This window comes from Rhodococcus sp. NPDC058521 (genome assembly GCF_042719695.1).
Lineage (GTDB): Bacteria > Actinomycetota > Actinomycetes > Mycobacteriales > Mycobacteriaceae > Rhodococcus_F.
On sequence record NZ_JBHXNL010000001.1, the window covers coordinates 373269 to 486452 of the forward strand.

Sequence of the window (113184 nt, forward strand, 5' to 3'; positions counted from 1 at the left end):
TTCGGTGAGGATCGGCCCAGCCTCGACCGGGTACTGGTCGGTCCTTCCGACGACCCGTTCGGTTCGCTCAATTTCGTGGGTGGCCTTCGACGGTCCATGGCGAAGGCCGGATATTCGGATCTGAAGGAGTTCCAGAAGGTCGGTCTGACCGTCCGCGCCTGATACGAACTCGGCCTGTTCGGACTCGAACGCCGTACCAGCACGAATATGCTGGTACGGCGCCTTTCTATTTGTGTATGCAACCGCTCGTTACACTTAGGCGACCCTTGTGGCAGTGGTCACAAGAAGGGGGGTGCATACTCACGAGTAGGTTCCGGTCGATTGGTGGAGGTATCCCGACATGAGCACGAAGCGGGCGACGGATTACGACGTGTTGATCGTCGGATCCGGATTCGGGGGCAGCGTGACTGCTCTGCGGCTGGTCGAGAAGGGGTACAAGGTAGGCATCCTCGAGGCCGGTCGGCGATTCGCGGACACGGACTTCGCCAAAACCAGTTGGGATCTCAAGAACTTCCTGTGGGCGCCCAACCTGGGATTCTTCGGCATTCAGCGTGTGCACCTGCTGCGCGACTGCATGATCCTTGCCGGTGCAGGGGTCGGCGGTGGTTCGCTCAACTACGCGAACACCCTCTACAAGCCGCCGACGCCGTTCTTCGAGGACCGTCAGTGGGCGCACATCACCGACTGGTACGACGAACTGAGCCCGTACTACGAGCAGGCCCGGAAGATGTTGGGTGTGGTTCAGAACCCACACATGACCCCGGCGGACGGGATCATCAAGTCCGTCGCCGAGGATATGGGTGTCGGTGACACGTTCATCAGGACACCGGTCGGTGTGTTCTTCGGGGAACCCGGAAAGACTGTCGCCGACCCGTACTTCGGCGGTGCCGGCCCCGACCGCACGGGGTGCATCGAATGCGGTGAGTGTATGACCGGTTGCCGCCACGGGGCCAAGAACACCTTGCTCAAGAACTATCTCGGTCTCGCTGAGAATGCAGGCGCCGAAGTCATCCCGATGACGACGGTCAGCGGCTTGCGTGAGGCGCCGGACGGAACGTGGGATGTGTTCACCCGGCGCACCGGGCCCCTCAAGAGCCGCGGACGCAAGACCTACACCGCAGCCAACGTGGTGCTGGCGGCGGGCACCTGGGGCACGCAGCATCTGCTGTTCCACCTCAAGGACACCGGCGCACTCCCTAAGCTGTCCGACCGGTTGGGTGTGCTCACCCGCACCAACTCGGAGTCGCTTCTCGGTGCCGCGAAGAAGAAGGTCGACCCGAAGCTCGACCTCACGAAGGGTGTGGCCATCACGTCCTCGTTTCACCCGTCCTCGGACACGCACATCGAGCCGGTGCGTTACGGCAAGGGGTCCAACGCAATGGCCCTGCTCCAGACGTTGATCACGGACGGTGGCGGAGACACTCCACGGTGGCGAAAGTTGCTTCGCGAGGTCAAGCGGGATCCCTCGCAGCTTCTGGCCCTGCATCCACGTCGTTGGAGCGAGCGGACCATCATTGCACTCGTCATGCAGAACCTGGACAACTCGATCACCACATACACCAAAAAGGGCTTGCTCGGGCGCCGCACGGTGACGAGCAAGCAGGGGCACGGCCAACCGAACCCCACCTGGATTCCTGCGGGCAACGAAGCCACTCGCCGCATCGCAAAGAAGATCGACGGCCTCGCCGGCGGCTCGTGGGGTGATGTCTTCAACATCCCGCTGACCGCGCACTTCCTCGGTGGTTGCGCGATCAGCGCGGACGCATCGGAAGGCGTGATCGATCCGTACCACCGTGTTCACAACTATCCGACGCTGAGCGTGGTGGACGGCGCTGCCGTATCGGCCAACCTCGGTGTGAACCCATCGCTGACGATTTCGGCGCAGGCCGAGCGTGCGGCGTCGCTGTGGCCCAACAAGGGTGAGGACGATCAGCGTCCGTCACAGGGTGAGCGGTATCGGAGAGTCCAGCCGACCGCTCCGAAGAATCCCGTGGTCCCGGAGAGTGCTCCGGGCGCGCTGGTGTTGCCGATCGTGCAGATCACTGGCGGCACGCAGGAGCGGGAGAAGGACGAGCACGGCGTCGCCTAGTGGCGTCGGAGGGTCGATTCGCGTCCCGTTAGACTGATCCGGTGTCAGATATCGAAGAGCAGCGCCCTGTCCTCGTCATCGACTTCGGAGCGCAGTACGCCCAGCTGATCGCGCGACGGGTCCGCGAAGCGAACGTCTATTCCGAGGTCGTTCCGCACACTGCGTCCGTCGAAGAGATCGTCTCGCGGAAGCCGCTCGCGATAGTCCTTTCGGGCGGTCCGTCGAGCGTGTACGCGGACGGTGCGCCGCAACTCGACGCGGCGCTGTTCGACCACGACATCCCGGTCTTCGGTATCTGCTATGGCTTCCAGGCGATGGCAGGTGCGCTCGGTGGGACCGTGTCGCACACGGGCACCCGTGAGTACGGGCGCACCGATCTGACGGTGAGTGGCGGCCTTCTGCACGGTGGCCTCCCCGAGACGCAGCCGGTGTGGATGAGCCACGGCGATGCCGTCACGGCGGCGCCGGAGGGCTTCGAGGTGACCGCGACCAGCGAGGGTGCACCCGTCGCCGCGTTCGAGGATCGCGCTCGCCGTCTTGCCGGTGTGCAGTACCACCCCGAGGTTTTGCACTCGCCGCACGGCCAGCAGGTGCTCAGTAGGTTCCTGCACGAGGTCGCCGGCATTCAGCCCGCGTGGACGGCCGCGAACATCGCGGACGCGCTGGTCGAGAAGGTGCGCGAGCAGGTCGGCGACGGCAAGGCGATCTGCGGGCTGTCCGGAGGCGTCGACTCTGCCGTGGCTGCTGCCCTGGTACAGCGGGCAATCGGTGACCGATTGACGTGTGTCTTCGTCGATCACGGCCTGATGCGCGCGGGTGAGCGTGCACAGGTCGAGCAGGATTTCGTGGCGGCAACGGGCGCGCGGCTGATCACGGTGGACGCGGCTGACACCTTCCTCGGCGAACTTGCCGGTGTCTCCGATCCCGAAACGAAGCGCAAGATCATCGGACGCGAGTTCATTCGAAGCTTCGAAGGCGCTGTCAGCGATGTGCTCGGAGAGAATGCCGCGCACGGAGAAACCGTCGATTTCCTGGTGCAGGGCACGTTGTATCCGGACGTCGTCGAGTCCGGTGGCGGCACCGGAACGGCGAACATCAAGAGTCACCACAACGTCGGCGGGCTCCCCGAGGATTTGCAGTTCGAGCTCGTCGAGCCGTTGCGGCTGCTGTTCAAGGACGAGGTTCGTGCCGTTGGACGCGAACTCGGCCTGCCGGAGGAGATCGTGGGGCGCCAGCCGTTCCCCGGCCCCGGTCTGGGCATCCGCATCATCGGTGAGGTCACCCAGGAGCGTCTCGACATCCTCCGCCACGCCGATTCGATTGCCCGCGAAGAGCTCACGGCAGCCGGCCTTGACGGTCAGATCTGGCAGTGCCCGGTGGTGCTTCTCGCCGATGTCCGCAGCGTCGGCGTGCAGGGCGACGGCCGCACGTACGGTCACCCCATCGTTCTGCGCCCCGTCTCGAGCGAGGACGCGATGACCGCGGACTGGACCCGGTTGCCGTACGAGGTTCTCGAGCGGATCTCCACCCGCATCACCAACGAGGTGCACGACGTCAACCGAGTGGTGCTCGACGTGACGAGCAAGCCGCCGGGCACCATCGAGTGGGAGTGAGCCGGCGGGAGTCAGTCCTGCTTCTTCTTGCGCCAGTTCGGTGACAGTACGAGAACCGCTCCGATCACCACTGCACCGCCGACGAATATCCATCGAACGGCGTCCGCGCCCAGTGGCGTGAGGCCGAACGGGCCGGCGAGTGCCCAGGCACTGATGATCAGTGCCACAATTCCCGAGAGAATCAGCAGCACCGAGGGGCGACGCCGATCTCCGCTCGTGCCGTCTGCCCGTACGTTGTCGTTACTGTCGTCGGCTTCGTGTCGAGTCTTGTTGTCAGCCACGGCGCACCTCCACGGATCCGAACTGGTTGTCCACGTCGATCGTCAGGACCGGACCGTCTCCGGACCCTGTCACACCGTCCGGTAGACAGATGGACTCGGCCATGACGGTCGTGCAGTCGGTTTGTACTCGCATCTCGGGTGGAACCACGACGATGAACTCACCGAGCCGATTGGTGATGTCGACCGCGGTGTCCTCGGTGAGTTCGAGGCCGGTGAGGTCCAGCTGGAACGAACCGAGGTTGGCGTTGTACTCGGACTGGAGTTGGTCTGCGGCGACCGGTGCCCACTGCTTTTCGCCCACGTTCTCGAAGTCGAGTGGTCCGACCATCGATGCGAGTACTACGAACCCCGCCAGTGGGCCGGCGGCGACGAGTAACCCGTACCCGCGTCGGGTCAGTCCGCCGATGAGGAGCCCCGCACCGATGGTCGCGAGTGCCAGCGCAGCGATGCGACCTGGTGTGAGCCAGTCGGAACCGGTGAGAACTGCAACAGCGGCTCCGGCCGCTGCCGCGAGAATTGCCAGCCCGATGAAGGTAGGCGTCACACGAGAGCGGGTGCGCTCGGGGGCGTCGGGCGTCGGCGCGGTCGGCGCGGGTTCCGGGAGATCCCAGGCGAACGGGGCCACGCCCAACGGATCCCATGCGGGCGGAGCGGGTTGGGTCGGCTGGGTTGTCACGGTGGTGGGCTGCGTCCGATCGGCGTACGACTGCGGTGCGGGCGTGGGGGCCATCGGGTCCTGCTTGGGCGCCGGAGCGGGCTTTTCGGACGGCACGTACGAGTCGGGGAGCTTCGTGTACGGTCCGTAGGCCTGCGGCACGGTAGGGCCGGACTGAGTGAAAGGGCCGGGTGTGTAACGAGATCCGGGGACCGCACCGACCGGGTATGTCGGGGCGGGCAATGGTGGGGGGACCGGAGTTCGTTGGTACAGGAACCAGAGACCGGCGAGCATGAAGAGAAGACTGATCAGGCCGGAGCCGCCCATGCCCACGCCGAACGGGCCGATCGTGCTCACAGCGATGGCCAAGGCGACGAGCAGCACGACCGTTTTGGTGCCGGACTCGGAGCTGCGACCGCGCCCCAGCATCGATTCCGTGGCGGACGCGACGTCACCGGATCGGGTGAGGACCAACCATCCGGCGAGATACAGGAGGATGCCCGCGCCACCGAAGAGGGTCGACACGACGAAGGCGACACGCACCAGGACCGGGTCCACGTTGTAGCGGTATCCGATTCCCGAGCAGAGGCCCGCGACGTGCCCGATGCGTGGGAGACGTACCGGCCGGGTCTGCCACAGGTCGCCGATCTGGTCCTGGAAGCTCCGATTGGTCATGAATCCATATTGGTCGAGCCGTGGGCGCCCGACCATCGGGAACAACCCTGATCTTTCCCCTGCCCCTCCCCTCCCCGCCCCCGCCCGGACGAATGTCACACACGTTCAGCTCACGCGAACCGGTGTGACATTCGTCGGGGCGGGGAGGGGGAAGGTAGCACCCCGAGAGGAACGAAGGGACAACTCAGGGTGTAACCCTGATGCCCAACGTGCGGGTGCGTGCCAGTATCGAGGTGTGCAACCTGTGCCGAACGAAGTCCCAGGGGCGGCCAAGGCTGCCTCGGGCGCCGTGCCGAGCGCGGCTGCGGCCGACTATGTGCCGCTTCATCGCCTCGAGCGTCGTGGGGCCGGCCGGGTCGTGGGCGGTGTCGCCGGCGGTGTCGCCGACCACTTGGGTGTCGACGTCCTCAAGGTTCGCGTCGCGTTCGCTCTGCTCACCGCGTTGGCCGGTGCGGGAGTCGTCATGTACGGGTTGCTGTGGATCTTCACGGCGCCGGGCGACGACGCGCAGCCCGCGAGCGCTCAGGAGCGTCGTCAGGCTCTGGGGCTGATCGCACTCGGGCTCGGTGGTGCGGCCGCGTTGTCCTGGCTGTTCAACGGGGGAGCCGGAGCAGTGATCGGCCCGATCGTCGTGGTGGCGGTGGGCGCTGCGCTGGTATGGCGCGAGTTCGATACCGAAGGTCCGCGCGGCGCGATCGGGCTCCCGCAGCGACCCACTGTTCTCACGTGGGCACGTGTTCTCGGCGGCATCACCCTGATCGTGCTCGGCCTCGGTGTGGTCGTGTTGGCTCAGATCGACATCGACGCACTGCGGTCGTCGTTGTTGGCGGTGGTGGTCACCCTGGTGGGTGCTGGCCTGCTGACGATTCCGTTGTGGTTACGAATGTGGCGTGCGCTCAGCGCTGAGCGTGCTGCCCGGATTCGCAACGACGAACGTGACGAGATCGCTTCGCACCTGCACGACTCCGTGTTGCAGACGTTGGCGCTGATCCAGAAGCAGGCGGGCGATTCCGCGGAGGTGGCGCGGCTGGCCCGGGGGCAGGAGCGAGAACTGCGTCGGTGGCTGTTCGGGGGTGGTGAGACGGATCATTCGAGTCTTGCCGAAGCACTTCGGACGATCGCAGGTGAGGTGGAGGACCAGCACGGGGTGACGGTTCGCCCTGTCACGGTCGGTGATGTCCAGCTGGACCTCGGTCAGGACGGCGATGGTCTTTCGAAGGAGAGCTTCACCGCTGTGCTCGGTGCGACGCGCGAGTCGTTGGTGAACGCGGCCAAGCACTCCGGTGAGAACGAGATCAACCTCTTCGCGGAGGTCGAACAGGAGGAAGTGGGCGTGTTCGTTCGTGACAGGGGCGTCGGCTTCGACATGGATGCGGTGTCTGCAGACCGGCAGGGTCTGGCGAAATCCGTCAAGGCGCGGGTGGAACGGCGCGGCGGCCGCGTGGATGTCAGGTCGGCGACCGGGAAGGGCACCGAGATTCGAATCCACATGCCACGGAACGGGAAAGGCAGCGCGGACGACGACGCATCCGGAACCGTGAGCGATGGTGTGCGCACTGACCTACAGTGGGGCGACACCGTCGCCCACACCGAGGAATCGTCGAAGTGACCTCTCCCGAAGAAACCGCTGCCGAAACATCACCGTACCGCGTCTTTCTCGTGGACGATCATGCCGTCTTCAGGTCGGGGGTACGTGCGGAACTGGGGCGAGAGCAGGACATGAAGGTGGTCGGCGAAGCCGGTGGCGTGGCAGAGGCGGTTGCCGGTATCAACGCGACGGACCCGCACGTGGTTCTGCTCGACGTTCACATGCCGGACGGTGGGGGCGTGGCTGTCCTGCGTGGAATCGGTGCAGGCCCAGTCTGTTTGGCGTTGAGTGTGTCGGACGCTGCGGAAGACGTCATCGCCGTGATCCGGGCGGGTGCGCGTGGGTACGTCACCAAGACCATCTCGGGGTCCGAACTCGCGGATGGTGTGCGCCGGGTGGCCGGTGGCGACGCGGTATTCAGTCCTCGACTGGCCGGTTTCGTTCTCGACTCGTTCACCGGACGCTCCAATGTTCCTGAACCGCAACTCGATCCGGAACTGGACTCGTTGACACCACGGGAACTCGAGGTGCTGCGGTTGTTGGCGCGTGGGTACACCTACCGGGAGATCGCCGAGGAGTTGTTCATCTCCGTGAAGACAGTGGAGACACACGCCTCGAACGTGCTGCGTAAAACCCAGCAGTCCAACCGTAACGCGTTGACCCGCTGGGCACACAGCCGTCGTATCGATTGAGTCGTCGCTTCTACGGTCCGTGATCACTGGGTGAGGTCCACCGCCTGCGATACAGTGGCTTTCTGTGGTGGGAGACATCAGGGGGGCGCGGGCGTCCGAGAAGTCGAACAAGATTGGTGCGAATGCCGAAAGTACTCGTACCGATAGGCGAATCATTCGACGCGTCGCGATCGTCAGCTCGCTTGTTGCCGCTGTCCTGGCCCTGGCCGTGCCATTCTTGCCGGTAGATCAAGAATCGACTTCTCTGACCTGGCCGTCGGGTGGTGAATTGGCCGGTGTCGACGCACCACTGGTCTCCTACGCTCCGCTGTCCTTCGATGTGCGAATTCCTGGTGAGGCGGTCGGCGCAGTCGCGAACTCGGGCGGCGTGGTTGTGTCCTCCGCTCCGGCGGGTGTTGACGGCGCGGACCGGTACGGCTTCTCTGCCCGCGTCGTCATCGACGGTCAGGGCGCGGTCTTCGAGATCGTGCAGCGTAATCGGGTGATCTTCTCCGAGCCTGCCGGCGAAGCTGCTCGAGGTGCGATCTCGGTGAAGTCGACGGCGGAGCGGACGATTGTCATGGCTGGCGACGGCGCCGAAATCGTCGTACCGGGGGACCTGCGTCCTCAGGTGGTCGGGGTCTATACCGACCTGAACGGCCCCGCACCAGCAGGATTGTCGGTACATGCGGACATCGATTCGCGGTTCTCCTCCACGCCGAGCGGCATGAAACTCGCGGCAATGGTTCTCGCTGCGCTGTCTGCATTCATCGCGCTGGTGGCACTGCATCGCCTGGACACGCTCGACGGTCGGTCGGCGCGACGGTTCTTGCCTTCCACGTGGTGGCGGTTCGGGTCGGTCGACGCGGTAGTGATCGGCACACTCGTGTTGTGGCACTTCATCGGTGCCACGACCTCCGACGACGGCTACCAGTTCACAATGGCCCGCTCATCGATCGAGTCCGGTTACCTCGCCAACTATTTCAGGTGGTTCGGAGTCCCCGAGGCCCCTTTCGGCACACCGTATTACGACCTTTTCGGCTTACTGTCGTCCGTGACCACGGCCAGCCCGTGGGTCAGATTGCCGGCGCTGATTCTGGGAATCGTCGGTTGGTTGGTGATCAGCCGAGAAGTCGCGCCACGGTTGGGTGTGGCCGTTCGTCGCAACAAGATCGCGCTGTGGACCGGGGCCCTGATGTTCCTGGCATGCTGGCTCCCGTACAACAACGGTCTGCGTCCCGAGCCTGCGATCGCCATCGGGGTCCTACTCACGTGGTGTTCCGTTGAACGTGCGATCGCAACGAGACGCTTGTTGCCTGCAGCAGTCGCAATTCTGATCGCCGCCTTCGCGTTGACATCTGGGCCGTCGGGGATCATCTGCTTCGGGGCGTTGATCGCAGGGGCGCGGCCGATTCAACAGATCGTCACTGCGAGAGCGAAGAACGTCGGGTACCTCCCCCTTCTCGGACCGTTGCTGGCCGCAGGTCTGGTAGTGCTGGTCGCGTGCTTCGCAGACCAGACGCTGGCCGGCGCGGTCGAGATGCAACGGGTGCATGCCATCGGTCCTGCCGAGCCGTGGTTTCAGGAGTACAAGCGCTACGAATGGCTGCTCAACATCGGCGCCGATGGATCATTGACCCGCCGTTTCGGTGTGTTTGCAATGCTGTTGTCGATCGGCGTGACCGTGGCGATCATGATGCGGCGTGGTGGGCGCATTCCCGGAACTGCGGTCGGACCGAGTCGTCGGCTCGTCGGAATCACGATTGCTGCGGTGGCGCTGATGACGTTCACCCCCACCAAGTGGACCCACCAACTAGGAGTGTTCGCAGGTCTTGCAGGCGCGCTGGCAGTGTTGACTGCGGTGGCCGTGGGACCGACAGTGCTGCGATCGATGCGTAACCGGGCTCTGTTCGCGGCTGCAGTACTCTTTCTGCTCGCCTTGTGCTTCACCGGGGACAACGCCTGGTGGTACGTGTCCGCCTACAGCGTCCCCTGGTGGGACAAGCCGATCAGCATCGCCGGTCTCGGAGTCAGCACGATGCTGTTGGGTGCGTCCGTTGTCGCGTTGGCTGTTGGCGGGTGGCTATTCATGCGTGAACCGTTCGACAAGCGATCACGTAAACCCGGACGGGTGTGGTCGATTGCGCCGTTGACGGTTGCGGCTGCGGTGATTGTCGTGATCAGCGTTCTGTCGATGGCGAAGGGCGCAATCGAGCAGTACCCGGCCTTTTCGCTCGCGAAGTCCAACGTGGGGGCCCTCGCCGGGAGCGATTGTGGACTGGCCGAGGACGTTCTCGTGGAAACTGATCCGAACGCGTCCACGCTGGCGCCGATCTCTGCCCCGCCGGGTGATGCACTTGCCGTGCAGAATTCCGGGTTCACGCCGAACGGTGTCGCGGGAGATCTTCGTGCCGACGAGAAGGCCTCCGACGATGGCATTTCGACGACGCTCTCGGACGATGAGGACAGCTCGTCTGCGAAGGGTGGTGTCGCAGGTACGGGCGGGGGTGTCGGTGCCGTCGGTGTCAACGGGAGTGAAGTTGCACTGCCGTTCGGACTCGACCCTGCCGTGACGCCGGTGCTCGGTAGTTACGGCACATCAGGGCCCGCGCAGATGACGTCGGGTTGGTACGCGCTACCGGGCAACGGCGATCTCGTGTCGATCGCGGCGGCGGGAAGTATTCATTCTGTCGATTCCGATGGTGTGGTGACACGCGGCTCCGACGTCACTGTCGAGTTCGGTTCTCGAACGGGGAACGGGGCGGTCGATACCCTCGGCTCAGCCTTGCCCATCGACATCGGCCCTGCCCCGTCGTGGCGAAATCTTCGTATTCCACTGGATCAAGCTCCCGAGGGGGCCGACACGGTCCGACTCGTCGTGGAAGACAAGGGCACAGGACCGAACGACTGGGTGGCGCTGACTCCGCCACGAGTGCCGCAGACACAGACCCTCGACGATCTCGTTGGGAGCGATGCACCGACCATGATCGATTGGGCAGTGGCCTTGCAGTTTCCGTGCCAGCGGCCGTTCGATCACCGCAACGGTGTCGCCGAGATCCCCGCCTACCGGATTCTTCCTGACCGGCCCGGGGCCATCATGACCACTCTGTGGCAAGGCCGTAGCGGTGGCGGACCACTCGGGTGGATCGATATGTCGACGTCCGGGCGAACAATTCCTACATACCTGAACCACGACTGGGATCGTGATTGGGGCGCTCTCGAGCAGTACGAGCCACGAGATCCGAATACTGTTCCCGCGCAGATCGAAACGACACGTAAAACGCGATCGGGACTGTGGAGCCCGCCGCCTATCATCACTGCGTGGTGAGGGCGATCAGGGTTGTCCGAGTAGGACGATGACGGCCACGATGACTGCGAGTACGAGGATCGAGATCATCACGCCCATGGCGAGTGGCGCCCAGGCGACAATCTGATCTCGAACGCTCGTGGGCTGGCTCTTGCCCTTGGGAGTCGATCCGGGGCGAGGTGGCCATTGCAGTCGGTCGAGGGGCCGCGGAACGCTCGGGAGCGGCGTGCCCTGTTGCACGGCAGGGAGTCCGGCGACGGTGGAGCCGACGAAACGTCCCCCTCGACGCGAGTCGGGGAGCGGTGTGGATCGTTGTGCCCACGCCGGAACTGTTCCTTCTGCGGAGTAGACGGGTGATCCGAGGAGCTGCTGAAAACGCCCCTGCTCGCCGAGGACGGCCTTGGCCAGTTCGTCGCGAGCCTGCGCCATGGTGGGGCGCCTGGACGGGTCCGGCTCGAGCAGATGCAGGAGAACGTCGGTCAGCGGCCCGGCGCGGTTGGGGCGGTAGATCTCTGCTTTCGCCACCCGATGCAGCAGTGCGATCGAATCGGAGTCGATTCCGAACGGTGGTTGACCCTCGACGACGGTGTACAGCGTGGAGCCGAGGGAGAAGACGTCGCTGGCCTCGGTGGGGTTGTCGCCTCGTGCGACCTCGGGGGAGAAGTACGCGGGGGTTCCCGTGATGACGCTGCTGGAGTTGTCGGAGGTGTCGCCCTTTGCGCGGGCGATGCCGAAGTCGCTGATCTTGGCGATTCCGAGTTCCCGGCCGCGGTCTGCGACGAGGACGTTGCCCGGTTTGATGTCGCGGTGAACGATTCCCGCGGCGTGTGCTTCGGCGAGTGCATCGGCGACCTGTGCGCCGATCTGGGCGACTTCGAACGGTGGAAGGGTGTCCGCAATGTTCATCGCCTGCGCGAGGTTGCGGGCGGGGAGGTATTCCATCACGAGCCACGGCTCGCCGCCCTCGAGCGCGACGTCGTACATCGCGATGGAGTGCTTGTGAGTGAGCTTGGCTGCGTTCCGGCCTTCGCGCAGGGTGTTCTCGCGCACTTTGCGGGCCTCGGCAGGGTCGAGTCCTGCTGTGGTGGTGACCTGTTTGACGGCTACGTCGCGGTGCAGGAGTGTGTCTCGTGCGAGCCATACGGCGCCCATTCCGCCGCCGCCGAGTTTGACCTTCAGGCGGTACCGGCCGGCCAGTAGGTACTCGGGTCCGATGCCCCTCTCGCTGTGTTCCTGCGCAGTCACCGGTTCAGGTTAGTGGATGTGGCGACGAGTCTCTGTCTCACGGCCACCACCAGCGATTTTTCGGCCCGCTTGACGTGTGCGCGTGCGGAGGCTTTACTGACAATAGTTCGAAAATATGTTCGAACAATGGTTCGTGTTCGAGGTGTGTTCGAGCCGCGTCTTCCCCGTGGCAACCGACCGCTTGTGATGCTGGTTGTAGGGGTGTCTGTGATTGATGCAGCCGAGGTGATCGATGGCGCTTCGTCGCCGGATCTGTCGGGGTTGTCCCGGCAGGAGAGGCTCGAGCAGCTTCGTCGGCGTATCGCGGCGGTGCCTTCTCGGGGAGAGTCGGTTGCGCCTGCATCCGAGGTGTCCGTGGTGGAGGTCCTGCCGGTTCCCTCTGCGCTACAAGGGTTGCTTCCCGGTGGCGGGTTGGCGCGGGGGTCGGTGGTGTCGTGTTCGGGCGCCACGTCCCTTCTGCTCGGGGTGATCGCGTCGGTGACGGCGAGCGGTGGACATGTGGCGGTGATCGGCCACCCTCGGTTGGGTCTGCTCGCTGCAGTGGAGATGGGCGCCCGGCTGGAGCGGTTGGCGTTGGTTCCCGATCCCGGCTCCGATCCGGTGGAGATCGCCGCGGTGCTTCTCGACGGTATGGATCTGGTGGTCCTGGGTCTCGGAGGCGCATCCGTGGCTCCTTCTCGTGCGCGGGCGGTCGTGGCCCGAGCGCGCAGCAAGGGCGCGACACTGATGGTGACGGACGGTCACTGGGACGGTGCCGAGGTGCGGCTGGAAGCCCGAGTTCAGGATTACGACGGCCTCGGTGAGGGGCGTGGCAGATTGCGTTCGATCGGGTTGGACGTGCGTGCACGCGGGCGGTCGTTTCAGCCTCGGTCGACGAGGGTGGACGTGTCCGCTGCAGACGGGAGAGTCGAGTGGACCGGGGTACGCCCCGATCGACAGAGCGCGTCGATCTGTCCGGCGGAGGTATCGGGCCTGTGAGTGGGAGAGTGCTGGCACTGTGGTGCCCCGATTGGCCCGCCGTCGCCGCAGCTGCGGCCGTGGACCTTTCGCCGATGCATCCCGTTGCCGTCACCTCGGCCAACCGGGTGATCGCCTGCTCCGCTATAGCCAGATCGGAAGGGGTGTCCAGGGGGCTGCGCAGACGTGAGGCGCAAGCTCGGTGCCCTCGGCTCCACGTCACTCCTGCGGACCCGGATCGTGATGCGCGGTTGTTCGAGCACGTTGCGTCCGCCGTCGATGCTGTTGCGCCGGGTACCGAAGTACTCAGACCCGGTCTCGTGGTGCTCTCGGCACGCGGACTGAAGCGATACTTCGGATCGGAAGAGAGTGCCGCAGAACGATTGGTGGACGAGGTGTCCGCCCTCGGTATCGAATGTCAGGTGGGTATCGCCGACGAGTTGTCCACCGCGGTGGTCGCGGCCAGGCATGCAGCACTGGTCCCTACCGGATCGGGTGCGAAGTTTCTGGCGCCGCTTCCGATGCGAGAACTGGCTGCCGAGCCCAGTCTCTCGGATCCGGGGCGCGGAGATCTCGTGGATCTGCTGCACCGGCTCGGGATTCGCACCATAGGCGCGTTCGCGGCACTGCCCGCCTCGGACGTGGCATCGAGGTTCGGGACGGACGCAGTGCTGGCGCACCGTGCCGCGCGAGGCGAACCGGAACGTCCGCCCTCTGCGCGGGTACTGCCACCGGATCTGGACGTCGAGTACCGCTGTGACCCGATCCTCGAACGAGTGGACGCAGCGGCGTTCGCCGGCCGTGCCCTCGCAGAAAAGCTGCATCGAGCGCTGTCGGCGGCAGGGGTGGCGTGTACTCGGCTCACGGTGTCGGCGACCACAGCGAACGGTGAGCAGATGGCCCGTACCTGGCGATGTGCAGAACCACTGACTCCGGATGCGACCGCCGACCGGGTGCGGTGGCAGTTGGACGGCTGGCTCACCGGCCGCACCGAGGCTCGCCCCACGGCGGGCATCGCGGTTCTGCGTCTCGAACCGGTGGAAGTGGTGACGTCGGGAGCGTTGCAGCAAGGACTGTGGGGCGGGGTCGGCGAAGAAGAGGAACGAGCAAGACGAGCGCTGGTCAGGGTCCAGGGACTGCTGGGCGGTGAAGCAGTTCAGGTGGGTGTATTGAGTGGGGGCAGAGGGCCGGCCGAGCGAATAACCTTGCTGCCCTTGGGAGACGAGAGGGCTCCGGCTCGTGATCCGGGTCAGCCTTGGCCGGGGCGACTTCCGGAGCCGTCTCCGACAGCCGTTCTCGAATCCCCACCGTCGGTGTCGATGACAGGTGCACACGGTGTGCCGGTGACGGTCACGGCGCGCGGTTTCTTCGACGCCACGCCCGAACGACTTCGGTGGGGGAGCCGTGAGTGGGCGGTGACAGGGTGGGCCGGCCCCTGGCCGGTCGACGAACGTTGGTGGGACCCTGCCGATTCGCGCACTGCTGCTCGCGCGCAGGTGCTGCTCGAAGAGTCACGAGCATTGCTGCTGATCTGGTCAGACAACGCATGGTCGGTGGAGGGGATCTACGAGTGAAGGGGCAGCTGACGAATTACTCGTTGTCTGCGGCGCCTATCCACTCCGGGTACTGGACAGCGACGGGTTGTGTGGGTGCCCGAAACCCTTCCGGGATGGACACGAGTTCGGTTTCGGGATTTGTCGTCAGTTCCGGAAATTGCGACAACCACCACCTCGTGCACTCTGGAGGAGTCTCTGAGCTTGGAATTGATTCGAACCTGGTGATCTTCCAGGTGCCGAAGACATTCCAAGTCGGTGGAACACTGGCCTCGGGGTTCGCCGCATCGATCAGGTCGTCGGCGATGCCAGGGGGACCGGTTTCTTCGCTCGTGTTCTCGAGTTCAATTCGAGTCGGACCGAACCTCGGTGAGAGCGTGTTGTCACTTTCGTGTGCGTACAACTTGTGAGTGCACAGCGTCGCACCCACAGAGGTGTCGGTGGCTGAAAAATCGGTAATACGACGAACGTTGGTACTTGCCACCGGAGTACCGGCTGGTTCAACGAGACCAACGGAATCCATCTTGTCGGGATCCAGATGGTCGACCGGGCCGCCGATTGCCTTTCGGTAGCCGGGGAAGGAATGGTCGATCCCACGAAAGTAGTTGAGCTCACCTGCCTCGTATGCCGCACGCACGAGTTCTGCGCCGCGGCTGAAGAGGTCGACGGTCGGGTCGGCGGACCATCGAAAAGTGTAAAGGGGGCTAGGTAAAACCTCAGGTTCCGTCGGGGGACCCTGCTCGTCAGAAGCGGTTCCACAAGAGGCCAAGATTGCTGCCAACACTATGGCGGAGGCGGCCTGCCTACGCTTACCCATCATTGCGCACCACATCGTTGTATCCCTGGGTGATTCGGGTTTCGTGTCCGTCATCGTGTCGCCCAAGTCGGTTGAACATTGTGTCGTCGTCACCGCCCCGTTCGCCCGGAAACGTGCCTGGGCGTCGTCCCAGGGAAGCAGATTCCTATCGTTGTCGAGCGCCCAGCCGACGAGTCCAGATAGGAAAGGATACGGACCAACCTGTGATGGCAGAACGTTTCGGTCGGCGTAAGCCCTCGCAGGCATGAAGTGCCATCACTGGCCGCAAGTAGCGGTGAGTTCAACCGCGGACCAAAGGGCCTCCTTTTCTCCTGCAGAGAAGGCATCCTTGTCGATCGCATGATCCGGTACCGTCCCGGCGTCCTTGGTCGAGGACAACGCGTCAGCGACATTGTCGAGTCCTCTTGCAGCCTCTTCGATCTGCTCGCGGGCAGCTTGGTCATCGGCCTCATCGGAGAGCGATCGAACACCCTCTGCGGCACGCGACCATTGAGCTGGGTCGATGCTCGATTTGGTTTCAACGAGGGTCTGGGCAACCTGTTGCGAGGTGGTGCCGCAGGTTTGCTCGCTGCGTCCCGCACAACCGGTGACAAATGTGGTCAGTAACAATGCTGTCACCATGAACCCGAAACGTAGCGTTCTCATCGATCTGCTCCTTGTCGAACCGTCGACCACCCGCGCTGAGCGCACCATGTGTCTAGCCATCCTTTAGGATTACGTCCCCGTATGCGTTTCTCATTCGATTCCCATCTCCTGGCGCCCCAAGTTCATTGAACATAGATGTGAAATTTCCGGTCAGCTCAGAATTGTTTTCTGTAATTGACTTGATTTCACTCCATGGGAGTAGGTTTCCTGTCGAATCAAACGCCCAGTCATACCTAGCTGGCCAATCAGCCGGCGGATGCGGCGTCGCGTTTACGATATTGTATTCCAGGTGGGTGAAATTCGGTCCCCGAAGCTCGGCAGTTTGCGCCGCCTCTGGCGGCTGTCCGATTATTGATTCTTTAAGTGGATCCCCAGCCGCACCCACCATTGCATTTATGAAACTTCCGCCAGGAAGCCTTCCAATGCCCTCGGCTCCTAGGCTTGTAATTGCCCCGTATGCAGTGGACTTGCGGTCGTATTCTTCTTTCGCGCGAGCCGCCTCGTCGTCGTACTCAGCTTGCAACGCCTGCGACAACCCATTGTCAATCAATCCACTCAATCGGCCTGCGCGGTCCAGGTAGTTAGCCGCTCCGTCGGCACGCGGATCGAGCGCGTACTGCCCTTGGGCGGCCAACTGCCCTTCTATCGCAACACGTGTAAAACTTTCGCCGGCCTCGGCATCGGTATTCATGAAAGCAAAGACATTGGACGATCCTGAGAAGCTGTTGTTGTCTTCGGGATCAATCCAGCCAGCGGTATCGAATCCGGGCTTATCTAGTTGGTCACCACCTGCGAGATCTGTCATATAGGGGGCCATACTGTGCGACACTGATCGCAAAAGCTCTGGGTTGAGCTGACCTGCTGACTGACCGTTTGCTTCTGGTATCTCGGACAACTTCTTCCATGCATCGTCGGAACTCACTCCACGTGCGACTGCCTCCATAATATCTCCAGTGCGCGTCGCGGTGGCGACATCGCTCGCATTGTTGGGGTCCTGGACGCTGGAGTCGAGCTCGCCGAACTGGAACATGGTCGAGGCAGCTTTGCCGTCGTCGGACCAGTTGTGCGTCAGTACGTCGCTGACGAAGTCCTGTCCGTGCTCAGGATTGGTGACCGGGTCGTGGACCGCGATCTTGTCGTCGCCCACCGCTTGGAATATGCCTTCGGTGAAGTCGGTGTCCGTGGTTCCCTTGCCGTCCACGGTGAAATAGTTGAACTTGTGGTCGGGGTTCTGTTCGTGCGCCACCTGTGCATCGAGGTACTGGCGACCGACGTCCATCAGATGGTGATCAAGGCTGCTGCCGGCCTTGTACTCAGGATCACCTGCACCGACGATCTCAGCTATGGCCTGATTGTCGGCAACTCCATTGAGCGCAGTGCTCGGGCGGAGCGAGTAGCCGGAGCCTTCGAAGCCGCTCACGACCAGGTCATCTCGCGTCAGCGATTCCTTCATCTTTGCGGGTAGGAGTTCGACGCCGCCCTCGGTCGGCACTTCCGAGTCACCCTTGACCGAGGCGGTCACCTTCTCGTTCGACACAAGTTGGAAGGAGTTCGCGACAGAACGTTGCGTATCCGGCGGAAGTTTGTCGATCAATTGCTGAATTTCCTGGGGACTCTTGCCGTCGAGGGAACGGCTGAGCTGGTTCAGGTACTCCATCTGCGATGCGGGAATCGTGGCAGGAGAGCCACTTTCGAGCGCATCGAGCTGTTCGGGTGTCAGAGTCGCGGCCTCGGTGATCCGCGCAATCTGTTCGGGAGTAAGTGACTCTGGGTTCCCGGCCAGATCTGCTGCATCCGAACGTCCCTGATCTGCACCCAGTGTGGCCACCGACGTGAACTTCGCGCGCAGATCGCCTCTGCCGGCATTCAGCGCGTCCTTGACGGTTTGATCCGCCTGCTGGGTGGCCGTGGCCGCGTCGGTGATCTCGCGTTGCCAGTCCCGCAGGTCCTGGACCCGCTGCTCGTCGGGGTCCGGTGCCGAGTCTGTGACCGTCAGATTCTCCGATACCCGGAATCCTGCCGCCTCCGCACCGGTAATGGCGTGACGAGCCCGTTGTAGCGGCGCGTCCACCTCGTGGAACCCGTCCTTGGCGCGTGTGGCGAGGGCTTCGAGGACATCCACGACGACAACTGCCGTCTTCTTGTCTGCATTGGCCCTATCCTGGGCAGCCTCCGCGGTGACGCCCTCCCAATAGGCGTCGCTGACTTTGGTCACACCGTCGACGTATCTGGTGAAGAGATTCTCGATCTCACTGCCGAGAGACATCCACGCGCTACCGATTTCGGTCAGCCCCGCAGGGTTCCATGAATTGATTTGCGTGCGAGTCATACTCACGGCTGCTCACTCCAGTCACCGGTCGCGTTGGTGTACGCCGTGGCCAGCTTCTCGGCGTTGGATTCGTCTTGGTTCCGGTACTCCGCAGCCGTGTGGACCATAATCTCGCCTGTTTCGCCCAGCCGCTCTTTGATCGCGGGCACGAGAGCCCCGTCGACGAGATCGCCGGAGATGCTCGACGCCTCGATGACCGAACTCATCATCCCGCCAGGCGTCGAGAGGAAAGGGCCCGCGGCCGGCCCGGTCCGCAGACCGCCAGCCTCTTCGGCGAGTTTCTTCAGCACACCCCCCAGCCGGTCCAACTGGTCCAAGTCCGCACTGAACGCTCCCACAGCTTCCCCCCGATCAGTTCGATTAACGCCAAACCCGGTGTCATATTACGTCCCCCCTCCCGCTGCATCACGATTGACCGCGTCACCACGCTCGACGCGGGCGTGGCCTCAGCTGTTGACGCGGGCCAGCGCCTGGGCGGTTTCCTCGTCGGTGGTCAGAGTTTCGGCTACCTGTGCACCGACCATGTCATGGATCGCCCGCAGGCAGGAGATGTGTTCGTCGAGGCGGGCGATGAACTGCTTGGTGGTGTCGGACAGAATCTCGGCGAGTTGGTGGCCACACTCGAAGTTACCCAGCGGAAGGGCCTCGGTCTTCTGACTCATGTTAAACCGCACTTCTTGGAGGGATGCAATGGCTTCGGTGCACGCGTTTGCGCAGTCCTGCGCCACCTCCGGGTCGAGTACCAATTCCCCGGCTTTGGCTTGTGCTGCCAAGGCCATCAACCCATCCGCCCCGGTGACCTGATCGCTCATACGAATTGCCCCCAGTCTCGTTGAAATTGGACCGAACTCTAACTGTCACCTGGGTATCTCGCCAGCGAGAGCGTCACCGACGCGTACCGCCCATTCACACATCGGCGTGGTGTCCTTGGTGAACACCGACCGTGCGACCTGCGTCAACACCAGCCCCTCGTTCTGGAATGGGACCACCAGCCAGCACACCGAATCCGGGGCGTAGCCATCGTCGCGAAATGTGAAGGCCGACCGGCCTGCGACCGTGACGTCCTGGAAGTCGGTGTTGCCTGGGCCGTTGCGAATATCGTCGACCGGCAGGATCGTAGAGGCTGTCATGATCACGCTGATGTCATCGGTGGTCTTCCATCCGCAGTTCTCCTCACCTGGCGCCTCGACGGGGCCCGGACCTTCGGTTGCCGGATCGATCGTCGCGTTTCGCAGTGCCCCGTCCGAAAGGGTGCATGGGTCCCACGGCTGTGCGACGGCCCGTGTCTCCGGAGTGTCGGAATCTTCGCCACCACTACAGCCGGTTGCGGCCATCCCCACCATTGCCAACATTGCCCCGGCGATCGCCGTCCCCCGATTTGTTCGCATGACCGCATCCTCTCACTGCCACCCAATGTGGACGCGACAGCCTCCCAGTCTCACCATGGCCTCACCCGACCTGTGACGCCGTCACCGAGGGATACCTGGGACCAAGATTTCGCTGGCCTGAATCACCATGTCGTCCATTGGCGGTTTCTCCTTGGAGAACGCCGACCGACCGGTGCCGATCGTGACCAGATCTCCGTCCTTCGTCCACAGCTCTATCGAGGCGGTTTCGTCACGACCAGGATCCTCGTCAGGCAAGCTGTCGAATATGTAGCCGTCGCGGCCTGCGACCGATATCTCTCGAAAGATTATGTTCCACGGATTCGCGTGGAGTTGTTTCTGGGTGAGAGTGGATGATGTCACGATCGAGACCGACATCTGATCCTCAGTTTTCCAGGAACAACTCTTGGTTCCGGGCGCGTGTGCCGACATCGCCGGCACCACTGTGCTGGGCACCAGTCCGGCATTCAGCAGGTCTTCCGAAATGGTGCACGGGTCCCATGGTTCCCGCAGAGCGTCCGAGTCCTGACTTGATCCAGCTTGGTCGCTGCTGCATCCGGCAGCGCCGGCGGCCACGACCAGCAAGGTCGCACACAGGGCTGCCCGTACCGCTTTCGTTCTTGTAGTGTTCACGGATTCCGTTCCAGTTCACGGCCGACGGCGCCCAACCGGACGTCCCACGGAGCCGCCCCTCCCTCGCCGTCACCGATATGCTCGTGGTCGATCGTGACAGGGAATGCTCCGTCTCCGCCCGGGCTGTCGGATTCGGATTCCGACGAACTGCAGGCCACCAATGACAATGCGGTAGCGAGGGAGAGAGACGAAGCGAGGGCGCAGCGGCGGAGAGTGACACGGGGGGCTTCGTGAAGTAGGTGTCAGCTCAACTTAGCCTAGCCTCAGCTTCGTGTGGTGACCTCGGGATGGTGCTTGCGTGACCTCCACGGAAGGTGATTGACTGCCGACAACGTCGCGTGTCGATGGCGGACTGCGTCAGGCATGGAGGCGTCGTATCCCCAAAGGGGTTCGTACACATGACAAACTCGCTCGTCACGAACATTTCGTTCAACCACACCATCGTCGCTGCCAAGGACAAGAAGGAATCGGCCTGGTTCCTTGCCGAACTGTTCGATCTCCCCGCACCCGTGGAGGCCGGTCACTTTCTGGCAGTGAAACTCGACGACGGCGTCACACTCGACTACGCCGAGCCGCCCATCGAGTTTCCGCCGCAGCACTACGCCTTCCTCGTCGGTGAGGACGACTTCGACCGCATCTACCGCAAGATCGTCGACCGCGGGCAGAAGCATTGGGCCGATCCGAGGCAGACCGAGGCCGACACTTTCAACACCAACGACGGTGGCCGCGGTGTCTACTTCCTCGATCCTTCCGGGCATTACATGGAGATCATCACGCGGCCCTACGGCGGCTGGTCCTGACGCTGCGCCTACCCTGAAATCTCGTGAAGAGGATCAACACGTCCACCGGTATCGAAATTGCGTATCGGGAGTTCGGGACGCCCACACAGGACGTGCCGGTGATCCTCGTTCACGGGATGGGCGGCGACAGTAGTACTTGGGAGCGGTTCGCGCGAACCCTCGTCCGCCACGGTCGACACGTGATCGCACCGGACCTGCGCGGGCACGGCCGTAGTGCCCGCGCAGTGTCCTACCGTTTCGCGGAGTTCGGCGAGGATCTCGTCGCTCTGTGCAAAGAACTCGGTCTCGACCGGGTCGACATGCTGGGCCATTCGCTCGGTGGTCACGCCGCGACTGTTGCGGAGCAGTGCCGTCCCGGCTTGGTCCGAAGGCTCGTTCTCGAGGAGGCGCCGATCCCGCTGCGCCCGGGTGACCCGGAGCAATCCTTCGCCGGCAGGTTTCCCTCGGTACCGGAACTGTGGCACGCGACCACGAGTCTGGTCCGTCACCCACGTGCGGTGTTCGCGTTCGACCGAACTATGACGGGCACGGCACTGGAACAATTCCGGATGCCGAATCCACCGTGGTGGGACGCGCTGCGAGACATCTCCTCGGACACGTTGATTCTCCGAGGCGGGCCACGGGGCATGGTCGATCCAGACCGCCTCGAAGCGGTGACCGATGTTGTGGCACGCGTTCGCGTCGAGTCCTTCTCGTGTGGTCACAGCATCCACCGTGACCGGTTCCGCGAGTTCGCCGCTGCGGTCGTCCCCTTCCTTACAGAACCCGAAGAGCCGTTCCATACCGAGTCCGCTGATTCGGGTCTCCGCGAGGCCGATCCGGACTAGCGTTGAAACGGAGATCGCGGAGCGGCCTCGGTCGCTTCTGCACGTCGGGAAGAAGGCAGACAATGACGACGATTACTCCGCACAGCGCTCCCGCCGGTTCACACGGTCGGGAAGGATTCAGCTCCCTTCGCTCCGGCGGGCTCAACTGGGACGCGTTTCCGCTCCGGTTGTTCACCAAAGGCAACGCGAAGTTCTGGAACCCGGTCGACATCGACTTCACCCAGGACGCCTCGGACTGGGCCGAGCTCACCAGCGAGCAGCAACGCAGCTCCACCTACCTCTGCTCGCAGTTCATCGCGGGCGAGGAAGCGGTTACCGAGGACATCCAGCCGTTCATGAAGGCGATGGCCGCCGAGGGCAGGTTCGGCGACGAGATGTATCTGACCCAGTTCTGTTTCGAAGAGGCCAAACACACCCAGGTGTTCCGACTGTGGATGGATTCGGTCGGGCTCACCGACGACCTGCATTCGTACGTTGCCGAGAACCCCTACTACCGGCGACTGTTCTACGAGGAGCTCCCCGGTTCGCTCGGTGTGCTCGAGACCGACCCGAGCCCCGCGAATCAGATCAGGGCCAGCGTCACCTACAACCACGTCATCGAGGGAAGTCTTGCGTTGACCGGGCACTACGCCTGGCAGAAGGTGTGCACCACTCGCGGAATCTTTCCCGGAATGCAGGAACTCATCAAGAGGATCAGTGACGACGAGCGGCGGCACATGGCCTGGGGGACCTTCACCTGCCGTCGGCACGTGGCCGCCGACGACAACAACTGGAACATCGTGCAAGAACGCATGGGCGAACTCATGCCGATGGCTCTCGGCATGATCGACTGGGTCAACAACCAGTTCGAGGAGCAGCCCTTCGGTCTCGACGAGGGCGAGTTCCTTGCGTATGCGGCCGATCGTGCCCAGCGTCGGTTGTCCGCGATCGAGTCCGCACGAGGCAAGCCGGTCGAAGAGATCGACCTCGACTACTCGCCGGAGACCTTGGAAGAGAAGTTCGGTGAAGAGGACGCAGCGGCGCTCACGGAGGCAACGGCATAACGATGGCGACCCTCGGAGAGCAACCCGAGAACACTGCGGAGCGGGTGGCACTGTGGCGTGCCATGCACGTGCAGGTGGATGCGCCACCGCACGTGCTCGAAGACGAGGTGGGGCTGCAACTCCTCGATCCGGACGAGAACTGGCGTCAGCGTCCGGACATGAACCCCCAGTTCACTGCCGGGTTCAGGGCGGCGATGGTGGCGCGTGCCCGATTCATCGAAGACTTGCTCGCCGAGCAGGTCGACCGCGGGGTGGACCAGTACGTGATCCTCGGGGCCGGACTGGACACCTTCGTTCAGCGCCGACCGGAGTTCGCCTCTCGCCTTCGCGTGTACGAGATCGATCAGCCCGGCCCGCAGAGTTGGAAGCGTCGACGCCTGGCCGAACTCGAATACGGGACTCCCGGCTGGTTGACGTTCGTGCCCGTCGACTTCGAGGCGAGCGAGGATTGGTGGACGAAGCTGCGTGAGGCCGGTTTCGACGCCGGCCGACCTGCAGTCATCGTGTCGACCGGTGTGACCATGTACCTCAGCACCGAAACCACTGCCGCGATGCTGCGGGAGATCGCCGGACTCGCGGCCGGTTCGACGCTCGCGATGACCTTCCTGCTTCCTCCAGAACTACTCGAGACCGACGAGGATCGGGCCGGGTTGCAGCGTAGTAGGGAGGGTGCAGAACGTTCGGGTACACCGTTCGTCAGTCTGTACACGCCCGCCGAGATGCTTGTTCTCGCTCGCGAGGCTGGATTCGCCGAGGTCGAGCACGTGCCGGGGGCCTCGCACCGTGGGCGCTACTTCGCCGGCCGCACGGACGGACTTCGCCCGACGAGCGGAGAAGATCTGTTGGTGGCAAAGACATGAACCACAAGACATGAACGACAAGACGTCAACGATCGGGTGGCATGATCGCGGCATGGCACTCACTTCGCTGGACCGCAAGCTCATCGGATGGTCGGCGCTGTTCGTGGCCTCGCAGCTGAACATCGCCCGGTTGCTCGGTCCGGCAGCACCGCGTGTCCTGGAAGCGCAGACGGCATTCTCTGCGGGGTCGTACACCGCGGTCCTCGACAAGATGGATGCCGCCGACACCGCGCGATACCGCAGCCACTTCTACCCGGACTTCGTGCACCCCGCGATCTATGCAATCGCACTGAGTACCGGTACGAGGCGCCTCGCCGAACTGACCCCGATGTCTCCCACCACCCGTCGGGTGTTCACGGCGGCACCCGTCGTCTCGGCGGCAGGGGACTACGTGGAGAACGTGGTCGGGCTGTATCTGCTCGACCATCGCGACCGCATCACGGACACCACTGTGCGTGCGACGTCGACGGTGAGCGTCACGAAATGGGTACTTGCGTTGGGAACGCTCGGGTTTCTGTCTCAGGGATTCGTCCGAGTATGGGCGAAATCGCTGCTGCGCCGATAGGTTCGGGACCATGGCTTCGGAACCATTGCCGGTTGCACTGTTCGCGGACGGGACGGAGTTCCGTGCCTGGATGGAGGTGAACCACAGTTCCTCCGCGGGACTCGATCTGAAGATGGCGAAGAAGTCCTCATCTCATTCCTCCATCGACTATGCGCAGGCACTGGAGGTGGCGCTGTGTTTCGGCTGGATCGACAGCCGAGCCAAACGGATCGACGACGACTGGTACGTGCAGCGGTTCGGCCCGCGCACAGCGAAGAGCCCGTGGTCGAAACGGAACTGCGACGCGGTGACCGCCCTCGCGGAGCGCGGGATGCTCGAACCGTCCGGGATCGCCGAGGTGGAGCGCGCGAAGGTCGACGGCCGGTGGGAACGCGCCTACGACGGCCCGAGAACGGCGACGTTGCCGGACGACTTCCTCGAGGCGCTCGCCCGTAATCCGGCGGCTGCGGCGTTCTTCGAGACACTGAACAGCCAGAACCGGTATGCCGTGTTCTATCGGCTGCAGGAGGCGAAAAGACCCGAGACTCGTGCGCGGCGAATCGAGAAGTTCGTGCAGCAACTCGCCGAGAAACGAAAGTTTCACGACTGAGACAATGACGCCGTGACGCGACCCGAGAACATGACCTGTTCGGCAGTTTCCGCCGTGGATGAACGGCTCGCGGGCACCGCTGCGCAGGTGACCGGTTGGGTGTGCTTGGAGTATCCGGGCGGTTGGGGTCGGGACATTCTGGACGGAACGGCGCTGGGTGCGGAATTGGCCGACGAGTTACGGGTTCGCGCCGATGCCGCCGGTGTGCGCCTCATGTTCATCAGAAGGCCGGGTCGCAGTGTGCTGACCGGGGGAGACCCGGGTCGTCCTGCGTATACGGTCCTGTTGGCCCAGTCTCATCCGGGCCGTTCGTGGTGCGAGCGACTCGAGGTGGACGAGCCTGCCGGACTGCTCGATCTGGACTTCGGCGCCGTCGCGGGCGAGGCCCCTGGAATGGGGCGCCCTGTCGAGAACCCGGTCGTGTTGGTGTGCGCGCACGGCAAACGGGACCAGTGCTGTGCGGTGTTCGGGCGCCCCATCGCCGCGGCGCTCGCATCCGAGTTCGGCGACGACGTCTGGGAGTGCTCGCACACAGGCGGACACCGTTTCGCGCCGTCGATGATTCTTCTTCCCAGCGGTTACACGTACGGGCGGCTGGGTGCGGCCGCGAGTATCACGGCTGTCCGCGCAGTCCGGGACGGCTCGGTGGAGCGGACCGGGCTGCGCGGCCGCAGCGTGTGGGACGCGCGCGGTCAGGTCGCGGAGATGGCAGTGCGCGACCGGGTGAGCGTCGGCACGAACGAGTTGAGCGTCGAAGGTGACACCGTCGTTCATGTCGACGGGCGGAGATGGTCGGTCGAGATCGAGAAGACCGAACTGCCGCCGCGACCGGCGAGTTGTGGTGCGGTGTCGAAGCCCGTGAAGCCGTTGATCGCACGCGACGTTCGTGAGCTGCGTCAGCCCTACCAGTAGACCCCCGGGATAAGGTTCCCCACTTTCCGCACGACGGTCCCGAGAACCGGGGGCGTAGGAATCGTGCGACCCTCCTTTTTCGATGTGTCCGAAGTGTCCGCGGAAGGCGCGGCCGGCTTCTGACCACGCGCAGCCGCCGAGTCGGGGAACATCTTGTACAGCTGGTGAAGGAGAAGGTCTTTCGTGCGAGGCGCGAAGAAGTAGCCGAACTCGCCGAGAGTGCCGATGGCGACGTCGATGCGCTTCGGACGTTCGACGAGCGCGCGCACCACCATCTGCGCTGCCTCTTCCGGGCTGGTGGCCGGTCCCGCGTTGTACTGCTCGGTCGGTGCGATCATGGGTGTTCGAACCAGGGGCATGTGGACGGTCGTGAACGTGATTCCATCCGAAAGTGTTTCGGCTGCTGCAACGTTGGTGAATCCGTCCAGAGCCGACTTGCTGGCGACATACGCGGAGAAACGCGGCGTCGCAGACTGCACACCGGCGCTGCTGATGTTCACGATGTGCCCGAAGCGTCGCGCCCGCATCTGCGGCAGGAGAGCGAGAATCAGCCGAACAGCACCGAAATAGTTGACCGCCATGGTGCGTTCGTAATCGTGGAGCCGATCGGTGGAGTGGTAGATCCCGCGTCTGATGGAGCGTCCGGCGTTGTTCACGAGCATGTCCACGTGGTCGTGCTCGTCGAGAATCGTTGCGACGGTTCGGTCCACCGACTCCGTTTCGGTGATGTCGCACGGATAGGCGTGTGCATCGCCGCCGTCTTCGCGAATCTCCTTCACCACCTGTTCGAGTTCGTCGGCTCGGCGGGCGAGGAGCAGCACGGTCGCGCCTTCCTCGGCGAGAGCGAAGGCCGAACTCTTACCGATACCCGACGAGGCGCCGGTGAGGACGATGTGCCGTCCCACCAGCGGCCCTCGCGGGTCTGGGCGTCGCGCTCTGTCGGGGTCGAGGTTCTCGCGCCAGTACTGCCACAACGTGGCTGCGTAATCAGTGAACTCGGGGACGGTGATTCCGGTACCCGACAGTGCTTTCCGGGTGTCCTCGTCGACGAACGTGGTGGGCAGCGTCATGTTGTCGACCAACACGGGCGGGATGCCGAGCGCCTTCAATGCGAACGCACGTCCGGCGTCGACCGGTCCGATCGAGGTGGGCTCGACGAATGGTTTGACGATGCCGCCGGGCAGTCCCGCCACGGCGCGCGGCGCCCCCGCGGCCTTTGCCAGTGCCGAATAGATCTCTCGGACGGGTTGTGGTTTCGGATTGACCAGATGGAAGGTCTTCCGTCACCGTTCGGGGCGGTCATCAGGTGCACGAGCGCGCGTGCGACGTAATCGACCGGCACGAGATTCGTGGCACCGAGGTCCGGGACGACCACCGGCAGAGACTCGGGCAGTTTCGACAACGCTGCGAAGGCAGGGAAGAGGTAGTAGGGCCCGTCGATCTTGTCGATCTCACCTGTTCGTGAGCTTCCGACGACCGCGGACGGGCGATAGATGCGGTGTCTTGCTCCGGATTCGCGGACCAGCTTCTCCGCCTCGAACTTGGTGCGGTGGTAGGGCGTCGGGAAGCGTTGGCCCAGATCGAAGTCCGCTTCGGTGAACCGCCCCTTGTAGTCGCCGGCAACGGCGATGGACGAGACGTGATGCAGGATTGCCCCCACTTTCGCGGCCAGCTCGATCACGGACCGGGTGCCCTCGATGTTGGTGGCAGCCTGTTCTTCACCGGCCGTCAAGTCGTAGATCGCGCCGAGGTGCAGGACATGGTCCGCCGGTGGTGGGTCCGTGATCCCGAGCTTCGGTTCGGTGAGATCTCCGACGAGCGGTTCGACACGATCACCGCCCTCGAGGTCCTGTTTCAGGGACTTCAACCGGTCGACCGATCCCGCTCGAACGAGAACGTGAACTCGGGCCGATTCGTCGCGGCGGAGCAGCTCGGCCAATACGTGACGACCGAGGAACCCGGTGCCGCCGGTGACGATGTAGGTAGCCATGGGCCGAACTTACTCCGGGGTAAGTTGCTTGGCCAGGGTTGAGCGGGGATTGAAGGTCGAAGGGTTCACACATATACCCAACGAAGTTGTTGGGTATCGTGAGGGTATGGGTATCGACGTTCCGCAGGCCACACCCCGCAAGCAGGTATCGAAGCGTGCGAAAAGTGCTCGGACCGCCACCCGAAAAGCGTCTTCCTCGTCTGCGGAGGAGTTGACCCTGCCTCGGGTGAGGCATGCACGGAGTGCCGATGACCCGATCGCTCCGGCTCGGGTCCGGTACTTGGTCGACGAGTTCAGTCGGACTGGGTTGGCGGCGCTCATCGGTGTCAATCGGTCACAGACCAGTCGGTGGGCGTCCGGCGAGGAAACCCCGGGCGTCAAGGCCGCGCCGATCTTGATCGACCTCGAACACGTCCTCGCACGCGCACGTTTGGTGTGGGGAGCGGAGGCGGCGCGCGAATGGATCGAAAGCCCGAACGTATTCCTCGAGGGCGCCCGACCCATCGACGTTCTCCAAATCGATGGACCTGCCCGCGTGCTCGAATCGCTTGACGCCGAGACATGGGGCGGAGGCGCGTGAGTGCTGGTTTACCGAGTGTTTCCCTATCTCGACGCGGCAGCACCCGGCGAACCCGGTCATCCCCTTTACGAACACCACCCTCAACGCGGCGGACGCATCGACCACCCGGAGTATTACGTCTGGTATCTGGCACGCCACCCCGAAGGTGCGTGCGGTGAATCGTTCGGAAACATCGGCCGCTGGTCGGACCCGATGTTCGAGTTTCCCGCGATGCCAGGCGCGCGCCGGGCCATCGGTACGTACGAGGTGCCGGACGACCTCCGCATCTGCGACCTCGACGACCCGCGCCAGCTAGATCGACTCGGGCTGCGGCCTACGCAGGTCGTTACGCGCAATCTCGGGGTCACCTCCGCGTGGGGCCACCGAATATGGGCGGAAACCAGCCCGCCGGTCGACGGAAAACTATGGCAGGCGGTGCAGTGGTGGTCATTCCACAAACCGACGTGGACGATCCTCGCCAGTTGGGAACGTCCGGAGTTCATCGGGCTCGAGATCCTCACCCTCGAGCACCCGGCAATACGCGCAGCAGCGAAAGCCCTTTACCGGCCACTCTGAGAGTCCGATCCCAGTCGTTCATGGTGGATTGCTCCGAATTCAGGCTCCGTGTCCCGGATCCCACAGTCCCGTCGCGGCGCCGGCGTGAAGGTGGTCGGTATAGACGCCGACCTTCCAGTCGATCAAGGCTCGGCATTCTTCGAGTGCCTGGATTTGGTTCTCGACACGTTGACGATGCTCGTCGAGGAGTTGCAGGCGGTCTGCTTCGTTTCCGGGCCCTTGTCTTACCAGGGCGGCGAACCTGGTCAGCTCCGCGAGCGGCATGCCCGATTCGCGGAGTCTGACGCAGATCAGCAGCCAGTCGACGTCGACGGTGGTGTAGGTGCGGCGACCACCAGAAGTTCGTCCTACCGGGGCGATGAGTAGGTCCTCGCGCTCGTAGTACCGCAGTGCGTGAACAGTGAGTCCGGTGCGCCCGGCGACCTCTCCGATCGTGAACATCTTCTGATGCTGTGGCTCACTGCTCATACCGGATGCCTTCCGCTCTTGATCTAGAGTGCGCTCTAGATTCTAGATTTGCGGCATGAGAACCCAACAGCAAATGCCGATCGATTCCGGGTTCACAGCCGAGTCCACAGCAGACGACGTGCTAGGCGGCATCGAGCTGGACGGCAAGGTGGCTTTGGTCACCGGCGGATATTCCGGCCTGGGATTGGAAACCACCCGGGCACTGGTGAAGTCAGGGGTGAAGGTACTGGTGCCGGCTCGGCGCCCTGAGATTGCCCGCGCCCGCTTGGGTGGTCTCGAAGGGGCGACCGTGGTCCCCATGGACCTCGCAGACCTCGCCAGCGTTCGCGTGGCCGGTGATCAGCTACGCCAAGCCGAAGCGAAGTTGGATATCGTGGTCGCTGCAGCCGGCGTGATGGCATCGCCGGAGCGGCGCGTCGGACCAGGCTGGGAGAGCCAGTTCGCGATCAACCACCTCGGCCACTTCGTTCTCATAAATCTGCTACGTCCGCTGCTGTCGAACGCCAACGGTGGACGGGTGGTGTCCTACTCGTCGGCCGGGCACCATCTGTCCGATATCCGTTGGGCGGATATGAATTTCGAGCAAGACTACGACAGGTGGTTGGCCTACGGTCAATCGAAGACGGCCAACGTGTTGTTCACCGCGCACCTCGACGCGACCGCGAAGAGCGAGGGAATCCGGGCTTTCTCTCTGCACCCTGGGGCAATCATCACCGACCTGCAACGCGACATGACAGTCGCCGAGCAGATCGAGCGGGGGTGGATCGACAAAGAAGGCAACATCGTCGGGCCGGGCTTCAAGACGCCGAGCCAAGGCGCAGCGACCGGACTGTGGGCGGCGACGGCTCCCGCGCTGGACAGTCGCGGCGGGGTCTACTGCGAGGACTGCGACATTGCGCCGCTTGCGGATCCAGGGGGCTCGATGGATGACGGCGGTGTCCGTGAATACGCCGTCGATCCAGAAAGCGCCGAGAGATTATGGACGGTGTCGGCTCAGATCACCGGAATCACCCCACGTGAGGGAGCCGCGACCGCCGTCTCGCAATGAACTTCCAACGGTAGATGCTTTCGGACGCATCAAGCCGAAGCTTTCGGCTAGTGCCGATCCGTCTAGTGCCCGATCCCGACTTTCTCGTGGACTCGTTTCATCCACTTCGGAGCCCACCAGTTGGCCTCGCCCATGAGCTTGACCAGAGACGGCACCAGCAGCATGCGCACGACGGTCGCGTCCACGATGAGTGCGACGATCATGCCCACACCGAGGAACCGCATGATCGACAACCCGGAGATGGTGAAGGCGCCGGTCACGATTACGAGCAACATCGCGGCGGCCGTGACGATCCTTCCGGTGCGTTCGGCACCGAACTTGACCGCGTCCTCTGTGCTGGCGCCTTCGCTGCGGGCCTCGACCATGCGCGACATGAGGAACACCTCATAGTCCGTGGACAACCCGAACACCACAGCGAGGATCAGGACCACGAACGTCGGTTCCAGCGGTGACGGACTGACTCCGAGTAACCCGGCGCCATGGCCGAGTTGGAAGACGAAGGTCAGCACTCCGAATGTGGCGGCGAGGCTGATGCCTGCCATCAGTACGGCCTTGATGGGCAAGACAATCGACCCGAACGCCAGGAACAGCAGGATCAGCGTCGAGATCACCATGATCGCCACCATCACGGGCAGCCATTCGGTGATGGCGGCGTTCCCGTCGTCCACCGTGGCCTGGCCGCCACCCACCAGAATCTCCGTGCCGTCCGGTGGGTCGAGAGCACGCAGGCTCGATACGACGTCGCTCTGCTGGTCGGTGTCGGCGCCCTCCGAATAGGTCACCTGGACGGCCGCCATGTCGGCGCTGGCACCCACCATCGTCGCCTGGCTCACGCCATCGATGCCCTGAGCCTTCGCGGCGACCGCGGTGCCGTCGGCGGGCGTGGGTGGCGAGCCGTCCACGCCGCGAAGAATGACCGTGGCGCCGTTACCGGTCGTGGGGAACTCGTTGACCAACGTGTCGGTCGCCGTGCGGGCCGAATCGCTTTCCGGCAATGCCGTGTAGGTGACCTCGCCGAGCGTGGCTTTCGTCAGGGGCGCGGCCAGTACCAGCAGACCGATCACGATGGTGACGGCCACGGCGACGGGCTTGCCCATCACCCTGGTCACAACCGACCCCCAGAACTTGCGAGCGCGTTCCTCTCCCCGTTTGGCCGCGTCCTTGCGCCAACTGAGTGCATTGATGCGATGGCCGAGGATCGCGAGCAGCGCGGGAACTGCAGTCAGTGACAAGAGTGCGGCACTGGCGACTGCGGCGATGGCGCCGAATCCCAGCGATTTGATCACGTCCTGCGGGAACACGAGCATCCCGGAGAAGGCGCAGATCAGCAGCAGTCCCGAGAACAGAACGGTGCGACCGGCTGTGAGAACGGTCCGCTTGGTCGCCTCCAACGGTGAAGCGCCGGAATCCAGCTCCTCACGGAAGCGACCAACGATGAAGAGTCCGTAGTCGATGGCCAGACCCAGCCCGAGCAGGGAGGTGACGTTGATAGCGAAAGAACTGACATCGGTGAACAGGGTCAGCAATCGCAGGGTGGCCAGTGCGCTGAAGATGGAGAGCAAGCCGACGAACACCGGAACCGCGGCGGCGACGAGGCCGCCGAAGATGAACACGAGCAGCACCAACGTGACGGGCAGGGCGATGCCCTCGGCGAGAACGAGGTCGCTCTGGAGTCGGTTGTTGAACGCGACGCCGACCACCGAGTTGCCGGCGAACTGAACGTCCACACCTGGCACTTCGAGTTTCGGGAGCAGGTCGTTGAAGTTCGCGACGTTGATACCGGCATCCGGGTCGACCGTGATTGCGGCCGAAGCCATCGACCCGTCTGTCGAGGTCATCTGAGCCTTGGCCGCACCCTCGGTGCTCCAGTAGGAGTTCACCGAATGGGTCGGCACCTCGTTCTCGAACGCGGTCAGGTTCTCGGTCACCGCCGGGCCGATGTCCTCGAGCGTTTTGCCTTCGGGTGGGGTGTAGATGGCGATGATGTCCGGCGTCTGCGGCCCGAGGTTGTCCTCCACGATCTGGGCGACCTCGGCCGATTCGCTGCCCGGGTCGATGAAGCCACCCTGGCTGAGCTTCGAGAACACGCCGGTGCCCCACACACCGCTCACGATCACTGCGAGGACGGCGAGAACCAGCACCCACCATTTCCGTGTGACGACGAGCGAGGCCCAACGTGTCATGCGTTCTCTCCGGATCGGTAGGTATCGGCTGGCTGATTCGCACTCCGACTGTAATGGCGGTGCGACAGGTGGGACAGATGAGTGATCGGGGTCTCCGACCGGCGTCTGCGGCTATTCGGGCATACTCGACACTCACGTGCAGCCAGTCGATGGGGGAAGCCGGTCCGAATCCGGCGCTGACCCGCAACGGTAGGTGGTCGACCACGCCATTCGGACAGGTGTAGGTCGACCACGAGCCCGATTACCCGTCGGCCGGTGTGTGGCCCCTGTTCGTCGTGGTCTGCGAAACGGAGTCCTGCCGCCTGCGGTGCTGAGCCGTGGGTTTCGGCCGGTCGTTGGTTCGTGGCTCTGAGCCCCCAATGAGGTTTGTATGCGCTTTTCACAATTTGCTCGCGGTGTAGCCACTGTGGCCGCGACTGCTGCCCTGGTCGCGGGATGTTCGCGCGGCGAAGCCGTGCAGCAATCCGAATCGGCCGAGGACTTCGCCGAACCCGTGTCGATAACCAACTGCGATCGGACACAGGAGTTCGAGTCGCCACCCCAGCGAATCGTCTCGATGAACGATCACGTCACGGAGGTGCTCGTCGAGATGGGTGTGGGCGATCGGATCGTCGGCATGGGTTACCAAGACGCCGTTCCCCTTCCCGAGTTCGAGGAGGAGTTCTCGCAGATTCAGGGGTTGGCGCATGAGTACCCGACATCGGAGCAGATTCTCGACTTGGACCCGGACCTCGTGGTGGGCGGAATGAAGAGCGCCTTCAACGAGAAGGAAGGTCGCTCACGCGACGCGCTCGAGGAGAAGGGTATTTCGACGTTCCTGTTCTCGGAGTACTGCGGGACCGGATTTTCCGATATCGGCATGCTCGAGAACGACTACGCGCAGCTCGGACAGATTCTCGGCGTGGAGGAAGCAGCCGGAAAGGTGTCGGGTCGGGTAGTCGAGGGCCTGGAACAACTGCGCGACAAGATCGGTGACGCGCCCCCGGTCCCGACCTTCTTCTACGACTCGGGCGACAGTGCTCCGATGACCATCGGTGGTGTGGGCGCCGGACAACTGATCGCGGACTACTCGGGGGCGACCAACCTCTTCTCGGAAGGTGAGAAACCGTACCCGGACACCACCTGGGAGACCATCGGTGAGCGGGCGCCCGAAGCGATCGTCGTTCTCGACTACGGAGACAAGAACGCACAGCAGAAGATCGACTTCCTGAAGTCGCAGCCGATCATGATGACGACACCCGCCGTGCAGAACGATCGATTCATCGTGGTTCCCCTCGACGACTTCTTCGAGAGCCCTCGACTGCTGCTCTCCGCCCAGACCATCGCGGAGGCCCTCCATCCCGATCGTGTGTCGCAACCGTGACGAGCACGGTGGAGCGACTTCGGACGCAGGTTCCGCAAGCCGCGGAAAGTGGCCGGCGGCGTGGCCGACTGGGGTTCGGCGCACTGCTCGTGCTTCTCACGGCCGCATTGCTGTTCGTCCTGGGGCTCGCTATGTCGTTCGGATCGGTGCGTATCCCTATCGGGGACGTGTGGGCGATCGTCGGACACGCGTTGCTGCCCGGCAGCTTCGAAACGTGGTGGTCGGCCGCGCGCGAATCCATCGTTCTCGATTCCCGTCTGCCGCGTGCGGTGACGGCTGCGGTGGTGGGCGCCGCGCTGGCTCTGGCCGGTGGTGTAGCGCAGGCCGTCACGCGTAACCCACTCGCCGATCCCTACCTGCTCGGGGTGTCCTCGGGAGCAGGCTTCGGTGTGGTCCTGGTGATGGTCCTGGGCGTCGGGGCAGGCGCACTAGGGGTGTTCACGATTCCGGTAGCGGCATTCGTGGGCGCGATGGTTCCACTGTTCCTGTCGTTGGCGATCGGCGGACGGTACCCGCAACCGACTGCCATCATCCTGGTCGGTGTAGCACTGGCGCAGGTGTTTTCAGCTTTCATCACCTTTTCGCTTCTGGTGGTGGCGAACGAGGACGAAATCAGTGTGGTGCTGCATTGGCTCGCTGGCGGGCTCGGTGACGCGCGATGGTCCACGTCGGTGTTTCCCACTCTGGCGCTCGTTGTGGTGGGCGCCGCGATCCTGCTCAGCGCAGGGCGAATGGATCTGTTGAAGACAGGCGACGACGGCGCAACCGCTCTCGGGATGAACGTCCGCAGATTCCGTGTGTTGCAGCTGATGGGCGTGTCCCTCCTCGCGGGCGCCGCGGTTTCGGTGGCGGGTGGAATCGGATTCATCGGTCTGCTGATTCCGCACCTCGCCGGTTACCTCGTCGGAACTCGAGCAATCCGGCTGCTCCCCGTTGCCGCGTTGGTCGGTGCCGTCGCTCTGGTCGCAGCAGACGTTCTCGCGAGGGCCCTCATGGAGAACACTGAAATTCCGGTCGGCGTCATCACCGCGATCGTGGGCGCCCCGATATTCGTGTGGATGCTCTATCGCCAGTACAGGAAGGCGGAGCAGTGAACGGATCTCTTGCTCTGGAACAGGTTTCCGCAACCCTCGGATCGCGGCAGGTGTTGCACGGCATCGACGTCTCCGTGCGGCCGGGCGAGATTCTGGGACTGGTCGGACCCAACGGTTCGGGCAAGACCACCGCGCTGCGCTGCTGCTACCGCGCCCTGCGGCCGAGTGGTGGCACCGTGTGGGTGGACGGTGCAGACGCCGAATCCGTAGGCCGCAGAAAGCTTGCGACCACCATCGGCGTGAGTAGTCAGGAGCCGCAGGCTTCGGCCGGGTTGTCGGTGCGTGAGTCGGTGGGACTGGGCCGGGTCCCGCACCAGGGATGGTTCGATCGGCCAACGGAGTCCGATCGTGCGATCGTCGACGATTGCCTTCGTCAGATGGACTTGACCGAACTCGCATCGCGAGATGTCCAGGCGCTGTCCGGTGGTGAGCGGCAACGAGTATCGATTGCTCGTGCCTTGGCGCAGCGGCCGAAGATTCTGCTTCTCGACGAACCGACCAATCATCTCGATCTCCGTCACCAGCTGACCGTGATGAAGGTGCTCGGGGATCTGGCAGCGACCGGCCTCGCAATCGGCGTCACGATGCACGATCTACGTATGGCCGTCGAATACTGCGACAGGCTCGCGGTGCTGGACGATGGAAGCGTGGTGGCCGACGGCCCACCGGCCGAGGTTCTCGACGACGGTTTGTTGGGGAGTGTGTTCGGAATCAAGGCGCATGTCCGTTCGCACCCGAAGCGGTCGATGGAGATTCTGGGTCTGGCCGATGATTGACGTGTATGCAGTGACGGCGGAGCGGGTTCCGATGATTGCCGATCAAGTTCGTCCCCCTGCGGGTGTGTCGACATTTCCGGCAGAGCGCATGGTGGACCCGGAGTGGATGGCAGACCGTGTGGCAGACACGGGACGTCGCTGGGGGAGTACGGATGCGCGGGTCAACGGAACGCTGTGGTGGTACTCGGCAAGCTCCACTCTGACAGGGATTCCCGTGGCCACAGCGTTGGTCACCGAGTACGCGGCATTGCCGCGGCTCGAGGATGCCTCGGCCTTTCTGCGGCCGGACGGATACTTCGGTGGAATGCACGGTGACACTTTCCTGCCCGTGGATGAAGGGGTTTCGCACCTGGCCGGGGAGCTGACCGACACCCTCGCTGACCTCATCAGGGCGCTTGCGGAAGCGTCTGGAGTTCGCGACCGCGCCCTGTGGGCGATCGTGACCGATTCGGTGGCGAACCGGGCGTTGGACGCGGGAGATGCGCGCGGCGACCGAGCACTCGGAAGTGCCTTCGCGGAGCGCTTGGTGGGCGAGATGCGGAACTTGGGTGCGCCCATGCCGTCGCCCCGGTTCGTGGACGTACAGGCAGGCTCGCGAACTAAGAAGTTCACCCAGCGCGCTTCGTGCTGCCTGATCTACGAGACTCGCGAACGCAAGTGCACGAGTTGTCCCAAGCGTCGGCCTTCCGAACGGCTTGCAGACCTGCAGAAGTTGGTGTGAACGACCTTGCCTCCTGTGCCCATTCGTCCAAGCCTTATGGGGTCGTGGATGCCATCCTGGCATGGTGATAAATCGAATCATTCTTTACGCTGGCGGTGACGACCTCGATGCATCCCGGGACTTCTACGTCGAGGTTCTCGGACTCGAGGTCGCAATGGAAGACCCAGTGCTCGGCATGCGGGCGCCTTCCAACCCCACTGCCCAGATCATCGTTCCGCCTCGCGGAACGGAGGAGCCTCGCCCACACCTCGGCATCGATGTCGGTGACCCGTCGGCAGTAGATGCAGCGCACGCCGAGGTCGTGCGCCGCGGTATGCGCGTCGTCTATCCCCTCACCGACGAGCCGTGGGGGGGTACGGCGCTTCTTCGTCGAGGATCCCAGCGGAACTGTGGTCAATGTGCTTGCTCACGAAGACGGCTCTTGACCTAAACCATTGTTTAGGTTGCACGGTTGTGTGACACCGCGAGAAGCGCGGGTGTACGCACAGCGAGGAGAGTTGAATGTCTTCCACCGAGAACGTTGTCACAACCGTTGGTTCCCCTACTCCCATCCCGTACGTCCGGAGTCTGTCGCGCTGGGAGGCCGTTGCGCTCGCAACGGTGGGCTCGGTCGTCGGCAGTGCACTCATCTGGGCACTGTTCACCGCATTCGGTGCCTCGTTCGAGGTGCTCGACGGCGAATCGGTACACGAGGTCGGACTGAGCGGCGTGGCGTCCAGCGCGGGCATCCCGGTCCTGGTCGGCGTCACACTGGCGGCGCTCCTGTCCTACTTGCGGGTGGGCGTGATTCGTATTGCACAGGTGGTCGGTGCCGTGTTGCCGCTCATCACGATCGCCGGTTCGGTGTCGGCCGACACCGATGTAGCCACCCGGATCGGTCTGGCCCTCATGCACGTGGTGGTCGCGGGATTCGTCGTCTTCGGACTGGAGTTGATGCGGCGAAGGATCGTAGCGAACAAGTAGTCCGCCATGTCAGAGCGTGACGAAGCAGTTGCCGCGGAGGATCGGCACGGACGTGCTCCGGTCGACCTCCGCGGCAATCGTGACGTCCTGGCCGTAGCCGACGCCGATCAGTTCCCGGCCGGACGCGCACTCTGTCAGTGCGGAGAGGGGCGCGCCCGCGCATTCGCGCCACGAGGCCACGGCGGTCCGCGCTTCGGGGGAGAGGTCGATCCAACCGTGTTCGATCAGGTGGGACAGCGCGGCGCCGGCACCCCACAGATCTTCCACGCTCGGCCTCAGGGACCCGTCCGGCCAGCGCTCACCCGCCGCGACGACCGCGACGGTGGTGATCGCGGGATCGTGATTCTCCGCGATCCAGGTCGCGGCGGCCGAGGCGTTGCGCAGCGATACGCCCACGCAGACGTTCGCTGCACCGGCGAGGTGATGAGCGATGGTCGAACCGTTGGGCGACGGCAGCACCAGTCGCCCGGGAGTCGCGGTAGACCGAATGCTGCCGGGCGACAGGCTGATCTGTCCGGGCCTGCACTCGGATCGCCTCCGGGCGAGTACCGCGTCGTGGTCGGCGGCGAACCGCACCGCACCGTCGTCGTTCCAGCGATACGGATAGACGGTGATCCCGGCGTCCGCGGCAACGGTCACCGTGGTGGTGAACGACAGGACGTCGACGACGACCGCAATGTCCGCCGCGCCCAGTGCCTCCGCCCCCTGTAGTCCCCAGTCGAATCGCACCCGATTGTCGAGTTGGCGATGTAAACGATTCACGTGTGCAGTGTCGCATCCGGGCAGCAGTGCAGTCGGACGAAACTTGCGGGTGGATTCGACAAGTGTCAATATCGATGAATGTCGAACCAAGTGATTGTCGAGGTCGGAGGATGCGGCTCGTCGCTGGTGCGTGATCCATTGACGGTCGATCGGGCGCTCGCGCTCGCCCCGCTGTTCAAGGCACTCGGTGATCCGGTTCGCCTTCGATTGTTGAGTCTCGTCGCGTCCCACGCGGGCGGCGAAGCGTGCGTCTGCGACATCTCGGGAACGTTCGACCTTTCGCAGCCGACCATCTCCCACCACCTCAAGGTGTTGCGCTCTGCCGGCCTGCTCGACAGTGAGCGTCGCGGAAGTTGGGTGTGTTACCGAGTGGTTCCGTCAGCGCTGCAACAACTCTCCGCACTACTGCCCACGGGGTCGGAGGCCTCGTGAACGGGAGACTGTCCACCCTCGATCGGTTCCTGCCGGTGTGGATCGGCATTGCAATGGTCGTAGGGTTGCTGTTGGGACGAGCCGTCCCTGGGCTCGGTGATGCGCTGAGCGCAGTCGAACTGGACGGCATCTCGTTGCCGATCGCCCTCGGGTTGCTGATCATGATGTATCCGGTGCTCGCGAAGGTGCGGTACGACCGGATCGGGACCGTGACCGGCGACCGGAGACTTCTCGTGGGGTCGCTGCTTCTCAACTGGGTGCTCGGCCCCGCGCTCATGTTCGCATTGGCATGGGCTCTGCTTCCGGATCTGCCCGAGTATCGGACCGGCCTGATCATCGTCGGCTTGGCGCGCTGCATCGCGATGGTGATCATCTGGAACGATCTGGCCTGCGGCGACCGAGAAGCTGCTGCCGTGCTGGTGGCGATCAACTCGGTCTTTCAGGTGATCATGTTCGCTGTTCTGGGCTGGTTCTACCTGTCCGTGCTGCCGGGGTGGCTGGGTCTCGAACAGGCGACCATCGACGCCTCGCCGTGGCAGATTGCGAAGTCAGTGCTGATCTTCCTCGGAATACCCTTGGTGGCAGGCTTTCTCACCCGAAGGCTGGGGGAGAAGGCGAAGGGGCGAGAGTGGTACGAATCGTCCTTCCTGCCGAGGATAGGGCCGTGGGCGCTCTACGGTTTGCTTTTCACGATCGTGATTCTGTTTGCGCTGCAGGGGGATCGGATCACGTCCCAGCCACTCGACGTCCTACGTATCGCAGTTCCGTTGCTCGCGTACTTCGCGATCATGTGGGGCGGCGGTTATGCACTGGGTGCTGCGATGGGGCTCGGCTACGGACGCACCACGACGTTGGCATTCACGGCTGCCGGCAACAACTTCGAACTGGCCATCGCGGTCGCAATCGCCACCTATGGCGCGACGTCGGGGCAGGCGCTCGCGGGCGTCGTGGGGCCGTTGATCGAAGTGCCGGTTCTCGTCGGGTTAGTCTATGTGTCCCTCGCCCTGCGAAAACGCTTCGCAGTTTTCGACGAAGGTCTGCCGATGCCCGAACGTCCTAGCGTGCTGTTCGTGTGTGTGAAGAACGGTGGAAAGTCGCAGATGGCGGCAGGTTTGATGCGGCGAGCGGTCGGCGATTCGGTTGTCGTCCGCTCGGCCGGGACGAAGCCCGGTTCGGCTGTTAATGCGCTCTCCGCCGAGGTGTTGCTCGAAATCGGCGTCGACATTTCCGGCGAATCTCCGACGCTGATCGACAGCCGTCTCGTTCGGCATGCCGATGTCGTGGTGTGCCTCGGAAACGAAGTCGATGTCAAACCGGTGGGCGGGACGAGCTTCGAGCGCTGGGAGACGGACGAGCCGTCGGAACGCGGCATCGACGGTATCGAGCGCATGCGGTTGGTGCGCGACGATATTGCGGCGAGAATCGCGGATCTGACGGCTCGTCTCTGATTCCCTGTCAGCAGCAGGGTGCAGTGCATTCGTCGGCGTCGCGGTTCTTCGGGCCGGAACCGAACGTCTCCGAGTCGGCGAGCACGGTGTAGACCTCCCACTTCTCGCCTGTCGGTGCGGTGACCCACACCTTGTCCTGAGTGGCGAAGCAACAAGTGGTCCCGATCTCCTCGTCCGTGAACATGCCTTCGTCGGTCAGGCGAGCGATCTCGCTGTGGACCTTCTCGCTGGATTCCACCTCCACTCCCAGGTGGTTGATCGATCCGCCTTTGCCTGAGTTCTCCAAGAGCACCAGCTTCAGCGGCGGCTCGGCGATGGAGAAGTTCGCATAGCCGGGCTTCAGTTTGGCCGGCTCGGTGGCGAAGAGTGCGGAGTAGAACTTCACCGACTCCTCCAGGTTGTCGACGTTGAGGGCAAGTTGAGCGCGTGACATGACAGCTCCTACATGTGAGACATAAGTCGAATTGGTAACAGGTTCAGAATCGCACCTTTTCGACATATGTCAAGAAGTCGGTAGTATCGAGGCATGCCCAAGACGCTGCCGGTGGTGGATATGAACTCGCCGATCTGTTGTTCCCCCGTTTCCGCTGGGGTGATGTCGGACGGCGATGCGCTCGAGCTTGCTCTGCGCTTGAAGGCGCTGGCCGACCCGGTTCGGATCAGGCTGATGTCGATGTTGCTGGCAGCGGACGGCGGTGAGGCCTGTACCTGTGACCTTGCGGTGGGGGTGGATCTACGTGAATCGACGGTGAGTCATCACCTCGGGCAGCTCAAGAAGGCGGGGATGGTCTCGTCGGCGCGCAGGGGCATGAACGTCTTCTACAGCACTCGGCCCGAGTGCCTCGACGCGCTCCGTCTGGTGCTCGATCCGAACTGCTGCACACCCGGCCGTAATTGACCTTCCGGGCTCTCGGGTGGCAGACTCGAATGCATCGAACATCAGTTCGATGATGCGTCTTCCCCAGTGGCATCTTCGGCTCGACCAGACTCAGCTCTGGTGTGAAGAGGTGCAGGTAGATGGGGTGGGAGAACGGTCCGCCGACATGGGCGGAGATGGAACGGGTGCTTTCGGGGAAACCCAGCAGGGTCCCTGCGGAGCAACTGTTTCCCGGTGACGGCAGTGACAGTCCTGCGTGGTCGCGCAAACGGGGTGAATATCGGGCCGACGTCGAGGCCGGGCGCACCACGGTGCCCTACGCGGAACTGCACGCGCATTCGGCGTTCAGCTTCCTCGACGGCGCTTCTTCGCCGGAGGAGATGGTCGAGGAGGCGGTGCGGCTCGGACTCGAGGCCATCGCCCTCACGGATCACGACGGCTTCTACGGGGTGGTGCGATTCGCGGAGGCGGCGCAGGCTCTCGGCATGCCCACGGTGTTCGGGTCCGAACTCTCGCTCGATTCGGTTCCGCGGGCCGGCTCGCCCGACCCGGGAGGATCTCACCTGCTGGTGCTCGCACGAGGGCAGGAAGGGTACCGGCGGCTCTCACGAGCAATCGCCACCGCACACATGGTTGGCGGAGAGAAGGGCAAACTTCACTACGACATCGACGAGCTTGCCGAGGCGGCCGATGGTCATTGGCAGATACTGACCGGCTGCCGAAAAGGCCACGTGCGCCGCGCACTTCGAGAAGGCGGTATCGAGGCCGCAGAACACGAATTGCGTCGATTGATCGACCTCTTCGGCGCTGACCGGGTCACCGTGGAACTGACGCATCACGGTGTCGCCGAGGACGACGAACGCAACGCAGCGCTCTCGAAGTTGGCCGAGATGCACGGCCTACCCGTCATCGCTTCCACCGCTGCGCATTTCGCGAACCCGGAACGTCGACGGCTGGCGATGGCTATGGCAGCCGTTCGCGCTCGCCGCAGCCTCGACGACTCGGCGGGCTGGCTTGCACCCACCGGTGGTGGGCATCTGCGTTCGGGGGAGGAGATGGCGACGTTGTTCGCGCAGTACCCGGGGGTCGTCGCTGCGGCAGCAGAACTGGGTCGTGAATGTGCGTTCGATCTGAAACTGATTGCGCCGCAACTGCCACCGTTCGACGTTCCGGAAGGTCATACCGAGGCGAGTTGGCTTCGTCAGCTCACGATGGAAGGCGCTGCCCGAAGATATGGCGCACCGGAACGACGACCGGACGCCTATCGGCAGATCGAACACGAACTGCACATCATCACCGAGCTGAACTTTCCCGGCTACTTCCTGGTGGTCCACGACATCGTGTCCTTCTGCAAGAACAACGACATCCTGTGTCAGGGAAGAGGATCTGCCGCCAACTCGGCGGTGTGCTTCGCCATCGGCATCACCAATGTCGATCCGGTGGGCAACAAGCTGCTGTTCGAGAGGTTTCTCTCGCCGGAGCGGGACGGCCCACCGGACATCGATGTGGACATCGAATCGGATCGCCGCGAAGAGGCGATCCAGCACGTCTACACGAAGTACGGCCGCAAGTATGCGGCGCAAGTAGCGAACGTCATCACCTATCGGGGCAAGTCGTCCGTTCGAGACATGGCTCGCGCCTTGGGATTCTCGCAGGGGCAGCAGGATGCGTGGAGCAAACAGGTGAGCAGATGGACCGGCATCGGAAAGGAAACCGGCACCGATATTCCGGCTCCCGTGCTGGAACTCGCCGCACAGATCGAGGGTTTTCCCCGCCATCTCGGTATCCACTCCGGTGGCATGGTCATCTGTGACCGCCCGATCGCGGACGTGTGCCCCGTGGAGTGGGCGCGCATGGAGAACCGCAGTGTTCTGCAGTGGGACAAGGACGACTGCGCGGCGGTCGGGCTGGTGAAGTTCGACCTCCTCGGTCTCGGCATGCTGTCGGCGCTGCACTACATGCTCGACCTGGTGGCCGAGCACAAGGGGCTCGACGTGAATCTGTGGGAGCTGGATCTGACCGAGGACGCCGTCTACGAGATGCTGCAGCGCGCCGATTCGGTCGGTGTGTTCCAGGTCGAGTCGAGAGCGCAGATGGCCACTCTGCCCAGGCTCAAACCACGCAACTTCTACGACCTGGTGGTCGAGGTCGCACTCATCCGTCCAGGACCGATTCAGGGCGGTTCGGTGCACCCGTACATTCGTAGGCGCAACAAGCTCGAGCCGGTGGTGTACGACCACCCGAGTCTGGAGAACGCTCTGGAACGCACCTTGGGGGTTCCGTTGTTCCAGGAACAGTTGATGCAGATGGCAGTGGACGTCGCAGGATTCACGCCGGCCGAGGCGGATCAGCTGCGCCGCGCCATGGGTTCCAAACGCTCGCCGGAGAAGATGGAACGACTTCGCGGTCGGCTGTATCGAGGAATGCGCGAGTTGCACGGCATCGAAGGAGAAGTGGCGGACCGGATCTACGAGAAGCTCTACGCGTTCGCCAACTTCGGTTTCCCCGAAAGTCATTCGCAGAGTTTCGCCTCGCTCGTGTTCTATTCGTCGTGGTTCAAGCTGCATCATCCGGCCGCGTTCTGTGCAGGGCTGCTGCGGGCGCAGCCGATGGGGTTCTATTCACCGCAATCGCTCGTGGCAGATGCGCGCAGGCATGGGGTTCGGGTTCACGGTGCGGACGTCAACGCCAGCCTCCCGCACGCGACCCTCGAGGCCGAAGGTATGGAGATCAGGCTGGGGCTGGGAGACCTCCGGCACATCGGTCAGGCACTTGCGGAGGAGATCGTCGACGCCCGGGATTCGAGTGGTCCGTTCACGTCGTTTCTCGATCTCACCGGGCGAGTGGAACTGACCACGGCGCAAGCAGAATCGTTGGCCACCGCAGGTGCCCTCTCCTGCTTCGGGCTCACTCGGCGTGAAGCGTTGTGGGCTGCGGGCGCGGCGGCCGGGGAGCGTCCGGACCGTCTACCGGGAATCGGGGCTTCGACGAAGGCGCCGACGTTGCCGGGTATGAGTGACGTGGAGATGGCAGCGGCGGACGTGTGGGCCACCGGAATTTCGCCGGACACCTATCCCACTCAGTTCTTGCGTCCACAACTCGATGTTTTGGGGGTGATCCCGGCATCGAGGTTACTGCAGGTTCCGGACGGGGATCGGGTGTTGGTCGGTGGGGCAGTGACGCACCGGCAGCGACCCGCAACGGCGGCCGGGGTCACGTTCATCAACCTCGAGGACGAGACGGGAATGGTGAACGTGGTGTGTTCGGTGGGGCTGTGGGCGCGCTATCGAAAGCTCGTCCACACCGCTCCCGCGCTGCTCATCCGCGGGAAGGTGCAGAACGCAGAAGGTGCGGTCACCGTCGTCGCGGATCGGATGCAACTCATGGATCTACGAATGGCCAGCAGGTCGAGAGACTTCCGCTGAGTTCACCCGAGCCGCCGGACCAGGATGTCCTTGCCCGGCCCGGAAAGTTCCTGAGCTACGCCCGCTCGACCGGCGAGGGTCATGAGTACCGACTCGGCTGGACCGGCAGCCTCGGGGGCCATGCCCCTGCGTCCAATCCACGTCGGTGGCCACCATCCGAACGCCCCTCGTATGCCAGAACCCACGCAGCGGCGGGGCGGCGACCGCGAAGTCCAACGCCACGCGCAACCGGTCGACCGGAATCTCACGCGGCACACCCAGTGTCCGGCGAATGTCCTGTTGGTGGATCATCGCGTCCACCAACCCGACGCGGCCGCCCATCGCAGCTGTCGAACCCTGCGGGTTCAGATGTGACCGCAGGAAGGTGACAAGCGGTGACCACTCAACCGCACAGTCAGCGCTACTGTAGATAGGTTGAGGTCGAAGTGCTCCGGGGCGAATTGGCAGAGGTAGGGTCATGCACGATGTCGATGGCGACCGACTGGTCTGGCACATGTCGCTGAACGGAGATGCTCCAGAGCCACGAAACAGCAGTGTGGCGCTGCCTGCACCGTGGGTCGAGGCACTTTGTGCGGTAAGTCGTGACCTGCAGTGTTGTCGAGAGGGTCGCGCGGTCGAGATATCACGAGCCGTATGGGAAATCGTCGTCGACGAGGCGTACGTAGTTGGTGTCGGCTGGACAGGAAGCGGTAGCGGAGTTGGCGCATGGAGCCGACGTGACATGGTGACGATTTCGGCGTCTGCCCCTGATGCCACAGTGTGGGCGGCCACAGCAGTACAAGACGAACTCGTCGATCACGAGTTCGTTCGATGGCCAATCTTCGAGGGCTCGCACATGCTGGCCCCCAAGGTGGTTCAGGGTAGGGCGATCTGGTTCGACCTACGTACGGACAATGCGGTCGCGGAGGTCGGTGGGCTTTGCCTACCGACCGGTTCGCAGTCACGTCCAGTGGCGCACTAATGTGATCAGGCTGTGTGAATCACCCCAGGTTCTGTGCCGCCTCCAGTTGGGGCTGATCCTCGGTGGTGAGGTCAGCGTAGTGGAGCTTTTCGTATTCGATCGGGGGCATGTGGCCGATGCTGGAGTGAAGTCGCTTGACGTTGTACCACTCGACCCAACCAGCGGTCGCGAACTCGACGTCTGTGATCGTCTTTGTACGGCCCCGAGTGGAAGATCGTCGTTCGGATGCACTCGGTCTTGTACAACCCGTTCGCTGACTCAACGAGGGCATTGTCGTAGGCGTCCCCCACCGATCCGATGGACGCCGTGATGTTCTCGAGCGCCAACTTCTCGGTCAGCTTCACAGAGGTGTATTGACTGCCCGCGTCTGAATGATGTATTAACTCAGCAGCTTTCACCGGATGCCCCTCACGGCGGCGTTGCCACAGCGCCATCCGAAGTGGAATCGTCACCAGGTCCACGGTCTTCGATATCGAGGCGTGCCAGGCGACGATCCGCCGGGAGAACACGTCGATGATGAACACCACGTAGACCCACCCGGCCCACGTTCTGACATAAGTAAAGTCGGTGACCCATAACCGATTCGGTTCCTCGGCCCGGAACTGTCGGTTGAGTAGGTCGCCCGCTCGCACGCCGTCCGCCGATTGAATTGTGGTTCTGATTCCTTTGACTCGTCGAATACCATTGTGGCAGAGCGCTTTCATAGCACGATCCACCGCACCGTAGGACACCCCGGGGATCGATGTCCGGTCCAGATGTGCGCGCATCTTCACCCTCCCGTACAACCCTTCCGGTGTCATCTTCCGCCGACCGTCGGCGTTGGTGTCCCACACGATCTCTCTGACCGCGTCGATGACGTGGGCGTCCGAGACAGTGCGCGCGGCTGGTGTGCGTGTTCGCCATGCTCGGTAGGTTCTCGCGGCGATCTTGCAGCCCTGATCACTCAGGACCCGGCAGATCGACTCGACCGCAGAACCGTGGGCACGCAACGAATCTATGAAAGCGATGATCATCGGTTGCGGGGGTCGAGTTCCCCCGCGAAGAAAGTTGTCGCAGCTTTGAGTATTGCGACGTCCTCGCGCAGCTGCTTGTTCTCGGCTTTGAGCTTCTTGATCTCCGCCGATTCCTCCGAGGTGGTGCCGGCGCGAGTGCCTTGGTCGACCTGAGCTTGTACGGCCCAGCGCCGCACTGTCTCCTGCCCGACGCCGACCTGCTTGGCGATCGCCTCCGTCGCGGCGGTCAGTGAGCCGTATTCAGTTCCGTGTGCTTCCAGCAACCGCAGGGCCCTCGAGCGGACCTCTGGATCGATCTTCTTGGGCATGTGCTCATCCTTCCTGACTCAGAAGGAAGCGGCATCAAACCTGGGGTGATTCATCGTCCGAAACGGCCTGAGCACGGCATTTACCGCCGGACGCGCAACCAACCCTGACAGAATCAACCAAGCCTTAGGCGATTCGCTCAGGTTGTCCTACGGCTCCTGTCACGGCCTCGAAGAGCGATGTAGCCGACGCCGAACGCGATCACACAAACGGCCAGCACGATCGCGGCGTAACCTCGCCACGGTTCGGGACCTACCACGATACGTACACCAGCTCGGCTGTCGTTGAACACGCACGATATACCCGGCGGAAACCATCCCCACCAACTCTCGATCCCTGCCCACACGCGTTCTTTGTCCATCCCCACATAATTGAACTCGTCGGGTATTCCGAAACGTTGTACGCACCAGTAGCTCTGCCACTGCCAGCTGGCGGAGAAAATGTCGAAGACGTACAACCCGGTCAGCGAGATCGTCGAGAGGAGGGCAGCGAATCCCAGACTCGTTCGGAGCCGGTGAGGATGTGTCATGAGGTGATGATCGCGCCGGTCGCCGCTACCCACCTGATCCACCCTCTTTCGAAGTTCACCTGCCTGTCCGCGCCAATGGCGAACTCGCTTGTTGTAGGGAGTCCGAAGCGTCCGGTCTCGTAGCCTTGGCGAGCGTATTCGGCGAAAATCGCCCCGTGGACACCGTGTGCACCAGTGGCCGGTGACCAGTAGATGTTGCCGGTCTCGAATCGGTTGAACTTGCAGTTCGGCCTGGTGGGGCAGTTTAGTTCGTCGCTGGTGGGATACCGCAGCGGTCCGTTCGCGTCCTGAAGTGCGTCGTACTGGGCGCCGATCGCCCCATGCACCGCCCACGCCCCAGTGTTCTGGTGCCAGTGGATCCGTCCATTGGCATAGTTTTGCTGGCGGCCGTTCCGCGGCCCTGGGTATTCCCAGGTCGAACAAGCACCGAGAGGGCCTGCAGAGGAGTTGTTGCGCCGGTAGGCATCACCGATTGCCCCGTACGACGCACATTTTTGTTCTTCCCAGTCCGCGACGCCCGTCACGTACTCCCAGTGCCATGATCCAGGAAACGGCTTGCTCGAACCTGTTTTCAACAGGTTCGTCGAGCCATCACCAGCGAAGGGGTCCAGACCCATGCAGGTGGTGTTCGGATTCACCCCAATCGGGCAGTTGTTTTCCGGTGCCTGCAAATCGGACTTGACGTCAGTGCCAGCATCATTGCCGCGCGGGGTCCGCATCTCGGTGTAGATGCGGAACTCGTTCCCGTAGGACTCGAGGCGATTCGGGTATCCGATACCGACTGCGAGTTCCATCTCTTTGCAGCTGTCGGTGGAGTTCTCCCAGTCCAGGTCGGAGCGGTAGGTGTCAGGATCGTTGTCGGGGATCATGACCGTCCACGACAACACATTGTGATCGTCAACTCGGCGTGCCCAATAGCCGGTGTCGCTGGACGGGTCCAGGCAGTCCGGCCGCACGCCAGGGAGGAGGTTTTCGTTGACCTGTTTGTCACCGATTTCGAGACCGTAATCATCTTTGATCGTCCACGGGTATGCCGTCGACCCGTCCCACAAAATCGTGTCGCACCGTCGCCACCCCGGACTCGAACTCCCAGGCTGTGCTGTTTGCGTAGGCCGGACTCCACGGGGCATTGTCCTAGGCTTGCACACGTGCCTGCGGCTGCGTCGACGACGATGCGGGCGGTGGCGCCAGTTCAGGCTGTTCGGGAGTTCCCTTCGTCTCAGCTGTTGGCAATTGGCCGGCGGCCCCGTCGATCTGGGATTGCAATTCCTCGGTCACCACGGGAACATCCGGCTCCGAGTTGCGGGCTCGTGGATCGCTGTCTGGGGCGACGGTTCTCGGTTGCTCGACCACTACCGCTGTGATCGCCGGGGTGAACCCGTGTGGGGAGGTAGCAGCGTCGAGTTGCGCGACTACGTCGGCATCCGACTGTCCTTCCGCTACCGACACACCGCCGGCGGCGCCCATCGTGCTGTACTGCAGCCCCACAATATCGAGTGACGAACGCAACGACACTGCATCAGCAGCACTGACCGGGTGCGGTAGTTCCACCACCACCGGAGTCTTGTCCACTGACGGGTCCGCTGGACCTGACTGCGGGTCGGCCGGCTTTGGGGCTGCCGGGACTAGTGTGGGATCTTGCTGGCCGGGATCGACTGTGGTGGGGCCTGGGGGCGGGGTCGATGTCGGTTGCGCTGCCGCCACGCCGCCGGCAGGAATCACCACCGCTGTTACAAAGGCCAGTCCACAGATCGCGCTGCGCAACAGGCGCCGATTCTGATGCTTCGTCATTGCCCGTGCAGCTTTAGCCACCTGACACCCCTCCCGTTTCGGACCAAGATCGTCGTCCGTTGTGCCAATCACTGCGTGCAGACTACGGGTCCACGACTTCTCCGGAACGCATTTTCGGACTGGACACTCACTACAGGAAAACCAGTCAGCTCCGTCCGGCCCGCTTATGTTGCATGAGTAGCTACCTACGTGTTCAGGACGGTGTCCTCATCGCATACACGCTGGCTGCTCACTAAGGGACGCCGCCGGCCCTAGGGAAAGTGTGTTCGAATGGCGGAGTGGCGTTCCAAACTTTGCGGGACTGGCAAGAACAGTGGCCGGAAGCTGGTCGTTCGTCATGTCCCGATAATCGGCGAGGGCGGCGTCGTTGATTCGGCCCGGCCGGAAGACTGCCCTGCGAAATCGGCGAAGCAGGTCGGCTCGACCGTGCTCTTCGTAGCTGATCGTGTGCGCAACCACATCGTGGACGCTCCATTCCTGGCAAAGGCTCTGCTCGAGCCAACGGTCTGGGCCGAGTGAGTCGAGAAGGTCGGCCAGGTCGGATCGTTCGGCGCGTGCCAACGCCATCACTGTCGCGCTCATAACTCAGTCACATTCCGCAACCGTGACCGATATGTCGCAAAAGCTCCATATGTACAGGTCACGTTATGTGCATCATGCACATTGTGTGTACCGTGCACATGGAACGTCGGGGTGTTTACCCCAATATCGAGAAGGAGATCCGCGTGGACAGTTCTGTCCAAACCGAGACTGTCCGGCCCGAGGTCCGGCCCGGTGCGCTGGTGGGAGTATTGGCTTTCACCGGCATCGTCGCCGCGCTCATGCAGACCCTGGTGGTCCCGCTCATCGGGGACCTGCCCAAGATCCTGAACACGTCGTCGTCGAACGCATCGTGGGTGATCACGGCCACTCTTCTTGCCGGCGCAGTCGCCACCCCGGTGACCGGTCGCCTCGGGGATATGTACGGCAAGCGGCGAATGTTGCTGATCTGCACGGTTCCGCTGGTTGTCGGCTCGATCACCTGCGCTATGGCTTCGTCGTTGGTGCCGATGATCGCCGGTCGCGCCCTACAGGGCCTCGGTGTCGGCCTCATCCCACTGGGCATCAGTGTCATGCGAGACCTGCTACCACCCGACCGGATGCACTCTTCGGTCGCGATGATGAGCGCGTCGATGGGCATCGGTGGCGCGCTCGGACTTCCCGTTGCCGCCGCCGTCGCCGAGAACACCAACTGGCGCGTGCTGTTCTGGGCCGTGGCCGTGCTCAGTGCCGTGATCTTCGTTCTGCTGTGGGTCGTGATCCCCGAGGTGCCGCCACTCGGCAAGGCCGCGCGTTTCGATGTCGTCGGTGCCATCTGCCTGGGAATTGCACTCGTGAGCCTGCTGATTGCAGTGTCCAAGGGCGGCGACTGGGGTTGGGGGAGCACCACCACGCTCGGCTTGTTCGCCCTTGCAGTCGTCGTTCTGCTCGTCTGGGCGAAATGGGAACTGAGCCTGTCCGACCCGCTCGTCGACCTTCGAGTGACCGCGCGCCGGCCCGTCCTGCTGACCAACCTCGCTTCGGTGGTTGTCGGATTCGGCATGTATGCGCAGTCCCTGATCATCCCGCAGTTGATGCAATTGCCCTCGGAGACCGGTTACGGACTCGGCCAGTCGATGCTCGCCATGGGTCTGTGGATGGCGCCGGGCGGACTGATGATGATGCTGGTGTCGCCGATCGGCGGCAAACTTTCCTCGGCGCGAGGCCCGAGGGTGACGCTGTTGGTCGGCTGCCTCGTGATCGCACTCGGCTACGGCTCCTCGATGTTCCTCCTCGGCTCCACGTGGGGACTGCTCGTCGTTGTCTGCATCTGCAGCACCGGCGTCGGATTCGCTTACGGCGCCATGCCCGCACTGATCATGAGTTCGGTGCCGCAATCCGAAACCGCGTCCGCGAACAGCGTCAACGCGCTGATGCGTTCCGTCGGCACCTCGGTGTCAGCCGCCGTCGTCGGCGTGGTGCTCGCGCAGATGAGCGTCGACGTAGGCGGTCACTCCCTGCCGACCGAGTCGGGCTTCCGCACCGGTCTGCTCATCGGTTGCGGAGTGGCCCTGGTGGCCGCCGCGATCGTCACCGCCATCCCTTCCGAGAGGAAACTCCGAAAGGCGGCGGACGAACGCCTCATGGCCGAGGTGTGATCTCGGCGACGGTCGGGTTCGGTATGGTTCTGCAATGGGGAAATACGTTCGGCGCGTGAGAGTTCTGACCGGAGTTGCACTGACGGGGCTGATGCTCGCCGGTTGTGCAGGAAACGACGGCGGGCTCTCGGACTCGCAACCTGCACCCGCGCCGCCGGGGATATCCGCCGAGGCCGGTGGTGGTTTCCAACGTGAGGGTCTGTCGGCGCAGGCGCCGTCCGATCAAGCATCGGCGCAACGCCAGGAGATCGTCACCGGCCGGGTGAGCATCACCGCAGACGACCCCGTCGACACCGGCCAGCGAATCGTCACCAAGGTCGAATCCGAAAACGGCCGCGTCGACGACATCACCGAACAACCGCGCACCGACGACCAGGAGCCGAGCAGCTCCCTCACCGTGCGCTTCCCGGCAGCCGAACTCACCAGAATCCTCGACGAACTGCACGAGTTCGGTGTGGTCACGAGCGTCAGTGTCACCAAGAACGACGTCACCATGCAGGCGCAGGACCTCGATGCACGCATCCGGGCGCTCCGCACCACCGTCGACCGCCTACGAACACTCATCGCCGGCGCATCGAGCACCGCCGACCTCATCGAGGCGGAGACCGCCCTGTCCGAACGGCAGGGCGAACTCGACAGCCTCACCGCCCAGAAGCGCTCCCTCAGCGACCAGGTGGACCTCGCCACCGTCGACATCCGGATCACGACCGACGAAGACGGCGGAAGTGGATCCGAGAGCTTCTGGGACGGCGTCGTGTCCGGCTGGAATGCGCTCCTGTCGGTGCTCGCCGGGATCGTCGTGGCTATCGGAGCAATCCTTCCGTGGCTGCTGTTCGTTGCCGTCGTCGCGTTCCTCGGCTACGGCGCGTACCGTCTTCTGAGCAGGAAGAACAAGCGCAAGCGCAACGAACGTGAGCACGACGTGAGAACAGGTGGACGAGGCCGCAATGATCGAAGTTGACGTCAACGCACTGGACGAGGCGATGGCCGCGGGCGCGCCCGTCATCGACGTGCGTGAGTCCGACGAGTACGCCCAGGTCCGAGTTCCGGGCGCAACACTGTTGCCGCTCAGTGAGTTCGTCGCACGAATGGACGAACTGCCGGACGTCGAGACTCTCTACCTGATCTGCGCCGTGGGCGGCCGAAGCTTGCAGGCCGCCCAGTTCTTGAACCAACGAGGAATCAATGCCGTCTCGGTAGCGGGCGGAACGGACGCCTGGCTGCAGTCCGGGAGGGCTGTCGAAAGAGGGTAGTCATGAATCTCGGAATCACCACCCGTGTGGACGCGCCGTTCGGCAACGCAGTCGAGAGAACGCGTGCCGCGTTGAAGGACAACGGTTTCGGAGTCCTCACCGAGATCGACATGCAGGCCACGCTGAAGGCCAAGATCGGTGTGGACATGGAGCAGTACCTGATCCTGGGTGCATGCAATCCGCGCCTCGCGCACCGAGCGGTCGGCGTCGACCGTCAGATCGGTCTGCTCTTGCCGTGCAACGTGGTGGTTCGCGCCGACGGCGACGGTGTGATCGTCGAGGCGATGAATCCCGAGATCATGTCTGCCGTCACCGAGGAGCCCGACCTGGAACCTGTAGTGGTGGAAGCGACGAGACTCCTCAAAGCCGCCATCGACTCGATTGCGTAACCGGTCAATGAGCCGACTGCTTGATCTCGGCCGGCAGGGGTAGCTCGTCGATCAGAGCCAACGCGGCAGGTGAAGGTGGCCTCGCCCAGATCACCCGCTGAGTCCTGCGGGGTGCGTCCCGCACCGGAACTGTCGCGAGTCCGCTGCTCGCGGTCAACGGATCGGGTGGCAGCATCCCGATTCCCAGACGGGCCGCAATTGCCGAACGAATGGCCACGGTGGTGTCTGCCTCGACGGCGATGCGCCGTGAGGCTCCGGCGCCGGAGAACGCATCGTCGGATTCGACCCGGGCATGAGTGCCGGCCGGAAAATCTACGAAGTCCTCACCCGCCAAGTCCGCAAGCCCAACCTCCGCGCGATCGGCGAGTGGATGGCCCGGCCAGAGCACCAGTTCCAATTTTTCCTCGAGGAGTTCGTGGTCGGCAACTCCGCGTCGGGTTGCCCCGATCGGTGCCGCGATGAAGGCGATGTCCATCGACCTGTCGACCACGGCGTTGTACATGTTCTCGCTGCGCCTGGCAGCCACCCTCAGATCGACCGCCGGGTGCCGGTCCCGGAACACTCGGAGTGCCGCGTTCAGGTCCAGCGCGGTCAGATTCGGAATAGTGCCGACCACCAGACGTCCAGTGAGCTCGTCCGCAGCCGCCACAGCGATCGACCGTGCGCGATCGACCATCATCAGCGCTTCCCGTGCTGCGGGGACGAACTGGACCCCGGACTGCGTGAGATCCACGCGCCGGTTGGTGCGGAGAAACAATCGAACGCCCAACTCGTGTTCGAGCTGAGCGACGCTGTGGCTGAGCGCCGACTGGACGACGTGGCAGCGCTCTGCGGCACGGGTGAAATTTCGCGCCTCGGCGAGAGCGACGACGTACCGAAGCTGCTGCAGCTCCATCCTCACCTCCATCTATGAGACAGATAGATCATATGACGAAAATGATCTGTTGGACAGATCATTGGATGACTCCAAAACTGAGAGGCATGACCACACTTCAGGATCCGCAGGGGCCGCCGATTCCCGGTGCGAAGATCGAGCCCACCTTCGATTCGGGTCTGTTCCGGCTCATGGCGCTGGCCGCGGGCCTGTCGGCCACCGCGCTGTACTTCGCCCAGCCCCTGTTGCACCGTCTCTCGACAGAGTTCGGAATGTCTGCCGCGCAGAGCAGTTGGCTGGTGACGGGAGCGCAGGCGGGGTACGCAGTCGGATTGCTGTTGCTCGTTCCGCTCGGGGACATTCTGCGGCGCGGGCGATTCGCCGTGACGCTGTTGCTGTCGACGGCCGCGCTTCTGGTCGTGGCCACCGCCTCGGTCGGCGGTTCGATGCTCGTCATGGCGACCGTCGCCGCATCCATGGCCGCAGTCGGCGCGCAGGTGCTCGTACCGATGGCGGCGGGAATTGCGCCGGAAGGCAGCAGCGGCCGCGCGGTCGGCATCGTGATGTCCGGTGTGCTCTCCGGAGGAATGCTCGGGCGCGCAGCGAGTGGGGTGCTCGCCGACATCGCGGGCTGGCGCAGTGGCTACTGGGTCGCTGCCGCACTACTGGTCGTCACGGCACTGACCCTGCGGCGGCGACTCCCTGCCGACGGCGCTCCGTCGACCCGGCTCACTCTCGGTAGATACCTGCGCCTGCTGCGCTCACTGATCACGCCGTTGCAGCAACTGCCGGTGTTGCGTCGCCGGACTCTCGTTGCGGCTCTCGCCATGGCTGCGTTCACCATTCAGCTGTCGGCCGTCACCCTCCGCCTCTCCGTCGACCCCTTCGGTTGGAGCACCACCGCCATCGGAATCTTCAGCTTGCTTGCTCTGGTCGGCATCGCACTGATGCCGCTGACCGGACGAATCGCCGACGCGGGCCACACCCGAATCGTCATCACCGTCGGCCTGACCTTCGAGTTGGGAGCCTGGATGCTCATGCTGGTCGCCGGCTCCACAGTGATCGGGTTGGCTGCCGGGGTGGTCGGGTTGATCGTGGGACAACAGGCGGTGATGGTCGCGACGCAGGCAGTTGTCTATGCCCTGAGGCCGGAAGCTCGCAGCCGGATGAACGCGATCCTCATGGCCTCGTGCTTCGCCGCTGGAGCAGCCGGTTCGGCGCTGGCCGCCGCCGCCTGGTCGATTGCCGGCTGGACCGGAGCCTGTGTCGTCGCCGCAATCCTGGCTCTCCTCGGACTCACCACTCAGCTCGCCGCCCGCGGGCGTTGACGTTGCTCATCACACCTAACAACGACAGATCCAGTCATGAACCCAACGAAAGGTCCAGTCATGAAACTTCTGACCATCTCCGGAAGCCTGCGTACCGGCTCCTTCAACACTCGGATGCTCGGCTTCGCCGAAGATCTCGCCAGCGTCGAGGGGCATCGAATTCGTCGATTCGACCGCGTCCGGGAGATCCCGCCGTTCGACGAGGACCACGAACCACGAGTTTCCGAAGTGGTCGAGGATTTGCGAGCCCGGATCCGTTCGTCCGACGCCGTGCTGATCGCCACGCCGGAGTACAGCGGCAGCGTTCCCGGCCAGCTGAAGAATCTCCTGGACTGGGCGGCCCGGCCCGCGGGCCTGTCCGTCTTCGCCGGCAAGCCCACAGCAGTGATCAGCGCAAGCCCCAGCAACTTCGGCGCCGCGTGGGCGCGCGAAGCGGCCGAGCACATCCTCACTCAGATGGGCGCCGACGTCCTATCCACCGGCTGGGGGCTTTCGCGAGTGCACGAGCGCGGCGTCGCCGATACCGCATTCATCGACGAGGACGACGTGCAGCGACTGCGCACGATCGTCGAACAGTTGAGCAGCATCCGAACCGAAGGAGTCCTCCAATGATTTCGACTCGATCAGCAACGAAGGGAAGCAGCGAGATGACGAAGACCGAAGAATCGAGCCAGGTGACCGTGCTGGGACTCGGCACTATGGGGTCGGCGATCGCGAAAGCATTCCTGAACCATGGATATCGCACCATGGTCTGGAACCGGACGGCGAGCAAGGCGGACGCGTTGGTCGAAGCGGGTGCGAGAACGGCCGCGACGGCAGCGGATGCCGCGGCGGCGAGCCCACTCGTGGTGGTCTGCGTATTGGACGGTGGCGCGGTCGAAGACGTGCTCTCGTCTGTCGGCACGGCGGTCGAGGGCAAGGTGCTGGTGAACGTCACCAGCGGATCCGCAGGTCAGGCAAGGGGGAACGAGCGGTGGGCGAACGAGCGCGGCGCCGAGTACCTCGACGGAAAGATCATGGGTGATCCGCCGGACGTCGGCACGGGCAACATCATGTTTCCGTTCAGCGGCTCCCGCAACGCGTACGAGGCACACGAGTCGGCTCTGAAGTCGTTGGGCGGCATCGCTTACCACGGCGAGGATGCAGGCGTGGCAGCCGTGGAGTTCATGGCGCAGGTCGCACTGTCCTATGAACTGCTCATCGGGTACCTGCATGTGCTCGAGCTGGTTCGGGCCGAGGGCATCGACGTGGTGGACTTCGCCGGTCGCGCCGCGGGCACGGTAGCCATGCTTCCTCCGCTGCTGCAGTCGATGGGAGCGGCCGTGAAGAGCGGAAACTACCGGCCGGACCTCGGTTCCCTCGATGTCCAGGCCGCGCTGATGGACGACATGATCAGCCACCGTGAATCACTCGGCGTGGAAGCTGTTCGGATGCGGGAGGTCAAGGAGCTGATGGACCGCCGGATCGCCGGTGGTCATGGCGGCCAGGGCTTCTCGAGTCTGTTCGAGCTGGTGACCAAACCATGACACGGCCGATCCAGGTGTCGTCACGGGCCACGGAGCCGAGTTCAGCACACAGAACCACAGGGCAGCGTCGATGGTGGGCGCTCGGGTTCGTACTGACTGGAAACCTGGCGGTCTTCGCCGCGGTGACCATGATGAATGTTGCACTGCCCGAGGCGCAGCGGGTGCTCGGTCTGTCCGACAGCTCGCTGGCTGCGGTCGTGACGCTGTACTCGCTCTTCTTCGGGGCGTCCATGTTGCTGGGTGGACGCCTCGCCGACGTCCTCGGACTGCGCCGGAGTCTGATCTCGGGCATGGTCGGATTCGCAGCTGCGTCGTTGCTCGGTGGGCTGGCCATGACCGCCGAAGTGCTACTGGTAGCTCGTGCGCTGCAAGGCGTGGCCGGTGCACTGGTCGCCGCTACAGCACTGGCGATTATCTCGGTGATGTTCCCTGAGGGGACCGATCGGTCGCGTGCCTTCGCCGCCTTCGGCATGGTCATGGGTATGGGCACCGCAGCCTCGTTCGCCCTCGCCGGAGCACTTGTCGACGGCATGTCGTGGCGTTGGGTCATGCTCGTGAACACCCCACTGGCTCTGGTCGTGGCGCTGGGGCTGGCCCGCACCGCACCCATCACGCCGACGGCCGCGCACAGGCAGTTGGGGCTGGGCAGTGCGGCACTGGTCACCACCGCACTGGGGCTGCTGGTCTTCGGATTCGACCGCACACGTGTCCTCGGTTGGGCCGAGCCGCAGGTATGGGCGATCCTGGTGGGTGCGGCTGCGTTGTTCTCCATGTTCGTGGTGACGTTGCGACGATCGGCGAATCCGCTCGTACCGCAGCAACTTTTGGCCGATCGACAGCGGTTGGCGGCCTTCGTCGCGGTCTTCGCAGTCGGAATCGGCATGTTCGCCGGCATGTACATCCTCACCTCATTCCTGCAGGGCGTTCTCGGCTACAGCGCGTTGGTGACAGGAGTGGCGTTCCTTCCGTTCGGGCTGGGCGCCGTCGTGACCTCGCAGCTGTTGTCCGCGGCGGCGGACCGGGTTCGATCAGGTGTGATGCTCGGGGTCGGTCTCCTCGTAGTGGCAGCCGCGATCGCAACGTTCATGCGGTTGGGCCCGGACGCCACGTACCTGACCGGCATCCTCCCGGCGATGCTGCTCCTCGGTGTGGGCGGAACCATCGTGATGGTCGTCGGGTCGAATACTGCTACCGCGAATGCCGGCACCGACAGCGGGATCGCCAGTGCGCTCGTCAATTCGGGCCAGCAGATAGGAGCTGCTCTCGGTACGGCTCTGCTCACTGCGGTGATGGCCGCGTCGGCCAACCGACATGTTGGTCGGCTCGGACCCGAGGAGACCGCTATGTCGGGCTACGGTGACGCCAGTGTCGTCGGCGCAGCCGTAGTCGCCGTCAGCGCCGTTGCGGTGCTGGTCCTGAGTCGATCGGCCGACCGAGCTCGACTTGCGTGAGGAAGTGGCGCACGCTGCCGCGCGCGACCGTCGCCCAGATCAGGATCAGTGCGGACAGCATGACGAGTGCTGCCGTGTGCAGTGCATTCCAGCCGGCGGCAGTGCCGAGGCTGTTTGCGCCGAGAGCGCACGCGCCCAGCGGGAAGGTGAAACTCCACCAGCCGGGGTTGAACCGCAGTCCGTTCGCGAAGGCGCCGACGGTGATCGTGGCGACGGCACCGAGCGCAACAATACCGACAGCTCCGATCACGCAGCCGTAGACGAGGCCGAAGTCGCGCAACCAGCGATTGTCGGTGTCCTGCGCGAGCAAATTCGCGGCCGCGACCGATTGCCCGACGACACCGAGCGGAATCCACAGGGTCGGGGTGGTGGACACTTCCGGAAGTCCGTTGCGGAGCATGTTACGACCGACGATGAGCATGGTGGGGATCGCGCCGGCCAACGCGAGGACGAAAAGTCCGTAACTCGCGAGAAGAATCGCCACGTGCGGGGCACCGGAAGGCACGTGTTGGGCGATGCCCGCACCGCCCGTCGCCGACACCATCGGAGGCACGAGGGGCATGAGCCATACCGTCGTGGGTGCGGACGGATACCCGTTTCGCAACCGCGTGGCCATGACGACATAGGTGACGAGTCCGAGTGCCGTTCCGATGCTCCACAGCGCGACGGTGACCGCCACGGGTGCGTGGTGGTGCACCGCCGACGCGACGGTCATGAACGCCATCGACACCGCCCCGTAGAAAGGGAACATGTGCGGGCTCCGGGCATCGGTTGCCGCCGACTCCGGACTGCGGATCCACGTGACCGCGAGCGCTGTCGTAAGGACTGCCAGCAACATCGACGCAAGAATTGCGAACACGGTCGCGACGGCGGGTGCCGCTGCGACGTCGCTGGGCAGGGCCGCGGCCATTACCGAGACTATGCCTGTCCCCATCACTGCGGCGAACCAATTCGGAGTCATGACACCACTCTCTCGATTGCGCCGACACGCCGGTAGACGGCTCGCGATTGGCGCGCCACAAAACTCGATTGTGCCGATAGCCTGTATTTGTGCCGATCTCTCCGCGTGTGCCCGAACTCGGTGCGCTCGATGTGCTGTTGTCCGTCGAGCGGTTGGGGAGCATGGGCGCTGCCGGCCGCGAACACGGGTTGAGTCAGCAGGCGGTGAGTGCGCGGGTTCGTACCTCGGAACGGCTGCTCGGAATCAAGGTGTTCGACCGAGGAGCCGGTGGCGTCCAGCCGACCAGGGAAGGCGCCCTGATACTCGAATGGGCCAGCCTGATCCTCGAGACCGCGAACGAACTCGCATCCGGTGTCGCGGCACTGAGAGGGGAGCGGGAAGCGGGCCTGACCGTCGCCGCAAGCATGACGATCGCCGAGTACCTGGTTCCGGGGTGGACCGTCGCGATGCGGCGGAGGTTTCCGGACGTCGTCACGTCGGTGAAGTTGCTCAACTCCACCGAGGTGTCGGCGACCGTGCTGTCGGGTGGTGCCGACCTCGGCTTCGTGGAGGGTCCGGACATCCCGGCGCGCCTCCAGTCACGCGAGGTCGCTCGGGATCACCTCGTGGTGATCGTCCCGCCCGACCACGAGTGGGCCAACCGTCCGGCGATCACGGTCGACGAGTTCACTCGGACCCCATTGATTCAACGGGAATCGGGTTCCGGAACGAGAACCACCCTCGAGAACGCACTGCCGCAGTGCGTCGACCCACTTCTGGAGCTGACCTCGTGCACCGCGGTGAAGGCCGCCGTGGTGGCAGGCAACGCACCCGCCGTCGTGTCGTCACTCGCCGTGGCCGCCGATCTGACGGACGGTCGACTCGCGTCCGTGGAGGTCGAGGGACTGGATCTGCCTCGCAGGCTCACCGCCGTGTGGGACCGGGACCGTGGACTGCGCGGGCCCGCCCGAGATTTTCTCGACATCGCGCTCGCAGCGAATCGCTAAACGGAACCGTCGAAAGAGAACTGGCGCCACGCCTCGTAGGTAGCGACCGCCGCCGCATTCGACAGGTTCAGCGAGCGGCGGCCCGGCAGCATGGGAATGCGGAGCAGGTCCGTGATGTGAGGGTCCGCGAGGGTCTCGTCCGACAACCCGGTGGGCTCGGGTCCGAACAACAACACGTCGTCGCGTTCGTAGGCGACATCCGCGTAGGACCTCGTCGCGTGGGCAGTGAATGCGAATACCCGGTTAGGTTTCACTGCCGCCCACGCAGCCTCCAGGTTCTCGTGAACGAAGACGGACGCGAGATCGTGGTAGTCGAGGCCGGCGCGTTTGAGTTTCGGTTCGGAAAGGTCGAAACCCAATGGACCGACGAGGTGAAGCTCGCACCCTGTCCCCGCAACCATACGAATGGCATTTCCCGTGTTGGGCGGGATACGGGGCTCGTGGAACATCACTTTGAACACCTGCGTGAGCATACGTCTCGCGCGTAATCGCCCGGGACCTCGGTGGCGCTTGTAGTTTGGCAGGCATCATTCGACGTCAGACGTGGAGTTGTTCGCATGGGTGCACTTCGTTTCGAGTCCGAGAGCTTCGCGGCCGATTACGTCGTGGTGGGTGCCGGCTCTGCCGGTTCCGTCATCGCCAACCGGCTCAGTGCCAGATCGTCGAACCGGGTCGTGGTCCTGGAAGCGGGTCCCGAGGACAACGACAAGTTCGTCCACATTCCCGCCGGATTCGCGCAGCTTTTCCGGACTGAACGTGACTGGAACTATTCGACGACCCCTCAGTCACAACTGGGCAATCGTGAGATCTATTGGCCGCGCGGAAAGATGCTCGGCGGGTCGTCGTCCATGAACGCGATGATGTGGGTACGTGGTTTCGCGGCCGACTACGACGAGTGGGCGACGATCGCCGGTGACGAATGGTCCTTCCGCAATGTGGCCGACATCTACCGGCGGATCGAGATGCGGGATGCGGAGGACGAATCCGACGACGGCTCCGTCGGCCCGCTGCACGTCTCCCGGCAGCGCAGCCCGCGTCCGTTGACCGCCGACTTCCTTTCCGCGGTGGAATCGGCCGGGTTCGTTCGGGAACGGGCCAACCTGCCCGGTCCGGAAGGGTTCACCGAGACCCGGGTCACGCAGAAGAGGGGTTCGAGGTGGAGCACCGTGGACGCGTACCTCGCCCCGGCCCGGAAGCGGTCGAATCTCGACGTGATCACCGAGGCGCTGGTCACGCGAGTGGTCTTCGAGGGGGCTCGCGCCGTGGGAGTCGAGTATCGCAAGGGCGGCCGCTCGCACACGGTCACGGCACGTTGTGAAGTGGTGCTGTGCGGCGGCGCGATCAACTCACCGCAATTGCTGATGCTGTCGGGAATCGGAGATCCGGACCAACTGTCCCGGCACCGGATTCCGGTCGTCCACGATGCCCCCGCAGTCGGGCGTAATCTGGCCGATCACCTCGCGTGCCCGCTGGGCTACAGCGTGGAGTCGGGCTCACTGTTCACCGCCCAGAAACCGCGTCAGCTACTCGATTATCTGTTGCGACACAAGGGGATGCTCACATCGAACGTCGGTGAAGCGTACGGATTCGTCCGCAGCAACCCCGAACTCGACCTACCCGATCTGGAGCTGATCTTCGCGCCCGCGCCCTTCTACGACGAGGGTCTCGGTGAGCCGTCCGCCGAGGGCGTCGCGATGGGTCCGATCCTCCTGCGCCCGCACAGCAGGGGCACGATCGTCCTCGAGTCGGGGGATCCGACAGCGAAGCCGAAGATCGACCCGCGCTACCTCTCGGACGACAACGGCGCGGACCGCGCGGCAATGATGGAAGGACTGCGAATCACTCACCGCATCGCGACGGCACCACCGTTGGCGGCGAAACTCGGCGACTTTCTGCAGCCTCCCGCGTCCGACGCGTCGCTCGAGGAGACGTTCGAAACTGCGCTGTCCGAGTTCTCGCACACGCTGTATCACCCGGTCGGAACGTGCCGGATGGGGAAGGACGCAGCCAGCGTCGTCACACCCGAGTTGACCGTTCGCGGGGTGGAGGGACTGCGCGTTGCCGACGCCTCGGTGATGCCGACTCTCGTTCGTGGGCACACCCACGCACCGAGCGTCATGATCGGCGAGCGCGCAGCCGATCTGATGGTGACGCATCATGGGTAGATGAGTTCCGACGAGGAGACCATCGGCGAAGACTACGGAGACGCTCGCCTGCCGCGGCAGGAGTGGAAGCAACGCCATTTCACCAACTGCACGTTTCGCGATGCGGACCTCTTCGGGCTGAGCACACAGAACGTGGTGTTCACGGACTGCGATTTCACCGGCGCGGACCTCGGTGAATCACGACACCTGGCGACCGCGTTCCGCTCCTGCAATTTCACTCGAACAACCCTGTGGCACAGTGAGTTCAGAAGCTGCAGCTTCCTCGGCTCCACATTCGAGAACTCCCGACTGCGCCCCATGTACATCGACGAATGCGATTTCACTCTCGCCTCCCTGGGCGGCGCGGACCTGCGTGGTCTCGACTTCACCGACTGCCGCTTCCGAGAGACGAATCTGGTTCGCACCGACCTCCGCGACTGCCTGCTGCGGTCCGTCGATCTGTTCGGCGCCCGCACCGGCGGCGCCAAACTGGACGGTGCGGATCTGCGCGGCGCGCACGTCGATGCCGGGCTGTGGACGTCCGCGTCGTTGGCGCGAACGAAGATCGAGCTGACCCAGGCCGTGGCCTACGCCACCGCCCAGGGACTCACGGTGGAGGGCAGCTGACGAAGCCGGGAACGACCTGAAACAATGGCGCGGTGACTGCAACGATCCTCGATGGCAAAGCGACCCGCGACGAGATCTTCGAAGACCTGAAGGTGCGCGTGAGTGCGCTGAAAGCCAAGGGCATCACCCCTGGCCTGGGCACCGTGCTGGTCGGTGACGACCCGGGATCGGCCGCGTACGTCCGTGGCAAGCACAACGACTGCGCGAAGGTCGGCATCACCTCGCTCCGTCGGGACCTGCCTGCCGACACCACCCAGGAAACCCTCGACGCCACCATCGACGAGCTCAACGCGAACGCGGAATGCACCGGATACATCGTGCAGTTGCCGGTTCCGAAGCAGCTCGACGAGAACGCCGCGCTCGAGCGGATCGACCCCGACAAGGACGCGGACGGCCTGCACCCGGTGAACCTGGGTCGTCTGGTTCTCGGCAAGCAAGCACCCTTGCCCTGCACTCCGCGGGGCATTCTGCATCTGCTGCGCCGCTATGAGGTGCCCATCGCAGGTGCCCACGTCGTCGTGGTCGGCCGCGGAATCACCGTCGGACGGCCGATCGGTCTGCTGTTCACCCGGCGCAGTGAGAATGCCACGGTCACGCTGTGTCACACCGGAACCCGAGACCTCGCTGCGGAGGTGCGCCGCGCCGACATCGTGATCGCCGCCGCCGGCGTGCCCGGCCTGATCACGCCGCAGATGGTCAAGCCCGGTGCTGCCGTCCTCGACGTGGGAGTCAGCCGAACCGAAGAGGGACTCCGCGGCGACGTCGCCTCGGGTGTCGTCGATGTGGCGGGTTTCCTGTCGCCGAACCCGGGCGGGGTGGGACCGCTGACCCGCGCTTTCCTGCTGACCAACGTTGTCGAGCGGGCCGAACGTATGGCTGCATCGGTCTGACATGGCCGATTGGGCGCGCTTCACGAAGAAGAACCTGCCGATGGTGGCCGTCGCCGTCGTCATCCTGATCGCCGTCGTTTTCGTGTTGGCCGACAGGTGGCGACGCGGCGCGTTCGTATTCGGTGTGGCGACCCTGCTGGCTGCGATTCTGCGACTGGTGCTCAGCGACGACCGCGCAGGACTTCTCGTGGTGCGTAGCCGCCCCTTCGATGTCGGGGCGCTGGCAACCGTCGGCGCAACGATCGTGATTCTTGCGGTATCGATCGACCCGCTCGGGACGGACTGACCCGCCGGTGCGTCAGCGCCCGGAGCGGGCCAGATCCATCGTCTCGACCAGCAGCTTCGACACGGCTTCCGCTTCGGTCAGGAATCCGTCGTGGCCGTCCCTGGACTCGAGAATTCGCAGGCCGTCGCACGTGGGGATTGTCTCGGCGAGCTCCTCCTGCAGCCGGAGGGGGTACAGGCGGTCCGAGTCCACGCCGCCCACCACGACCGGTGCGGTGATGGTGGCGAGAGCAGCAGCCACGCCGCCCCGTCCGCGTCCCACGTCGTGCCGGTTCATGGCCTCGCTGAGCAGGACGTAGGTGGCCGGGTCGAACCGGTTCACAAGCTTGTCCGCCTGGTGTTCGAGGTAGCTCTGGACCGCGTACCGTCCGCCGTTCCACGGATCCTCGTTCGCCTGCGGGGAGATTCCGAAGCGCGAGTCCAACTCGATCTCGGTGCGATACGTGAGGTGCGCGATGCGCCGCGCGATGCCCAGCCCGCGGCGGGGGATACGGCCCGTGCCGTGGTAGTCGCCGCCCTGCCAGTCGGGATCTCCCTCGATGGCCGCGATCTGGGTGGTCTGCGTACCGATCTGATCCGCCGTGGCGCGGGCACCGACGGCAAGAACCAGGGCAGACGCAACACGGTCGGGGTAGCTGATCGCCCACTCGAGGGTGCGCATCCCACCCATCGACCCACCGATGACCGAAGCCAGCTTCTCGATACCCAGGATGTCGGCGAGCCTGCGCTCCGCCTCGATCTGGTCGCGGATCGAGATCTCCGGGAATCGACTACCCCAGGGTTTGCCGTCCTCGGCGAGCGAAGCAGGCCCGGTGCTGCCCTGGCACCCGCCGAGCACGTTGGTGGCCAGAACGCACCACTCGTCGGTGTCGACGGGAGCGCCCGGTCCGACCATGCCGTTCCACCAGCCGGGGGCCGGATGCTCGTCGCTGACCTCGCCGGACACGTGCGAATCGCCGGTGAGGGCGTGCTCGATGAGAACGACGTTGTCGCGGTTGGGGGAGAGCTCACCCCACTTCTCCACCGCAAGCGTGACCGAAGGCAGTCGTGCGCCGCTCTCGAGTTCGAGTGGGCCGATGTCGACGTAGCCGAGGCGGCCGTCGGCAGGCAGGAGCGAGGTCACTGGGCTCGTGGTCAAGATGCTGCTGCCTCCAGTCCGGCCTGCACGTCGGCGAGGATGTCGTCGATGCCTTCGATTCCTACGGCCAGACGGACGAGTCCGGGGGTGACGCCTGCAGCGAGCTGTTCTTCGGGGGTGAGTTGGGAGTGTGTCGTCGACGCGGGGTGGATCACGAGCGAGCGGACGTCGCCGATGTTGGCGACGTGGCTGTGCAGGGTGAGCGCGTTGACGAACCTCTTGCCTGCCTCGAGGCCGCCGGCGACCTCGAAGGTGACGATGGCGCCGGTGCCGCGTGGCGCGATCGTGCGTCCCCGTTCGTACCAGGGAGAAGAGGGGAGCCCCGCATAACCGACGGACGTGACGTCCTCACGAGCCTCGAGGAACTCGGCCACCTTCTGGGCGTTTTCCACGTGCCGCTGCATACGCAGGCTCAGGGTTTCGATGCCCTGTGCGATGAGGAATGCGTTGAACGGTGACACGGCCGGACCGAGGTCGCGGAGCAGTTGGACGCGGGCCTTGAGGGCGTAGGCGGGTGCGCCGAGGTCGGCGAAGACGACGCCGTGGTAGCTGGGATCGGCGGTGGTGAAGCCGGTGTGGCGTCCCTGGGTCCAGTCGAAGGTGCCGCTGTCGACGATGACACCGGCGATGGACGTGCCGTGGCCGCCGAGGTACTTGGTGGCCGAGTGCACGACGATGTCGGCGCCGTGCTCGAACGGCCGGATCAGGTAGGGGGTGGCAACCGTGTTGTCGACGATCAGCGGCAGCCCCGAATCGTGTGCGACGCCCGAGATCCCCTCGATGTCCAGTACGTCGTTCTTGGGGTTGGAGATGGTTTCGGCGAAGAATGCCTTCGTGTTGTCGCGGATCGCACTCTGCCACTGTTCGAGGTCGTCGGGGTCGTCGACGAAGGAGACCTCGATACCGAGCTTGGGCAAGGTGTAGTGAAAGAGGTTGTACGTGCCGCCGTAGAGGTAGGGGCTCGAGACGATGTGGTCGCCGGCTTCGGCGAGGTTGAGGATCGCAAGGGTTTCTGCGGCTTGGCCGGAGGCGACGAGCAGTGCCGCGACGCCGCCTTCGAGCGCTGCGATGCGTTGTTCGACCGCGTCCTGGGTGGGGTTCATGATGCGGGTGTAGATGTTGCCCGGCTCGGCGAGACCGAACAGGGCGGCGGCGTGGTCGGTGCTGTCGAAGGTGTAGCTGGTGGTCTGGTAGATCGGCAGGGCGCGCGCTTTGGTGGTGGCGTCCGAGGTCTGCCCGGCGTGGATCTGCTTGGTCTCGAACGACCAGTGCGCCGTGGGGTCCGCAGCGGCTGCGTCGGTGTCGTTGGTGTCGGTCATGGTTGCCTCCGTGAAGGTGTGGCGTGGTGGGGCCGGCAGTCGGTGAGTACCAGGGCCTGCGACCGGTTCGCGATCACCTACGACAACAACGCATGTGCAACCTCCGTGTAGTGCTTCATGCCGATCTTAGCGGCTGGGGTCGATCTTCCTGAAGTGGCACGGATCAGGGGTTCTATCAGGCAATAGTTACCAGCCGGTAATGAGAAGTTCGTCGGCCCGCCGGTTGCGCCGGACAGGCTTAGCAGTACGCTTGTCTTGTTTGGGTTCGGTCTCCCGGGAGCGGATCGGAACGTCTAGGTTTGATAAGCGAACCGTTCGCGGACCACTCACAAAGTGAGCCCGCAACCGTGTAACCAGGGAAACTTCCTAGGAGGACGCGAAGCACCCATGTCCAAAATCAAGGTTGAGGGCACCGTCGTCGAACTCGACGGCGACGAGATGACGCGCATTATCTGGCAGTTCATCAAAGACAAGCTGATCCACCCGTACCTCGACGTCGATCTCGAGTACTACGACCTCGGCGTCGAGTACCGCGACGAGACCGACGACCAGGTCACCGTCGATGCTGCGAATGCGATCAAGAAGCATGGTGTGGGCGTCAAGTGCGCAACCATCACGCCCGACGAGGCTCGTGTCGAAGAGTTCGGCCTGAAGAAGATGTGGCGGTCCCCGAACGGGACGATCCGCAACATTCTCGGTGGCACGATCTTCCGTGCACCGATCATCATTTCCAACGTTCCGCGACTGGTTCCCGGCTGGACCAAGCCGATCATCATCGGCCGTCACGCCTTCGGCGACCAGTACCGCGCCACCGACTTCAAGGTTCCCGGCCCCGGCAAGGTGATGATCAGCTACACGCCGGAAGACGGCAGTGAGCCGATCGAGCACGAGCTGGTGACCTTCCCCGAAGGGGGCGGCGTCGTGCAGGGGCAGTACAACTTCACCAAGTCCATCGAGGACTTCGCCCGCGCCTCGCTCAACTACGGCCTGCAGCAGAACTACCCGGTGTACCTGTCCACCAAGAACACGATCCTCAAGGCCTACGACGGCGCGTTCAAGGACATCTTCCAGCACATCTACGAGACCGAGTTCAAGCCGGAGTTCGACGCGGCGGGCCTCACCTACGAGCACCGCCTCATCGACGACATGGTCGCCTCGGCGCTCAAGTGGGAGGGCGGCTACGTCTGGGCGTGCAAGAACTACGACGGTGACGTCCAGTCGGACACGGTTGCACAGGGCTTCGGTTCGCTGGGACTCATGACCTCGGTGCTGCTGACGCCGGACGGAAAGACCTGCGAGGCGGAGGCTGCACACGGCACCGTCACGCGTCACTACCGTCAGCACCAGCAGGGCAAGCCCACGTCCACCAACCCCATCGCCTCGATCTTCGCGTGGACGCGTGGACTCGAGCACCGCGGCAAACTGGACAACACCCCCGAGGTCATCGGCTTCGCGCAGGAACTCGAAGACGTCGTCATCAAGACGGTCGAGGGTGGGCAGATGACCAAGGACCTCGCCATGCTCGTGGGCGGCGACCAGGGATACCTCACCACCGAGGAGTTCCTCGGCGCACTGGACATCAACCTCCAGAAGGCGATCTCCTCGAAGTAGGAGCTCGCACCGCCACCCGGGACGTCCCACAGTGGGGCGTCCCGTTCGCGTTCCTACACCACGAGCGGGTCGAGTCGCTCGTCGTGGAAGGCCACGAGGCTGCGAATGCGGACCGCCTCGGGCAGCGGGTGTTCGTAGCTCCAGGCGATGTTCTCGAGCGCGTGCCCGTCGATGACCGCAGTCCAGTACGTGGCCTCGCCCTTGTAGGGGCACACGGTGCGGGTATCGCTGGGACGTAGTTCGGCGGCGACGTCGCCGCGGGGGAGGTAGTAGCGGGCTTCCGGGAAGCCCGTCTCGAACACCATCTCGCAGCGATGCGAATCCGCGATCACCGCGCCCGCGAATCGCAGCGTCACCCGGCGTGCACTGTGCACGACGTCCACCCGGTGGTATGGGTCGCGCGGGTGTCCCACCACTTCCTCGTCCTCTTCGCGCCACGTGAAGGCGGTAGGGGCGAGGAGGACGAACTCCGCGAGATCCGGGTCCGTTAGCCGAGTCGCGTCGTCGCCGACACGGTCCATGTCGACGTCCCGGGCAGGAAGGCCGTAGACCGGCACCGGGCTACCCGGTTGCCACACCAGGACCGCCGACGTCGAATCTGCGACCGTGACGCCGTGCGCGTCGGCGCGCACCCGCTTGGTCGTCGGCTGATAGCGCAGTCGATTCGCGATCGAGGCCAGATGGTCTTGCATCTTCGATGCCATGCTCTCGATTCTGCTCGGTGAGAGAGGTCACTGCCAGCGGAAGGGCGAAGCGGGAATGTTGCGATGGCAATCGACTGTTCGTACCTTCCGTTCCCTTTTGTGTGCCGCTATCGAAAGACACTTCGTTTTGACGACTTCTGCGCCCGCCCGTCCGTCCACCACCGACTCGGAGCATGCCGCGACCCGGCGTGTTGCGATGGTGGCGTTGGCGCTCGGTGGTTTCGGAATCGGAACCACCGAATTCGTGGCGATGGGCCTTTTGCCCGAAATGGCGACCGGGTTGGACGTCTCCGAACCGACCGCCGGGCACGTCATTTCGGCGTATGCGCTCGGCGTGGTGGTGGGTGCGCCCCTGATCGCGGCGTTGAGCGCCAGGGTGCCACGCAAGCATCTTCTGCTCGGCCTGATGATCGCCTTCACAGTCGGCAACGCGGCGTCCGTCTTCGCTCCCAACTACGAGACGCTGATGGTGGCCAGATTCGTCGCCGGGCTGCCGCACGGCGCCTACTTCGGAGTTGCCTCGCTGGTTGCGGCACATCTGGCCCGGCCCGGCGAGCGCGCGAAGGCGGTCGCGCTCGTGATGATGGGGCTGTCCGTCGCCAACGTCGTGGGCGTTCCCGCAGCCTCTTCGCTCGGGCAGCACCTCGGGTGGCGTACAGCCTTCGCACTCGTTGCCGTGATCGGTGCGGCGACAGTGGCCGCGATCTGGCGTTGGGTGCCCGAGCTCTGTGCCATGAACGTCACCAACCCGATCACCGAACTGGGTGCACTGCGGCGTCCACAGGTCTGGATGACCCTCGTCATCGGCATGGTCGGGTTCGGTGGCATGTTCGCCGTCTACACGTACATCAGCACGACCCTGACGGACGTGTCCGGACTGTCGCGATCGCTCGTTCCCCTGGCTCTGATGATCTACGGAGTCGGCATGGTGGCGGGCAACTTCGTCGGCGGCCGGCTCGCCGACCGCGCGCTCATGCCGGGCCTGTTCGCGTCGATGACCGCGCTCGGGGTGATGCTGGCGGTTTTCGTGTTCGCCTCGCACAACCCGGTGACCGCGCTCGTGCTCGTCTTCGGAATCGGTGCTGCCGGATCGTCGATGGTTCCGGGCCTGCAGACACGTCTGATGGACGTGGCCGCCGACGCCCAGACCCTCGCGGCTTCCCTGAACCACGCAGCGTTGAACATCGCGAACGCCTTCGGAGCGTGGATCGGCGGGGTCGTCATCGCCGCGGGCCACGGATACACCGCGCCCGCGGCGGTCGGTGGTGCGCTCGCAGTTGCGGGTCTGGTGGTTCTGAGTCTGGCAGTCCTGATGGAACGCAGGTCGGCCGATCGGGAACGCGCGCACGCTTCCTGACTCCACACTTGTGTCAGCACGGTCGGCTACGGTGCTGTGCGTGTCTCACATCATCACCACCGTCAACGTCAACGGCGTGCGTGCGGCCGTGCGCAAGGGCATGACCGACTGGCTCGAGCGTTCCTCCGCGGACATCGTCTGCCTCCAGGAGACCCGTGCCTCCGACAAGCAGTTGCACGATGCCCTCGCGTCTGCACTGGAAGAGGACTGGCACCTGGTGTCGGCCGAGCCCAGTGCGAAAGGCCGCAACGGCGTGGCCATCCTGTCCCGCAAGCCGGCGGACGCGGTCCGGATCGGCCACGGTGACGAGGAGTTCGCGGACGCCGGCAGGTACATCGAGGCCGACTTCGGTGACCTCACCGTCGGCAGCCTCTACCTTCCCTCCGGTGAGGCGCAGACGCCGAAGCAGGACGAGAAGGAGCGCTTCATGGCCTCCTTCTCACGGCACTTGTCCGGGCTTGCGGCAGGCACCGTGAAGTCGGAGCGAGACGTCGTCGTGTGCGGCGACTGGAACATCGCGCACGCCGAGAACGATCTGAAGGCGTGGAAGACCAACAGGAAGTCCTCGGGATTCCTCCCGAACGAGCGCGAATGGTTCGGAAACCTGCTCGCCGAAGATCCCGCGTGGGTCGACGTGGTGCGTGAGCTCCACCCGGATGTGGCAGGCCCCTACTCGTGGTGGTCGTACCGCGGCAAGGCGTTCGACAACGACTCCGGTTGGCGGATCGATTATCACCTGGCCACGACCGGGCTGGCCGAGCGCGCAAAGCAGGCCGTCGTCGAGCGTGCAGAATCCTATGACCTGAGGTGGTCCGACCATGCTCCGGTCACTGTTCAGTACCGCTAGAAGGCGGGCACTCGCCGTATTCGCCGCACTGGCGCTGATCATCGCGGTTGCGCTGGCGTGCACGCCGGGTGGGTCCACCATTTCCAGCCCGACCGGCAGTGACGGGATTCCGGCCCGGGTCGCGGCCACGTTGGCGGAGATCGATGCCGGTGCGTGGCCGGAGTCCGCGAACGCGCCAGGCACCAAGGGTGGCGCGACCTTCCGCAACAACGAGGGGCACTTGCCGGAAGTTACCTCCGACGGCACGAAGATCCGTTATCGGGAATGGGATGTGAACCCGAAACAGCCCGGTCGTGGGCGGGACGCGGAGCGGATAGTCACGGGAGACGACCGTTCGGCGTGGTTCACTGTCGATCACTACGACTCATTCACGAGGATTCGATGAGCGATGAACGGACGACCACGGTCTCGGACTTCCTTTCCGGCAACGCCGTGTTCGGGTACGTGTCCGGGTCACCGAGCAGTGCCGATCAGGTTGCCGCGGAATCACGCGAGGCCGGGATGGTGGCGCGTGTCGTACGCGGGTCTCGAATGCGCACGCTCGGGGCACTGTTCGACGAGTTTGCGGCCAGTTTCCAGTTCCCGCACTACTTCGGCCACAACAAGGATGCGTTCGACGAATGCATGCGCGATCTGGACGAGTTCACCGGCGGCGGTGCGGGGTACGTGGTGGTGGTCCGCGACTCCGAACAGCTGCTGGCGGACGAGCCGAAGGTCCGCGCATGGTTCGACGAGTCGATGGAGTTCTACGCAGAGGAATGGAGCCCCACACCCTTCCGGGTGGTGTTGCAGGGAGCAGGAGACGCGCCGCAGGGCGTTGCGTTCGTGAACCTTCGACCGGCATGAAAAGATCGGTAACCATGTCGTCGCCTGAAGTGAAATCCACAACCAAGCCACGGGTGCTCTCCGGCATCCAGCCCACCGCCGATTCGTTCCACCTCGGCAATCTTCTCGGCGCCTTGCAGCAATGGATTCCCTTGCAGGACGACTTCGACGCCTTCTACTTCATCCCGGACCTGCACGCGATCACCGTGGCGCAGGATCCGAAGGAACTGCGCGCGAGAACCAAGCGTGGTGTCGCACAGTTGCTGGCGCTCGGGATCGACCCCGACCGCGCCACCCTGTTCCTACAGAGTCAGGTCCCCGAGCACGCCCAGCTGGCGTGGGTGCTCAACTGCATTACCGGTTTCGGAGAAGCGAGCCGAATGACGCAGTTCAAGGACAAGTCGAGCAAGCAGGGCAGTGACAACACCAGCGTCGGATTGTTCACCTACCCGGTACTGATGGCCGCGGACATTCTGCTCTACCGACCTCAGCGCGTTCCGGTGGGCGAGGACCAGCGCCAGCACCTCGAGCTCGCCCGCGACCTCGCGGGACGTTTCAACAGTCGTTTCGGCAGGGCGTTCGTCGTTCCCGAAGCTCAGATCATCAAGGGCACGTCCAAGATCTACGACCTGCAGGACCCGACCTCGAAGATGAGCAAATCGGGTCCGAGTCCCGCCGGATTGATCAACCTTCTGGACGACCCCAGGGTGTCGGCCAAGAAGATCAAGTCCGCAGTCACCGACAACGAGCGAGAGATTCGCTACGACCCCGAGTACAAGGCGGGAGTCAGCAACCTGCTCACCATTCAGGCAGGACTGTCCGGCAGGTCCGTCGACGAATTGGTTGCCGGCTACGAGGGCAAGGGCTACGGCGATCTCAAGTCCGACACCGCAGAGGTGCTCGCCGACTACGTGACCCCGCTGCAGGCGCGCGTGAAGGAGTATCTGGCCGACGAAGCCGAACTGGACCGGATCATGGCCGCGGGCGCGCACCGTGCCCGGGAAGTCTCGGCTCAGACCCTCGCCACCGTGTACGACAAGGTTGGATTCCTCAGGTCGAAAGGATGACGTTCCATGGCTGAAGGCCCGAGTTTTCTCGAGCGTCAGCGGGCTGCCCGTCCGTGGCTGGATCACTTGGTCCGTGCGGCCAAGCGGTACCAGGAACAAAAGGGTGACTACTACGCCGCCGGGATCACGTACTTCAGCGTTCTCGCTCTGGTGCCGATCATCATGGTGGCGTTCGCCATCGCCGGTTTCGTGTTGGCAGGGCACCCGGAGTGGCTGACCCAGATTCAGGACAGTGTGACGGAGGCAGCGCCGGGCAGTCTCGGTGAAACTCTGAACCAGACGATCGACTCGGCAATCGCCTCGCGCGCGGGCGTCGGCATCATCGGTCTGCTCGGTGCCGCATATGCAGGCCTGGGTTGGATGGCCAACCTGCGGGACGCCCTCACAGCGATGTGGGAGAGCCAGCGCGAGTCGGACGGGTTCGTCAAAACCAAGATCAGTGACGGGATCAACCTGCTCGGCCTCGGCTTGGCGATCGTGGTCTCCATCGGTGCCTCGGCGCTCAGCAGTGGGCCCATCACCAAGTGGGTCGTGGACCTTCTGCACTTGGACGCGATTCCGGGCATCGGAATCGGCTTGCGCATCCTGTCCACCGTGCTTGCCGTGGCAGCGACGTGGGCGATCTTCACATGGATCATTTCTCGGCTCCCGCGTGAGCCGGTCGCGTTCCGCAGTGCCATCAAAGCCGGTTTGCTCGGCGCGGTGGTGTTCGAGATCTTCAAGCAGGTCGCGGCCATCTACCTGGCTTCTGTCACGAGCGGACCCGCGGGTGCGGCTTTCGGTCCGATCATCGGTTTGCTCGTGTTCGTCTTCATGACCTGCCGGATGATCCTGTTCGCGACCGCCTGGGCGGCCACCACCGAAGAAAGCATGGCGATGGCATTCGTGCCGCCTCCGGACCCGGCGATCATCTCGCCGCGGATGCACGTTTCCGGGCGTCCTTCGGCGCGAAGTGGCGCGGCACTGGTCGGCGTCGGAATCGTTGCCGCTCTGGGGCTTTCCGGCCTGTTCGGACGTAAGAAGTCGCGCAGCTGAGCGTGGTTCGCAGCGCAGCGGTCAACGGCGCGCTCGACCCAGCCTTCGGGCCCAGCCGAGTAGTCCGATGACCACACCGGTTCCGACCACACCGACACCCGCCCGCACGGCGAGCGAATTGCCGGTGTCGTCGGAACCGGATGCCTGGACGGTTCCCGAAGGCGCGTGATCCGGGGGAGCGGCAGCCAAGGCCGCGGTCTCGTCCCCGGACACTTCGTCGACAGGCAGATTCTCGAGCGAGCCGACCGAATCGGCGTCGAGTGCGAAGCCGTAATCGAGGAGTCGCGCAGCCTGCTCCCACGGCCGCAACGGTTGTGCCTCGCCACCCATGAGGGTGACCATCAAACGGTGGCCGTCACGCTCGGCCCCGCCGACGTAGGTGTGGCGTGCGTCGTCCGTGAAGCCGGTTTTGCCGCCGAACGAACCCTCGTAGTTGTAGAGAAGCTGATTGTCGTTCGCGAGCGCGAAGGCAGGCTTGTCCTCGTCCCCGGGGATCGTGGGGTTCTTGGGGAAGCCGGGGAATTCGACGTGCTCCGTCGAGATCAGCCTCGCGAAGGTGGGGTTCTTCATGGCGGCGTGAAGGATCACGGCCAGATCGAACGGCGAACTGCTCATACCGGGGCCGTCGAGGCCCGACGGGGTGGCGGTTCGGGTGTCGTGAGCGCCCAGCTCCTCGGCGAGCGCATTCATCTTGGCGACCGTGGCCTCGTCACCACCGAGTTGGCGGGAGAGTACGTGCGCGGCATCGTTACCGGATGCCATTACGAGCCCCTGCATCAGTTGCATGTTGGTGTACTGGCCGCCTGCACCTATTCCGACGGCGCTGCCCTCGGTGGCGGCGTCTTCGGGGGTCGCGGTGACGGTCTGGTTCAGGTCGAGCTCGTCCAGCGCGACAAGCGCCAGCAGCATCTTGATCGTGCTGGCAGGGCGGTAGCGTCCGTGGGGATCCTTCGCGGCGAGGACCTCGCCGGAATCCACGTCGGCGAGCATCCAACCGGTGGCCGCGATGTCGGCGGGCAGAGGCGGCGCATCGTCGGGCAGGACCACACCGCATTCGCTCATCCGCTCGCCGCCGACGGTTCGGTCAGGGACCGGAACGGGCCTCGGAGCCGTCTCACCGGGCTGGGGGACCTCGGAACGATCGATGGCCGGGGGCGGGATCGATTTGTTCGGGCACGAGTCCGTGTTGGGGGTGCTGAACGGCGGTGGCGTGGTGGGCGGCAGCGGCTCGGCGACTGCCGTGCCGAGGGACAGACCTGCCAGGAGTGCCCCTGCCGCCAATGTTGCACCTGTTCGTTGCCACCTCATCGAAGAGGCAGAGTATTCGATGACCTCGGTCGGAAGCGAGTTCTGACGGGTACGACACGGTGTCGTCCTGCTTTCAGCGGGCGATTGCGCGCACCGCGAGGGTCGCAAGGCGAAGAGTCCCGTCGCGGGTCACTGGCGCTCCCACCACGACCAATCGGTACACGAGGGGGTCGAAGACCGATCGCGCACGGTGTCGCTGTCCAGTCCGTCGCTGGTCGCCTCGCACCTCGTCGGCTACCTCGTGGCGGCACGCGTTCGGTGACCGGATACACGACCACGCCCGACTCCGGACGGGATCGGGCGTAGTCGCAGATCGAGATCTCTAGCGCGAGAACAGGAGAGCGCGCTTGACTTCCTGAATCGCCTTGGTGACCTGAATGCCGCGAGGGCACGCATCGGTGCAGTTGAACGTGGTGCGGCACCGCCACACGCCGTCCTTGTCGTTCAGGATGTCCAGACGTTCGGACGCCCCCTCGTCACGGCTGTCGAAGATGAAGCGGTGCGCGTTCACGATCGCGGCGGGACCGAAGTAGCTGCCGTCGCTCCAGTACACCGGGCACGACGTGGTGCAGCAGGCACAGAGGATGCACTTGGTGGTGTCGTCGAAACGAGCACGGTCGTGCTGGCTCTGGATCCGCTCACGCGTGGGCTCGTTGCCCGTGGTGATCAGGAACGGCTTGACGGCGCGGAACGCGTCGAAGAACGGCTCCATGTCGACGACGAGGTCCTTCTCGACCGGAAGACCCTTGATGGGCTCCACCGTGATCGTGATCGGCTTGCCGTCCTTGGGCAGCATGTCCTTCATCAGGATCTTGCAGGCCAAGCGGTTGACGCCGTTGATCCGCATCGCGTCCGACCCGCACACGCCGTGGGCGCAGCTACGACGGAACGTGAGGGTGCCGTCGAGGTAACCCTTCACGTACAGCAGGAGGTTGAGCATTCGGTCCGTGGGGAGCGCGGGGACCTGGAAGCTGTCCCACCGCTGGCCGTCGCCCGACTCGGGATCGAACCGTGCGATCTTGAGGGTGACCATGACGGCCTCGTCCGGAACCGGAGGAAGGTCCGACTTGTCTTCGCTCTTGTCGACTACAGGTGCGCTCATCAGTACTTACGCTCCATCGGCTCGTAGCGGGTCTGGATCACCGGCTTGTAGTCCAGACGGATGTCGGAGAGCAGGCCGTCGCCCTCCTTGTAGGCCATCGTGTGCTTCATGTATTCGGCGTCGTTGCGATCCGGGAAGTCCTCGCGGGCGTGACCACCGCGCGATTCCTTGCGGTTCAGGGCGCCGACGACCGTGACCTCGGCCATCTCCAGGAGGAAGCCCAGTTCGACGGCTTCGAGCAGGTCGCTGTTGTAGCGCTTGCCCTTGTCCTGCACGGTGATGTGGTTGTACCGCTCTTTTAGGGCGCGAACGTCCTTCAGTGCCTGCGTGAGGCGCTCTTCGGTACGGAACACCGAGGCGTTGTTGTCCATCGACTGCTGCAGCTCGCTGCGGATGTCGGCGACACGCTCGTGGCCGTGGTCGGAGAGGATGACAGCCATCCAGTCGTCGACCATCTTCTCGGGCGTCTCCGGCATGTCGACGAATTCGGTCTCGTTCGCGTACTTCGCGGCGGCGATGCCGGCGCGGCGACCGAAGACGTTGATGTCGAGCAGGGAGTTGGTGCCGAGACGGTTGGCGCCGTGCACGGATACGCAGGCGCACTCGCCGGCGGCGTACAGGCCCTTGACGATCTCGTCGTTGTTGCGAAGCACCTCACCGTTGATCCGGGTGGGGATACCGCCCATGACGTAATGGCAGGTGGGGTAGACCGGCACCGGCTCCTTGACGGGGTCCACACCGAGGTACGTACGAGAGAACTCCATGATGTCGGGGAGTTTCTCGTCGAGGACTTCCTCGGGGATATGGGTCACGTCGATGTAGACGTAATCCTTGTTCGGGCCGGCGCCGCGGCCTTCGAGAACCTCGAGAACCATCGACCGCGCCACGATGTCGCGTGGTGCGAGGTCCTTGATGGTGGGGGCGTAGCGCTCCATGAAGCGTTCGCCGTCGACGTTTCGGAGGATGCCGCCCTCACCACGAACAGCCTCGGAGATGAGGATGCCGAGGCCGGCGAGACCTGTCGGGTGGAACTGGTGGAACTCCATGTCCTCGAGGGGGAGGCCCTTGCGGAAGATGATGCCCATGCCGTCACCGGTGAGGGTGTGAGCGTTGGACGTCGTCTTGTACATGCGGCCCGAACCACCGGTCGCGAAGACGATGGACTTGGCGTGGAAGACGTGGATCTCGCCGGTGGCCAACTCGTACGCGATGACGCCGGTGGCGACCGGTCCGTCCTCGGTCTCGGTGATGGCGATGTCGAGGGCGTAGAACTCGTTGAAGAACTCGACGTCGTGCTTGACGCAATTCTGGTACAGCGTCTGGAGGATCATGTGGCCGGTGCGGTCCGCGGCGTAACAAGCGCGGCGAACCGGCGCCTTGCCGTGGTCGCGGGTGTGACCACCGAAACGACGCTGGTCGATCTTTCCCTCGGGCGTGCGGTTGAAAGGCAGACCCATCTTCTCGAGGTCTAGGACCGCGTCGATGGCCTCTTTGGCCATGATCTCGACCGCGTCCTGGTCGGCGAGGTAGTCGCCGCCCTTGACGGTGTCGAAGGTGTGCCACTCCCAGTTGTCTTCCTCCACGTTGGCGAGGGCGGCGCACATGCCGCCCTGTGCCGCGCCGGTGTGGCTGCGGGTGGGGTAGAGCTTGGTCAGAACCGCGGTGCGAGCCTGGGGCCCGGCCTCGATGGCTGCGCGCATGCCAGCGCCGCCTGCGCCGACGATGACCACGTCATAACGGTGTTCCTGCATGAAGTCTGTGCTCCCCTAGCTCGCCGAGATATTGGGGTCGAAGGTGAAGATGACGTACGTGCCGAGGCCCATGATCAGGATCATCGAGACGACCAGGATCGTGTTGAGCCAGAAGCGCGTGGAGTCCTTGCGGGAGTAGTCCGCGATGATGGTCCGCAGGCCGTTGCCGCCGTGCAGTTGAGCCAGCCAGAGCATCGAAAGGTCCCAGAACTGCCAGAACGGGCTGGACCAACGGCCGGCCACGAAGGCGAAGTTGATCCGGTGCACACCCTCGTCGAGGAACAGCATGATGAACAGGTGACCGAAGACGAGGACGACCAGGGCCAGGCCGGAGAACCGCATGAACAGCCAGGCGTAGAGCTCGAAGTTGGTCTTGTTCTTGCGGCGCGGTGAGCGCGGGTTGTCCAGACTGGCCGGACGGTCGTACGAAGTGCCGAGCGTCTTGGCCTCGGCTCCATGAGTAGTCGCCATGTCAGTGCTCCGCAAACATGTTGTAGAAGATGCGTCCGGCGCCCGGGATCATCACCACGAACCAGATCGCAAGGATCACCCAGAGCATGAGGCGCTGGTACTGCGGTCCCTTGGACCAGAAGTCGACGAGCATCACGCGGATACCGTTGAGGGCGTGGTAGAGCACTGCCGCAACCAGCCCGATCTCCATCAGACCGACCAACGGGGTCTTGTAGGTATCGATGATGCTGTCGTACGTCTCGGGATTGACGCGCACCAACGCGGTATCCAGAACGTGTACAAAGAGGAAGAAGAAAGTCATCACGCCTGTGATCCGGTGCAAAACCCAGGACCACATGCCGGGATCGCCCCGGTAAAGCGACCGTGTGCGCTCCTTCTCCGGAGCGACTTCAGTCGTGCTACTCATCGAGTGCTGTGCCTCCAACGTCATTGGCGGACGCGTCGAGCCTGATGCAGTGTGGGAGTACCTCAGCTTGGACCCGACGAGATCCTGAACCGACTTCTCTGAACTCTAAACCCATCCGAATCCGGGGAACCAATTCGGCTCCGAATTCGGATGACCTCGTGGTATGCACTTAGGTTTGCCTGTCCATATCGACAACGCCGAAACGTGGCTTGTTCCTGCATCCATTCAGACGGCGTGATTGGATGGGCAACCATGGTGGAAGTCGACTGGAATATGTTGCGAGACAAGGCGCATGGTGCGAGTGGTGGTGCCTACGCGCCGTATTCGGGTTTTGCGGTCGGGGCGGCGGCGCTCGTGGACGATGGTCGAATCGTCCTGGGATGCAATGTGGAGAATGTCTCATACGGACTCACCCTCTGCGCCGAATGCGTACTGGTCGGTAACTTGTTTTCGGAGGGTGGCGGACATCTCGTCGCATTCACGTGCAGTGATTCCGAAGGCGGAATTCTCATGCCCTGCGGACGTTGTCGGCAACTTCTGTTCGAGCACGGTGGGGGCGAACTCGCGGTCGACCACCCGGACGGAGCCGTGCGCCTCGACGAGCTTCTGCCGGACGCCTTCGGGCCCGCACAGAAAGCGAGGATCGGCCGTGGCTGAGCGTGGAGCGCACGACGCGGTGTCGATCATCGCCGCCAAACGAGACGGACGAGAACTCGCACCAGCCCAGATCGACTGGGTCGTGGATGCCTTCACACGGGGCATCGTGGCGGACGAGCAGATGTCCGCACTCGCGATGGCGATCTACTTTCGCGGCATGACCCGGGACGAAGTGCGGCACTGGACCGACGCGATGATCGCCTCCGGCAAGCGGATGGACTTCTCCGGGATCGGGCGCCCCACTGTCGACAAGCATTCGACGGGTGGAGTTGGAGACAAGATCACGCTTCCGCTCGCCCCGCTGGTGGCAGCCTGCGGCGCGTCGGTACCCCAACTATCGGGGCGGGGCCTCGGGCACACCGGCGGCACCCTCGACAAACTCGAGTCCATTCCAGGGTGGCAGGCCGATCTCGGCGCCGACGACATGGTCGACATTCTCGCCGACCCGAAGATCGGGGCGGTCGTGTGCGCTGCGGGAGCGGATCTCGCTCCCGCCGACAAGCGCCTGTACGCGCTGCGTGACGTCACCGGAACGGTCGAATCGATTCCCCTGATCGCCAGTTCGATCATGAGCAAGAAGATCGCCGAGGGAACCGGCGCGCTGATTCTCGACGTCAAGGTCGGCGCCGGTGCCTTCATGAAGCAGCGGGACGATGCGTGCGAACTGGCACAGACGATGGTCGAACTCGGGGCCGGTGCCGGCCTGCACACGGTGGCGCTCCTCACCGCCATGGATGCCCCGCTCGGACGTACCGCGGGCAATGCCCTGGAAGTGCGCGAGGCGGTCGAGGTCCTGGCGGGTGGCGGACCGGCGGACATCGTCGAGCTGACCCTGGCCTTGGCACGGGAAATGCTCGACGCCGCGGGACTGAGCCACGTCGACCCCGAAGCGGCGTTGCGGGACGGCCGAGCGATGGATCGCTGGCGTTCGATGATCACGGCCCAGGGAGGTGATCCGAAGGCCGACCTCCCGGTGGCGCGGCACAACGAAGTCGTATACGCCGAGACCGACGGAGTCGTGACCGCTCTCGATGCGATGGACGTCGGTGTCGCTGCGTGGAAGCTGGGTGCCGGCCGGACCGTACAGGGCGAGAAGGTCCAGGCGGCTGCAGGTGTCGAACTCCACGCGAAGCCGGGTGACCGGGTGCGTGCAGAGTCACCACTCGCGACCCTGCACACCGACAGCCCGGAAAGGATGAATGTCGCCCGGGCCGCACTGGCCGACGCGTGGACGGTCCGCGACGAGACATCGGTGAACGCCGCGCCACTCGTCATCGAGCGAATCGGACCCGGCCGGGGTTAACGTCGAGGCATGACCGCTGTGGATCTGTCGGCCGTGCGCCGGGCGCCCAAGGTACTGCTGCACGATCATCTGGACGGGGGACTGAGGCCCTCGACGGTCCTCGAACTCGCCGAGGACTGCAATCACGTGCTGCCGGCGGACACGGAAGAAGGTGTCGCGCGATGGTTCCGAGAAGCAGCGGACAGCGGCTCGCTCGAGCTGTATCTCGAAACCTTCGCGCACACGGTTGCGGTCATGCAGACCCCGGACGGGCTACAGCGGGTGGCACGCGAGTGCGCCGAGGATCTGGCCGCGGACGGAGTGGTCTATGCCGAGATCCGGTTCGCCCCCGAACAACACCTGGACGAAGGCCTGACTCTCGACGAGGTCGTGGAGAACGTGTTGGTCGGATTCGAGCGAGGTTGCAGGGCGGCGCTCGACGACGGCCGAGTGATCCGCATCGGGGTGCTACTGACCGCCATGCGTCATGCGGCACGATCGCGCGAGATCGCCGAACTCGCCGTGCGATTCAGGGAGCACGGTGTGGTCGGCTTCGACATCGCCGGAGCGGAGGCAGGCAACCCGCCCAGTCGTCACCTCGACGCCTTCGAGTTCATGCGAGACCAGAACGCGCACTTCACGATCCACGCCGGTGAGGCGTTCGGGCTACCGTCGATTCATGAGGCGGTCGCATTCTGCGGCACCGACAGGCTCGGCCACGGAGTCCGTATCACAGACGACATCACCACACGCGACGATGGGACCGCCACGCTCGGACTGCTGGCGAGCTACGTGCGGGACAAGCGAATTCCGCTCGAACTCTGCCCGAGTTCCAACGTCCAGACCGGCGCGGTCGGCAGGCTCGAAGAGCATCCGTTCGATCTGCTCGCTCGGCTGCGCTTCCGCGTGACCGTCAACACCGACAACCGACTCATGAGCGAAACCAGCATGAGCGAGGAAATGCATCGTCTCGCCCAGACTTTCGGATACGGCTGGACCGACCTCGAACGGTTCACCATCAACGCCATGAAATCGGCGTTCATCCCGTTCGACGAGCGGCTGCAGATCATCGACGACGTGATCAAACCCGGGTTCGCCGTCCTCGTCGGCTGACCGGCGCCACGCTGGTTACTCGGGACGCAGCCGCGCCTCGAAGGCACGCTCGAGCTCACGCCACGATTCGGCCTCGTCGTCGAACGGCGCCGAAGGTGCCATGCGAGTCGGGTCCGGCTCGAGTACGAAAGAGACGTACCAGCCCAGCGGGGTGGAAACTGCGAGAGTGGACTCGACCGAATCGTCGTCGGCGAAATCCGCAGCGTCGGTGAACAGTTCGACTGCCAGATCCAGCTGGTCCGCATCGACCTGTTTGGGGCCTCCGGCCAGATCGTCCGCGAGGCCCGGAAGCACATAGACGTTCTCGTCGGTGACCTCGATGTCCAGCGAGCCGTCTACCGCAGCAACCCGAATATCGTCGTACGTACTGATCTGCGACAGATCATGATCCGAATTGTCCGCAAGGTAGCGCGCCAACGCACGTTCGGAGGAGAACACCGAGATCAGACCCTGACGGCCGAGGAAGATCGCATCGTCGTCGAGGTAGCACCGAAGCGTGAAGTACGTTTCCGAGGACGTGATGATCTTGATCGGATCGACTCCGACCGAAGTCCAGAACGTTTCTTCGAACTCATCGTCGTCCTCGACCTCGTTGTCGTCGTCGCTCTCGTCGAGATCGAGCGGGACGAACTCGTCGTCGGTGTCGGATTCGTCGGCAGCATCGTCGATGTCGACCGTGTTCTCGTCGGCGGCAACCAACTCCGCTTCGGCGACCGATACTGCTTCCGCGTCCACCTCTGGAGTGGCAATCACGCCGTCGACGGCGTCGAGGACGTCGTCCCAGCCCTTGGCGATCGCGGACCCGATCTGCGTCCAGAGCTCTTCGCCGTCGCGCCCCTGGAATGCGGATGTCCCGGACGGCAACGCGCCGAATGCGGGGTTGGAACCGAAGAACTTGAGGACCGGAGCCAGCTCGCACACCTCGCCGATGTTGCGAACCATGTTGAGGGTGTCTTCGAGCTCACTGATCGTGAGTGTGTCCGGGTCGCCGGCGGCCAGTTCCGGCACTCCGACGAGATCGAAGGAGAAGTTTTCGTCCGGTTCCAACTCGGCTGCGGACAACCCGGCCACGACTTTCCACGCGGGGTGGTCGACGAGGTCGTTGTCGTCGTTCGTCCGGATGAACGCTGCCAGTTCTGCGACCGATTCGAATCCGTAGAGATCTTCTTCGTGACCCAGAAATGCTTCCCACTCGTCGTCACCTTCGCGCCAGCGGGGTGCCCACAGGGTTACGAGGTCGCCGTCGGTGAGACCGAGTTCGATCGGCACGATGTCTCCAGCCATGGCGGGAAGCCTATCTAGCTCGAGCGCAAAGATATAGCCGGGTCATGCCTCTGGATTCTCGAAAGAGTTCTGCAGTCGGGTGAGAACCTGCATGCGCTGCTCCGATGCGAGCGTTGCCGCTGCCTGTGAAGTTTCTGTGACCAGGGATGCCACGGTACGTGCGTCGAGTTTGGTGACCGACTCGTTCATCCACAGGCCGACGAGGGTGCCGTTGCCGTCGACTTCCGCGGTGACGTCGTCGTCCTTGCTCGTCGCGCGCGCCTTGATGTTGTGCAGGCCTGCGAGCGCATCCTCGAGCAGGTTGACCTGCGCGGTCGCGCGGCCGACTATCGCATCCATCTGGTTTTCACTCATACCGGTCGCATCCAACTCGTCGGGCCGTGTTCTTCTTCGTCTTGGCGTAGCTGTGCGTCGGCAACCTCGGCGCGGGTGGGCAGCCCCAACCGATCGAGGACGTCCTTCGGCATGCCGTCCCGCTCGAGTTCGGTGCGTCGTCGGGCTCCTGCTTCCATCGCCGACCGCTGGCACAGTTCGAGGATCTCGTCGGCGAGCCGCTGAGCGTCGTAGCGCAGTTCACGAGGATCGATACGAACTTCGAGGGGGAGTCCCTGCTCGGTGGTGCGCACCGACACGGTGCCGGAGCGGTTGCTGACAGCGGCGGTGGCGCCTGCCGGTGGTGGGGTGGGAGGGAACATGTTTCCTGTCATTCGGTCGGACGGTAGAAGCCTTTGAAGCCCATGCCGCTGTTGGTGGTGCGGATCGGGCCTACCTGGACGGGGTCGCCTGCCTCGACGAGCTGACCGTTGCCGATCACCATCGCCACGTGGCCGTCCCAGATGGCGAGATCGCCGGGCATGAGGTCGCCTGCGTCGACGGCGGAGCCCACGTTCTGTTCCTGAGCCAGGCGTGGGATCTCGACTCCGGACTCGCCGTACGCCCACTGGGTCAGACCGCTGCAGTCCAGACCTTCGTTGGGAGTGGTGCCGCCCCACACGTAGGGCACACCCTGCTGTGAGAGCGCGTTGCGAACGGCCTCCGCAGCTTCCTTGTTGGGTGCGACCGCGGTACTGCCGTCGGGAAGCACGACCTCGACGCCCTCGCCGCCGGCGGCGTCACGGTCGCGATCGGAACTCTTGTCACCGAGCAGTGAGTCGGCGCCACCGCGCGAACTGCGTGAGCCGAACGATTTGCTGCTGCCGCCGGAACCACCACTCATCAGCCCGGAGATGGACTGGGTACCCGAATTGGCGGCGCTCGACACAGTCTTGGTCACCGCATCGGAACCCGCGCTCGCCGCGGACGTGGGCGCGGTTGCAGCGGCCGACGAGGTGGACGCGGGCGCCGCATCCTCGGGGACGTGCTCGGCAGGAGTGAGGGCGGTCATCTTCGCGGTCTCTGCGCTCAACTCGGCACGTACCCGGCCGACAACGACGAGCGCCTGGCCGAGGTGCTCGACGGCGGCGGCGATGATCATCGCCTGACCGGGTGGGGTGGCGAGGGTGGGACCTGCCGCGACCGCGATGTTGACGAACGACTGCAGGATGCCCTGGAGTTCTGCCATTCCGGCCCGAACGATCTCGGATGCGTCGGCGACCACGGTCGCGATGTCGTTACCGCGATCGGAAACGCCGACCGAGGACTTCTGCACCTGCTCGGCCTTGTCGATGGCGGCGGTGCCCGCCTCGGATTGCCAGGCGCCACTGACGTTGCCGATACCGACCTTGCCCGTGGAATGCACCGAGTCGATCGCGGACGACGAGAAGCGCAGTGCGTCAGCCGGATTGCCGGCGGGCAGAACGCCACTGCCGAACGTTTCCAGCAGGCTCATGAGGGGACGGGTGAGGAGATCGATGGGAATCATGATCAGGTCAGCTCCGATCCGACGGCCCCGAGCCCCGCGGCGTTGCTCGTCTCGGTTGCGACGTAACCGGCGGCGTTGACGCCGGCCGCGGTACTGATACTTCCGAGGACGCCGGACAACTCCGCGATCGATGCGGTGTGCGCCGCATGGGCTGTGGCGAACGCGGCCACGAAATCACCCCCGATGAGGCCGAACACCGGGCCGAGAAGCATCGGGCCCGCCGCGGCGGCCCCCGCTGCTGCCGCAGTCATCTCGGCGGCCATCGAAGCAGCCGTTGCACCGAACGCCGTCACGCCGTCGGTCGACACCGATAGGTCGGTCATGTGAATCCCCCGGTCGAATTGATCGTCTCACTCTATTGGACGCCGATCACGTCGGTTCGGTTCCACCCCGGTTCAACCCCCTGCGGTTGCCCTCCGGCGTGACCGACACGCACGATCAGACCGACGATATCGTCGTCCCCGGACGAGATTCTGCCGCACGTCCGATTATTCTTCGATCATGAACACGCACGTTGTCGACCATCCATTGGCGGCGGCCCTGCTGACCACGATGCGAGACTCACGCAGCGACAATGCCACATTCCGCGCCTCACTACGCAGACTGACGCACATGCTCGTGTACGAGGCCATGCGCGAGGCCCCCGTCGAACACTTCGACGTCGAGACCCCGGTCGCGGTGGCCGATGGCGTCCGATTGTCGAATCCGCCACTCCTGGTGCCCGTGCTCCGAGCCGGACTCGGCATGGTCGAGCAGGCCAGCGCGCTCGTTCCGCAGGGGCGGGTCGGATTCGTGGGTATGGCACGTGACGAACAGACCCACCAGCCGGTGCCCTATCTGGAATCGCTACCGGCCGACCTCTCGGGCATGCCGGTGTACGTACTCGATCCGATGCTGGCGACCGGTGGCTCGATGGTGCACACCATCGACCTTCTCGCCGCGCGCGGCGCAACCGACATCACCGCCGTGTGCGTCGTCGCTGCACCCGAGGGCGTCGCCGCATTGGAGAATTCCAATCATTCCGTGCGCCTGATCACCGCGACCGTGGACCAGGGGCTCGACGAGAACGCCTTCATCGTTCCCGGCCTCGGAGACGCGGGGGACCGCCAGTTCGGTCCACGGTGAACACGTCACTCGTCCTCGGGGTGGCGTGGCCGTCGACCGAGGGGGACCCCCGCCTGCGCGTTCTCGACGTGTCGACGCAGCAGGTCGAGAACATCGACCTGCGCGGCGCCCGGATCGGTTTCGAGGTTCTCGGTACGGGTCGTTGGTGCACCGGTCGCGTCGCGTTCGGCGCGGACGGACGATCCGAGTACGTGGCGTGTCCGAAGCAGTCCCCGGTGGAGGCCGGGTCTCGGTGCGCCGAATGCGAGACGAAGGACGACTTCCGCTTCGTGCACACGATTCACCGCAGCGGATTCGTTTCCGGCGGCCTCGAGAAGCACGTGATGCAGCCGCACTGGCTGTACATCGCCACTTTCGCCAATGGTGTCCACAAGGTCGGAACCGCGGCGAACACACGCAAATGGGGCCGGCTCGCCGAGCAGGGCGCCATCTGTGCGCACTACGTTGCTTGGGCATCCGACGGCAAGGTGATCAGGGTTCTCGAGGACCGGGTGACGGACGAGTTGCAGGTACGCCAGGCCGTGCGGTCGTCGGCCAAGGCTGCGGCGCTCGCGTTGCCCGTCGACTCGGCTCGACTCGAGGACTCCACCGCGTCGTTGGCGCAACGTGTCCGCGACATGCTCGTCCCGGAACCCGAAGACTCGACCTTCCACACCGTGAACGAAACGTGGCGGGTCGCGGGGCTACGCGAGCTGTCGGTCGGCAACAGGATCGAGTACCCGAACGAGCTGACTTCGGGTGCGCACGGGTTCACCGTGGACGCTTGTGTGGGCCAGGCGGCCGTTGCCCGGATCGGAGACGTGTCGTACGTCGTCGATTTCACCCGGTTGAAGGGGCGGCGGGTCCGATTCGGCGAGTACTCGTCGACACTGCCCGCGGTCCAGTCCGCCCTGTTCTGAGGCGCGGTTCGGCGAATCAGAGCCCTCGGGCGAACGTTCCGAGCTCGCCGAGGATCGCTTCCGCTTCCGCGCGGTCGTCCGGAAGCGTCGCGCGGCGCGCGACGGGGACGATCGCTTCGAGGTAGGCCTTCAGCTTGGGCTCCGTTCCGGAGGGGCGCACGATGACGCGGATTCCGTCGCCCACCAGTTCCACCGCATCCGTTCGGAGCGGGCCGCGCACGGCCAGGTGGTCCACCGTCGTGACGGCCCGGCCTGCCAACGTGGCCGGCGGGTCGGCGCGCACACGTGTCATCACCGCGGCGATGTCCGCGAGATCGTCCACTCGCTTGGACACCTGGGCTGCCGCATGAACCCCGAACTCGACGGCCAGATCGTCGAGAGCATCCAGCAGGGTGGTGCCTCGTGTTCGTAGGGCAGCGGTGAGGTCGGCGACGACCACGGCGGCGGAGATCCCGTCCTTGTCGCGCACGAAGGTCGGGTCGACGCAGTGGCCGATCGCTTCTTCGTACGCATAGACCAGACCGTCTCCGGCACGCACGAGCCATTTGAAACCGGTCAGGGTGCGTGCGTAACGAGCACCGCGTGCCAGAGCCAGCGCCGACATCAGTTGCGACGAGACGATGGTGTTGGCCACCAACGAGTTCGGCGGCGCCGACGAGAGCAGGTGGTCCGCCAGCAGCGCCCCGGTCTCGTCTCCGGTGAGCATGCGCCAACCTCGGGGCCCCGGTACTCCGACGGCACATCGGTCCGCGTCCGGGTCGAGAGCGATCGCGATGTCGGCCTCGACGTTCGCGGCCAGGGAGAGAAGGGCGTCCGTGGTCCCCGGTTCTTCCGGATTGGGGAACGGGGCCGTGGGGAAGTCCGGATCCGGTTCGAACTGGGACGTGACGACGTGGACGTCGTCGAAACCGGCCGCGTGAAGGGCCGCGACGCAGGTGGCGCCGCCCACCCCGTGCATGGCGGTGAGTGCAATTCGAACGGAACGGTCGACACGGATGGGCAACGACCGGACGCGTTCGAGGTACTTGTCGATCAATCCGTCGTCGGCGGGAGTGACCGGTGTGCGGGGCACGGTCGCCGCCGGCCCGACGCCGGCGATTGCCGCCTCGATCTCGCGGTCGGCCGGTGGAATCAGCTGTGCCCCACCGGACAGGTACACCTTGTAACCGTTGTCGGGGGCCGGGTTGTGGGAGGCCGTTATCTGTACCCCGGCAACTGCGCCGAGGTGCCGCACGGCGAAGGCGACTATCGGGGTGGGAAGCGGGCGGGGGAGTAGCACCACCTCGAATCCGGCTGCCGCGAAGACCTCTGCCGTGGCAGTTGCGAACTTCTCCGAACCGTGGCGAGCGTCGCGTCCGACCACGACCGTGCCGCCGCCGAGGCAGCGCTCGCGTAGCCACGAGACGATTGCTGCAGTGGTGCGCACCACGACGGCGGTGTTCATACCGTTCGGGCCGGCGCGGAGCGGTCCCCGCAGTCCAGCGGTTCCGAAAGCCAGTGTGTCGGCGAACCATTCCTGCAGTTCGTCATCGGTGGCAGCCCTGAGGTGATCGCGGGTGTCCGCATCCGGATCGCCCTCGATCCAGGCGTCGACCCGTTGTCGAATACTCGAATCGAGGCTCACAGTCGAGACACCAATTGCCTGAGAAGGTCACCCATTCGCTCTGCGGATGCTTGCCCTGCGGCGAGTACCTCCTCGTGATTCAGCGGCTCTCCGGTGATGCCCGCAGCGGCGTTGGTGACGAGCGACATTCCGAGTACGCGAGCGCCGCGGGCACGGGCTGCGATCGTCTCGTGAACGGTGGACATGCCGACCAGGTCGGCGCCGAGGGTGCGCAGCATCCTGATCTCGGCCGGGGTCTCGTAGTGCGGTCCGGGCAGTCCCGCGTACACGCCCTCCTCGAGAGTCGGGTCGATGTCGCGGGCGATTGCGCGCAGTTCGGGGGCGTAGGCGTCCACCAGATCGACGAACTCTGCCCCACTCAGCGGTGAGCGAGCCGTGAGATTGAGGTGATCGCTGATGAGAACGGGCTGTCCCACCGAGTACTCGGGACGGATGCCGCCGGCCGCGTTGGTGAGGACGACCGTGTCCGCGCCGGCTGCGATCGCCGCACGCACGGGATGAACCACGCGATCCAACTCGTGCCCTTCGTACGCGTGGGTGCGTCCGAGGAGGACGAGCACGTGGTTGTCGCCGACCGTCACGGACCGCACCGTCCCCGAATGCCCGGCTGCGGACGGTGGTGCGAAACCGGGGAGCTCGCTCACCGGGATCTCGGCGTCGGGGGTCCCGATCCGGTCTGCCGCAGCCTGCCAGCCGGAACCGAGGACGACGGCGATCGAGTGCTTCTCGCGGCCGGTGCGCTCTGCGATCGCGGTGGCCGCGGCATCATGCGTTCCCATGGGGCGTTAGTCTTCCATCCATGCCTTATCTCGAGCGTGACGGTGACGTATTCATCCTGTATCTCGGCAACGAGGGGGAGACGGACAACGAGAACCGTTTCCACCCGGACTGGGTCGACGCGGTGCATGCCGAGCTCGACAAGGTCGAGTCGCACGAGGGCCCCGCAGCCCTCGTGACCACGGCGACCGGCAAGTTCTACTCCAACGGCCTGGACACCACGTACATCTTCGCGAACCTCGAGGATCTCCCTGCGTACCTGGACAAGGTCCACACCGTGTACAGCAGGTTGCTCGCCTTCCCGATGACGACGATCGCGGCCGTGCAGGGCCATGCCTTCGGCGCCGGCGCCATGTTCGCTTCGGCGCACGACTTCCGGGTGATGCGCGGCGACCGCGGGTTCTATTGCCTCCCCGAGGTGACGCTGAACATGCCGTTCACCGTCGGAATGTCCGCGTTGCTCAACTCGCGGCTCCCCAAGCAGACAGCGGTCGAGGCAATGGTGACGGGTCGTCGATTCGGCGGCCACGACGCTGTTGCGGCCGGAATCGCGGACACAGCGGTGGACGGCGGCCAGGTCCTCTCTTCGGCAGTCGAGCGCGCAGGTGCGCTGACCGCGACCCGTAGCGACAACCTCGTCGGGATCAAGAAGGGCATCCACGCCGACGTTCTGACCGCGCTCGCGACCGTGACGGACAAGAGCAACTTCAGCTTCGGCGGGTGAGAGAATGAGCTCGTGAAATCGGATGTGGATGCGGCAATTCGGTCTGCCGAGGCGGACCTGATCGAGTTGTCCCATTCGATCCATCGTGAGCCGGAGCTGGCATTCGAAGAGTTTCGCAGTGCCGAGAAGATCACGGATCTGCTGAAGCAGCGCGGATTCGAGGTGACGAGCCGTACCGCCGGCCTCCCGACCGCGTTCGAGGCGAGCTACGGCAGCGGTGATCTGGTGATCGCCGTGTGTGCCGAGTACGACGCGTTGCCGGAGATCGGCCACGCGTGCGGTCACAACATCATCGCAGCCTCGGCGGTGGGTGCCGGTATCGGTCTCGCTGCGGTCGCCGACCGGCTCGACATCACTGTTCGAGTCGTGGGAACTCCGGCCGAGGAGAGCGGCGGCGGCAAGGTCGTGATGCTCGAACACGGTGTCTTCGACGACGTCGCGGCTGCTGTCATGGTTCATCCAGGACCGATCGACATCGTGGGTGCGACGTCGCTGGCGCTGTCGGACATCGCGGTCACGTTCACCGGTAGGGAAGCGCACGCATCGGCCGCCCCGGAGTTCGGTCGGAACGCGGCAGATGCGGCAACGGTGGCGCAGGTCGCTGTCGGGTTGTTGCGTCAGCACCTTGCACCGGGTACTCAGATCCACGGAATCGTCAGCGCGGGCGGTACCGCTCCGAACATCGTGCCGGCGCATTCGGAATTGCTGTACTACCTGCGCGCGGAGTCCTCACAGGCTCTCTCCGAGCTCACCGAACGGGCCGACGCGTGCTTCGCTGCCGGTGCGCTGGCAACCGGCTGCACGCACAGCATCAGAACCGTGTCGCCGACGTACGCGGAGCTGACACCCGACCCGTGGCTCACCGACGCGTACCGGGAGGTGCTTACCGGACTCGGTCGGACCCCGTTGCCCGTCGAATGGGAACGGGCACGTCCGTTGGGGAGCACCGATATGGGCAACGTCACCAAACTGGTGCCCGGCATTCACCCTGTCATCGGGCTGGATTCGGCCGGCGCCGTCACTCATCAGCCGCAGTTCACGAAGGCGTGCATTACCGAATCCGCCGACCGCGCGGTGCTCGATGGGGCACGCGCACTCGCCGAAACCGTGATGCGGGCGGCCACCGACGACGGGCAGAGACAACGACTGCTGGAAGGAGTCGATGCTCGGTGAACGCGGCAGTCGACAAATGGATTCGGACCCACACGGAGGATCTCGTTCAGTGGCGCCGGCACATCCATGCCAATCCCGAACTGGCTCGACGCGAGTACGCGACCACCGAATTCGTGGCCACGCGGCTCGCGGCCGCCGGTCTGGCGCCGCAGGTTCTGCCCAAGGGCACCGGCCTGACCTGTGACATCGGCCCCACCACCGGGTCTCGGATCGCCCTCCGTGCGGACATCGACGCACTACCGTTGCAGGAGCTGACGGGTGCGACGTACTCGTCGACGGTTCCCGGGGTGTCGCATGCGTGTGGGCACGATGCGCACACCACGATCCTGTTGGGAACCGCGCTCGCGCTGAGCGAGATCCCAGATCTTCCCGTGGGCGTGCGGTTGGTGTTCCAGCCGGCCGAAGAAGTGATGCCCGGCGGAGCACTCGACGTGGTCGCAGCCGGTCGGCTCGAGGATGTGTCACGAATCTTCGCGCTGCACTGCGATCCACGCCTGGAAGCAGGCCGGGTCGGCGTACGACTCGGTGCCATCACCTCGGCCGCGGACACCGTCGAGCTGGTGCTCGAGTCGGCGGGCGGGCACACGTCGAGGCCACACCTGACTGCGGATCTCGTGCACGCTCTCGGCACGGTCGTGACCGGACTCCCTGGAATGCTCAGCCGGCGAATCGACCCCCGCACCAGCACGGTGATGGTGTGGGGTGCGGTCAATGCGGGCCAGGCCCCCAACGCGATTCCGCAGACCGGCATGCTGGCCGGCACCGTTCGGACCGGTGACCACGCGACGTGGGAGCTGCTCGAACCGCTGGTTCGGGAAATCGTGCACGGTCTGCTCGCACCGACCGGGGTCGGTTACCAGCTCGACTATCGACGTGGGGTTCCCCCGGTCGTCAACGACGAGGTGTCCACCCGGATGTTCGAGGATGCGATTCGTGCGGTCGGGCCGAACGCTCTCGCCGACACCCCGCAGTCGGGTGGTGGCGAGGACTTCTCCTGGTATCTCGAAGAGGTGCCGGGTGCGATGGCGCGTCTCGGTGTCTGGTCGGGCGAGGGGGAGCAGCGCGACATTCACCAGCCCACGTTCGATCTCGACGAACGCGCGCTGGAAGTGGGTGTGCGTGTGCTCACCGGCCTCGCGCTCGGTGGGAGCGATCCGGGCGGGAGCTAGAGCTGCGCTATTCGGTGCCCGGGCCGACGTTGCGGCTGTTGCGGGTACGAATGTCGCGAACGTAGTCGGCGGGTGCGCCGGCGATCTCTGCAGCGTCGGCCATCACGCCGAGGTAGCGAGCGGAGGGCAGTCCACCCTCGTACGCGTCCATGACGTACAGCCACGCGAGCACCGGTCCCTCGTCCGTGTCGACTCGCACGCGAATCTTGCGGTGGATGCCGAGTTCCGACCCTTCCCACCGGTCGAGCCGGGTCTCGTCTTCCTCGGGAACGTCGTAGAGCACCACGAACACCCGGGCGCTCGACTCTTCGACGACCGTGGCGAGCGCCCCCTCCCAGCCGATGTCCTCGCCACCGAAGGTGAGTCGCCATCCGTTCAGCCAACCGGTGCCTGCGGTCGGTGAATGGGGGCAGCGCTGCAGCATCTGCTCCGGATGCATGTTGGACCCGTAGGCGGCGTAGATCGACACGGCGGAAAGCCTAATCGGTGCCTAGTAATCTGATGCGCGCAGTATCGCTGCAATAGCGTGAGCCCGGACCGGAGACCCCGGTCGGCCAGTCGACTTGGAGGACACATGACCCGGATCGTGATCATTGGTGGCGGACCAGCAGGCTACGAGGCGGCGCTCGTCGCCGCGCAATACGGGGCCACCGTCTCGCTGATCGATTCGGACGGAATCGGTGGTGCCTGCGTCCTGTTCGACTGTGTGCCCTCGAAGACCTTCATCGCGTCGACCGGTGTGCGCACCGACATGCGGCGCGCGACCGACCTGGGAATCAGCCTCGACCCGTCACAGGCGACCATTGCGCTCCCGCAGATTCATGCGCGTGTGAAGAGCCTCGCTCAGGCGCAGTCCTCGGACATTCGTGCTCGGCTCCAGAGTGTCGGCGTCGAGTTGCTCTCCGGCACGGCGGAGCTGACGGATCCGGAGATCGGAATGGCAGCGCACCAGGTGTGTGCCACGCTCGGCAGCGGCGAGAAGCGCACCATCGACGCCGATGTGGTGTTGATCGCCACGGGTGCCAGCCCCCGCATCATTCCGGGTGCCGAGCCCGACGGTGAGCGGATCCTCACCTGGCGCGACCTCTACGACCTGGACGAGCTTCCCGAGCATCTGGTGGTGATCGGTTCCGGTGTCACCGGTGCCGAGTTCGTGTCGGCCTACACCGAGATGGGTGTGAAGGTCACACTCGTGTCGAGCCGTGACCGAGTGCTGCCGGGGGAGGACGCAGACGCCGCACTCGTCCTCGAGGACGCATTGGCCGAACGTGGTGTCACGCTCGTGAAGCATGCTCGTGCCGAGTCGGTCGAACGCACGGAGAGCGGCATCGTCGCCAAGTTGGCCGATGGCCGCACGGTCGAGGGCAGTCATGCGCTGATGACCGTCGGTTCTGTGCCGAACACGAACGATCTGGGACTCGACAAGGTCGGCATCGAGCTGGACAACGGTGGATACCTGCGAGTCGATCGGGTGTCGCGGACCTCGGTGTCGGGTGTGTATGCGGCGGGTGACTGCACCGGCCTGCTCCCGCTCGCTTCGGTCGCGGCCATGCAGGGACGCATCGCGATGTACCACGCGCTCGGTGAGGGGGTCAGCCCGATCAAGCTGAAAACCGTTGCCTCCGCAGTGTTCACACGTCCCGAGATCGCCACGGTCGGTGTGAGTCAGTCGGCGATCGACGACGGCGAAGTTCCCGCACGCACCGTCATGCTGCCCCTCAACACCAACCCTCGGGCGAAGATGTCCGGGCTGCGCCGCGGTTTCGTGAAGATATTCTGCCGTCCCGCTACCGGCGTGGTGATCGGTGGCGTGGTCGTGGCCCCGACTGCTTCCGAGTTGATCCTGCCGATCGCCATCGCGGTTCAGAACAACCTGTCGGTCAACGACTTGGCACACAGCTTCTCGGTGTACCCGTCGTTGACCGGTTCGATCACCGAGGCGGCCCGCCAGCTTATGCGCCACGACGATCTGGACTGAGTCACTCACCCAGCGGCGATTTCCCGGTATTTGAGAAGCCGATTTCATATTCTGGTCATCGGGGTGGGATAGTCGAAGCACGATCGGCACCATTCGATCAGCCCTTCGGCGCTCTTCCCGCCCCGTTGACCCAGGACGGCCAGGGTGTTCTTCGGTAACTACCTGGGAGCTCTCGTGCATTCATCACCTTCTCTGGCGCGTCGTATGGACCGGTTGCGCAGTTCTGCAATCCGCGATCTGCTGACCCTCACCGCCCGACCGGACATAGTCAGCCTCGCCGGTGGCCTTCCCGACCCGGCCTTCATTCCGCGGGACCGGATTCGCCAGGAGATGGACCGGGTTCTCACCGACCCGGGTTCCGTGCAGTACGCGGAGACGACCGGGATTCTCGCCCTCCGCAAGGTTCTGGCGGACCGCGAGGGGGCACGTCTCGGACGCCTCCTCGACCCAGCAGAAGTGGTGGTCACGCACGGCTCGCAGCAGGCGCTCAGCCTTCTCGCTCAGGCCCTGCTCGATCCTGGTGACACGGTCGTCGTGGAGGACCCGGCGTACACCGGTGCGCTGCAGGTCTTTCGCGCCGCCGAAGCCGAGGTCGTGGCAGTGCCGCTCGACGAGGACGGCATGGACGTGTCCGTGCTCGAATCGATGTTGACGCAGGGTCTTCGGCCCGCCGTGGTCCACACGGTCGCGAACTTCCACAACCCGCGCGGCGTGGTTCTCGCCGCCGACCGTCGTGCGCGCCTTGCCCAGCTGGCGGACAGTTACGGCTTCTGGGTGATCGAGGACGATCCCTACGGCGAACTGTGGTTCGAGGCTCCGACACCGGACCCCGTGGCTGCCCTCTCGGACCGCGTCGTTCGTCTGTCCAGCGCATCCAAGATTCTCGCGCCCGCGTTGCGGGTGGGCTGGCTGCACGGCCCGCGTGAGGTGTGTCAGGCGGTCGAACTGCTCAAGCAGGGCGCAGATCTGTGCGGATCGTCGTTGACGCAGCAAGTGGCCGCGGGGCTGCTTGCAGACGGGCCGTGGCTCGCAGAGCATCTCACCGAACTCAGGGGGCGGTACGGTGCGCGGGCGAAAGTGCTGGTGGCAGCGGTCGAAAACGAGTTCGCAGGAATCGCGAGCGTGTCACCGGCCGTCGGCGGAATGTTCTGCTGGATGGAGTTCTACGGGCATACCGCTTCCCCGGTCGACACGTCTGTGCTCTTGCAGACGGCCATCGAGCACGGTGTCGCCTTCGTGCCGGGCGCCGCATTCGGAGTGGGAGCGGATCTGAGCAGCCAGTTGCGGCTGTGTTTCGCGACGAGTTCGGAGGACGTCCTCGTAGACGCCGTGCGCAGACTCCGCGGCGCCTACGACGGATCTGCCGCCGAGTCCGTCGTCCAGTCGTAGGTGCGCTCGACGGCCTTGTTCCACTCCGCGTAGAGTCGCTCGCGCTCGGCATCCTCCATGACGGGTTCCCAGGTGTGCCCCGCCTGCCAGTTGCGGCGAATATCGTCCTGACTCTCCCAGTACCCCACGGCCAGACCGGCGGCGTATGCGGCGCCGAGGGCGGTCGTTTCGTTGACGACGGGGCGAGTGACGGACTCGCCGAGGATGTCGGCTTGGAACTGCATCAGCGTCTCGTTCACGACCATGCCGCCGTCCACCTTGAGAGCCGCGAGTTCGACGCCGGAATCGGCGCGCATCGCGTCGATCACCTCGCGTGTCTGGTACGCGGTCGCCTCGAGGGCGGCCCGTGCGAGGTGTCCCTTGTTCACGTAACGGGTGAGCCCGGCGATGACGCCTCGTGCGTCGGGCCGCCAGCGCGGCGCGAACAAGCCGGAAAAGGCCGGCACGAAATACGCGCCGCCGTTGTCCTCGACGCTCCTCGCGAGCGGCTCGATGTCCTTGGCGGAGCGAATGATTCCCAAGTTGTCCCGTAGCCACTGCACCAGAGAACCGGTGACCGCTACCGAACCCTCGAGTGCGTACACCGCCGGCTCGTCGCCGATCTTGTAGCAGACCGTCGTCAACAATCCGTGCTCACTGGGCACGGGGGTGGTTCCGGTGTTGAGCAGCAAGAAGTTTCCGGTGCCGTACGTGTTCTTGGCCTCGCCGACGTCGAGGCAGGCCTGCCCGAACGTCGCCGCCTGCTGGTCGCCCAGAATCCCGGCGACCGGGACACCGGGCAACGGCCCACGCTCGCGGCCGGTCCCGTAAATCTCTGAGGAACTGCGGATTTCCGGCAGCATCGACATCGGAATCCCGAAGTCTTCGCAGATCTGTGGATCCCAGTCGAGCGTCTCGAGATTCATCAGCAGGGTGCGTGACGCATTGGTCACGTCGGTGACGTGCGTTCCCTCGGTGAGATTCCACAGAATCCAGGTGTCGATGGTGCCGAACACGAGGTCACCCGCCTCGGCCCGCTCGCGGGCACCCTCGACGTTGTCCAGAATCCATCGCACCTTCGGGCCGGAGAAGTACGTGGACAGCGGCAGACCCGTTTCGCGGCGGTAGCGATCGGGGCCGTGCTCACCGCCGAGTTCGACACACAGCCGGTCGGTTCGAGTGTCCTGCCACACGATGGCGTTGTAGACCGGTTCTCCGGTGTTGCGGTCCCAGACGACCGTGGTCTCGCGCTGATTCGTGATTCCCATGGCGACGATCTCCTCGCGCCGCAGATCTGCCTTCGCGAGAGCCTGAGCGGTGACTTCACGCGTGTTGATCCACAGCTGCTTCGGGTCGTGCTCCACCCAACCCGCCTGCGGGAACACCTGTTCGTGCTCCTTCTGGGCGACGCTCACGACGGCGCCGTCGTGGTCGAAGATCATGCAGCGACTCGACGTCGTGCCCTGGTCTATCGAAGCGATGTACTGAATCACACGCACGAAGCTACTAGCCTGGTCGGGAATCCGCCGTCAACTCACAGGAGTACGAGTTGAGTAATCAGCCAGGTGTCCAGTTCCTCGGGCCCAATCAGCGTGACGCTGCCTGGGACGCGCTGGGAACCGAGATCTTCGACGTGATCGTGATCGGCGGTGGTGTCGTGGGCGCCGGGGCCGCTCTCGATGCGGCGACCCGCGGTCTCAAGGTGGCGCTCGTCGAGGCACGTGACTATGCCTCGGGCACGTCGAGTCGTTCGTCGAAGATGTTCCACGGCGGTCTGCGCTACCTCGAGCAGCTCGAGTTCGGGCTCGTGCGTGAGGCGCTTCGTGAACGCGAACTGTCGTTGACGACCCTGGCACCGCACCTGGTGAAGCCACTGAAGTTCCTCTTTCCGCTCGAGCATCGATTCTGGGAGCGGCCCTACACGGCGGCCGGAATCTTCCTGTACGACCGCATGGGCGGCGCCAAATCGGTTCCTGCGCAGAAACATCTGACTCGTTCGGGTGCGCTTCGGATGGCCCCGGGGCTCAAGCGGGACTCGCTGATCGGTGGCATCCAGTACTACGACACGGTCGTCGACGATGCGCGGCACACGATGACGGTGGCGAGGACGGCAGCGCACTACGGAGCAGTGGTGCGCACGTCGACGCAGGTGGTGGGCTTTCTGCGGGAAGCCGACCGGGTTTCCGGAGTGCGGGTTCGCGACTGCGAGGACGGACGGACCACCGAGGTCAAAGGACACGTCGTGATCAATGCGACGGGTGTGTGGACCGACGAGATCCAGGAACTGTCGCACCAGCGTGGACGATTCCGGGTCCGCGCATCGAAGGGTGTTCACATCGTCGTATCGCGCGACCGGATTGTCAGTGACGCTGCGATCATTCTGCGCACCGAGAAGTCGGTGCTGTTCGTCATTCCGTGGGGCGGGCACTGGATCATCGGCACGACGGACACCGACTGGAACCTCGATCTCGGGCATCCCGCTGCCACGAAGGCCGACATCGACTATCTGCTCGAGCACGCCAACAAGGTGCTGGTGACCCCGTTGACACACGATGACATCGACGGTGTCTACGCAGGCCTGCGCCCACTGCTGGCGGGGGAGAGCGACGAGACGTCGAAGCTGTCGCGCGAACATGCGGTCGCGCGTGTTGCACCCGGTCTCGTGGCGATCGCGGGTGGCAAGTACACGACGTACAGGGTCATGGCAGAGGATGCCGTGGACCTCGCCTCCGACGATATTCCGGCGCGAGTGGCACCTTCCATCACGGAGAAGGTTCCGCTCGCAGGAGCGGACGGCTACTTCGCCCTGGTCAACCAGACGGTGCACCTCGGGGAGGTTCACGGTCTGCACCCCTACCGCATCAAGCATCTGCTCGATCGGTACGGCTCCCTGATCGGTGAGGTGCTCGATCTGGCGGAAGGTAGACCGGAACTTCTGCAGCCTCTCACCGATGCGCCCGCATACCTGCAGGTCGAGATGGTGTACGCGGCGGCCGCAGAAGGTGCGCTCCACCTCGACGACATTCTGGCCCGCCGAACCCGCATCGCGATCGAGTACCCGCATCGTGGGGTGAACTGCGCAGAGCAAGTCGCGTGTCTCGTGGCTCCGGTGCTCGGCTGGAGCCAGGGGGAGATCGACCGGGAAGTCGACTTCTATCGGGCACGTGTGGACGCCGAAGTGCGGTCACAGGCGCAACCGGACGACGAATCCGCCGACGCGCTGCGCGCCGCCGCCCCCGAGTCGCGGGTGGAGCTGCTGGAACCGGCGATCAGTGTGTCAGAAGAATCTTGAGCAACACGACGAGAGCTGCGACGAACGCGAGGACGAAAGCGGCGAGGTGCGTGTGCCAACGCACGGGGTCACCTCGTAGTCGACTGATCACGTAACTGATCGACGCGATCCGGCAGACCATCACTGCTTCTGCCACCAGCTGGGCGGTGCGGGGTTCCAGCCAGCCCAGCCACGCGGTGGACAGGATGGCGATGGGCATGAACGCCGAGCTCAGAATCGGTACGCCGTCGCGTAGCTCGGCTAGTCGTTGGGCGCGGTCGAGCTTCTCGCCGGTGCGGATGTTCTGTCCCACGACTTCGGCGAAGGCGTGAGCCACGAAGGTGGACAGGGCGGCGCCCAGCACCACCGCAACCCCCAACGTCTCCTGGGACCGGGTGACCGGTACCAGTGCGGCGAGCACCAGGATATTGCCGTAGACGTACGCACTGACCCGGCCGGCGGCATGTTCGACGGACAGGCTCTGTTCACGGGCGAACACGACGTCGAGTATCCCTGTGCGTGGATAGCGAGTCCAGAGTGTCGCCAACCGCTCACGGGGTCAGTGGGTGACCTTCGGGCTGTAGTGAATCGGTTCGCCGCGCCGGTGGACGGGCGGCAGGTTGCGCGCGGGGGTGTGTACGAGCGGGGCGTCGGGACCTCTGCGCCCTTCGGCTCGGTCCCATCCCGCTCGGGCCCTCGGGTGCCGACGCATTCGGACCGGAACGAGATGGAATGCGGCATTCACGGCCTTGCCGACGACGCGATGCAGTCGCTCGTCTCGAGCCGACCACGTGAACCCGAGAAGCTCGCGCACCGGCTGGTCGTACATGCCGACGGTGAGCCAGACGAACCCGTGCGCGATCGGATAGCGAGCGATCGACCACAGTGGGGCGGGTAGCCACGCCATGAACGGCGGCGCGCCGATCGTCGACAGGTTCAGGACGTCACGTGTCGCCTTGTTGTCCTCGAGAACGTTGCGGCACATGTGGCCCCAGTACGCCTGGAACTCCTCCCAGGTCTCCGGCACCGGTCGCATGCTCATGCCGTACAGGCGGTACCACTGGATGTGCTCCGTGAACAGTTGACGTTTCTCCGCTTCCGTGAGGCCGCCCATGAAGTTTTCTGCGGTGACGATCGTGCCCATGAAGAACGTGGCGTGTGCCCAGTAGAACGTTTCGGGGTCGAGGGCGTGGTACCGGCGACCGCGCCTGTCGACGCCCTTGACGGTTTCGTGGTAGCCGCGAACCTGTTCGGCAGTGTGCTGGGCGCGGTCTCCGTCGAAGACGACACCGCCGATCGGATAGAGCGAACGGAAGAGCCGCTCCCATCGCTCGTCGAAGAAGTGCGAGTGCTCCTCCACCCCGGCGCCCAGCCCTGGATGCATGTTCTGCATTGAACCGGCCCAAAGGCCTTGTAGCATCCCGCGCCAGTCGCCGAAGTACTTCCAAGTCAGTGAATCGGGACCCAATGGAGTCGGTAAGTTCGTGTCAACCGGGTGACTACGCATGTTGTCAGACTAGGGTTGACAACGCCCGTAGTCAAGAGTTCTGGGAGGTGGATCGGTGACCCTGGCACAACGGCGGGAGACCCGGAGAGAAGCGCTGCTCTCACACGGGATTGCGCTGCTCGGAGCGCAGAACGGCCCGGCGGTGAGCGTGCGAGCGGTCTGCCGGGCGGCCGGCCTCACCGAACGGTACTTCTACGAGAGCTTCACCGATCGAGACGAGTTCGTCCGCACGGTCTACGCCGAAGTGGGGGAAACAGGACGCGACGCTCTCGTTGCGGCCGTTGCCTCGGCATCCTCGATGCGCGAACGGGCGACCGCAGCAGTCGACGCATTCGTGAAGTTGATGGTCGACGACCCAGCCATGGGGCGAGTGCTCCTGGTCGCGCCGCTGTCCGAGCCTGCGTTGGGCGGGCGAGGCCTCGAGCTGATGCCAGGATTTGTGGGCCTCGTGCACGACCAACTTTCCGCCGTCACGGATCCGGTGCAGAAGCAACTGGTGGCAGTGGGTCTCGTCGGCGCCCTCACCAATCTGTTCATCGGGTACCTCGACGGTTCACTCGAGGCCACCCGCGGCCAACTGGTCGAGCACTGCGTCGGCCTGGTGTTGGAGGCCAATCGATCTCGGTAGAAGTGAGGGCAACATGCCGTTCCAGGTATCGGTGGAAGACAACCGTCGACCACAACCACGTCTCCGTGTCCTCGACCACCGATTGTTCTCCCTGGACGATGCATTCGTGTACGTCCACGAAGACATGGTCGTAGACGTCCCGCACTGCCTGCCCTGCACACTGCGCACGGATCTGGCATCGGTACCAGCACCCCTACGCGGCTTGCTCACCCCGTATGGAAGGCAACTGCTACCTGCGGTCATGCACGACGACCTGAGCAATCAGGCATTGAAAGCAGGACGTTCCGGAATGCGGCTCCGTCGTCGCGCCGACGAGCTGTTCCGCCTCGCGCTCCTCGACGAAGGAGTCGGCCGGTGCAGGAGTCTGCTCTTCTGGGTGGGTGTGGAGGTCGGCCGGTACTGGACCTTCACCCGGTACCTTCGATTCCTCCTGATCGCCCAACATGTACTGGGAATGCTGTGCTGGGTTGTCGGGGCGCCGTGGGCGCTCATGGGTGGACACCCCGGTTACGCTCTCGCGCTGCTGATTGCACCGGTTGTCACGGCGATGCTGTGGCGCCGGGACTTTCCGGTCGCCTTGCTCGGCTGCGTGATTCTGCCTCTCGTCGCCCCGACCTATCTGCTCACCATTGCGACCGCAGCCGTGCTGTGGGTGCCGGACGGTCTCGCCTGGGCCTTCGGCCGCCGTAGTGCTCCGACGCCGCCGCCGTTGGGGCCGCCGACGAACGTGCTGGGCGGAACTCATACCTGACAGTGCGGGCAGAAACAGATCGGTTGCCCGCCGAGCTCGAAAGACTCGATCCTGCTCCCACAACGGCGGCAACTCTTACCGGCGCGCCCGTATACCCACGGTCGACGACGAACCGCATTGTTCTCGTCCGCGTTCATCATTCGGTGCGCCAGTCGAATCATCGCACTCGGATCCGGCACCGAGTCGACCGGAGTGAGAGGATGGACACCCCGAAGGAAACACAGCTCGTTGCGATACACGTTTCCGACACCCGCCAGAATTCGCTGGTCGACGAGAGCGAGTGCGATCGGCTCGTCGGCCGATGCCAAGAGATTCGTGAGGACCTGTTCGGGATCCCAATCGTCGCCGAGCAGGTCCGGTCCGAGATGTCCGACGACCTCGTCCTCGTGTTCGCGTCGCACGACCTCGGTGATACCCAGCGAAAATCCAACCGCGACCCGGTTCTCGGTGGCCAACACGATTCGCGCTGCTTCCCCCGACTGACGACCTCGTCGACAGTCCCGCCGGTGAGATCGACTGTCGCGTAACGCGGAACACGAATGTCGCACGTGAGAATCTCGTGCCCCGTCAAAGCATCGCGAAGCAGATTGGCGGTCCGCCAGACGGTGTCTCCCTCCGGCATGTCAGGACCGTAGCCGGAATCCACGAGGCGTCGCCGAGAAGCCGGACTCGGTCAGAACCGGTGCGAAATCGCTGCCGTGCACCGTCTCTCCGTCCACCTTCTCGACCACGAGTTTGTCGACGCCACCGCCCTTCACGGTGTCCGCGAGACTCGCAGTCGCGGTGCGGAGAATCCCAGGATCGTCGGAGAACGTGAGAACCGTCCGGCCCCCGCGCTCCACGAACAGAACCAACTCACCGTCGACCAGAACCACCATGCCGCCCGCCTTTCGTCCGGGCCGATGCGCAGGGCCGTCGCCCGTGCGAGTAGGCCACGGCAGTGCCGCGCCATAAGGATTGGCGGGATCGCACGCCGCGAGTGTGAGTGCTGCACTGCCGGTGTGGCGGCCCTCCAACGAATCCCCGTAGCTCCGCAGCCTGTCGACCACGTGTGGCGTCGAGAACTGGGCGCCGCCGAGCGACTCCACGAAATGTCCGCGGCGACAACGTCCGTTGTCCTCGAACGTCCCCAGCACCTTGTACATCAAGGCGAACCCACCCGGAACGTTCTCGGCGATCACCGAACCCCTCGTGACCACGCCGTACCGCTCGAGGAGCGTCTCGGCAGTGGCGCTCGCGCGCACCGTCGGATCGGATTCGATGCTCGGCAGTGCCGACCACCGGCCACCGACCGTGGGTGGGCCGCCCCGCGAGGGCAGTGCCATCGTTCGGTACGGGCGGGCGCGCGGCGGCCGCCGCGGCGCGCGGTGGCTGGGCGTTGCCCGGGAGGTGTCCGACAGAAGCGCTCGTAGCGGGGACAAGGTGTCGTTGGTGATGTGGCCGAGCCATACCAGATCCCACAGTGCAGTCGACAGGGCCGAATCGTCGTCCGAATCCACCGAGTCGGCCAACTGCCGGAAGAAGTACGCGCCACCGCCGGTCAGGCATTCGAGAATGCGATTCTGCAACTCGGTCAGGTCCGACTCGGCAGGCCCGGGCAAGGTGAACGGGGCGGCGTCCGCAGGCTGGAGTCGTACCCAACCATCCTTTCCCGAAATTCTGCCCGCACCCGACCACACCACTTCACCTGTCGCAGTGAGTTCGTCGAGCATCGCCGGTGAATAGTCGGCGACCCGAGCCGGCAGCACGAGCGATTCGAGGGCAGAAGCCGGAACCGGCACGCCGGAAAGCAGTTCCGCCACGGTGGCCACCCCGTCGATCCCGCGGAGTGTGCCGCCGACGTGTTGCCATCCGGGCAGGAAACGCCCCAAGGCCGCGGTTGCGACCGGTTCCACTTCCTGACGTGCGGCTGCGAGCGACCGGCGGCGCAACCTCCGCAACACCTCGGAATCGCACCACTCGCTCCCGGTGGAACCCGGCCGGAATTCGCCCTCCGTGACGCGCTTGTCGAGGGCGAGGCGGCGCAGAACATCCTGTGCGACCGCCGTTCCGATCCCGAATCGTCCCGCAACGTCTGCGAGAACGAAAGGCCCGTGCGTACGGGCGAACCGGCTGATCAGGTCACCCAACGGATCGTCGACCGGTTCGATGAACGCGGATGGCACGCCGATGGGAAGCGGTACGCCGAGGCCGTCGCGTAATCGTGCCGCGTCCTCGACCGGCGTCCACCACTCGCGCCCCGCGAAGTACACGTTCAACGCACGTCGCGCCGAGACGAGCTCGTGCAGCCAAGGTTCGGGATCCTGTGCGCAGCGGTCGCCGACTTCCTCGGTGGTGAGCGGGCCGAGCATCCGGAGCAGGTCGGCCGCACCCTCGAGGTCCTTCGCCTTCCGCTGCGGGACCAGACGCTGGAGTTCGAGCTCGGCCTGTTCGATCACTTCGGCGTCGAGGAGTTCGCGCAGTTCGACTCGGCCGAGCAGTTCCGCCAACAGCGTCGAGTCCAAGGACAGCGCGGCGGCGCGGCGCTCCGCCAACGGGCTGTCACCCTCGTACATGAACTCGCCCACGTACCCGAACAGGATTGCACCCGCGAACGGTGACGGCGACTGCGTCTCGACCTCCACCATCCGCAGTCGACGGCGTTCCAGGCCGACCAACAGTTGCTTCAGAGCAGGCAGGTCGTACACGTCCTGCAGGCACTCGCGCACCGTCTCGAGCAGGATCGGAAAGGTGGGGTAGCGGCGCGCGACGTCGAGAAGCTGAGCGGACCGCTGCCGCTGCTGCCACAGGGGAGCGCGTTTGCCGGGATTGCGTCGGGGCAGGAGCAGAGCACGCGCGGCGCACTCCCGGAAGCGCGACGCGAACAATGCGGAGCCACCGACGGCTTCGGTGACGATCTCCTCGATCTCGTCGCTGTCGAACGCGAACAGAGCAGCGCCGGGTGGATCGTCGTCGGTGTCGGGCAGACGCACGATGATGCCGTCGTCGGAGGCGGTCGCATTCGCGTCGAGCCCGAAACGTTCGCCGAGCCGTGCACCCACCGCGAGCGCCCACGGTGCATGGACCCGCTGCCCGTACGGCGAGTGCAGGACGATCCGCCAGTCACCCAACTCGTCCCGGAACCGTTCGACGACGAGCGTGCGATCGGTCGGCACGTGACCGGTGGTGGACTTCTGTTCCGCCACCAGCTGAATCAGATTGTTCGTAGCGTTGGTGTCGAGCCCGCCGACACCACACCGCTCCCGAACCTCGTCCTCGTGACCGAGTGACACCTCCCGCAGAAAACCTCCGAGTGCCTCACCGAGCTCGGCCGGCCTGCCGAGACCGTCCCCGTGCCAGAACGGAAGCCTGCCCGGGAGCCCGTACGCGGGACTCACCAGAACCCGATCGAACGTGATCTCCTCGATTCGCCAACTCGTGGCACCGAGAGCGAACACGTCGCCGACCCTCGACTCGTACACCATCTCCTCGTCCAGTTCGCCGACGCGCGAAGCCTTTTCGCCGACCATGTAGACGGTGAACAAGCCGCGGTCGGGGATGGCGCCGCCCGACGTGACGGCAAGGCGCTGTGCACCCGGACGGCCGGTGAGCGTGTTGGCATCGCGGTCCCAGACCACACGAGGTCGAAGTTCTGCGAACTCGTCCGAGGGGTACCGGCCGGCGAGAAGGTCCAACGTCGACTCGAAGGCAGATCGGGGGAGGGTGGCGAACGAACCGCTGCGCCGTACGGTGTCGAACCAGTCGTCGACGTCGATCGGTTCGAGGGCAGTGGCCGCAACCGTGTGCTGAGCGAGAATGTCCAGCGGATTGGCGGGCACCGAAAGCGCCTCGATCTGCCCCGACACCATGCGCTCGACCGTCACCGTGCAGTGCAGCAGATCCGTTCTGTGCTTGGGGAACACCACGCCGCGAGAGATCTCACCGACCTGGTGCCCTGCGCGGCCCACCCGCTGTAGTCCGCTCGAGACCGATGGCGGCGCCTCGACCTGGATGACCAGATCGACCGCGCCCATATCGATTCCGAGCTCGAGGCTGCTGGTTGCCACCACGCACCGGAGACGACCCGATTTGAGGTCGTTCTCGATGAGCTTGCGTTGGTCCTTGCTCACCGACCCATGGTGCGCCCGGGCCAGCAATGATTCCGCGCCGTAGGACACCTCCGAAGGCGTACCGATCTGGGATGCCGGTTTCGGGTTGCGGTCGATGGACTCGCCGCCTCGCTCGGCGTGGATCTCGTTGAGCCGGGCCGTGAGTCGTTCTGCGAGACGTCGTGAGTTGGCGAACACGATCGATGACCGGTGCTTTTCGACGAGATTCACTATCTGTTCGTCCACGTGCGGCCAGATCGAACCCGCCTGGGGTGTGGGCGACGCGGATTCCTCGTCCGGCTCGGCAACTCCCAGTTCGGTCATGTCCTCCACCGGGACGCGCACCGTGAGGTCGAAAGTCTTGGGAGCTGGCGGTGCCACGACGCGGATGGGCGCAGACCCGGCGAGAAAACGACCGACCTCCTCGTGTGGGCGGACGGTCGCGGAAAGGCCGATTCGTTGAGCCGGGGACTCGAGAAGCTGATCGAGACGCTCGAGGGACAGCGCGAGATGTGCGCCACGCTTTGTCCCAGCAACGGCATGCACTTCGTCGACGATGACGGTGTCGACCTGCGTCAACGTTTCGCGCGCAGCCGACGTGAGCATCAGGAACAACGATTCGGGTGTGGTGATCAGGATGTCCGGAGGCTTGCTGATCAGAGTGCGTCGCGTCGCCGGGGGTGTGTCGCCCGAGCGGACCCCGACCGATATGTCGGGTGGGCTCACCCCCAACCGCTTCGCTGTTTGCGTGATACCGACGAGAGGAGCGCGCAGATTGCGCTCGACGTCGACACCGAGTGCCTTGAGCGGTGAGATGTACAGGACCTTGGTCTTGCGGGCGGCAGCCTTCTCATGCGGCGCATCCGTGTCGTGCTCGCTGGTTGCCAGCTGATCGAGAGCCCACAGGAATGCGGACAACGTCTTACCCGACCCCGTGGGTGCCACGACGAGCGTGTGCGATCCACCCGCAATCGACTCCCACGCCCCGAGCTGGGCGGCGGTGGGGGCGGGAAAGGCGCCGTCGAACCACTCCCTGGTGGCGGCGGAGAACCTGCCGAGTACGTCGGTCACCGTTCCATAGTGCACGGCGATACCGACATGCATCGCGCATCCACGGACGAATGAGACATTCGTACGATCTGACCGGATGGGCGTCCCATTGGTCCGGGGTCAGAGGTGGGAGAAGCGGTCCAGCAGGGCCGCCTTGATCTCGGGCCTGCCCGCCGCGACCAGGGTGAACGTGGCCTCGCGCATCAGTCGCTCCGCAGTGTTGCTCCCGACGAGCGACGCGCTGCCCGTCGCCGCCACCAACGAAGATGCGACCCGCACCGCAAGTTCGGACGCCTCTGCTCGTGCTGTCGACATGTCCGCGCTGCCCTCCAGTGCGGCGTTGAGCTCGAGACGGGCACGCGACACCTGCTCCTCGAACGGGTCCACGTCGACACCGAGATCACTCAGCTCGTGAATGCACCGGCGCGTCACCCCCATCGCAAGGCAACCGGTGATCCAGACCCCGAAGAGTTGGCTGCGCCCGAACTCGTCGACAGTCTCGATTCCGCTCACAGACGTGGCCGGCACCGCGAAGTCGTCGAACGTCAGCCGAACGGTGTTGCTCCCACGTGCCGCGATGAGAGGTATCGGCTGGACCGAGATCCCAGGCGCCTCGGCCGCACGGACGATCATGTGCACGACAGAATCGTCGAACTCGTCTCGTGCAGAGACCTGCAGGACGTCCACGAGGCCCCAACCGCTGACGAAGGGAGACACCCCGTCGAGCACGTAACCGTCGTCGACGCGGCGGGCCCACAGCGTCGGAGGCGTCGGGACAGCGCCGGTCATGGCGGCGCCGGCCCGCACCGCTCCGTTGACGAACCCGGAGAGGTAGGTCTCGCGCATTTCGTCGTCTGCCGAACCGGCGAACCGAGCAAGGACGCCGAGGTGCTGCATCCACGTGAACGCCGTCGCCAGGCAGCCGCCGCACAAGGTTTCGACGACTTCGACCAGGACACCTGGCGTGACACCCGAATCGGGGGCGGTGAGACCGTAGAACCCTTCCGACGCCAGCGTGTCGAAATGACTCGTCGGGATCTCCCCGTCGACGTCGACACTGTCCGCCACCGGGAACAGGACGTCCTCGGCGAGCTCCACCGCTAGTTCGGGCCAGTCGGTCACGGGTCCATACTGCCGGACGAATGGACGGGCGTCCCATTCGTCCGGGGCAGAGGGGAGGGGATGGGGTCAGGTGAACTCGACGCCCTGGGCGAGCGGCAAGCGGTCCGAGTAGTTGACAGTGTTCGTCGCCCTGCGCATGTAGGCCTTCCACGCGTCGGAACCGGATTCGCGACCGCCTCCGGTTTCCTTCTCGCCGCCGAACGCGCCGCCGATCTCGGCTCCCGAGGTGCCGATGTTGACGTTCGTGATGCCGCAGTCCGAACCGTCGGCCGCCAGGAAACGCTCGGCTTCGCGCTGATCGAGAGTGAAGATCGCGGACGAAAGCCCTTGTGGCACCGAATTGTGGATCTCGATGGCCACGTCGAGGTCCTCGTAGGTCAGGACGTACAGGATCGGAGCGAAAGTCTCGTCACGCACGACGCTCGTCTGACCCGGCATCCGGACCACTGCAGGTGTGACGTACCAGCCGGTGTCGCCGACCCGCTCGCCGCCACATTCCACCGTGCCGCCCTCTGCCCGTGCCCTTTCCAGCGCCGACTGCATGGCCGTGTATGCCGCTTCGTTCACCAGCGGCCCGACCAGAACCCCATCGTCGAACGGATTGCCCACGCGCAACTGTGAATACGCGGAGGTGATGCGGGAGGTGAGTTCGTCGACGATCGAGGAGTGCACGATGATCCGGCGAAGCGACGTACAGCGTTGTCCCGCAGTGCCGGCGGCAGAGAAGGCGATCCCGCGCACCGCCAGGTCGAGGTCGGCCGAGGGTGTGACGACGGCGGCGTTGTTCCCGCCCAGTTCGAGGAGACAGCGACCGAAACGGGCAGCGACCCGCGGGGCGACCGCGCGTCCCATCGGTACCGAGCCGGTGGCGCTGAGCAACGCGACTCGCGGTTCGTCGACCAGTGTTTCGCCGACGTCCGCGCCGCCCTGGACGAGGCGGTGAATGTCTTCGGGGGCGCCGACGTCACGAGCCGCGCGGCGCAGAAGGGCGTCGCAGGCGATCGCGGTGAGCGGGGTGGTTTCGGACGGTTTCCACACGACCGTGTCACCGCATACCAGGGCGATCGCGGTGTTCCAGGACCACACCGCCACGGGAAAATTGAACGCGGAGACGACGCCGACCACGCCGAGTGGGTGCCAGGTTTCCATGAGCCGGTGTCCCGGGCGCTCGGATGCCATGGTGCGTCCGTACAACTGGCGGGAGAGACCGACCGCGAACTCGCAGATGTCGATCATCTCCTGCACTTCACCGAGGGCCTCGGACTCGATCTTTCCCGCCTCGAGCGTGACGAGTTCGGCCAGATCGTTCTTGTGCTCCACAAGCAGTTGTCCGAGTCTGCGGACCACCGCGCCCCGCACCGGGGCGGGCACCGTGCGCCATCGCAGGAACACCCCGTGTGCCGCGCTCACCGCCGCGTCCACCCCGGCTGCGTCCGACGCCGCGATCGTGGCCAGTTCGGATCCGTCGATGGGACTTCGAGAAGTGAGCGTCTTTCCGGAAGTTGCGTCACTCGAATGGTTTTCGGTGCCGCACCGGGCGAGAGCCCGCTCGGATCGGTCGCGCAGCGAAGTGAAATCGGTGGCTGTCATGATGCATACCTCTCTCGGGGAACCTGGCAAGTTTCGTGCATGTTCTGTCTCTGCTGGGCTAGCCTGCGCTGGTGGTGGAATCTTCCAAGAACGACTCCCGGGGCGATGCCGTGACGGCCCCGCTCGACGAGATCGATCGCGTGCTCATGCGTGAGTTGGTCGCAGACGGGCGGGCCACTCTCGCCGTACTGGCGGAGAAGGCGGGCCTTTCGGTGTCGGCCGTGCAGTCGCGTGTGCGTCGCCTCGAATCGCGGAAAGTGATCAGGGGTTACACGGCGAAGGTCGATTCCGATGCCATGGGACGTGGCCTGTCGGCGTTCGTGGCGATCACCCCGCTCGATCCATCCCAACCCGACGACGCACCGGCTCGGCTGCGTCACCTGTCCGCGATCGAAGCCTGCCACTCGGTGGCAGGCGAGGACAGCTATGTGCTCATGGTGCGGGTGGCGTCCCCACGAGCCCTCGAGTCGTTGCTTCAGGAGATCAGGGCCACTGCCAACGTGCATACTAGAAGCACCATCATTCTGCAGACTTTTTACGACAGATAGATCGACCGCAGTAAATATTCCATTTATTTATGGATGTGTCGATAAATATGACATATCCTCAGGTCATGAGCGCCTCGATTCGAAACAGTCCGACCGGCAGTGGCGAGTCTACGATCGCCGCAGCATCCGTGCACGACGTACTGCGGGCCAGCATGCTGGTCGACGGATTCGACCTGGTGCTGGACCTCGAACGGTCGAGCGGAACCAGACTGATCGATCAGCGTGACGGCACCGCCTACCTCGACATGTTCGGATTCTTCGCGTCCTCGGCGCTCGGCATGAACCATCCTGCGCTGGCCGACGATGGCGCGTTCCGTCGTGAATTGACGACGGCCGCCGTCAACAAACCCAGCAACTCCGACATCTACTCGGTGCCGATGGCGAGATTCGTCGACACCTTCGTCAGGGTGCTCGGCGACCCGCGCCTACCGCATCTCTTCTTCGTCGACGGTGGTGGACTCGCGGTCGAGAACGCACTGAAAGTGGCTTTCGACTGGAAGAGTCGTTTCAACGAAAGTCGCGGGGTGGACAGCGCACTGGGCTCGAAGGTGATGCACCTGACCGGTGCGTTCCACGGGCGGACCGGATACACCATGTCCCTCACCAACACCGAGCCGGGCAAGGTCGCAAGGTACCCCAAGTTCGACTGGCCGCGTATCGACGCGCCCTACGTTCTGGACAGCCGCGACATGGACGAAGCCGAGTCGTCGGCTCTGGAACAAGCGCGGACCGCCTTCGAGGAGAATCCCCACGACATAGCGTGTTTCATCGCCGAGCCGATCCAGGGTGAAGGCGGCGACAACCACTTCCGTCCGGAGTTCTTCGTGAAGATGCAGGCCCTGTGCCACGAATACGACGCCTTGCTGATCTTCGACGAGGTGCAGACCGGTTGCGGCCTCACCGGCACCGCGTGGGCGTACCAGCAGTTCGGCGTGGAACCGGACGTCGTCGCATTCGGCAAGAAGGTGCAGGTGTGCGGGATCATGGCGGGTGGCCGCGTCGACGAAGTCGCCGACAACGTGTTCGAGGTTCCATCGCGTATCAACTCGACGTGGGGCGGCAATCTCGCGGACATGGTGCGGGCCAGGAGAATCCTCGAGGTGATCGAGGGTGACAGATTGGTCGATCGGGCTCGGATGACCGGAGCGCATCTTCTGGGGCGTCTCGTCCAACTTGCTGCCGGCACTGGTGGTCTTGCCCGGCCCCGTGGCCGAGGCCTGATGTGCGCGGTCGACTTCGAGTCGCGGGAAATTCGTGACCGCGTGGTCGCCGAGCTGCGCGATACCGAGCACGTGCTCGTGTTGCCCGGCGGTGATCGCGGGATTCGATTCCGGCCGCCGCTCAACGTGACGACGACAGAACTCGACGCGGCCGTCGACGCGATGGGGCGGGTGGTCCGCGGTATCGTCGCTGCGTGAGCAGTCCAGAACAGCCGGAGTGGGCGCGTCATTTCGCGCTGGAATCCGTTCCGAACTTCCGTGACATCGGCGGATACGGTGCGCATGGGGGCGGTGTCGTCCGCACCGGTGCAGTCTTTCGCTCGACAGACCTGAGCCGGCTGTCCGACGAGGACTCCGCCGCGCTGGCTCGGCTCGACATCAGGACCGTGTACGACCTGAGGTCCGTAGCCGAGCGTGACCGGGCGCCGGACCGACTGCCACCGGGATCCAGTGCGCTCGCACTCGACGTCCTCCGCGATCGAGGAGGGTCCGCCATCACCGCGCAGATGCTCCGGGTGATCGAGGATCCGATGATTGCCGAGACGGAACTGGGCGGTGGACGTGCAGCCCGCTACTTCGAATCGAGCTACCGCGATTTCGTGACGATGCCGAGCGCGGTCGCCGCCTACCGAACGATGTTCGCGGGCCTCGTGGGAGACGAGGAGGGTGAACCCCTACCCGCTCTTGTGCACTGCACCACAGGCAAGGACCGAACGGGCTGGGCGACGGCTGCACTGCACCTCCTGCTCGGGGTGAGCGAGGAACACGTGTTCGACGATTACCTGTCAACGAACGGTTACCTCTTGCCTGCCCTCTCGGTCGTGTTCGAGACGTTCGAATCGCAGGGCGGAGACCCGTCCCTGCTGGAACCGGTTCTCGGTGTGCAGCGGAGTTATCTCGAGTCGGCTCTCGCTGTGATGGAGGAGAACTTCGGGGCGGTGGAGAACTATTTCGCCGAGGGGCTGGGTATCGACGACAAGGCGCAGGCGCAGTTGCGCGAGTTGCTGATCACCGACGCACAGTGAAACCGAGCGCGCCCTCCGCGAAACGCGTGACAGCGGCAGAGCCCGACTCGAGGGCATCGTCGTGACCGTCGCGAGCCCATCCCGTCAGAACCGCCTCCTCGCCGTCCGGGGTGAGAAGTACCTCGGCGAGTAGTTCGCCGGTGTTCGGCTGGCAGACCGCCCAGGTGTACTGCTCGTCCGACTTCCACGCCGCG

Annotated in this window: 107 protein-coding genes, 3 pseudogenes and 1 riboswitch (2 of these 111 running past the window's edge); of the genes and pseudogenes, 64 read left to right on the forward strand and 46 right to left on the reverse strand. The window is 64.5% G+C overall.

Going from position 1 to position 113184, the window contains the following annotated elements:
- The 3 genes from ACFWO3_RS01720 to guaA form a co-directional block, all read left to right on the forward strand.
- Positions 1-162, forward strand: partial view of a GuaB3 family IMP dehydrogenase-related protein gene (locus ACFWO3_RS01720; RefSeq protein WP_378573051.1) — the 3' end only. It extends 981 nt beyond the left edge of the window; the window shows 162 of its 1143 coding nt (coding positions 982-1143); the start codon falls outside the window, past its left edge; it ends in the stop codon at positions 160-162.
- A 178-nt stretch (positions 163-340) separates the two neighbouring features.
- Entirely contained in the window at positions 341-2089 is a 1749-nt protein-coding gene (locus tag ACFWO3_RS01725) for a GMC oxidoreductase (RefSeq protein WP_378573053.1), read from the forward strand.
- A gap of 41 nt (positions 2090-2130) precedes the next feature.
- Complete coding sequence (gene guaA / locus ACFWO3_RS01730) at positions 2131-3702, forward strand: glutamine-hydrolyzing GMP synthase (RefSeq protein ID WP_378573055.1); 1572 nt, start codon at positions 2131-2133, stop codon at positions 3700-3702.
- Positions 3703-3713: 11 nt separating this feature from the next.
- Here guaA and ACFWO3_RS01735 read toward each other — a convergent pair whose 3' ends face one another.
- Together ACFWO3_RS01735 and ACFWO3_RS01740 are read right to left on the reverse strand one after the other, a co-directional pair.
- Positions 3714-3983: a hypothetical protein gene (locus ACFWO3_RS01735; protein WP_378573057.1), complete on the reverse strand. Its 270-nt coding sequence runs from the start codon at positions 3981-3983 to the stop codon at positions 3714-3716.
- On the reverse strand, positions 3976-5313 hold the full coding sequence (locus ACFWO3_RS01740; RefSeq protein WP_378573059.1) for a PspC domain-containing protein: 1338 nt from the start codon (positions 5311-5313) through the stop codon (positions 3976-3978). The genes ACFWO3_RS01735 and ACFWO3_RS01740 overlap by 8 nt, the downstream gene beginning before the upstream one ends.
- 289 nt (positions 5314-5602) lie before the next feature.
- Here ACFWO3_RS01740 and ACFWO3_RS01745 point away from each other — a divergent pair, with 289 nt between their 5' ends.
- The 3 genes from ACFWO3_RS01745 (at position 5603) to ACFWO3_RS01755 (ending at position 10900) form a co-directional block, all read left to right on the forward strand.
- The gene (locus ACFWO3_RS01745) at positions 5603-6922 is read left to right on the forward strand and encodes a PspC domain-containing protein (protein ID WP_378573956.1); all 1320 of its coding nucleotides are present in this window, start codon (positions 5603-5605) and stop codon (positions 6920-6922) included.
- A complete protein-coding gene (locus ACFWO3_RS01750) occupies positions 6919-7593 on the forward strand; it encodes a LuxR C-terminal-related transcriptional regulator (protein WP_378573061.1) in 675 nt (224 codons plus the stop codon). The genes ACFWO3_RS01745 and ACFWO3_RS01750 overlap by 4 nt, the downstream gene beginning before the upstream one ends.
- Positions 7594-7705: 112 nt before the next feature.
- Positions 7706-10900, forward strand: a complete 3195-nt coding sequence (locus ACFWO3_RS01755; RefSeq protein WP_378573958.1) for an arabinosyltransferase domain-containing protein — start codon at positions 7706-7708, stop codon at positions 10898-10900.
- Between the two features lie 6 nt (positions 10901-10906).
- Here ACFWO3_RS01755 and ACFWO3_RS01760 read toward each other — a convergent pair whose 3' ends face one another.
- A complete protein-coding gene (locus tag ACFWO3_RS01760) occupies positions 10907-12124 on the reverse strand; it encodes a serine/threonine-protein kinase (RefSeq protein ID WP_378573063.1) in 1218 nt (405 codons plus the stop codon).
- 201 nt (positions 12125-12325) lie between these two features.
- On the opposite strand from ACFWO3_RS01760, the gene ACFWO3_RS01765 reads away from it, so the two are divergent.
- A complete protein-coding gene (locus ACFWO3_RS01765; RefSeq protein WP_378573065.1) occupies positions 12326-13102 on the forward strand; it encodes a hypothetical protein in 777 nt (258 codons plus the stop codon).
- On the forward strand, positions 13099-14655 hold the full coding sequence (locus ACFWO3_RS01770; protein ID WP_378573068.1) for a DNA polymerase Y family protein: 1557 nt from the start codon (positions 13099-13101) through the stop codon (positions 14653-14655). Before ACFWO3_RS01765 ends, ACFWO3_RS01770 begins: the two co-directional genes overlap by 4 nt.
- A 16-nt stretch (positions 14656-14671) precedes the next feature.
- On the opposite strand, the gene ACFWO3_RS01775 is transcribed toward ACFWO3_RS01770, so the two are convergent.
- From ACFWO3_RS01775 to ACFWO3_RS01805, 7 genes are all read right to left on the reverse strand, one after another.
- Positions 14672-15697 (reverse strand): hypothetical protein, encoded by a 1026-nt coding sequence (locus ACFWO3_RS01775; RefSeq protein ID WP_378573070.1) that lies wholly within the window; start codon positions 15695-15697, stop codon positions 14672-14674.
- Between the two features lie 9 nt (positions 15698-15706).
- Positions 15707-16096 (reverse strand): hypothetical protein, encoded by a 390-nt coding sequence (locus ACFWO3_RS01780; protein WP_378573072.1) that lies wholly within the window; start codon positions 16094-16096, stop codon positions 15707-15709.
- A 52-nt stretch (positions 16097-16148) separates the two neighbouring features.
- Entirely contained in the window at positions 16149-18425 is a 2277-nt protein-coding gene (locus ACFWO3_RS01785) for a hypothetical protein (RefSeq protein ID WP_378573961.1), read from the reverse strand.
- A gap of 2 nt (positions 18426-18427) precedes the next feature.
- On the reverse strand, positions 18428-18742 hold the full coding sequence (locus ACFWO3_RS01790; RefSeq protein ID WP_378573074.1) for a hypothetical protein: 315 nt from the start codon (positions 18740-18742) through the stop codon (positions 18428-18430).
- Positions 18743-18871: 129 nt separating this feature from the next.
- Positions 18872-19237: a hypothetical protein gene (locus tag ACFWO3_RS01795; RefSeq protein WP_378573076.1), complete on the reverse strand. Its 366-nt coding sequence runs from the start codon at positions 19235-19237 to the stop codon at positions 18872-18874.
- 45 nt (positions 19238-19282) lie between these two features.
- A complete protein-coding gene (locus ACFWO3_RS01800) occupies positions 19283-19813 on the reverse strand; it encodes a DUF3558 family protein (protein WP_378573078.1) in 531 nt (176 codons plus the stop codon).
- Between the two features lie 81 nt (positions 19814-19894).
- Positions 19895-20188, reverse strand: coding sequence for a hypothetical protein (locus tag ACFWO3_RS01805; protein ID WP_378573079.1), 294 nt, complete (start codon positions 20186-20188; stop codon positions 19895-19897).
- Positions 20189-20841: 653 nt separating this feature from the next.
- On the opposite strand from ACFWO3_RS01805, the gene ACFWO3_RS01810 reads away from it, so the two are divergent.
- The 7 genes from ACFWO3_RS01810 (at position 20842) to ACFWO3_RS01840 (ending at position 26039) form a co-directional block, all read left to right on the forward strand.
- Complete coding sequence (locus tag ACFWO3_RS01810; RefSeq protein ID WP_378573081.1) at positions 20842-21243, forward strand: VOC family protein; 402 nt, start codon at positions 20842-20844, stop codon at positions 21241-21243.
- A gap of 23 nt (positions 21244-21266) precedes the next feature.
- On the forward strand, positions 21267-22070 hold the full coding sequence (locus ACFWO3_RS01815; RefSeq protein ID WP_378573083.1) for an alpha/beta fold hydrolase: 804 nt from the start codon (positions 21267-21269) through the stop codon (positions 22068-22070).
- 62 nt (positions 22071-22132) lie between these two features.
- Positions 22133-23113, forward strand: a complete 981-nt coding sequence (locus tag ACFWO3_RS01820) for a R2-like ligand-binding oxidase (RefSeq protein WP_378573085.1) — start codon at positions 22133-22135, stop codon at positions 23111-23113.
- 2 nt (positions 23114-23115) lie between these two features.
- A complete protein-coding gene (locus ACFWO3_RS01825; protein WP_378573087.1) occupies positions 23116-23973 on the forward strand; it encodes a class I SAM-dependent methyltransferase in 858 nt (285 codons plus the stop codon).
- A gap of 52 nt (positions 23974-24025) precedes the next feature.
- The gene (locus ACFWO3_RS01830) at positions 24026-24538 is read left to right on the forward strand and encodes a hypothetical protein (RefSeq protein ID WP_378573089.1); all 513 of its coding nucleotides are present in this window, start codon (positions 24026-24028) and stop codon (positions 24536-24538) included.
- A 10-nt stretch (positions 24539-24548) separates the two neighbouring features.
- Positions 24549-25127, forward strand: coding sequence for a YdeI family protein (locus ACFWO3_RS01835; protein WP_378573091.1), 579 nt, complete (start codon positions 24549-24551; stop codon positions 25125-25127).
- A 30-nt stretch (positions 25128-25157) separates the two neighbouring features.
- On the forward strand, positions 25158-26039 hold the full coding sequence (locus ACFWO3_RS01840; RefSeq protein ID WP_378573963.1) for a sucrase ferredoxin: 882 nt from the start codon (positions 25158-25160) through the stop codon (positions 26037-26039).
- On the opposite strand, the pseudogene ACFWO3_RS01845 reads toward ACFWO3_RS01840, so the two are convergent.
- A pseudogene (locus ACFWO3_RS01845) lies at positions 26030-28029 on the reverse strand (SDR family oxidoreductase). The gene ACFWO3_RS01840 and the pseudogene ACFWO3_RS01845 sit on opposite strands and share 10 nt — an antisense overlap.
- A 106-nt stretch (positions 28030-28135) precedes the next feature.
- Between ACFWO3_RS01845 and ACFWO3_RS01850 the strand changes: the two are divergent.
- Positions 28136-28609, forward strand: coding sequence for an antitoxin Xre/MbcA/ParS toxin-binding domain-containing protein (locus ACFWO3_RS01850; protein ID WP_378573092.1), 474 nt, complete (start codon positions 28136-28138; stop codon positions 28607-28609).
- On the forward strand, positions 28610-29164 hold the full coding sequence (locus tag ACFWO3_RS01855) for an RES family NAD+ phosphorylase (protein WP_378573093.1): 555 nt from the start codon (positions 28610-28612) through the stop codon (positions 29162-29164).
- Positions 29165-29203: 39 nt separating this feature from the next.
- Here ACFWO3_RS01855 and ACFWO3_RS01860 read toward each other — a convergent pair whose 3' ends face one another.
- Positions 29204-29632 (reverse strand): MerR family transcriptional regulator, encoded by a 429-nt coding sequence (locus ACFWO3_RS01860; protein WP_378573094.1) that lies wholly within the window; start codon positions 29630-29632, stop codon positions 29204-29206.
- Positions 29633-29687: 55 nt separating this feature from the next.
- On the opposite strand from ACFWO3_RS01860, the gene ACFWO3_RS01865 reads away from it, so the two are divergent.
- Positions 29688-30680 carry an oxidoreductase gene (locus ACFWO3_RS01865; protein WP_378573096.1) on the forward strand — a complete coding sequence of 331 codons (993 nt, stop codon included), beginning with the start codon at positions 29688-29690 and terminating at the stop codon, positions 30678-30680.
- A 62-nt stretch (positions 30681-30742) separates the two neighbouring features.
- On the opposite strand, the gene ACFWO3_RS01870 is transcribed toward ACFWO3_RS01865, so the two are convergent.
- A complete protein-coding gene (locus tag ACFWO3_RS01870; RefSeq protein ID WP_378573098.1) occupies positions 30743-32863 on the reverse strand; it encodes an MMPL family transporter in 2121 nt (706 codons plus the stop codon).
- Between the two features lie 109 nt (positions 32864-32972).
- Positions 32973-33131, forward strand: a riboswitch (cobalamin riboswitch).
- Between the two features lie 102 nt (positions 33132-33233).
- On the opposite strand from ACFWO3_RS01870, the gene ACFWO3_RS01875 reads away from it, so the two are divergent.
- From ACFWO3_RS01875 to ACFWO3_RS01900, 6 genes are all read left to right on the forward strand, one after another.
- Complete coding sequence (locus tag ACFWO3_RS01875; RefSeq protein ID WP_378573100.1) at positions 33234-34226, forward strand: ABC transporter substrate-binding protein; 993 nt, start codon at positions 33234-33236, stop codon at positions 34224-34226.
- A gap of 8 nt (positions 34227-34234) precedes the next feature.
- The gene (locus tag ACFWO3_RS01880) at positions 34235-35320 is read left to right on the forward strand and encodes a FecCD family ABC transporter permease (RefSeq protein WP_378573965.1); all 1086 of its coding nucleotides are present in this window, start codon (positions 34235-34237) and stop codon (positions 35318-35320) included.
- Complete coding sequence (locus ACFWO3_RS01885; RefSeq protein WP_378573102.1) at positions 35317-36096, forward strand: ABC transporter ATP-binding protein; 780 nt, start codon at positions 35317-35319, stop codon at positions 36094-36096. The genes ACFWO3_RS01880 and ACFWO3_RS01885 overlap by 4 nt, the downstream gene beginning before the upstream one ends.
- Complete coding sequence (locus ACFWO3_RS01890; protein ID WP_378573104.1) at positions 36089-36817, forward strand: (2Fe-2S)-binding protein; 729 nt, start codon at positions 36089-36091, stop codon at positions 36815-36817. The genes ACFWO3_RS01885 and ACFWO3_RS01890 overlap by 8 nt, the downstream gene beginning before the upstream one ends.
- 154 nt (positions 36818-36971) lie before the next feature.
- Positions 36972-37247 (forward strand): hypothetical protein, encoded by a 276-nt coding sequence (locus tag ACFWO3_RS01895; RefSeq protein ID WP_378573968.1) that lies wholly within the window; start codon positions 36972-36974, stop codon positions 37245-37247.
- A gap of 71 nt (positions 37248-37318) precedes the next feature.
- On the forward strand, positions 37319-37780 hold the full coding sequence (locus tag ACFWO3_RS01900) for a DUF6069 family protein (protein ID WP_378573106.1): 462 nt from the start codon (positions 37319-37321) through the stop codon (positions 37778-37780).
- 9 nt (positions 37781-37789) lie between these two features.
- On the opposite strand, the gene ACFWO3_RS01905 is transcribed toward ACFWO3_RS01900, so the two are convergent.
- A complete protein-coding gene (locus ACFWO3_RS01905) occupies positions 37790-38542 on the reverse strand; it encodes a 2-phosphosulfolactate phosphatase (protein ID WP_378573108.1) in 753 nt (250 codons plus the stop codon).
- Positions 38543-38620: 78 nt separating this feature from the next.
- Between ACFWO3_RS01905 and ACFWO3_RS01910 the strand changes: the two genes are divergently transcribed.
- Positions 38621-38974, forward strand: coding sequence for an ArsR/SmtB family transcription factor (locus ACFWO3_RS01910; RefSeq protein ID WP_378573110.1), 354 nt, complete (start codon positions 38621-38623; stop codon positions 38972-38974).
- Positions 38971-40422, forward strand: coding sequence for an ACR3 family arsenite efflux transporter (gene arsB, locus ACFWO3_RS01915; protein WP_378573112.1), 1452 nt, complete (start codon positions 38971-38973; stop codon positions 40420-40422). The genes ACFWO3_RS01910 and arsB overlap by 4 nt, the downstream gene beginning before the upstream one ends.
- Positions 40423-40429: 7 nt before the next feature.
- On the opposite strand, the gene ACFWO3_RS01920 is transcribed toward arsB, so the two are convergent.
- Positions 40430-40855 carry an ArsI/CadI family heavy metal resistance metalloenzyme gene (locus tag ACFWO3_RS01920; protein ID WP_378573114.1) on the reverse strand — a complete coding sequence of 142 codons (426 nt, stop codon included), beginning with the start codon at positions 40853-40855 and terminating at the stop codon, positions 40430-40432.
- A gap of 93 nt (positions 40856-40948) precedes the next feature.
- On the opposite strand from ACFWO3_RS01920, the gene ACFWO3_RS01925 reads away from it, so the two are divergent.
- Both ACFWO3_RS01925 and ACFWO3_RS01930 read left to right on the forward strand, forming a co-directional pair.
- Positions 40949-41320 carry an Rv2640c family ArsR-like transcriptional regulator gene (locus tag ACFWO3_RS01925; protein WP_378573116.1) on the forward strand — a complete coding sequence of 124 codons (372 nt, stop codon included), beginning with the start codon at positions 40949-40951 and terminating at the stop codon, positions 41318-41320.
- Between the two features lie 119 nt (positions 41321-41439).
- Positions 41440-44724, forward strand: a complete 3285-nt coding sequence (locus tag ACFWO3_RS01930; protein ID WP_378573118.1) for an error-prone DNA polymerase — start codon at positions 41440-41442, stop codon at positions 44722-44724.
- Positions 44725-45704: 980 nt separating this feature from the next.
- Here ACFWO3_RS01930 and ACFWO3_RS01935 read toward each other — a convergent pair.
- From ACFWO3_RS01935 to ACFWO3_RS01950, 4 genes and pseudogenes are all read right to left on the reverse strand, one after another.
- Positions 45705-47006: pseudogene (locus tag ACFWO3_RS01935) on the reverse strand (IS3 family transposase).
- A gap of 523 nt (positions 47007-47529) precedes the next feature.
- Positions 47530-48420, reverse strand: coding sequence for an LGFP repeat-containing protein (locus tag ACFWO3_RS01940; protein ID WP_378573120.1), 891 nt, complete (start codon positions 48418-48420; stop codon positions 47530-47532).
- A 247-nt stretch (positions 48421-48667) separates the two neighbouring features.
- A complete protein-coding gene (locus ACFWO3_RS01945; protein ID WP_378573122.1) occupies positions 48668-49105 on the reverse strand; it encodes a hypothetical protein in 438 nt (145 codons plus the stop codon).
- Between the two features lie 426 nt (positions 49106-49531).
- Positions 49532-49906 carry a maleylpyruvate isomerase family mycothiol-dependent enzyme gene (locus ACFWO3_RS01950; RefSeq protein WP_378573124.1) on the reverse strand — a complete coding sequence of 125 codons (375 nt, stop codon included), beginning with the start codon at positions 49904-49906 and terminating at the stop codon, positions 49532-49534.
- A 98-nt stretch (positions 49907-50004) separates the two neighbouring features.
- On the opposite strand from ACFWO3_RS01950, the gene ACFWO3_RS01955 reads away from it, so the two are divergent.
- From ACFWO3_RS01955 to ACFWO3_RS01970, 4 genes are read left to right on the forward strand one after another with little or no spacing between them, the layout of a single operon-like run.
- Positions 50005-51501 (forward strand): MFS transporter, encoded by a 1497-nt coding sequence (locus ACFWO3_RS01955; RefSeq protein ID WP_378573970.1) that lies wholly within the window; start codon positions 50005-50007, stop codon positions 51499-51501.
- Between the two features lie 34 nt (positions 51502-51535).
- On the forward strand, positions 51536-52462 hold the full coding sequence (locus ACFWO3_RS01960; RefSeq protein WP_378573126.1) for a DUF4349 domain-containing protein: 927 nt from the start codon (positions 51536-51538) through the stop codon (positions 52460-52462).
- Positions 52449-52754, forward strand: coding sequence for a rhodanese-like domain-containing protein (locus tag ACFWO3_RS01965; RefSeq protein ID WP_378573128.1), 306 nt, complete (start codon positions 52449-52451; stop codon positions 52752-52754). Before ACFWO3_RS01960 ends, ACFWO3_RS01965 begins: the two co-directional genes overlap by 14 nt.
- A 2-nt stretch (positions 52755-52756) precedes the next feature.
- Complete coding sequence (locus tag ACFWO3_RS01970; protein ID WP_378573130.1) at positions 52757-53143, forward strand: DUF302 domain-containing protein; 387 nt, start codon at positions 52757-52759, stop codon at positions 53141-53143.
- A 4-nt stretch (positions 53144-53147) separates the two neighbouring features.
- Here ACFWO3_RS01970 and ACFWO3_RS01975 read toward each other — a convergent pair whose 3' ends face one another.
- Positions 53148-54038: a LysR family transcriptional regulator gene (locus ACFWO3_RS01975; RefSeq protein WP_378573132.1), complete on the reverse strand. Its 891-nt coding sequence runs from the start codon at positions 54036-54038 to the stop codon at positions 53148-53150.
- An 86-nt stretch (positions 54039-54124) separates the two neighbouring features.
- Here ACFWO3_RS01975 and ACFWO3_RS01980 point away from each other — a divergent pair, with 86 nt between their 5' ends.
- The 4 genes from ACFWO3_RS01980 to ACFWO3_RS01995 are packed head-to-tail and all read left to right on the forward strand — an operon-like array spanning position 54125 to position 58322.
- Positions 54125-55345, forward strand: coding sequence for an MFS transporter (locus ACFWO3_RS01980; RefSeq protein WP_378573134.1), 1221 nt, complete (start codon positions 54125-54127; stop codon positions 55343-55345).
- A 60-nt stretch (positions 55346-55405) separates the two neighbouring features.
- On the forward strand, positions 55406-55957 hold the full coding sequence (locus ACFWO3_RS01985) for an NADPH-dependent FMN reductase (protein ID WP_378573136.1): 552 nt from the start codon (positions 55406-55408) through the stop codon (positions 55955-55957).
- Between the two features lie 35 nt (positions 55958-55992).
- Complete coding sequence (locus tag ACFWO3_RS01990; protein WP_378573138.1) at positions 55993-56871, forward strand: NAD(P)-dependent oxidoreductase; 879 nt, start codon at positions 55993-55995, stop codon at positions 56869-56871.
- Positions 56868-58322 carry an MFS transporter gene (locus tag ACFWO3_RS01995; RefSeq protein ID WP_378573140.1) on the forward strand — a complete coding sequence of 485 codons (1455 nt, stop codon included), beginning with the start codon at positions 56868-56870 and terminating at the stop codon, positions 58320-58322. The genes ACFWO3_RS01990 and ACFWO3_RS01995 overlap by 4 nt, the downstream gene beginning before the upstream one ends.
- Here the strand turns inward: ACFWO3_RS01995 and ACFWO3_RS02000 are convergent.
- Positions 58264-59283, reverse strand: coding sequence for a TDT family transporter (locus tag ACFWO3_RS02000; protein ID WP_378573142.1), 1020 nt, complete (start codon positions 59281-59283; stop codon positions 58264-58266). The two genes, ACFWO3_RS01995 and ACFWO3_RS02000, sit on opposite strands and share 59 nt — an antisense overlap.
- 89 nt (positions 59284-59372) lie before the next feature.
- On the opposite strand from ACFWO3_RS02000, the gene ACFWO3_RS02005 reads away from it, so the two are divergent.
- On the forward strand, positions 59373-60269 hold the full coding sequence (locus ACFWO3_RS02005; protein WP_378573144.1) for a LysR family transcriptional regulator: 897 nt from the start codon (positions 59373-59375) through the stop codon (positions 60267-60269).
- Here ACFWO3_RS02005 and ACFWO3_RS02010 read toward each other — a convergent pair.
- Complete coding sequence (locus tag ACFWO3_RS02010) at positions 60266-60730, reverse strand: tRNA (cytidine(34)-2'-O)-methyltransferase (protein WP_378573146.1); 465 nt, start codon at positions 60728-60730, stop codon at positions 60266-60268. The two genes, ACFWO3_RS02005 and ACFWO3_RS02010, sit on opposite strands and share 4 nt — an antisense overlap.
- 96 nt (positions 60731-60826) lie before the next feature.
- On the opposite strand from ACFWO3_RS02010, the gene ACFWO3_RS02015 reads away from it, so the two are divergent.
- Genes ACFWO3_RS02015 through ACFWO3_RS02030 form a run of 4 tightly spaced genes read left to right on the forward strand, consistent with a single transcriptional unit; the run spans position 60827 to position 64216 of the window.
- On the forward strand, positions 60827-62434 hold the full coding sequence (locus ACFWO3_RS02015; protein WP_378573148.1) for a GMC family oxidoreductase: 1608 nt from the start codon (positions 60827-60829) through the stop codon (positions 62432-62434).
- Positions 62435-63040 (forward strand): pentapeptide repeat-containing protein, encoded by a 606-nt coding sequence (locus ACFWO3_RS02020; RefSeq protein ID WP_378573151.1) that lies wholly within the window; start codon positions 62435-62437, stop codon positions 63038-63040.
- A gap of 32 nt (positions 63041-63072) precedes the next feature.
- On the forward strand, positions 63073-63930 hold the full coding sequence (locus tag ACFWO3_RS02025) for a bifunctional methylenetetrahydrofolate dehydrogenase/methenyltetrahydrofolate cyclohydrolase (RefSeq protein ID WP_378573153.1): 858 nt from the start codon (positions 63073-63075) through the stop codon (positions 63928-63930).
- Between the two features lies 1 nt (position 63931).
- Positions 63932-64216 (forward strand): DUF3017 domain-containing protein, encoded by a 285-nt coding sequence (locus ACFWO3_RS02030; RefSeq protein WP_378573155.1) that lies wholly within the window; start codon positions 63932-63934, stop codon positions 64214-64216.
- A gap of 12 nt (positions 64217-64228) precedes the next feature.
- Here ACFWO3_RS02030 and ACFWO3_RS02035 read toward each other — a convergent pair whose 3' ends face one another.
- Together ACFWO3_RS02035 and ACFWO3_RS02040 are read right to left on the reverse strand one after the other, a co-directional pair.
- The gene (locus ACFWO3_RS02035; RefSeq protein ID WP_378573157.1) at positions 64229-65353 is read right to left on the reverse strand and encodes a homoserine O-acetyltransferase; all 1125 of its coding nucleotides are present in this window, start codon (positions 65351-65353) and stop codon (positions 64229-64231) included.
- Entirely contained in the window at positions 65350-66672 is a 1323-nt protein-coding gene (locus tag ACFWO3_RS02040) for a bifunctional o-acetylhomoserine/o-acetylserine sulfhydrylase (RefSeq protein ID WP_378573159.1), read from the reverse strand. The genes ACFWO3_RS02035 and ACFWO3_RS02040 overlap by 4 nt, the downstream gene beginning before the upstream one ends.
- 387 nt (positions 66673-67059) lie before the next feature.
- On the opposite strand from ACFWO3_RS02040, the gene ACFWO3_RS02045 reads away from it, so the two are divergent.
- Positions 67060-68283, forward strand: coding sequence for an NADP-dependent isocitrate dehydrogenase (locus ACFWO3_RS02045; RefSeq protein ID WP_378573162.1), 1224 nt, complete (start codon positions 67060-67062; stop codon positions 68281-68283).
- 53 nt (positions 68284-68336) lie between these two features.
- Here the strand turns inward: ACFWO3_RS02045 and ACFWO3_RS02050 are convergent, their stop codons facing one another.
- Complete coding sequence (locus ACFWO3_RS02050) at positions 68337-68987, reverse strand: DUF427 domain-containing protein (protein ID WP_378573164.1); 651 nt, start codon at positions 68985-68987, stop codon at positions 68337-68339.
- Positions 68988-69114: 127 nt separating this feature from the next.
- Here ACFWO3_RS02050 and ACFWO3_RS02055 point away from each other — a divergent pair, with 127 nt between their 5' ends.
- The 6 genes from ACFWO3_RS02055 to yhjD are packed head-to-tail and all read left to right on the forward strand — an operon-like array spanning position 69115 to position 74118.
- Positions 69115-70344 carry an MFS transporter gene (locus ACFWO3_RS02055; protein ID WP_378573166.1) on the forward strand — a complete coding sequence of 410 codons (1230 nt, stop codon included), beginning with the start codon at positions 69115-69117 and terminating at the stop codon, positions 70342-70344.
- A 40-nt stretch (positions 70345-70384) separates the two neighbouring features.
- The gene (locus tag ACFWO3_RS02060) at positions 70385-71191 is read left to right on the forward strand and encodes an exodeoxyribonuclease III (RefSeq protein WP_378573168.1); all 807 of its coding nucleotides are present in this window, start codon (positions 70385-70387) and stop codon (positions 71189-71191) included.
- Complete coding sequence (locus tag ACFWO3_RS02065; protein WP_378573170.1) at positions 71163-71576, forward strand: ribonuclease domain-containing protein; 414 nt, start codon at positions 71163-71165, stop codon at positions 71574-71576. Before ACFWO3_RS02060 ends, ACFWO3_RS02065 begins: the two co-directional genes overlap by 29 nt.
- The gene (locus tag ACFWO3_RS02070) at positions 71573-72037 is read left to right on the forward strand and encodes a barstar family protein (protein WP_378573172.1); all 465 of its coding nucleotides are present in this window, start codon (positions 71573-71575) and stop codon (positions 72035-72037) included. Before ACFWO3_RS02065 ends, ACFWO3_RS02070 begins: the two co-directional genes overlap by 4 nt.
- 14 nt (positions 72038-72051) lie before the next feature.
- On the forward strand, positions 72052-73083 hold the full coding sequence (gene trpS, locus ACFWO3_RS02075) for a tryptophan--tRNA ligase (RefSeq protein WP_378573174.1): 1032 nt from the start codon (positions 72052-72054) through the stop codon (positions 73081-73083).
- A 6-nt stretch (positions 73084-73089) separates the two neighbouring features.
- Positions 73090-74118 (forward strand): inner membrane protein YhjD, encoded by a 1029-nt coding sequence (yhjD, locus tag ACFWO3_RS02080; RefSeq protein WP_378573176.1) that lies wholly within the window; start codon positions 73090-73092, stop codon positions 74116-74118.
- Between the two features lie 21 nt (positions 74119-74139).
- Here the strand turns inward: yhjD and ACFWO3_RS02085 are convergent, their stop codons facing one another.
- The 5 genes from ACFWO3_RS02085 to sdhC form a co-directional block, all read right to left on the reverse strand.
- Complete coding sequence (locus ACFWO3_RS02085) at positions 74140-75426, reverse strand: D-alanyl-D-alanine carboxypeptidase family protein (protein ID WP_378573178.1); 1287 nt, start codon at positions 75424-75426, stop codon at positions 74140-74142.
- Between the two features lie 322 nt (positions 75427-75748).
- Complete coding sequence (locus ACFWO3_RS02090) at positions 75749-76528, reverse strand: succinate dehydrogenase iron-sulfur subunit (RefSeq protein WP_378573180.1); 780 nt, start codon at positions 76526-76528, stop codon at positions 75749-75751.
- Complete coding sequence (gene sdhA, locus ACFWO3_RS02095) at positions 76528-78279, reverse strand: succinate dehydrogenase flavoprotein subunit (RefSeq protein ID WP_378573182.1); 1752 nt, start codon at positions 78277-78279, stop codon at positions 76528-76530. The genes ACFWO3_RS02090 and sdhA overlap by 1 nt, the downstream gene beginning before the upstream one ends.
- A gap of 15 nt (positions 78280-78294) precedes the next feature.
- Entirely contained in the window at positions 78295-78750 is a 456-nt protein-coding gene (locus tag ACFWO3_RS02100; protein WP_378573184.1) for a succinate dehydrogenase hydrophobic membrane anchor subunit, read from the reverse strand.
- Between the two features lies 1 nt (position 78751).
- Entirely contained in the window at positions 78752-79156 is a 405-nt protein-coding gene (gene sdhC / locus ACFWO3_RS02105) for a succinate dehydrogenase, cytochrome b556 subunit (RefSeq protein WP_378573187.1), read from the reverse strand.
- Positions 79157-79408: 252 nt separating this feature from the next.
- On the opposite strand from sdhC, the gene ACFWO3_RS02110 reads away from it, so the two are divergent.
- The 3 genes from ACFWO3_RS02110 to ACFWO3_RS02120 are packed head-to-tail and all read left to right on the forward strand — an operon-like array spanning position 79409 to position 82208.
- The gene (locus ACFWO3_RS02110) at positions 79409-79813 is read left to right on the forward strand and encodes a cytidine deaminase (protein WP_378573190.1); all 405 of its coding nucleotides are present in this window, start codon (positions 79409-79411) and stop codon (positions 79811-79813) included.
- Entirely contained in the window at positions 79806-81116 is a 1311-nt protein-coding gene (locus ACFWO3_RS02115; protein ID WP_378573192.1) for a thymidine phosphorylase, read from the forward strand. Before ACFWO3_RS02110 ends, ACFWO3_RS02115 begins: the two co-directional genes overlap by 8 nt.
- Before the next feature lie 9 nt (positions 81117-81125).
- Positions 81126-82208: an adenosine deaminase gene (locus tag ACFWO3_RS02120; RefSeq protein ID WP_378573194.1), complete on the forward strand. Its 1083-nt coding sequence runs from the start codon at positions 81126-81128 to the stop codon at positions 82206-82208.
- A 15-nt stretch (positions 82209-82223) separates the two neighbouring features.
- On the opposite strand, the gene ACFWO3_RS02125 is transcribed toward ACFWO3_RS02120, so the two are convergent.
- Genes ACFWO3_RS02125 through ACFWO3_RS02145 form a run of 5 tightly spaced genes read right to left on the reverse strand, consistent with a single transcriptional unit; the run spans position 82224 to position 85676 of the window.
- The gene (locus ACFWO3_RS02125) at positions 82224-83492 is read right to left on the reverse strand and encodes a primosomal protein (RefSeq protein WP_378573196.1); all 1269 of its coding nucleotides are present in this window, start codon (positions 83490-83492) and stop codon (positions 82224-82226) included.
- 42 nt (positions 83493-83534) lie between these two features.
- Complete coding sequence (locus tag ACFWO3_RS02130; RefSeq protein ID WP_378573198.1) at positions 83535-83846, reverse strand: YbaB/EbfC family nucleoid-associated protein; 312 nt, start codon at positions 83844-83846, stop codon at positions 83535-83537.
- On the reverse strand, positions 83843-84187 hold the full coding sequence (locus ACFWO3_RS02135) for a hypothetical protein (RefSeq protein ID WP_378573972.1): 345 nt from the start codon (positions 84185-84187) through the stop codon (positions 83843-83845). The genes ACFWO3_RS02130 and ACFWO3_RS02135 overlap by 4 nt, the downstream gene beginning before the upstream one ends.
- Before the next feature lie 8 nt (positions 84188-84195).
- Positions 84196-85353 (reverse strand): C40 family peptidase, encoded by a 1158-nt coding sequence (locus ACFWO3_RS02140; RefSeq protein WP_378573200.1) that lies wholly within the window; start codon positions 85351-85353, stop codon positions 84196-84198.
- Between the two features lie 2 nt (positions 85354-85355).
- Positions 85356-85676: a type VII secretion target gene (locus ACFWO3_RS02145; protein WP_378573202.1), complete on the reverse strand. Its 321-nt coding sequence runs from the start codon at positions 85674-85676 to the stop codon at positions 85356-85358.
- Positions 85677-85854: 178 nt separating this feature from the next.
- Between ACFWO3_RS02145 and upp the strand changes: the two genes are divergently transcribed.
- Entirely contained in the window at positions 85855-86478 is a 624-nt protein-coding gene (gene upp / locus ACFWO3_RS02150) for a uracil phosphoribosyltransferase (RefSeq protein WP_378573205.1), read from the forward strand.
- Complete coding sequence (locus ACFWO3_RS02155) at positions 86475-87377, forward strand: DUF2797 domain-containing protein (RefSeq protein ID WP_378573207.1); 903 nt, start codon at positions 86475-86477, stop codon at positions 87375-87377. Before upp ends, ACFWO3_RS02155 begins: the two co-directional genes overlap by 4 nt.
- Before the next feature lie 16 nt (positions 87378-87393).
- Here ACFWO3_RS02155 and ACFWO3_RS02160 read toward each other — a convergent pair whose 3' ends face one another.
- Complete coding sequence (locus ACFWO3_RS02160) at positions 87394-88983, reverse strand: phospho-sugar mutase (RefSeq protein ID WP_378573975.1); 1590 nt, start codon at positions 88981-88983, stop codon at positions 87394-87396.
- A gap of 14 nt (positions 88984-88997) precedes the next feature.
- The gene (locus tag ACFWO3_RS02165) at positions 88998-89780 is read right to left on the reverse strand and encodes a purine-nucleoside phosphorylase (RefSeq protein WP_378573209.1); all 783 of its coding nucleotides are present in this window, start codon (positions 89778-89780) and stop codon (positions 88998-89000) included.
- A gap of 20 nt (positions 89781-89800) precedes the next feature.
- Here ACFWO3_RS02165 and ACFWO3_RS02170 point away from each other — a divergent pair, with 20 nt between their 5' ends.
- The 3 genes from ACFWO3_RS02170 to ACFWO3_RS02180 are packed head-to-tail and all read left to right on the forward strand — an operon-like array spanning position 89801 to position 92844.
- Positions 89801-90502 carry an enoyl-CoA hydratase-related protein gene (locus tag ACFWO3_RS02170; RefSeq protein WP_378573211.1) on the forward strand — a complete coding sequence of 234 codons (702 nt, stop codon included), beginning with the start codon at positions 89801-89803 and terminating at the stop codon, positions 90500-90502.
- Positions 90503-90514: 12 nt separating this feature from the next.
- Entirely contained in the window at positions 90515-91675 is a 1161-nt protein-coding gene (locus tag ACFWO3_RS02175; protein WP_378573213.1) for a M20 family metallopeptidase, read from the forward strand.
- Positions 91672-92844: a M20 family metallopeptidase gene (locus ACFWO3_RS02180; RefSeq protein ID WP_378573215.1), complete on the forward strand. Its 1173-nt coding sequence runs from the start codon at positions 91672-91674 to the stop codon at positions 92842-92844. Before ACFWO3_RS02175 ends, ACFWO3_RS02180 begins: the two co-directional genes overlap by 4 nt.
- A gap of 7 nt (positions 92845-92851) precedes the next feature.
- On the opposite strand, the gene ACFWO3_RS02185 is transcribed toward ACFWO3_RS02180, so the two are convergent.
- Complete coding sequence (locus ACFWO3_RS02185; protein WP_378573217.1) at positions 92852-93313, reverse strand: gamma-glutamylcyclotransferase; 462 nt, start codon at positions 93311-93313, stop codon at positions 92852-92854.
- 105 nt (positions 93314-93418) lie between these two features.
- Between ACFWO3_RS02185 and ACFWO3_RS02190 the strand changes: the two genes are divergently transcribed.
- Positions 93419-94822 (forward strand): NAD(P)H-quinone dehydrogenase, encoded by a 1404-nt coding sequence (locus tag ACFWO3_RS02190; protein WP_378573219.1) that lies wholly within the window; start codon positions 93419-93421, stop codon positions 94820-94822.
- A gap of 204 nt (positions 94823-95026) precedes the next feature.
- Positions 95027-96211: a PLP-dependent aminotransferase family protein gene (locus tag ACFWO3_RS02195; RefSeq protein ID WP_378573977.1), complete on the forward strand. Its 1185-nt coding sequence runs from the start codon at positions 95027-95029 to the stop codon at positions 96209-96211.
- On the opposite strand, the gene glpK is transcribed toward ACFWO3_RS02195, so the two are convergent.
- Positions 96172-97683: a glycerol kinase GlpK gene (gene glpK, locus ACFWO3_RS02200; protein WP_378573221.1), complete on the reverse strand. Its 1512-nt coding sequence runs from the start codon at positions 97681-97683 to the stop codon at positions 96172-96174. The two genes, ACFWO3_RS02195 and glpK, sit on opposite strands and share 40 nt — an antisense overlap.
- A 56-nt stretch (positions 97684-97739) precedes the next feature.
- On the opposite strand from glpK, the gene ACFWO3_RS02205 reads away from it, so the two are divergent.
- The gene (locus ACFWO3_RS02205; RefSeq protein ID WP_378573224.1) at positions 97740-99482 is read left to right on the forward strand and encodes a glycerol-3-phosphate dehydrogenase/oxidase; all 1743 of its coding nucleotides are present in this window, start codon (positions 97740-97742) and stop codon (positions 99480-99482) included.
- Here ACFWO3_RS02205 and ACFWO3_RS02210 read toward each other — a convergent pair.
- Together ACFWO3_RS02210 and ACFWO3_RS02215 are read right to left on the reverse strand one after the other, a co-directional pair.
- Positions 99460-99960 carry a hypothetical protein gene (locus tag ACFWO3_RS02210; RefSeq protein ID WP_378573226.1) on the reverse strand — a complete coding sequence of 167 codons (501 nt, stop codon included), beginning with the start codon at positions 99958-99960 and terminating at the stop codon, positions 99460-99462. The genes ACFWO3_RS02205 and ACFWO3_RS02210 overlap by 23 nt on opposite strands.
- A 60-nt stretch (positions 99961-100020) precedes the next feature.
- Entirely contained in the window at positions 100021-100968 is a 948-nt protein-coding gene (locus ACFWO3_RS02215; RefSeq protein ID WP_378573228.1) for an oxygenase MpaB family protein, read from the reverse strand.
- A 55-nt stretch (positions 100969-101023) separates the two neighbouring features.
- On the opposite strand from ACFWO3_RS02215, the gene ACFWO3_RS02220 reads away from it, so the two are divergent.
- Entirely contained in the window at positions 101024-101596 is a 573-nt protein-coding gene (locus ACFWO3_RS02220; RefSeq protein WP_378573230.1) for a TetR/AcrR family transcriptional regulator, read from the forward strand.
- A 13-nt stretch (positions 101597-101609) separates the two neighbouring features.
- On the forward strand, positions 101610-102347 hold the full coding sequence (locus ACFWO3_RS02225) for a DUF1353 domain-containing protein (RefSeq protein ID WP_378573232.1): 738 nt from the start codon (positions 101610-101612) through the stop codon (positions 102345-102347).
- Here the strand turns inward: ACFWO3_RS02225 and ACFWO3_RS02230 are convergent.
- From ACFWO3_RS02230 to ACFWO3_RS02245, 4 genes and pseudogenes are all read right to left on the reverse strand, one after another.
- Positions 102338-102969 (reverse strand): annotated as a pseudogene (locus ACFWO3_RS02230) (zinc finger domain-containing protein). The gene ACFWO3_RS02225 and the pseudogene ACFWO3_RS02230 overlap by 10 nt on opposite strands.
- 1 nt (position 102970) lies before the next feature.
- Complete coding sequence (locus ACFWO3_RS02235; RefSeq protein ID WP_378573234.1) at positions 102971-107539, reverse strand: ATP-dependent helicase; 4569 nt, start codon at positions 107537-107539, stop codon at positions 102971-102973.
- Positions 107540-107605: 66 nt separating this feature from the next.
- Positions 107606-108607, reverse strand: coding sequence for an acyl-CoA dehydrogenase family protein (locus ACFWO3_RS02240; RefSeq protein WP_378573236.1), 1002 nt, complete (start codon positions 108605-108607; stop codon positions 107606-107608).
- A 66-nt stretch (positions 108608-108673) separates the two neighbouring features.
- A complete protein-coding gene (locus ACFWO3_RS02245; protein ID WP_378573238.1) occupies positions 108674-110197 on the reverse strand; it encodes an aldehyde dehydrogenase family protein in 1524 nt (507 codons plus the stop codon).
- Between the two features lie 71 nt (positions 110198-110268).
- Here ACFWO3_RS02245 and ACFWO3_RS02250 point away from each other — a divergent pair, with 71 nt between their 5' ends.
- From ACFWO3_RS02250 to ACFWO3_RS02260, 3 genes are all read left to right on the forward strand, one after another.
- Positions 110269-110745, forward strand: a complete 477-nt coding sequence (locus ACFWO3_RS02250) for an Lrp/AsnC family transcriptional regulator (protein WP_378573240.1) — start codon at positions 110269-110271, stop codon at positions 110743-110745.
- Between the two features lie 65 nt (positions 110746-110810).
- Positions 110811-112163: an L-lysine 6-transaminase gene (gene lat / locus ACFWO3_RS02255; RefSeq protein WP_378573242.1), complete on the forward strand. Its 1353-nt coding sequence runs from the start codon at positions 110811-110813 to the stop codon at positions 112161-112163.
- Positions 112160-112990 carry a tyrosine-protein phosphatase gene (locus ACFWO3_RS02260; protein ID WP_378573244.1) on the forward strand — a complete coding sequence of 277 codons (831 nt, stop codon included), beginning with the start codon at positions 112160-112162 and terminating at the stop codon, positions 112988-112990. The genes lat and ACFWO3_RS02260 overlap by 4 nt, the downstream gene beginning before the upstream one ends.
- Here the strand turns inward: ACFWO3_RS02260 and ACFWO3_RS02265 are convergent.
- Positions 112974-113184 carry the 3' portion of a hypothetical protein gene (locus ACFWO3_RS02265; RefSeq protein WP_378573246.1) on the reverse strand. It continues 128 nt past the right edge of the window, so 211 of the gene's 339 nt are visible here — the last part of the coding sequence; its start codon lies beyond the right edge, outside the window; its stop codon occupies positions 112974-112976. The genes ACFWO3_RS02260 and ACFWO3_RS02265 overlap by 17 nt on opposite strands.

Coding starts and splice junctions, on each gene's coding strand:
- ACFWO3_RS01725 (WP_378573053.1), top strand. CDS start 341: ATGAGCACGAAGCGGGCGACGGATTACGACGTGTTGATCGTCGGATCC.
- ACFWO3_RS01740 (WP_378573059.1), bottom strand. CDS start 5,313: ATGACCAATCGGAGCTTCCAGGACCAGATCGGCGACCTGTGGCAGACC.
- ACFWO3_RS01775 (WP_378573070.1), bottom strand. CDS start 15,697: ATGCCTGCGAGGGCTTACGCCGACCGAAACGTTCTGCCATCACAGGTT.
- ACFWO3_RS01780 (WP_378573072.1), bottom strand. CDS start 16,096: ATGAGAACGCTACGTTTCGGGTTCATGGTGACAGCATTGTTACTGACC.
- ACFWO3_RS01785 (WP_378573961.1), bottom strand. CDS start 18,425: ATGACTCGCACGCAAATCAATTCATGGAACCCTGCGGGGCTGACCGAA.
- ACFWO3_RS01795 (WP_378573076.1), bottom strand. CDS start 19,237: ATGAGCGATCAGGTCACCGGGGCGGATGGGTTGATGGCCTTGGCAGCA.
- ACFWO3_RS01800 (WP_378573078.1), bottom strand. CDS start 19,813: ATGCGAACAAATCGGGGGACGGCGATCGCCGGGGCAATGTTGGCAATG.
- ACFWO3_RS01805 (WP_378573079.1), bottom strand. CDS start 20,188: ATGTCGGTCTCGATCGTGACATCATCCACTCTCACCCAGAAACAACTC.
- ACFWO3_RS01810 (WP_378573081.1), top strand. CDS start 20,842: ATGACAAACTCGCTCGTCACGAACATTTCGTTCAACCACACCATCGTC.
- ACFWO3_RS01820 (WP_378573085.1), top strand. CDS start 22,133: ATGACGACGATTACTCCGCACAGCGCTCCCGCCGGTTCACACGGTCGG.
- ACFWO3_RS01825 (WP_378573087.1), top strand. CDS start 23,116: ATGGCGACCCTCGGAGAGCAACCCGAGAACACTGCGGAGCGGGTGGCA.
- ACFWO3_RS01830 (WP_378573089.1), top strand. CDS start 24,026: ATGGCACTCACTTCGCTGGACCGCAAGCTCATCGGATGGTCGGCGCTG.
- ACFWO3_RS01835 (WP_378573091.1), top strand. CDS start 24,549: ATGGCTTCGGAACCATTGCCGGTTGCACTGTTCGCGGACGGGACGGAG.
- ACFWO3_RS01840 (WP_378573963.1), top strand. CDS start 25,158: ATGACCTGTTCGGCAGTTTCCGCCGTGGATGAACGGCTCGCGGGCACC.
- ACFWO3_RS01850 (WP_378573092.1), top strand. CDS start 28,136: ATGGGTATCGACGTTCCGCAGGCCACACCCCGCAAGCAGGTATCGAAG.
- ACFWO3_RS01860 (WP_378573094.1), bottom strand. CDS start 29,632: ATGAGCAGTGAGCCACAGCATCAGAAGATGTTCACGATCGGAGAGGTC.
- ACFWO3_RS01865 (WP_378573096.1), top strand. CDS start 29,688: ATGAGAACCCAACAGCAAATGCCGATCGATTCCGGGTTCACAGCCGAG.
- ACFWO3_RS01870 (WP_378573098.1), bottom strand. CDS start 32,863: ATGACACGTTGGGCCTCGCTCGTCGTCACACGGAAATGGTGGGTGCTG.
- ACFWO3_RS01875 (WP_378573100.1), top strand. CDS start 33,234: ATGCGCTTTTCACAATTTGCTCGCGGTGTAGCCACTGTGGCCGCGACT.
- ACFWO3_RS01890 (WP_378573104.1), top strand. CDS start 36,089: ATGATTGACGTGTATGCAGTGACGGCGGAGCGGGTTCCGATGATTGCC.
- ACFWO3_RS01895 (WP_378573968.1), top strand. CDS start 36,972: ATGGAAGACCCAGTGCTCGGCATGCGGGCGCCTTCCAACCCCACTGCC.
- ACFWO3_RS01900 (WP_378573106.1), top strand. CDS start 37,319: ATGTCTTCCACCGAGAACGTTGTCACAACCGTTGGTTCCCCTACTCCC.
- ACFWO3_RS01910 (WP_378573110.1), top strand. CDS start 38,621: ATGTCGAACCAAGTGATTGTCGAGGTCGGAGGATGCGGCTCGTCGCTG.
- ACFWO3_RS01920 (WP_378573114.1), bottom strand. CDS start 40,855: ATGTCACGCGCTCAACTTGCCCTCAACGTCGACAACCTGGAGGAGTCG.
- ACFWO3_RS01925 (WP_378573116.1), top strand. CDS start 40,949: ATGCCCAAGACGCTGCCGGTGGTGGATATGAACTCGCCGATCTGTTGT.
- ACFWO3_RS01930 (WP_378573118.1), top strand. CDS start 41,440: ATGGGGTGGGAGAACGGTCCGCCGACATGGGCGGAGATGGAACGGGTG.
- ACFWO3_RS01950 (WP_378573124.1), bottom strand. CDS start 49,906: ATGAGCGCGACAGTGATGGCGTTGGCACGCGCCGAACGATCCGACCTG.
- ACFWO3_RS01955 (WP_378573970.1), top strand. CDS start 50,005: ATGGAACGTCGGGGTGTTTACCCCAATATCGAGAAGGAGATCCGCGTG.
- ACFWO3_RS01960 (WP_378573126.1), top strand. CDS start 51,536: ATGGGGAAATACGTTCGGCGCGTGAGAGTTCTGACCGGAGTTGCACTG.
- ACFWO3_RS01965 (WP_378573128.1), top strand. CDS start 52,449: ATGATCGAAGTTGACGTCAACGCACTGGACGAGGCGATGGCCGCGGGC.
- ACFWO3_RS01970 (WP_378573130.1), top strand. CDS start 52,757: ATGAATCTCGGAATCACCACCCGTGTGGACGCGCCGTTCGGCAACGCA.
- ACFWO3_RS01975 (WP_378573132.1), bottom strand. CDS start 54,038: ATGGAGCTGCAGCAGCTTCGGTACGTCGTCGCTCTCGCCGAGGCGCGA.
- ACFWO3_RS01980 (WP_378573134.1), top strand. CDS start 54,125: ATGACCACACTTCAGGATCCGCAGGGGCCGCCGATTCCCGGTGCGAAG.
- ACFWO3_RS01985 (WP_378573136.1), top strand. CDS start 55,406: ATGAAACTTCTGACCATCTCCGGAAGCCTGCGTACCGGCTCCTTCAAC.
- ACFWO3_RS01990 (WP_378573138.1), top strand. CDS start 55,993: ATGACGAAGACCGAAGAATCGAGCCAGGTGACCGTGCTGGGACTCGGC.
- ACFWO3_RS01995 (WP_378573140.1), top strand. CDS start 56,868: ATGACACGGCCGATCCAGGTGTCGTCACGGGCCACGGAGCCGAGTTCA.
- ACFWO3_RS02000 (WP_378573142.1), bottom strand. CDS start 59,283: ATGACTCCGAATTGGTTCGCCGCAGTGATGGGGACAGGCATAGTCTCG.
- ACFWO3_RS02015 (WP_378573148.1), top strand. CDS start 60,827: ATGGGTGCACTTCGTTTCGAGTCCGAGAGCTTCGCGGCCGATTACGTC.
- ACFWO3_RS02020 (WP_378573151.1), top strand. CDS start 62,435: ATGAGTTCCGACGAGGAGACCATCGGCGAAGACTACGGAGACGCTCGC.
- ACFWO3_RS02030 (WP_378573155.1), top strand. CDS start 63,932: ATGGCCGATTGGGCGCGCTTCACGAAGAAGAACCTGCCGATGGTGGCC.
- ACFWO3_RS02040 (WP_378573159.1), bottom strand. CDS start 66,672: ATGACCGACACCAACGACACCGACGCAGCCGCTGCGGACCCCACGGCG.
- ACFWO3_RS02045 (WP_378573162.1), top strand. CDS start 67,060: ATGTCCAAAATCAAGGTTGAGGGCACCGTCGTCGAACTCGACGGCGAC.
- ACFWO3_RS02050 (WP_378573164.1), bottom strand. CDS start 68,987: ATGGCATCGAAGATGCAAGACCATCTGGCCTCGATCGCGAATCGACTG.
- ACFWO3_RS02065 (WP_378573170.1), top strand. CDS start 71,163: ATGCTCCGGTCACTGTTCAGTACCGCTAGAAGGCGGGCACTCGCCGTA.
- ACFWO3_RS02070 (WP_378573172.1), top strand. CDS start 71,573: ATGAGCGATGAACGGACGACCACGGTCTCGGACTTCCTTTCCGGCAAC.
- trpS (WP_378573174.1), top strand. CDS start 72,052: ATGTCGTCGCCTGAAGTGAAATCCACAACCAAGCCACGGGTGCTCTCC.
- yhjD (WP_378573176.1), top strand. CDS start 73,090: ATGGCTGAAGGCCCGAGTTTTCTCGAGCGTCAGCGGGCTGCCCGTCCG.
- ACFWO3_RS02085 (WP_378573178.1), bottom strand. CDS start 75,426: ATGAGGTGGCAACGAACAGGTGCAACATTGGCGGCAGGGGCACTCCTG.
- ACFWO3_RS02090 (WP_378573180.1), bottom strand. CDS start 76,528: ATGAGCGCACCTGTAGTCGACAAGAGCGAAGACAAGTCGGACCTTCCT.
- sdhA (WP_378573182.1), bottom strand. CDS start 78,279: ATGCAGGAACACCGTTATGACGTGGTCATCGTCGGCGCAGGCGGCGCT.
- ACFWO3_RS02100 (WP_378573184.1), bottom strand. CDS start 78,750: ATGGCGACTACTCATGGAGCCGAGGCCAAGACGCTCGGCACTTCGTAC.
- sdhC (WP_378573187.1), bottom strand. CDS start 79,156: ATGAGTAGCACGACTGAAGTCGCTCCGGAGAAGGAGCGCACACGGTCG.
- ACFWO3_RS02110 (WP_378573190.1), top strand. CDS start 79,409: ATGGTGGAAGTCGACTGGAATATGTTGCGAGACAAGGCGCATGGTGCG.
- ACFWO3_RS02120 (WP_378573194.1), top strand. CDS start 81,126: ATGACCGCTGTGGATCTGTCGGCCGTGCGCCGGGCGCCCAAGGTACTG.
- ACFWO3_RS02125 (WP_378573196.1), bottom strand. CDS start 83,492: ATGGCTGGAGACATCGTGCCGATCGAACTCGGTCTCACCGACGGCGAC.
- ACFWO3_RS02130 (WP_378573198.1), bottom strand. CDS start 83,846: ATGAGTGAAAACCAGATGGATGCGATAGTCGGCCGCGCGACCGCGCAG.
- ACFWO3_RS02135 (WP_378573972.1), bottom strand. CDS start 84,187: ATGTTCCCTCCCACCCCACCACCGGCAGGCGCCACCGCCGCTGTCAGC.
- ACFWO3_RS02140 (WP_378573200.1), bottom strand. CDS start 85,353: ATGATTCCCATCGATCTCCTCACCCGTCCCCTCATGAGCCTGCTGGAA.
- ACFWO3_RS02145 (WP_378573202.1), bottom strand. CDS start 85,676: ATGACCGACCTATCGGTGTCGACCGACGGCGTGACGGCGTTCGGTGCA.
- upp (WP_378573205.1), top strand. CDS start 85,855: ATGAACACGCACGTTGTCGACCATCCATTGGCGGCGGCCCTGCTGACC.
- ACFWO3_RS02165 (WP_378573209.1), bottom strand. CDS start 89,780: ATGGGAACGCATGATGCCGCGGCCACCGCGATCGCAGAGCGCACCGGC.
- ACFWO3_RS02170 (WP_378573211.1), top strand. CDS start 89,801: ATGCCTTATCTCGAGCGTGACGGTGACGTATTCATCCTGTATCTCGGC.
- ACFWO3_RS02190 (WP_378573219.1), top strand. CDS start 93,419: ATGACCCGGATCGTGATCATTGGTGGCGGACCAGCAGGCTACGAGGCG.
- ACFWO3_RS02195 (WP_378573977.1), top strand. CDS start 95,027: ATGGACCGGTTGCGCAGTTCTGCAATCCGCGATCTGCTGACCCTCACC.
- ACFWO3_RS02215 (WP_378573228.1), bottom strand. CDS start 100,968: ATGCGTAGTCACCCGGTTGACACGAACTTACCGACTCCATTGGGTCCC.
- ACFWO3_RS02225 (WP_378573232.1), top strand. CDS start 101,610: ATGCCGTTCCAGGTATCGGTGGAAGACAACCGTCGACCACAACCACGT.
- ACFWO3_RS02235 (WP_378573234.1), bottom strand. CDS start 107,539: ATGCATGTCGGTATCGCCGTGCACTATGGAACGGTGACCGACGTACTC.
- ACFWO3_RS02245 (WP_378573238.1), bottom strand. CDS start 110,197: ATGACAGCCACCGATTTCACTTCGCTGCGCGACCGATCCGAGCGGGCT.
- lat (WP_378573242.1), top strand. CDS start 110,811: ATGAGCGCCTCGATTCGAAACAGTCCGACCGGCAGTGGCGAGTCTACG.